Source organism: Streptomyces sp. NPDC104831 (genome assembly GCF_055583025.1).
On record NZ_JBVJOT010000016.1, the window covers coordinates 45,900 to 140,424 of the forward strand.

At 73.6% G+C, this 94,525-nt stretch carries 85 protein-coding genes, 7 tRNA genes and 1 pseudogene; 65 read left to right on the plus strand and 28 right to left on the minus strand.

Annotated features, from left to right (window positions below; translation table 11 throughout):
• Nucleotides 1–731: 731 nt before the first annotated feature.
• Nucleotides 732–1,418, minus strand: a complete 687-nt coding sequence (locus ACZ63H_RS13665) for a gamma-glutamyl-gamma-aminobutyrate hydrolase family protein (RefSeq protein ID WP_469864522.1) — start codon at nucleotides 1,416–1,418, stop codon at nucleotides 732–734.
• Between the two features lie 110 nt (nucleotides 1,419–1,528).
• Nucleotides 1,529–2,266 carry a FadR/GntR family transcriptional regulator gene (locus tag ACZ63H_RS13670; protein WP_469864524.1) on the minus strand — a complete coding sequence of 246 codons (738 nt, stop codon included), beginning with the start codon at nucleotides 2,264–2,266 and terminating at the stop codon, nucleotides 1,529–1,531.
• 95 nt (nucleotides 2,267–2,361) lie between these two features.
• Here ACZ63H_RS13670 and ACZ63H_RS13675 point away from each other — a divergent pair, with 95 nt between their 5' ends.
• From ACZ63H_RS13675 to ACZ63H_RS13685, 3 genes are read left to right on the plus strand one after another with little or no spacing between them, the layout of a single operon-like run.
• Nucleotides 2,362–3,720: a glutamine synthetase family protein gene (locus tag ACZ63H_RS13675; protein ID WP_469864526.1), complete on the plus strand. Its 1,359-nt coding sequence runs from the start codon at nucleotides 2,362–2,364 to the stop codon at nucleotides 3,718–3,720.
• Between the two features lie 11 nt (nucleotides 3,721–3,731).
• Nucleotides 3,732–5,105 (plus strand): aldehyde dehydrogenase family protein, encoded by a 1,374-nt coding sequence (locus ACZ63H_RS13680; RefSeq protein ID WP_469864528.1) that lies wholly within the window; start codon nucleotides 3,732–3,734, stop codon nucleotides 5,103–5,105.
• Nucleotides 5,102–5,884, plus strand: coding sequence for a 3-oxoacyl-ACP reductase (locus ACZ63H_RS13685; protein WP_469864530.1), 783 nt, complete (start codon nucleotides 5,102–5,104; stop codon nucleotides 5,882–5,884). The genes ACZ63H_RS13680 and ACZ63H_RS13685 overlap by 4 nt, the downstream gene beginning before the upstream one ends.
• Nucleotides 5,885–5,890: 6 nt before the next feature.
• Here ACZ63H_RS13685 and ACZ63H_RS13690 read toward each other — a convergent pair whose 3' ends face one another.
• The gene (locus ACZ63H_RS13690) at nucleotides 5,891–7,093 is read right to left on the minus strand and encodes an amino acid deaminase/aldolase (RefSeq protein ID WP_469864532.1); all 1,203 of its coding nucleotides are present in this window, start codon (nucleotides 7,091–7,093) and stop codon (nucleotides 5,891–5,893) included.
• A 1,310-nt stretch (nucleotides 7,094–8,403) separates the two neighbouring features.
• Here ACZ63H_RS13690 and ACZ63H_RS13695 point away from each other — a divergent pair.
• From ACZ63H_RS13695 to ACZ63H_RS13705, 3 genes are all read left to right on the plus strand, one after another.
• Nucleotides 8,404–9,153, plus strand: coding sequence for a hypothetical protein (locus ACZ63H_RS13695; protein WP_469864534.1), 750 nt, complete (start codon nucleotides 8,404–8,406; stop codon nucleotides 9,151–9,153).
• Nucleotides 9,150–10,331 carry a type VII secretion-associated serine protease mycosin gene (gene mycP / locus ACZ63H_RS13700; RefSeq protein WP_469864536.1) on the plus strand — a complete coding sequence of 394 codons (1,182 nt, stop codon included), beginning with the start codon at nucleotides 9,150–9,152 and terminating at the stop codon, nucleotides 10,329–10,331. The genes ACZ63H_RS13695 and mycP overlap by 4 nt, the downstream gene beginning before the upstream one ends.
• Before the next feature lie 240 nt (nucleotides 10,332–10,571).
• Complete coding sequence (locus tag ACZ63H_RS13705; RefSeq protein ID WP_469864538.1) at nucleotides 10,572–11,312, plus strand: SseB family protein; 741 nt, start codon at nucleotides 10,572–10,574, stop codon at nucleotides 11,310–11,312.
• A 14-nt stretch (nucleotides 11,313–11,326) separates the two neighbouring features.
• On the opposite strand, the gene ACZ63H_RS13710 is transcribed toward ACZ63H_RS13705, so the two are convergent.
• Complete coding sequence (locus tag ACZ63H_RS13710) at nucleotides 11,327–11,683, minus strand: DUF1844 domain-containing protein (RefSeq protein ID WP_467935787.1); 357 nt, start codon at nucleotides 11,681–11,683, stop codon at nucleotides 11,327–11,329.
• A gap of 400 nt (nucleotides 11,684–12,083) precedes the next feature.
• Here ACZ63H_RS13710 and infC point away from each other — a divergent pair, with 400 nt between their 5' ends.
• The 9 genes from infC to ACZ63H_RS13755 all read left to right on the plus strand — a co-directional run bounded on the left by infC (nucleotide 12,084) and on the right by ACZ63H_RS13755 (nucleotide 21,831).
• The gene (infC, locus tag ACZ63H_RS13715) at nucleotides 12,084–12,722 is read left to right on the plus strand and encodes a translation initiation factor IF-3 (RefSeq protein WP_106981816.1); all 639 of its coding nucleotides are present in this window, start codon (nucleotides 12,084–12,086) and stop codon (nucleotides 12,720–12,722) included.
• Between the two features lie 124 nt (nucleotides 12,723–12,846).
• On the plus strand, nucleotides 12,847–13,041 hold the full coding sequence (rpmI, locus tag ACZ63H_RS13720; RefSeq protein WP_004933563.1) for a 50S ribosomal protein L35: 195 nt from the start codon (nucleotides 12,847–12,849) through the stop codon (nucleotides 13,039–13,041).
• 98 nt (nucleotides 13,042–13,139) lie between these two features.
• A complete protein-coding gene (gene rplT / locus ACZ63H_RS13725; protein WP_006141703.1) occupies nucleotides 13,140–13,523 on the plus strand; it encodes a 50S ribosomal protein L20 in 384 nt (127 codons plus the stop codon).
• A gap of 200 nt (nucleotides 13,524–13,723) precedes the next feature.
• Nucleotides 13,724–14,587: a TrmH family RNA methyltransferase gene (locus tag ACZ63H_RS13730; RefSeq protein ID WP_469864541.1), complete on the plus strand. Its 864-nt coding sequence runs from the start codon at nucleotides 13,724–13,726 to the stop codon at nucleotides 14,585–14,587.
• 50 nt (nucleotides 14,588–14,637) lie between these two features.
• Nucleotides 14,638–15,771, plus strand: coding sequence for a sensor histidine kinase (locus tag ACZ63H_RS13735; protein WP_469864543.1), 1,134 nt, complete (start codon nucleotides 14,638–14,640; stop codon nucleotides 15,769–15,771).
• Nucleotides 15,772–15,924: 153 nt separating this feature from the next.
• Nucleotides 15,925–17,046 carry a phenylalanine--tRNA ligase subunit alpha gene (pheS, locus tag ACZ63H_RS13740; protein WP_469864545.1) on the plus strand — a complete coding sequence of 374 codons (1,122 nt, stop codon included), beginning with the start codon at nucleotides 15,925–15,927 and terminating at the stop codon, nucleotides 17,044–17,046.
• A complete protein-coding gene (pheT, locus tag ACZ63H_RS13745) occupies nucleotides 17,046–19,559 on the plus strand; it encodes a phenylalanine--tRNA ligase subunit beta (RefSeq protein WP_469864547.1) in 2,514 nt (837 codons plus the stop codon). Before pheS ends, pheT begins: the two co-directional genes overlap by 1 nt.
• 330 nt (nucleotides 19,560–19,889) lie before the next feature.
• Entirely contained in the window at nucleotides 19,890–21,230 is a 1,341-nt protein-coding gene (locus ACZ63H_RS13750; protein ID WP_469864549.1) for a transcriptional regulator, read from the plus strand.
• Between the two features lie 64 nt (nucleotides 21,231–21,294).
• A complete protein-coding gene (locus tag ACZ63H_RS13755) occupies nucleotides 21,295–21,831 on the plus strand; it encodes an NUDIX hydrolase (RefSeq protein ID WP_469864551.1) in 537 nt (178 codons plus the stop codon).
• On the opposite strand, the gene ACZ63H_RS13760 is transcribed toward ACZ63H_RS13755, so the two are convergent.
• On the minus strand, nucleotides 21,828–22,088 hold the full coding sequence (locus tag ACZ63H_RS13760) for a hypothetical protein (RefSeq protein ID WP_469864553.1): 261 nt from the start codon (nucleotides 22,086–22,088) through the stop codon (nucleotides 21,828–21,830). The genes ACZ63H_RS13755 and ACZ63H_RS13760 overlap by 4 nt on opposite strands.
• 196 nt (nucleotides 22,089–22,284) lie before the next feature.
• Nucleotides 22,285–23,145 carry a 3-hydroxybutyryl-CoA dehydrogenase gene (locus ACZ63H_RS13765; RefSeq protein WP_469864555.1) on the minus strand — a complete coding sequence of 287 codons (861 nt, stop codon included), beginning with the start codon at nucleotides 23,143–23,145 and terminating at the stop codon, nucleotides 22,285–22,287.
• Nucleotides 23,146–23,318: 173 nt separating this feature from the next.
• Here ACZ63H_RS13765 and ACZ63H_RS13770 point away from each other — a divergent pair, with 173 nt between their 5' ends.
• Entirely contained in the window at nucleotides 23,319–24,584 is a 1,266-nt protein-coding gene (locus ACZ63H_RS13770) for a glycoside hydrolase family 10-like protein (RefSeq protein ID WP_469864557.1), read from the plus strand.
• On the opposite strand, the gene ACZ63H_RS13775 is transcribed toward ACZ63H_RS13770, so the two are convergent.
• On the minus strand, nucleotides 24,585–24,782 hold the full coding sequence (locus ACZ63H_RS13775) for a DUF1918 domain-containing protein (protein ID WP_469864559.1): 198 nt from the start codon (nucleotides 24,780–24,782) through the stop codon (nucleotides 24,585–24,587).
• A gap of 17 nt (nucleotides 24,783–24,799) precedes the next feature.
• Complete coding sequence (locus ACZ63H_RS13780) at nucleotides 24,800–25,711, minus strand: DMT family transporter (protein WP_469864561.1); 912 nt, start codon at nucleotides 25,709–25,711, stop codon at nucleotides 24,800–24,802.
• On the opposite strand from ACZ63H_RS13780, the gene ACZ63H_RS13785 reads away from it, so the two are divergent.
• Together ACZ63H_RS13785 and ACZ63H_RS13790 are read left to right on the plus strand one after the other, a co-directional pair.
• Nucleotides 25,710–27,143, plus strand: a complete 1,434-nt coding sequence (locus ACZ63H_RS13785; RefSeq protein ID WP_469864563.1) for an aminotransferase-like domain-containing protein — start codon at nucleotides 25,710–25,712, stop codon at nucleotides 27,141–27,143. The two genes, ACZ63H_RS13780 and ACZ63H_RS13785, sit on opposite strands and share 2 nt — an antisense overlap.
• A gap of 43 nt (nucleotides 27,144–27,186) precedes the next feature.
• The gene (locus ACZ63H_RS13790; protein ID WP_469864564.1) at nucleotides 27,187–27,624 is read left to right on the plus strand and encodes a GNAT family N-acetyltransferase; all 438 of its coding nucleotides are present in this window, start codon (nucleotides 27,187–27,189) and stop codon (nucleotides 27,622–27,624) included.
• Nucleotides 27,625–27,631: 7 nt separating this feature from the next.
• On the opposite strand, the gene ACZ63H_RS13795 is transcribed toward ACZ63H_RS13790, so the two are convergent.
• Both ACZ63H_RS13795 and ACZ63H_RS13800 read right to left on the minus strand, forming a co-directional pair.
• A complete protein-coding gene (locus tag ACZ63H_RS13795; RefSeq protein ID WP_469864566.1) occupies nucleotides 27,632–28,081 on the minus strand; it encodes a DUF6314 family protein in 450 nt (149 codons plus the stop codon).
• 201 nt (nucleotides 28,082–28,282) lie between these two features.
• Entirely contained in the window at nucleotides 28,283–29,515 is a 1,233-nt protein-coding gene (locus ACZ63H_RS13800; protein WP_469864568.1) for a cysteine desulfurase, read from the minus strand.
• A gap of 82 nt (nucleotides 29,516–29,597) precedes the next feature.
• On the opposite strand from ACZ63H_RS13800, the gene ACZ63H_RS13805 reads away from it, so the two are divergent.
• The 9 genes from ACZ63H_RS13805 (at nucleotide 29,598) to ACZ63H_RS13845 (ending at nucleotide 39,209) form a co-directional block, all read left to right on the plus strand.
• Nucleotides 29,598–30,200 (plus strand): ABATE domain-containing protein, encoded by a 603-nt coding sequence (locus ACZ63H_RS13805; protein ID WP_469864570.1) that lies wholly within the window; start codon nucleotides 29,598–29,600, stop codon nucleotides 30,198–30,200.
• Nucleotides 30,201–30,446: 246 nt separating this feature from the next.
• Nucleotides 30,447–32,996, plus strand: a complete 2,550-nt coding sequence (locus ACZ63H_RS13810) for a YfhO family protein (RefSeq protein ID WP_469864572.1) — start codon at nucleotides 30,447–30,449, stop codon at nucleotides 32,994–32,996.
• A gap of 22 nt (nucleotides 32,997–33,018) precedes the next feature.
• The gene (locus ACZ63H_RS13815; RefSeq protein ID WP_469864574.1) at nucleotides 33,019–33,969 is read left to right on the plus strand and encodes a glycosyltransferase family 2 protein; all 951 of its coding nucleotides are present in this window, start codon (nucleotides 33,019–33,021) and stop codon (nucleotides 33,967–33,969) included.
• A complete protein-coding gene (locus ACZ63H_RS13820; protein WP_469864576.1) occupies nucleotides 33,969–34,337 on the plus strand; it encodes a GtrA family protein in 369 nt (122 codons plus the stop codon). Before ACZ63H_RS13815 ends, ACZ63H_RS13820 begins: the two co-directional genes overlap by 1 nt.
• Nucleotides 34,338–34,381: 44 nt before the next feature.
• On the plus strand, nucleotides 34,382–35,410 hold the full coding sequence (argC, locus tag ACZ63H_RS13825) for an N-acetyl-gamma-glutamyl-phosphate reductase (protein WP_469864578.1): 1,029 nt from the start codon (nucleotides 34,382–34,384) through the stop codon (nucleotides 35,408–35,410).
• Nucleotides 35,407–36,558: a bifunctional glutamate N-acetyltransferase/amino-acid acetyltransferase ArgJ gene (gene argJ / locus ACZ63H_RS13830; protein WP_469864580.1), complete on the plus strand. Its 1,152-nt coding sequence runs from the start codon at nucleotides 35,407–35,409 to the stop codon at nucleotides 36,556–36,558. Before argC ends, argJ begins: the two co-directional genes overlap by 4 nt.
• Nucleotides 36,555–37,454, plus strand: a complete 900-nt coding sequence (argB, locus tag ACZ63H_RS13835; RefSeq protein ID WP_469864582.1) for an acetylglutamate kinase — start codon at nucleotides 36,555–36,557, stop codon at nucleotides 37,452–37,454. The genes argJ and argB overlap by 4 nt, the downstream gene beginning before the upstream one ends.
• Nucleotides 37,451–38,656 (plus strand): acetylornithine transaminase, encoded by a 1,206-nt coding sequence (locus tag ACZ63H_RS13840; protein ID WP_469864584.1) that lies wholly within the window; start codon nucleotides 37,451–37,453, stop codon nucleotides 38,654–38,656. Before argB ends, ACZ63H_RS13840 begins: the two co-directional genes overlap by 4 nt.
• A gap of 7 nt (nucleotides 38,657–38,663) precedes the next feature.
• Nucleotides 38,664–39,209, plus strand: a complete 546-nt coding sequence (locus tag ACZ63H_RS13845; RefSeq protein ID WP_469864586.1) for an arginine repressor — start codon at nucleotides 38,664–38,666, stop codon at nucleotides 39,207–39,209.
• A 279-nt stretch (nucleotides 39,210–39,488) separates the two neighbouring features.
• Here the strand turns inward: ACZ63H_RS13845 and ACZ63H_RS13850 are convergent.
• From ACZ63H_RS13850 to ACZ63H_RS13860, 3 genes and pseudogenes are all read right to left on the minus strand, one after another.
• Nucleotides 39,489–40,118 (minus strand): annotated as a pseudogene (locus tag ACZ63H_RS13850) (ferric reductase); the annotation flags it as partial.
• Nucleotides 40,119–40,120: 2 nt separating this feature from the next.
• Complete coding sequence (locus tag ACZ63H_RS13855; RefSeq protein WP_469864588.1) at nucleotides 40,121–40,825, minus strand: L,D-transpeptidase family protein; 705 nt, start codon at nucleotides 40,823–40,825, stop codon at nucleotides 40,121–40,123.
• A 3-nt stretch (nucleotides 40,826–40,828) separates the two neighbouring features.
• Complete coding sequence (locus ACZ63H_RS13860; protein ID WP_030781143.1) at nucleotides 40,829–41,416, minus strand: pyridoxamine 5'-phosphate oxidase family protein; 588 nt, start codon at nucleotides 41,414–41,416, stop codon at nucleotides 40,829–40,831.
• Between the two features lie 128 nt (nucleotides 41,417–41,544).
• Here ACZ63H_RS13860 and ACZ63H_RS13865 point away from each other — a divergent pair, with 128 nt between their 5' ends.
• The 5 genes from ACZ63H_RS13865 (at nucleotide 41,545) to ACZ63H_RS13885 (ending at nucleotide 47,481) form a co-directional block, all read left to right on the plus strand.
• The gene (locus ACZ63H_RS13865) at nucleotides 41,545–42,738 is read left to right on the plus strand and encodes an argininosuccinate synthase (RefSeq protein ID WP_469864590.1); all 1,194 of its coding nucleotides are present in this window, start codon (nucleotides 41,545–41,547) and stop codon (nucleotides 42,736–42,738) included.
• A gap of 92 nt (nucleotides 42,739–42,830) precedes the next feature.
• Nucleotides 42,831–44,264, plus strand: a complete 1,434-nt coding sequence (gene argH, locus ACZ63H_RS13870) for an argininosuccinate lyase (protein WP_469864592.1) — start codon at nucleotides 42,831–42,833, stop codon at nucleotides 44,262–44,264.
• A gap of 86 nt (nucleotides 44,265–44,350) precedes the next feature.
• On the plus strand, nucleotides 44,351–45,322 hold the full coding sequence (locus ACZ63H_RS13875; protein ID WP_469864594.1) for an aldo/keto reductase: 972 nt from the start codon (nucleotides 44,351–44,353) through the stop codon (nucleotides 45,320–45,322).
• Nucleotides 45,323–45,406: 84 nt separating this feature from the next.
• Nucleotides 45,407–45,958, plus strand: a complete 552-nt coding sequence (locus tag ACZ63H_RS13880) for a TetR/AcrR family transcriptional regulator (RefSeq protein ID WP_467935841.1) — start codon at nucleotides 45,407–45,409, stop codon at nucleotides 45,956–45,958.
• Nucleotides 45,955–47,481, plus strand: coding sequence for an MFS transporter (locus ACZ63H_RS13885; RefSeq protein WP_469864596.1), 1,527 nt, complete (start codon nucleotides 45,955–45,957; stop codon nucleotides 47,479–47,481). The genes ACZ63H_RS13880 and ACZ63H_RS13885 overlap by 4 nt, the downstream gene beginning before the upstream one ends.
• Before the next feature lie 13 nt (nucleotides 47,482–47,494).
• Here ACZ63H_RS13885 and ACZ63H_RS13890 read toward each other — a convergent pair whose 3' ends face one another.
• Together ACZ63H_RS13890 and ACZ63H_RS13895 are read right to left on the minus strand one after the other, a co-directional pair.
• The gene (locus ACZ63H_RS13890; protein WP_469864598.1) at nucleotides 47,495–49,102 is read right to left on the minus strand and encodes a multicopper oxidase family protein; all 1,608 of its coding nucleotides are present in this window, start codon (nucleotides 49,100–49,102) and stop codon (nucleotides 47,495–47,497) included.
• A gap of 123 nt (nucleotides 49,103–49,225) precedes the next feature.
• Nucleotides 49,226–49,915 carry a lysophospholipid acyltransferase family protein gene (locus ACZ63H_RS13895; protein WP_469864600.1) on the minus strand — a complete coding sequence of 230 codons (690 nt, stop codon included), beginning with the start codon at nucleotides 49,913–49,915 and terminating at the stop codon, nucleotides 49,226–49,228.
• A gap of 326 nt (nucleotides 49,916–50,241) precedes the next feature.
• Here ACZ63H_RS13895 and ACZ63H_RS13900 point away from each other — a divergent pair, with 326 nt between their 5' ends.
• From ACZ63H_RS13900 to ACZ63H_RS13910, 3 genes are all read left to right on the plus strand, one after another.
• Complete coding sequence (locus ACZ63H_RS13900) at nucleotides 50,242–51,417, plus strand: glycerophosphodiester phosphodiesterase (RefSeq protein ID WP_469864602.1); 1,176 nt, start codon at nucleotides 50,242–50,244, stop codon at nucleotides 51,415–51,417.
• Between the two features lie 92 nt (nucleotides 51,418–51,509).
• Entirely contained in the window at nucleotides 51,510–52,016 is a 507-nt protein-coding gene (locus tag ACZ63H_RS13905) for an RNA polymerase sigma factor (protein WP_469864604.1), read from the plus strand.
• A 45-nt stretch (nucleotides 52,017–52,061) separates the two neighbouring features.
• Nucleotides 52,062–52,559 (plus strand): GNAT family N-acetyltransferase, encoded by a 498-nt coding sequence (locus ACZ63H_RS13910; protein ID WP_469864665.1) that lies wholly within the window; start codon nucleotides 52,062–52,064, stop codon nucleotides 52,557–52,559.
• Nucleotides 52,560–52,576: 17 nt separating this feature from the next.
• On the opposite strand, the gene ACZ63H_RS13915 is transcribed toward ACZ63H_RS13910, so the two are convergent.
• Together ACZ63H_RS13915 and ACZ63H_RS13920 are read right to left on the minus strand one after the other, a co-directional pair.
• The gene (locus tag ACZ63H_RS13915) at nucleotides 52,577–52,996 is read right to left on the minus strand and encodes a hypothetical protein (RefSeq protein ID WP_467935849.1); all 420 of its coding nucleotides are present in this window, start codon (nucleotides 52,994–52,996) and stop codon (nucleotides 52,577–52,579) included.
• 1 nt (nucleotide 52,997) lies between these two features.
• Complete coding sequence (locus tag ACZ63H_RS13920; protein WP_467935851.1) at nucleotides 52,998–53,357, minus strand: hypothetical protein; 360 nt, start codon at nucleotides 53,355–53,357, stop codon at nucleotides 52,998–53,000.
• Nucleotides 53,358–53,426: 69 nt separating this feature from the next.
• Here ACZ63H_RS13920 and ACZ63H_RS13925 point away from each other — a divergent pair, with 69 nt between their 5' ends.
• The 10 genes from ACZ63H_RS13925 (at nucleotide 53,427) to ACZ63H_RS13970 (ending at nucleotide 67,335) form a co-directional block, all read left to right on the plus strand.
• Complete coding sequence (locus ACZ63H_RS13925; protein WP_469864607.1) at nucleotides 53,427–54,077, plus strand: HAD family hydrolase; 651 nt, start codon at nucleotides 53,427–53,429, stop codon at nucleotides 54,075–54,077.
• Nucleotides 54,078–54,423: 346 nt separating this feature from the next.
• On the plus strand, nucleotides 54,424–55,458 hold the full coding sequence (locus ACZ63H_RS13930) for a methionine ABC transporter ATP-binding protein (RefSeq protein WP_469864609.1): 1,035 nt from the start codon (nucleotides 54,424–54,426) through the stop codon (nucleotides 55,456–55,458).
• Nucleotides 55,455–56,192, plus strand: a complete 738-nt coding sequence (locus ACZ63H_RS13935; protein WP_467935856.1) for a methionine ABC transporter permease — start codon at nucleotides 55,455–55,457, stop codon at nucleotides 56,190–56,192. The genes ACZ63H_RS13930 and ACZ63H_RS13935 overlap by 4 nt, the downstream gene beginning before the upstream one ends.
• A gap of 64 nt (nucleotides 56,193–56,256) precedes the next feature.
• Nucleotides 56,257–57,087: a MetQ/NlpA family ABC transporter substrate-binding protein gene (locus tag ACZ63H_RS13940; protein WP_469864612.1), complete on the plus strand. Its 831-nt coding sequence runs from the start codon at nucleotides 56,257–56,259 to the stop codon at nucleotides 57,085–57,087.
• A 22-nt stretch (nucleotides 57,088–57,109) separates the two neighbouring features.
• On the plus strand, nucleotides 57,110–57,937 hold the full coding sequence (locus ACZ63H_RS13945; protein ID WP_469864613.1) for a MetQ/NlpA family ABC transporter substrate-binding protein: 828 nt from the start codon (nucleotides 57,110–57,112) through the stop codon (nucleotides 57,935–57,937).
• Nucleotides 57,938–58,099: 162 nt separating this feature from the next.
• Nucleotides 58,100–58,738, plus strand: coding sequence for a GNAT family N-acetyltransferase (locus ACZ63H_RS13950; RefSeq protein ID WP_469864615.1), 639 nt, complete (start codon nucleotides 58,100–58,102; stop codon nucleotides 58,736–58,738).
• A gap of 90 nt (nucleotides 58,739–58,828) precedes the next feature.
• Nucleotides 58,829–60,172: a precorrin-6y C5,15-methyltransferase (decarboxylating) subunit CbiE gene (cbiE, locus tag ACZ63H_RS13955; RefSeq protein WP_469864617.1), complete on the plus strand. Its 1,344-nt coding sequence runs from the start codon at nucleotides 58,829–58,831 to the stop codon at nucleotides 60,170–60,172.
• Nucleotides 60,173–60,514: 342 nt separating this feature from the next.
• Nucleotides 60,515–64,936 carry a nicotinate-nucleotide--dimethylbenzimidazole phosphoribosyltransferase gene (cobT, locus tag ACZ63H_RS13960; protein WP_469864619.1) on the plus strand — a complete coding sequence of 1,474 codons (4,422 nt, stop codon included), beginning with the start codon at nucleotides 60,515–60,517 and terminating at the stop codon, nucleotides 64,934–64,936.
• A 253-nt stretch (nucleotides 64,937–65,189) separates the two neighbouring features.
• On the plus strand, nucleotides 65,190–66,422 hold the full coding sequence (gene cobA / locus ACZ63H_RS13965) for a uroporphyrinogen-III C-methyltransferase (protein WP_469864621.1): 1,233 nt from the start codon (nucleotides 65,190–65,192) through the stop codon (nucleotides 66,420–66,422).
• Nucleotides 66,423–66,516: 94 nt separating this feature from the next.
• The gene (locus ACZ63H_RS13970) at nucleotides 66,517–67,335 is read left to right on the plus strand and encodes a TrmH family RNA methyltransferase (RefSeq protein WP_469864623.1); all 819 of its coding nucleotides are present in this window, start codon (nucleotides 66,517–66,519) and stop codon (nucleotides 67,333–67,335) included.
• 141 nt (nucleotides 67,336–67,476) lie between these two features.
• On the opposite strand, the gene ACZ63H_RS13975 is transcribed toward ACZ63H_RS13970, so the two are convergent.
• Entirely contained in the window at nucleotides 67,477–68,916 is a 1,440-nt protein-coding gene (locus tag ACZ63H_RS13975) for a serine/threonine-protein kinase (protein WP_469864625.1), read from the minus strand.
• A gap of 602 nt (nucleotides 68,917–69,518) precedes the next feature.
• On the opposite strand from ACZ63H_RS13975, the gene ACZ63H_RS13980 reads away from it, so the two are divergent.
• The 3 genes from ACZ63H_RS13980 to ACZ63H_RS13990 all read left to right on the plus strand — a co-directional run bounded on the left by ACZ63H_RS13980 (nucleotide 69,519) and on the right by ACZ63H_RS13990 (nucleotide 71,458).
• A complete protein-coding gene (locus ACZ63H_RS13980) occupies nucleotides 69,519–69,695 on the plus strand; it encodes a hypothetical protein (protein ID WP_014671580.1) in 177 nt (58 codons plus the stop codon).
• Nucleotides 69,696–70,058: 363 nt separating this feature from the next.
• Nucleotides 70,059–71,057, plus strand: a complete 999-nt coding sequence (locus ACZ63H_RS13985; protein WP_469864627.1) for a phosphotransferase family protein — start codon at nucleotides 70,059–70,061, stop codon at nucleotides 71,055–71,057.
• A 104-nt stretch (nucleotides 71,058–71,161) separates the two neighbouring features.
• Nucleotides 71,162–71,458: a TFIIB-type zinc ribbon-containing protein gene (locus ACZ63H_RS13990; RefSeq protein ID WP_318204518.1), complete on the plus strand. Its 297-nt coding sequence runs from the start codon at nucleotides 71,162–71,164 to the stop codon at nucleotides 71,456–71,458.
• Nucleotides 71,459–71,510: 52 nt separating this feature from the next.
• Here the strand turns inward: ACZ63H_RS13990 and ACZ63H_RS13995 are convergent.
• From ACZ63H_RS13995 to ACZ63H_RS14015, 5 genes are all read right to left on the minus strand, one after another.
• Nucleotides 71,511–71,582: transfer RNA gene (locus tag ACZ63H_RS13995), tRNA-Val, on the minus strand.
• Nucleotides 71,583–71,611: 29 nt separating this feature from the next.
• Nucleotides 71,612–71,683, minus strand: a tRNA-Val gene (locus tag ACZ63H_RS14000).
• A 38-nt stretch (nucleotides 71,684–71,721) separates the two neighbouring features.
• Nucleotides 71,722–71,793: transfer RNA gene (locus ACZ63H_RS14005), tRNA-Val, on the minus strand.
• A gap of 1 nt (nucleotide 71,794) precedes the next feature.
• Nucleotides 71,795–71,868: transfer RNA gene (locus ACZ63H_RS14010), tRNA-Cys, on the minus strand.
• 38 nt (nucleotides 71,869–71,906) lie between these two features.
• Nucleotides 71,907–71,979: transfer RNA gene (locus ACZ63H_RS14015), tRNA-Gly, on the minus strand.
• Nucleotides 71,980–72,158: 179 nt separating this feature from the next.
• Here ACZ63H_RS14015 and ACZ63H_RS14020 point away from each other — a divergent pair.
• From ACZ63H_RS14020 to ACZ63H_RS14030, 3 genes are read left to right on the plus strand one after another with little or no spacing between them, the layout of a single operon-like run.
• A complete protein-coding gene (locus ACZ63H_RS14020) occupies nucleotides 72,159–73,214 on the plus strand; it encodes a chorismate-binding protein (RefSeq protein WP_469864629.1) in 1,056 nt (351 codons plus the stop codon).
• Nucleotides 73,211–74,032 carry an aminotransferase class IV gene (locus ACZ63H_RS14025; RefSeq protein WP_469864631.1) on the plus strand — a complete coding sequence of 274 codons (822 nt, stop codon included), beginning with the start codon at nucleotides 73,211–73,213 and terminating at the stop codon, nucleotides 74,030–74,032. The genes ACZ63H_RS14020 and ACZ63H_RS14025 overlap by 4 nt, the downstream gene beginning before the upstream one ends.
• A 50-nt stretch (nucleotides 74,033–74,082) precedes the next feature.
• Nucleotides 74,083–74,907, plus strand: coding sequence for a GNAT family N-acetyltransferase (locus ACZ63H_RS14030; protein ID WP_469864633.1), 825 nt, complete (start codon nucleotides 74,083–74,085; stop codon nucleotides 74,905–74,907).
• 41 nt (nucleotides 74,908–74,948) lie between these two features.
• Here the strand turns inward: ACZ63H_RS14030 and ACZ63H_RS14035 are convergent, their stop codons facing one another.
• Nucleotides 74,949–75,476 carry a DsbA family protein gene (locus ACZ63H_RS14035; protein WP_469864635.1) on the minus strand — a complete coding sequence of 176 codons (528 nt, stop codon included), beginning with the start codon at nucleotides 75,474–75,476 and terminating at the stop codon, nucleotides 74,949–74,951.
• Nucleotides 75,477–75,663: 187 nt separating this feature from the next.
• Between ACZ63H_RS14035 and ACZ63H_RS14040 the strand changes: the two genes are divergently transcribed.
• Both ACZ63H_RS14040 and ACZ63H_RS14045 read left to right on the plus strand, forming a co-directional pair.
• Nucleotides 75,664–76,104, plus strand: coding sequence for a hypothetical protein (locus ACZ63H_RS14040; protein ID WP_469864636.1), 441 nt, complete (start codon nucleotides 75,664–75,666; stop codon nucleotides 76,102–76,104).
• A gap of 154 nt (nucleotides 76,105–76,258) precedes the next feature.
• Nucleotides 76,259–76,411 carry a hypothetical protein gene (locus tag ACZ63H_RS14045; RefSeq protein ID WP_167345734.1) on the plus strand — a complete coding sequence of 51 codons (153 nt, stop codon included), beginning with the start codon at nucleotides 76,259–76,261 and terminating at the stop codon, nucleotides 76,409–76,411.
• Nucleotides 76,412–76,507: 96 nt separating this feature from the next.
• Here ACZ63H_RS14045 and ACZ63H_RS14050 read toward each other — a convergent pair whose 3' ends face one another.
• Complete coding sequence (locus ACZ63H_RS14050) at nucleotides 76,508–77,068, minus strand: CGNR zinc finger domain-containing protein (RefSeq protein WP_469864638.1); 561 nt, start codon at nucleotides 77,066–77,068, stop codon at nucleotides 76,508–76,510.
• 388 nt (nucleotides 77,069–77,456) lie between these two features.
• Complete coding sequence (locus ACZ63H_RS14055; protein WP_004002642.1) at nucleotides 77,457–77,870, minus strand: SsgA family sporulation/cell division regulator; 414 nt, start codon at nucleotides 77,868–77,870, stop codon at nucleotides 77,457–77,459.
• Nucleotides 77,871–78,061: 191 nt separating this feature from the next.
• On the opposite strand from ACZ63H_RS14055, the gene ACZ63H_RS14060 reads away from it, so the two are divergent.
• The 10 genes from ACZ63H_RS14060 (at nucleotide 78,062) to ACZ63H_RS14105 (ending at nucleotide 88,829) form a co-directional block, all read left to right on the plus strand.
• A complete protein-coding gene (locus tag ACZ63H_RS14060) occupies nucleotides 78,062–78,526 on the plus strand; it encodes a TIGR02611 family protein (protein ID WP_469864640.1) in 465 nt (154 codons plus the stop codon).
• 84 nt (nucleotides 78,527–78,610) lie between these two features.
• A tRNA-Val gene (locus tag ACZ63H_RS14065) sits at nucleotides 78,611–78,682 on the plus strand.
• A 1,246-nt stretch (nucleotides 78,683–79,928) separates the two neighbouring features.
• Entirely contained in the window at nucleotides 79,929–81,002 is a 1,074-nt protein-coding gene (locus tag ACZ63H_RS14070) for an alpha/beta fold hydrolase (protein ID WP_469864641.1), read from the plus strand.
• Between the two features lie 253 nt (nucleotides 81,003–81,255).
• On the plus strand, nucleotides 81,256–82,539 hold the full coding sequence (locus ACZ63H_RS14075) for an ABC transporter substrate-binding protein (protein WP_469864643.1): 1,284 nt from the start codon (nucleotides 81,256–81,258) through the stop codon (nucleotides 82,537–82,539).
• 11 nt (nucleotides 82,540–82,550) lie between these two features.
• Nucleotides 82,551–83,510, plus strand: a complete 960-nt coding sequence (locus ACZ63H_RS14080) for a carbohydrate ABC transporter permease (RefSeq protein ID WP_469864645.1) — start codon at nucleotides 82,551–82,553, stop codon at nucleotides 83,508–83,510.
• Nucleotides 83,507–84,406, plus strand: coding sequence for a carbohydrate ABC transporter permease (locus ACZ63H_RS14085; RefSeq protein ID WP_469864647.1), 900 nt, complete (start codon nucleotides 83,507–83,509; stop codon nucleotides 84,404–84,406). Before ACZ63H_RS14080 ends, ACZ63H_RS14085 begins: the two co-directional genes overlap by 4 nt.
• A gap of 3 nt (nucleotides 84,407–84,409) precedes the next feature.
• Nucleotides 84,410–85,009, plus strand: coding sequence for a hypothetical protein (locus tag ACZ63H_RS14090; protein WP_469864649.1), 600 nt, complete (start codon nucleotides 84,410–84,412; stop codon nucleotides 85,007–85,009).
• 392 nt (nucleotides 85,010–85,401) lie between these two features.
• Nucleotides 85,402–88,140, plus strand: a complete 2,739-nt coding sequence (locus tag ACZ63H_RS14095; protein WP_469864651.1) for an exo-rhamnogalacturonan lyase family protein — start codon at nucleotides 85,402–85,404, stop codon at nucleotides 88,138–88,140.
• A gap of 131 nt (nucleotides 88,141–88,271) precedes the next feature.
• Nucleotides 88,272–88,718, plus strand: coding sequence for an SRPBCC family protein (locus ACZ63H_RS14100; protein ID WP_469864653.1), 447 nt, complete (start codon nucleotides 88,272–88,274; stop codon nucleotides 88,716–88,718).
• Between the two features lie 39 nt (nucleotides 88,719–88,757).
• Nucleotides 88,758–88,829, plus strand: a tRNA-Val gene (locus ACZ63H_RS14105).
• Between the two features lie 65 nt (nucleotides 88,830–88,894).
• On the opposite strand, the gene ACZ63H_RS14110 is transcribed toward ACZ63H_RS14105, so the two are convergent.
• Nucleotides 88,895–89,620 carry an exonuclease domain-containing protein gene (locus ACZ63H_RS14110; RefSeq protein WP_469864655.1) on the minus strand — a complete coding sequence of 242 codons (726 nt, stop codon included), beginning with the start codon at nucleotides 89,618–89,620 and terminating at the stop codon, nucleotides 88,895–88,897.
• A gap of 413 nt (nucleotides 89,621–90,033) precedes the next feature.
• Between ACZ63H_RS14110 and thrS the strand changes: the two genes are divergently transcribed.
• Together thrS and ACZ63H_RS14120 are read left to right on the plus strand one after the other, a co-directional pair.
• Nucleotides 90,034–92,010 carry a threonine--tRNA ligase gene (gene thrS / locus ACZ63H_RS14115; protein WP_469864657.1) on the plus strand — a complete coding sequence of 659 codons (1,977 nt, stop codon included), beginning with the start codon at nucleotides 90,034–90,036 and terminating at the stop codon, nucleotides 92,008–92,010.
• A gap of 104 nt (nucleotides 92,011–92,114) precedes the next feature.
• A complete protein-coding gene (locus ACZ63H_RS14120; protein WP_469864659.1) occupies nucleotides 92,115–92,672 on the plus strand; it encodes an HIT family protein in 558 nt (185 codons plus the stop codon).
• Between the two features lie 36 nt (nucleotides 92,673–92,708).
• On the opposite strand, the gene ACZ63H_RS14125 is transcribed toward ACZ63H_RS14120, so the two are convergent.
• Nucleotides 92,709–94,355, minus strand: a complete 1,647-nt coding sequence (locus ACZ63H_RS14125; protein ID WP_469864661.1) for a hypothetical protein — start codon at nucleotides 94,353–94,355, stop codon at nucleotides 92,709–92,711.
• Nucleotides 94,356–94,525 lie beyond the last annotated feature (170 nt).

The window sequence follows — 94,525 nt, forward strand, 5'->3', positions numbered from 1 at the left end:
CCGCGTCGGCAACCGGCGGTGGTGCCTGGAGGGCCGCGGGGAGCCGCGCGCCCGGTCCGGGGCTCCTGCGGCGGCGACGGCGGTGCGCCCGGAGGGTCGCGTGGGGCGGTGCGCCCGGCCACGTCGCACCCGCGTCGGCAACCGGCGGTGGTGCCTGGAGGGCCGCGGGGAGCCGCGCGCCCGGTCCGGCGCTCCCGCGGCGGCGACGGCGGTGCGCCCGGAGGGTCGCGTGGGGCGGTGTGCTCGGCCACGTCGCACCCGCGTCGGCAACCGGCGGTGGTGCCTGGAGGGCCGCGGGGAGCCGCGCGCCCGGTCCGGGGCTCCTGCGGCGGCGACGGCGGTGCGCCCGGAGGGGCGCGTGGGGTTGCGTGCTCGGCTGCGACGCACCCGCGTCGGCAAACGGCGGCGCGCCCGGCCCCGACGCACCCGCGGCGACGACGACGGCGCGCCCCCGCAGGGCTGCATGAGGCCGCGTGCTCGGCTGCGACGCACCCGCGCCGATAGCCGTCGGCGATGCGCCCCGAGGGACGCCGGGAGCCGCGCGCCCGGCCACGGCCATCCGGGCCCGGCCCACCACGTCAACCCCACCACCCCGCGCCCCGGCACACGACGACAGGCCCCACGACGTGACCCCGCGCCCCCGGCCCGGCAGGTCGCGCGAAACCACCGGCCGGTCCCGGGCAACGCCCCGTGCGTCCCGTGCGCCCAGGGCGACGGCGCCCCCGCCCGGCTCAGGACGCGGCTGTGATCAGGGCGCGCACGACCCGCAGGTCCTCGCCCTGCTCGGGGTGCCACTGCACGCCGAGCACCCAGCCCCGGTCCGCGGGCAGCTCCACGGCCTCCACGGTGCCGTCCGCCGCGTAGGCCGACGGCACCAGCCCGGCGCCGAGCCGCTCCACCGCCTGGTGGTGGTGCGTCGGCACGGTCAGCTCCTCCGGGACGATCCCGCCGTACAGCGTCCCCGGTACCGGCTTCACCGGGTGCCCGCCGAACACGCCGACCGTCTCCACGTGCCCGTCCAGGTGCTGGACCAGCGTGCCGCCCAGGGCGACGTTCAGCAGCTGCATGCCCCGGCAGATGCCGAGCAGGGGCAGGCCCGCCGCCAGCGCGGCCTCGATCAGCGCCAGCTCCCAGGCGTCCCGTTCGGGTGCGGGCGGCCCGGTGTGCGGGGAGCGCTCGGCGCCGTACCGGGCCGGGTCGACGTCCGGGCCGCCCGCGATGACCAGTCCGTCCAGCCGGGCCACCGCCGCGGCGGCCCGCTCCGGCGCGTCCGGCGGCAGCAGGAACGCCAGCCCGCCGGCCCGCTGCACCAGCCGCGGATACGCGACCGGCACCAGCGCCGCCTCCAGCTCCCACACCCCCCAGCGCGCGCCGGACTCCAGATACGTGCTCACGCCGATCAGCGGCCGTGCCGTCATGCTGCCCTCCCCGGGAACCCGGCGGTCCTCGTCCCCACGGTGCTCTGTCGCGGCGCCCGCTTCAAGAGCGCCTCCTGCAAAGGTTGCCATTCGAACCTTTGTCTACCCGTTCAGGCCAGGAAACCCCGCAGCAGGGCCGCCGTGCCCGCGCAGTGCTCGCGCATCATCTCCCGGGCCCCGTCCGCGTCCCCCTCCAGCACCGCCTCCACCAGCGCGGTGTGCTGCCGCTGGGAGTGCTCCAGGTTGCGCACCAGCAGCGGGATGCAGTCCAGCAGGTCGTTGACCGCGGCCCGGACCGCCGCGTACCGCGCGGCCAGCGACGGCGAGCCGCACAGCTCGGCCAGCGTCAGGTGGAGCAGCGTGTCGGCCCGCCGGTAGTCCGCGAGCGGGGCCTCGTGGGTGCCCTCCAGCGCCTGCCGCAGCCGCGCCGCGCGCTCCCCGTCCAGCCCGTGCGCCGCGCACAGCCCGGCCGCGCCCACCTCCAGCACCTCCCGGAAGCGCAGCACGTCCTCGAGGTCCACCCCCGCCACCCGGCGGCGCAGCTCGTCCTCGCCGCCCGCGTCCGGGCGCGGCAGCACGAACGTCCCGCCGTACCGCCCGCGCCGCGCCCGCACCAGCCCCTGGTCCTGGAGCACCTTCAGCACCTCGCGCAGCGTCACCCGGCTGATCCCGAGCCGCTCCGCCAGCTCCCGCTCGGCCGGCAGCCGCCCGCCGCCGGGCACCAGGCCCAGCCGGACGACCTGGAGTATCTGCTCCAGCGCCTCCTCGAAGCCGTTGCCCGCCCGCACCGGCCGCAGCACCGAGGCGAGCCGGTCCTCGGGCCCGCCCGGCCCCCCGTCCCGCGCCATGCGCAGCGCCCCCTTCCCAACCATTGGTCCTCGGCAATACCTTATGGCTCCCGGCTCGGCCGAGAAAGCGCGATGGCGCCGAAGGAGGCTCTCCCGTGGCAGACCGCACCGCCCCGCTCAGCGTCGAGGAGCTGCACGTCCTCGTCGCGAGCGGCGAGATCGACACCGTCGTCCTGGCCTTCCCCGACATGCAGGGAAGGCTCCAGGGAAAGCGGTTCGCCGCCCGCTTCTTCCTCGACGAGGTCCTGCACCACGGCGCCGAGGGCTGCGACTACCTGCTCGCGGTCGACCCCGAGATGAACACCGTCGACGGCTACGCGATGTCCTCCTGGGAGCGCGGCTACGGCGACTTCGCCATGCGCCCCGACCCCGCCACGCTGCGCCGCGTCCCCTGGCACCCCGGCACCGCCCTGCTCCTCGCCGACCTCGCCCGGGACGACGGCAGCCCGGTCACCGTCGCGCCCCGCCAGATCCTGCGCCGCCAGCTGGAGCGGCTCGCCGCCCTCGGCTACACCGCCCAGGTCGGCACCGAGCTGGAGTTCATCGTCTTCAAGGACAGCTACGAAGCGGCCTGGGACGCGGGCTACCGCGGCCTGACCCCCGCCAACCAGTACAACGTCGACTACTCCATCCTCGGCACCGGCCGCGTCGAACCCCTGCTGCGCCGGCTGCGCAACGACATGGCCGGCGCCGGCCTCACCGTGGAGTCCGCCAAGGGCGAGTGCAACCCCGGCCAGCACGAGATCGCCTTCCGCTACACCGAGGCCCTGCGCACCTGCGACCAGCACGCCCTGTACAAGACCGGCGCCAAGGAGATCGCCGCCCAGGAGGGCGTGTCGCTCACCTTCATGGCCAAGTACAACGACCGCGAGGGCAACTCCTGCCACATCCACCTCTCGCTCGCCGACGCCGACGGCCGCAACGCCATGGCGGGACCCGACGGCATGTCCGACCTGATGCGGCACTTCCTCGCCGGACAGCTCGCCGCCCTGCGCGACTTCAGCCTCCTGTACGCCCCGAACATCAACTCCTACAAGCGGTTCCAACCCGGCTCCTTCGCGCCCACCGCCGTCGCCTGGGGCCACGACAACCGCACCTGCGCCCTGCGCGTGGTCGGCCACGGCCGCTCCCTGCGCTTCGAGAACCGCCTCCCCGGCGGTGACGTCAACCCCCACCTCGCCGTCGCCGGCCTGGTCGCGGCCGGGCTCCACGGCGTCGAGCGGGAACTCGAACTGCCCGAGCCCTGCGCCGGGAACGCCTACACCGCCGGGTACGAGCACGTCCCGTCCACCCTGCGGGAGGCCGCCGAGCTGTGGGAGAACAGCGAGATCGCCCGGGCCGCCTTCGGCGACGAGGTGGTCGCGCACTACCGCAACATGGCGCGCGTCGAACTGGACGCCTTCGACGCCGCGGTCACCGACTGGGAGCTGCGCCGCTCCTTCGAACGCCTGTGAAAGGTCGCCCCGTGTCCGATCCGAACGAGCTGACCGTCCTCAACCCCGCCACCGAGGAGACCGTCGCCACCGTCCCCGCCGCGAGCGAGGAGGACGTCGCCGCCGCCGTCGCACGGGCCGTACGGGCCCAGCGGGCCTGGGCCGCCCTCGCCCCCGCCGACCGGGCCCGGCTGCTGCGCCGCTTCGCGGACGTGGTCGACGCCCACACCGAGGAACTCGCCCGGCTGGAGGTCCGCGAGGCCGGCCACACCCTCGGCAACGCCCGCTGGGAGGCCGGCAACGCCCGCGACCTGCTGCTGTACGCGGCCGGCGGCGCCGAACGCCTGCTCGGCAGCCAGATCCCGGCGCCCGGCGGCTGGGACGTCACCTTCCACGAACCCCTGGGCGTGGTCGGCGTGATCGCCCCCTGGAACTTCCCCATGCCGATCGCCGCCTGGGGCTCCTTCCCGGCGCTCGCCGCGGGCAACACGGTCGTCCTCAAGCCCGCCGAGACCACCCCGCTCACCGCGCTCCGCCTCGCCGACCTGGCCCTGGAGGCGGGCCTGCCCGAACACGCCTTCCAGGTCCTGCCCGGCTACGGCACCACCGCCGGCCGCGCCCTGGTGGACCACCCGGACATCGCCAAGATCGTGTTCACCGGCTCCACCCCCACCGGACGCGAGGTCATGGAGCGCTGCGCCCGCCGGGTCAAACCCGTCACCCTCGAACTCGGCGGCAAGAGCCCCAGCATCGTCTTCGCAGACGCCGACCTCACCGCCGCCCTCGACCCCTTCTCCTTCCTCGACAACGCCGGCCAGGACTGCTGCGCCCGCACCCGAGTCCTGGTCCAGCGGAGCGTGCTGGAGGAGGCCCTGGACCTGCTCGCCGACGCGCTGGCCGCCGTGGTCGTCGGCGACCCGGCCGACGAGAAGACGCAGATGGGCCCGCTGATCTCGGCACGGCAACGGGAACGCGTACGGTCCTACGTCCCCGACGGCGCCCCGGCCCTGCGCGGCAGCGCCCCCGACGGCCCCGGCTTCTGGTTCCCGCCGACCGTGCTCACCGGCGAGCGGCACGACAGCCGGGCGGCCCGCGAGGAGATCTTCGGACCCGTCGCCGTCCTGCTGCCCTTCACCGACGAGCAGGACGCCGTCCGCCTCGCCAACGACACCCCCTACGGCCTGTCCGGGTCGATCTGGACCCGGGACGTGGGCCGCGCCCTGCGCGTCTCCCGGGCCGTCCGCGCGGGCAACCTGTCCGTGAACTCCCACTCCAGCGTCCGCTACTGGACCCCGTTCGGCGGCTTCAAGCAGTCCGGCCTCGGCCGCGAACTCGGCCCCGACGCCCTGACCTCCTTCACCGAGACCAAGAACGTCTTCATCAGCACGGAGGGCCCCGCACTGTGACCGACACCCCTGTCTGCCGCCGCCTGGTCGGCCGTACCGCCGTCGTGACCGGAGCCGGCAGCGGCATCGGACTCGCCACCGCCCGCCGTCTCGCCGCCGAGGGCGCCCACGTCGTCTGCGCGGACGTCGACCAGACCCGCGGCAAGGCCGCCGCCGACGAGACCGGCGGACTCTTCGTCCCCACCGACGTCACCGACCCCGGGCAGGTCGAGGCGCTGTTCGAGGCGGCGTACGACACCTACGGCAGCGTGGACATCGCCTTCAACAACGCCGGCATCTCCCCGCCCGACGACGACTCCATCCTGGAAACCGGCCTGGAGGCGTGGAAGCGCGTCCAGGAGGTCAACCTCACCTCCGTGTACCTGTGCTGCAAGGCCGCCATCCCCTACATGCGGCGCCAGGGCAGGGGCTCCATCATCAACACCGCGTCCTTCGTGGCCCGGATGGGCGCCGCCACCTCGCAGATCTCCTACACCGCGTCCAAGGGCGGGGTCCTCGCCATGTCCCGCGAACTGGGCGTGCAGTTCGCCCGCGAGGGCATCCGGGTGAACGCGCTGTGCCCCGGCCCGGTCAACACCCCGCTGCTCCAGGAGCTGTTCGCCAAGGACCCCGAGCGCGCCGCACGCCGCCTGGTGCACATCCCAGCCGGCCGGTTCGCCGAGGCCGAGGAGATCGCCGCCGCCGTCGCCTTCCTCGCCAGCGACGACTCCTCCTTCGTCAACGCCACCGACTTCCTGGTGGACGGCGGTCTCACCGGCGCCTACGTCACCCCCCTGTAGGGGGCCTCACAGGAACGCGTGCCCCTCGCCCCGGTAGGTCGGCACGGTCGCGGTCACCGCGTCGCCCTCGATCAGGTGCAGGGCCTCGAACCGCTCGCACAGCTCGCCCGCCTTGGCGTGCCGGAACCACACCTTGTCGCCGATGAGCAGGTCGTCGGCGGGCGAGCCGAGCAGCGGGGTCTGCACCTCCCCGGGGCCCTCCTGCGGGTCGTAGCGCAGCCCCTCGGGCAGATACGGCACCGGCAGCCGGTCCGGCCCGGCGACGCCGGAGGCCGGATAGCCGCCGCCCAGCACCGTGACCACGCCGACGCCGGGCCGCCGCACCACCGGCTGCGCGAACAGGGCGGCCGGGCGGCCGGTGAAGGAGGTGTAGTTGTCGAACAGGCGCGGCACGTACAGCCCCGAACCGGCGGCGATCTCGGTGACCGCGTCCTCCGCCGCGGTGTGCTGTACGCTGCCGGTGCCGCCGCCGTTCACGAACTCCAGGTCCGGGACGACGGCCCGCACCGCCCGGACGACCGCCGCGCGCCGCTCGGCCAGCTCGCGCCGGGCCGCGGCCTGCATCAGCCGGATCGCCCGGGACCGCACCGGCCGGCCCGCGACCGCGTCCCCGACCCCGGCGACGTGCCCCTCGTACGCCATAATCCCCACCAGCCGGAAGCCCGGCCGCCGGGCCACCGAGCGGGCCAGTTCGGCGAGTTGGGCGGGGGAGCGCAGCGGCGAGCGCCGGGCGCCGATCCGCACCCGCCCGCCGAGCAGCCTCAGCGAGGTGTCCAACTCCAGGCAGACCCGCACGACTTCCCGCCCGCCGTCACGGGCGGCGTCGATGAGATCCAGGTGCGCCGGGTCGTCGACCATCACGGTGACGGCGCCGGCGAGCTTGGGATCGGCGGCCAGCTCGGCGAACCCGGCCCGGTCGGCGGACGGATAGGCCAGCAGGACGTCATCGAACCCCGACCGCGCGAGCCACAGCGACTCGGCCAGGGTGAACGACATGACGCCCCGGAACCCCTCCCGGGCCAGCACCCGTTCCAGCAGGGCCCGGCAGCGCACCGACTTGCTGGCGACCCGCACGGGCTTGCCCCCGGCCCGGCGCAGCAGGTCGTCCGCGTTGGCGTCGAACGCGTCCAGGTCCACGATCGCGAGAGGGGCGTCGAGATGGGCGGTGGCCCGGTCGTAACGGGCCCTGGCGGCGGCAGGCGCAGTCATGGCGGAAGCCTGCCAGAGAGGATTACCGCAGGGTAGGGGGACGTTCCGGGCAGATGCCCCGGGCGCGCGGACCGGTTCCGTCCCGGCCCCCGACAAGCCGTAGAGTGACGCGCACGTACGGCGGACCGCGCCCGGCGCACCAGGTGAACCGGGATGCCCGCCCGGCCGTACGGGTATGCGTGCCCGGGAGGAATCCTGCGCGCCGGGCGCGGCCGGGCGACGGACGGCCCGTGGACGAGGAGACGGCCCGGGCACGAGGAAACGGGGGGTGCATGAGCACGGAGGCGCGGCACACCCCCGTACCGCCCACCGCGGCCCCGCCCCGCCCCGCCGGCGCCCCGGCCCCGCTCCCGGCCGACGACCCCGACGACGAGCCGTCGGTCTTCACCCCGCGCGCCGTACGGCCCCCGCGCCCCCCGGCGGTGCCCGAGCCCCCCGACCCGGTGAGCCCGCCCCCGCCCCCGGCGTCGGCGCGCTTTCCCGACGTGCCGCCGAGTGTGGCCGGGAGCGGCGCCCGGTCCCGGCCGGGTGCGGCTCCCGCCTCCCGGCACCCGGTCGCGGCTCCGGTGGACCCGGCCGGATCCGGCGGGGTATCCCGGCAGGGTGTGCCTGACGGGGCTCCTCCGGCGTCGGCGCGCTTTCCCGACGTGCCGCCGAGCGTGGCCGGGAGCGCCGCCCGGCCCCGGCCGGGTGCGGCTCCCGCCCCTGTGGCCGGTCAGGGGCACCCGGCCGCGGCTCCGGCCGGATCCGGTGGGGCATCCCGGCAGGGTGTCCCTGACGGGGCTCCTCCGGCGTCGGCGCGCTTTCCCGACGTGCCGCCGAGTGTGGCCGGGAGCGGCGCCCGGTCCCGGCCGGGTGCGGCTCCCGCCTCCCGGCACCCGGTCGCGGCTCCGGTGGACCCGGCCGGATCCGGCGGGGTATCCCGGCAGGGTGTCCCTGACGGGGCTCCTCCGGCGTCGGCGCGCTTTCCCGACGTGCCGCCGAGTGTGGCCGGGAGCGCCGCCCGGTCCCGGCCCGGTGCGGCTCCCGCCTCCCTGGCCCGTCAGGGGCACCCGGCCGGACCCGGTGGGGCGTCCCGGCAGGGTGCGCCGACCGAGGTGCCGGCCGAGACGACCACGCGGCTGCGGCCCGTTCCCCCCGCCTCCGGTGCCGGGCCGGCCGCCGGGCAGCCGGGGGCCGGGGCCCGCACCTGGGACCCGCCGGCGGCCGGCGGGAGCGGCCCGGGCCGCCTCCGGAGCGCCGCGCCGGCCGGCCGGCCCGTCGTGTCGTTCGCGGAACCGGAACTGTCCGGCGCGCGCACGCGCCCCCGCGTGGGGCCGCGGACCGCCGCGGCCGCCACCTGTCTCGTGCTCGGACTCGGCCTCGTCGGCGGCGCCGCCGTCGGGAGCCGGCTCACCGGGGGCGGCGGGGACGACGCCGCCCGCACCGCCTACAGCACCGCCGGCGCGCTGTGGCACAGCGTGCCCGTGGACCGGCTCTTCCCGCCCACCGTCCAGGGCACCGGCGCCGGTCCCGGCGGAGCCGACCGCACCTGGACCCGGATCGCCGTGGCCCCGGACGGCGGCTGCGCCCACGCCTTCGACCCGCTGCTGGCCCGGGCGCTCGCCCCGGCCGGCTGCCGGCGGCTGCTGCGCGCCACCTACACCGACGCCACCCAGAGCCACGTCACCACCGTCGGCCTGCTGTTCACCACGGCCGACCCCGCCGCCATGGCCGCGCTCGCCGCCCGCTTCCGCGACGAGCGCCTGGACCGGCGCGCCGACCTGATGCCCCGGCCGTACGCCGCCGCCGGCACGGCCGCCGCCGGCTTCGGCGACCGGCAGCGCGCCTCCTGGACCCTCTCCGTCCTCACCGACGCCCCCGTCGTGGCCTACGCCGTCTCCGGCTGGGCCGACGGCCGGGTCGTCGACGCGCCCCAGCCCGCCGCCGACGCCGTCCGGGCCGGCGCCGCCACCGCACCGGCCCAGGCCGGCCTCGGCAACGAGGCCAAGGGCCTGGCCGACCGCATCGAACGACGGCTGCGCAAGACCGTCGGCACGGCCACGGAGAAGCCCGCATGACCCGATCGACCGGCGGCCGGCCGAGGGCCCTCGCCACCGCGGCGAGCCTGCTGCTCACCGGCTCCCTCGCCCTGCTGCCCGCCGCCCCGGCCCACGCCGACGGCCTGCGCGCCCAGCAGTGGGCGCTGTCCGCGCTCCACCTGGACGAGGCGTGGCAGACCACCAAGGGCCGGGGCGTCACCGTCGCCGTCCTGGACACCGGCGTGGAGGCCGACCATCCCGACCTCACCGGGAACGTCCTGCCCGCCAAGGACATGATCGGCTTCGGCGCCGGGCCCGGCGACCGCCTCTGGGCCCGGCACGGCACCGCCATGGCCGGCATCATCGCCGGGCACGGCCACGGCCCCGGCGCCGGGGACGGCGTCCTCGGCGTGGCCCCCGAGGCGCGGATCCTGCCGGTCCGCGTGATCCTGGAGGACGGCGACCCGGCCCGCGCCAAGGCCCGCACCACCCGCGGCACCGCCCTCGCCGACGGCATCCGGTGGGCCGCCGACCACGGCGCCGACGTCATCAACCTCTCCCTCGGCGACGACTCCAGCTCGGCCCACCCCGAACCCGGCGAGGACGAGGCCGTGCAGTACGCCCTCGGCAAGGGCGTCGTCGTCGTCGCCTCCGCGGGCAACGGCGGCGACAAGGGCGACCACGTCTCCTACCCCGCCGCCTACCCGGGCGTCATCGCCGCCACCGCCGTGGACGAGTACGGCGTCCGCGCCGCCTTCTCCACCCGCCGCTGGTACGCGGCCGTCAGCGCGCCCGGCGTAGACGTCGTCATCGCCGACCCCGACCACAAGTACTACGCGGGCTGGGGCACCAGCGCCGCCTCCGCCTTCGTCTCCGGGGCGGCGGCCCTGATCCGCTCCGTCCACCCGGAGCTGGCCCCCGCCCAGATCAAGAAGCTGCTGGAGGACACCGCGCGGGACGCCCCGGCCGGCGGCCGCGACGACTCCCGGGGCTTCGGCATGATCGACCCGGCGGCCGCCCTGAAGTCCGCGGACCGCCTGCGGCCGCGCCACCTGCGCGCCGCGTCCTACGGCGAGGAGTACTTCGGCCCCGGCCCGGACGCCCCGAGGCCCGGCCCCGGCACCGCCGACTGGGCCGCCCCGCTGGCCGGCGGCGCGGGCGCGGTGCTCCTGGTGGCCGGGGTGATCCTGTGGCGCACCCGCGGGCGGCCGCTGTGAGGCCCCGCCACCCGGCGCCGCACCCGATCTCCGGGTAGCGCGCCGAAGCGCCCCCGCGCAGGCCGTCCGGCGCCGGGCCGGCCGCGCGGCGGGAGGCCGGGGAAGGCCCGCACCGTGGCCGGGACGGCCGCCACCGCACGGTCCGCGGGTACCCGTGCCGAGGTCCGGCGGCAGCGCTCCCGTCCGCCGCCACCGGCCCGGCGGCCTCCCCCCGCACGGTCCGCTATAGGGTCGGTGACCGTGGCGAACAAGAACATTCCCGACCCCGGCTTCTCCGACGACGACGGCTCCGCCGATCCCCGGCTGAGCGCCGCGCTCGCCGCCTGGGCCGAGGACCGCGACGCCCTCGGGCCCGTCCTGGAGGCGCTCCGGGGCGCCCGCCTGCTGGTCCCCGTCGTCGCCGTGCTCGGCGAGGTCGAGGAGGACGAGAACGGGCTGCGCCGCGAGAAGACCAGCGACATGGCCGTACCCACCCTGAAGGCCGGCGACCGCACCGCGCTGCCCGCCTTCACCTCCACCGACTCCCTCGCCCGCTGGGACCCCGGGGCCCGCCCGGTCGCCGTGCCCCTGCACCAGGCGCTCCAGGCCGCCGCGCACGAGAAGGCCGACACGATCGTGCTGGACCTCGCCGGGCCCGTGCCGTTCGAGCTGACCGGCCCGGCGCTGCTCGCCCTCGCCGAGGGCCGCACCAGCACCGACCCGCTCGCCGACCCGGCCGTGGTGACGGCCGTCCGCACGGCGGTGGCGGCCGAGCCCGCCGTGCTGCGCGCCCACCTCGGGCCCGGGCGGGCCGACGGCACCCTCGCCCTCGTCCTGGACCCGGCCGTGCCGCCCGCCGAGGCCGCCCGCGCGGTCGCCGGGCGGCTCGCCGCCGACGAGACACTGCGGGCCCGCCTGGTGCGCGGCCTCGACCTGGCACTGCTGCCGGCCGGGACCACGCCTCCGGGCGAGCCCTTGTACGTGAAGGAACAGACCCCGTAGGGAGAAGGGGCGGGTCAGCCGTAGACCGGGCCGGTGTACTTCTCGCCCGGCCCCTGGCCCGGCTCGTCCGGGACGACCGACGCCTCGCGGAACGCCAGCTGGAGGGACTTCAGCCCGTCGCGCAGCGGGGCCGCGTGGAAGGAGCTGACCTCGGTCGTGCTCGCGTCCAGCAGGCCGGCGAGCGCGGTGATCAGCTTGCGGGCCTCGTCCAGGTCCTTGAACTTCTCGCCCTCCTCGCTCAGCCCGAGCTTCACGGCAGCGGCGCTCATCAGGTTGACGGCGACCGTCACGATCACCTCGACGGCGGGGACCTCGGCGATGTCCCGGGTCATCGCGTCGAAGTCGGGGGACTCAGGAGGGGTGTCACTCATGCCCCACACGATAGGCCCCGGCGGGCGCGCCCCGGCCCGGGGGAGCCCGCCCCGCACGGCCCGTGCGCACGGTTTGGCACCCTCTGTGTCAACCCTGTAGTCTGGGGGAAACGACCGGCCGGACACCTGCGTGTTCGGCCCACAAGTGGAGGCTCCGATCTCCCACCTGCTCCGTCCCCCGGGACGGCGGGTCCGGTCAGGCGACCGCCATCGTTCCGTACGGGCGATGGAGTCGCCCGAAAGCGCGCCCCGCGACATCGCGGCGGTGCTCCGGAAGTGTTGGAGCCCCGCATGTGATCGTCCGGGGCATTTTTGTTGCTTCGGCGCGGTTAGGTCTAACGAACACAGACGTTACGCGGCTGTCCGCCAGACCGTCGCGTGGTGCTACCGAGGAGGATCCATCAGCGCCGAGCCCCGCATCAACGACCGGATTCGCGTTCCCGAGGTGCGACTTGTCGGTCCCAGTGGCGAGCAGGTCGGCATCGTGCCGCTCGCGAAGGCACTGGAGCTTGCGCAGGAGTACGACCTGGACCTGGTCGAGGTCGCGGCGAACGCCCGTCCGCCCGTGTGCAAGCTCATGGACTACGGGAAGTTCAAGTACGAGTCGGCCATGAAGGCCCGTGAGGCGCGCAAGAACCAGGCGCACACGGTCATCAAGGAGATGAAGCTCCGGCCGAAGATCGACCCGCACGACTATGACACCAAGAAGGGTCACGTCGTCCGGTTCCTCAAGCAGGGCGACAAGGTCAAGATCACGATCATGTTCCGTGGCCGTGAGCAGTCCCGCCCCGAGCTGGGCTACCGACTGCTGCAGCGGCTCGCGGAGGACGTCCAGGACCTCGGTTTCGTGGAGTCGAACCCGAAGCAGGACGGCCGCAACATGATCATGGTCCTCGGTCCGCACAAGAAGAAGACCGAGGCGATGGCCGAGGCCCGTCAGGCGCAGGAGGCCCGCAAGGCCGACGCGAAGGCGAACCCCGGCAAGTCGCAGAACCCTGCCGAGGCCGAGGCGCCGTCCGAGGAGCCGGCCGAGGCGTGATCCCCGGGGGATGTGCATCCCGTACGTCCCCGAGGATGTAACCGATAGAAGAGAGCGACGCTCCACCGTGCCCGGTTTCCACGACCGGGCACCGGAGCGCCACCGACGAGGAGATAACGGCGCTATGCCGAAGAACAAGTCGCACAGCGGTGCCAGCAAGCGCTTCAAGGTCACCGGCTCCGGCAAGGTGCTCCGCGAGCGCGCCGGCAAGCGCCACCTGCTCGAGCACAAGTCGTCCCGCGTCACGCGTCGCCTCACCGGCAACGCCGAGATGGCCCCGGGCGACGCCGCGAAGATCAAGAAGCTTCTCGGCAAGTGACGCGGCGGCGCTCTGCGAGCGCCGCGCGTCGGGACCGGGACCGAATCGTTTCCGGGTCGTGTGAGGACCCCCACGACCCCGCTACAAGGAGTTAACAAGTGGCACGCGTCAAGCGGGCAGTCAACGCCCACAAGAAGCGCCGGGCGATCCTGGAGCAGGCCTCCGGCTACCGCGGTCAGCGTTCGCGCCTGTACCGCAAGGCCAAGGAGCAGGTCACCCACTCGCTGGTCTACAACTACAACGACCGCAAGAAGCGCAAGGGCGACTTCCGTCAGCTGTGGATCCAGCGCATCAACGCCGCTGCCCGCGCCAACGGCATCACCTACAACCGCTTCATCCAGGGTCTGAAGGCCGCGAACGTCGAGGTCGACCGCAAGATCCTGGCCGAGCTGGCCGTGAACGACGCGAACGCCTTCGCGGCGCTCGTCGAGGTCGCGCAGAAGGCGCTGCCGTCGGACGTCAACGCGCCGAAGGCCGCGTGACGCCGCGCTGGCTCTAGCCGACGTTCACTCCGGGACCCGCAGGCTGCATAGCTTGCGGGTCCTGTTGTTGACGCCACCGGGCAGTCGTCCGGCTGCCCGCCGGCGGGGGCTTGCCGCGCAGTTCCCCGCGCCCCTCACGGGGCGCCGCAGCCACCTCGCGTGGAAAGAGCAAGAGAACTCATCCGAAGGTGAAGAACAACATGCCCCCCGTCAGCCCCGAGCTGATCTCCCCCCGGTCCGCGCGTGTCTCTGCTGCCCGGCGGCTTGCCAAGCGGAACTTCCGGGGGAAGGACCGGCTCTTCCTCGCGGAGGGGCCGCAGGCCGTGCGGGAGGGCGCCGGGCACCGGGGAGCCGACGGCGGCGCGACGCTCGTGGAACTGTTCGCCACCGTCGAGGCGGCGGAGCGGTACGCCGACATCGTCGGCGAGGCCCGCGAGGCCGGCGCCCGGGTGCACCTGGCCTCCGAGGAGGTCATCGCCGAGATCTCCACCACCGTCACCCCGCAGGGCCTGGTCGGCGTCTGCCGGTTCCTGGACACCCCCTTCGAGGACATCCTCGCCGCCCGGCCGAAGCTGGTCGCCGTCCTCGCCCACGTGCGCGACCCCGGCAACGCCGGCACCGTGCTGCGCTGCGCCGACGCCGCCGGCGCGGAGGCCGTGATCCTCACCGACGCCTCCGTCGACCTGTACAACCCGAAGGCCGTCCGGGCCTCCGTCGGCTCCCACTTCCACCTGCCCGTCGCCGTGGGCGTGCCCGTCGAGCGGGCCGTGGCCGGCCTCAAGGAGGCCGGCGTGCGCGTCCTCGCCGCCGACGGCGCCGGCGACCGCGACCTCGACGAGGAACTGGACAAGGGCACCATGGGCGGCCCCACCGCCTGGGTGTTCGGCAACGAGGCCTGGGGACTGCCCGAGGAGACCCGCGCCCTCGCCGACGCCGTCGTACGCGTCCCGATCCACGGCAGGGCCGAGAGCCTGAACCTCGCCACGGCCGCCGCCGTATGCCTCTACGCGTCGGCCCGCGCCCAGCGCGCCTCCGGAGGGTGCCGCTCCGTCACCCAGAGCTAGTAGGGTGACCAGCGCGGGGCCCTGCGCCGTTCGAGAGGTGGGGTACGGGGATGAGTGTGGCCGGCACGAGCGCCGGGCCGGAGGGACGGGACGCGCGGGACACATCCGTGCCCGGGCCGGGCGGACACCGGGGCCTCGACCCGGAACAGCTGCCCGACGGCCTGGTCATCGCCGATGAGAACGGCCGCGTGACCTGCTTCAACGCCGCCGCCGCGCGCATCACCGGGGTACGGCCCGCCGACGCCCTCGGGCAGCCGCTGGAGAAGGCGCTGCCCTTAGAGGACCTGGAGGGACGCCGCTGGTGGCAGCTCACCGACCCCTACGGCGGACTCGCCATCCGCGTCCGGCAGCCGGAACGCAACCTGCTGCTGCCGGGCGGCCGGGAGGTGCTGGTCTCGGCCCGCTACGCACGGGACGAACCGCTGGGGCCGGTCAGGTCCGTCGTCGTCGCCCTCCGGGACACCGAGGCCCGCCGCCGTACCGAGCGCAGCCACGCCGAGCTGATCGCCACCGTCGCCCACGAACTGCGCTCCCCGCTGACCTCCGTGAAGGGCTTCACCGCCACCCTGCTCGCCAAGTGGGAACGCTTCACCGACGACCAGAAGCGGCTCATGCTGGAGACCGTCGACGCCGACGCCGACCGGGTCACCCGGCTCATCGCCGAACTGCTGGACATCTCCCGCATCGACTCCGGGCGCCTGGAGGTCCGCCGCCAGCCCGTCGACATCGGGGCCGCCGTCTCCCGGCACATCCAGGCCTATGTGGCCGCCGGCCAGCCCGCCGAGCGCTTCCTGCTCCGCATCGAACAGCCGCTGCCCGACCTGTGGGCCGACCCCGACAAGATCGACCAGGTGCTCAGCAACCTCATCGAAAATGCCGTGCGGCACGGCGAGGGAACCGTCACCATTGACGTCACACCCTCGGCGTCCCCGCGCGAGGGCGAGGAAACCGGCACATCGGTCACGGTGAGCGACGAAGGCCCCGGCATCCCGGAGGAGTCCATGAACCGCGTCTTCACCCGCTTCTGGCGGGGCAGCAAGCGGGGCGGCACCGGACTCGGGCTGTACATCGTCAAGGGCATCGTGGAGGCCCACGGCGGCACCATCACGGTCGGCCGCGCCCACCGCGGCGGAGCCGAGTTCCGATTTACCCTGCCCGTGTCGGCCCCGGCGTATCTCGCCTGACGGCCCACGGGCTCTTCGTACACCTCCGCCCCGTTAGACTCGGCCTTTGGCACCTTTGTGTCCTGCACTCGGCCCTCGAGTCGGTGACGGGGACCATCCGCCAGGGGGCACCTCCCAGCGTCAGCTGGGGGACAATCGGAAGCACGGGAAGAGATGTCGGCACCCAATAAGTCGTACGACCCTGTCGAGGTCGAGGCGTTGAAACCGGAAGAGATCGAGCGCATGCGGGACGAGGCGCTCGCCGCCTTCGCCGCCGCGGACTCCCTCGACGCGCTCCACGAGGCCAAGGTCGCCCACACCGGCCCCGCCTCCCCGCTGGCCCTCGCCAACCGGGAGATCGGCGCCCTGCCCCCGCACGCCAAGGCCGAGGCCGGCAAGCGCGTCGGCATGGCCCGCGGCGCCGTGAACAAGGCCCTCGCCGCCCGCCAGAGCGAGCTGGAGGCCGAGCGCGACGCCCGGGTGCTGGTCGAGGAGGACGTCGACGTCACGCTGCCGTACGACCGCGTCCCGGCCGGTGCCCGCCACCCCCTCACCACGCTCTCGGAGCGCATCGAGGACATCTTCGTGGCCATGGGCTACGAGGTCGCCGAGGGCCCGCAGGCCGAGGCGGAGTGGTTCAACTTCGACGCGCTCAACATCGGCCCGGACCACCCGGCCCGCGGCGAGGCCGACACCTTCTTCGTCCAGGGCCCGGACGGCGGCGCCGAGTCCGGCGTGGTGCTGCGCACCCACACCTCGCCCGTGCAGATCCGCTCCCTGCTCGAGCGCGAGCTGCCGGTCTACGTGATCTGCCCCGGCCGCGTGTACCGCACCGACGAGCTGGACGCCACCCACACCCCGGTCTTCCACCAGGTCGAACTGCTCGCCGTGGACGAGGGCCTGACCATGGCCGACCTCAAGGGCACCCTGGACCACATGGTCCAGTCCCTGTTCGGCGAGGGCATGAAGACCCGGCTGCGCCCGAACTTCTTCCCCTTCACCGAGCCGAGCGCCGAGATGGACATGCTCTGCTACGTCTGCAAGGGCGAGTCCGTCGGCAACCCCGACCGGCCCTGCCGCACCTGCTCGTCCGAGGGCTGGATCGAGCTCGGCGGCTGCGGCATGGTCAACCCGCGGGTGCTCACCGCCTGCGGCGTCGACCCGGAGAGGTACAGCGGCTTCGCCTTCGGGTTCGGCATCGAGCGGATGCTGATGTTCCGCCACAACGTCGAAGACATGCGAGACATGGTCGAGGGTGACGTCCGGTTCACCCGGCCGTTCGGGATGGAGATCTGATGCGGGTCCCGCTTTCTTGGCTGCGGGAGTACGTCGACCTGCCGGCGACGGAGACCGGCCGCGACGTCCAGGCCAAGCTCATTTCGGCAGGCCTGGAGGTCGAGACCGTCGAGCAGCTCGGCGCCGACCTCAAGGGCCCGCTGGTCGTCGGCCAGGTGCTGACCATCGAGGAGCTGGAGGGCTTCAAGAAGCCGATCCGCTTCTGCACGGTCGACGTCGGCCGGGCCAACGGCACCGGTGAGCCCCAGGAGATCGTCTGCGGCGCCCGCAACTTCGCGGTCGGCGACAAGGTCGTCGTGGTCCTCCCCGGCGCCACGCTCCCCGGCGGCTTCTCCATCGCCGCGCGCAAGACCTACGGCAAGGTCTCGCACGGCATGATCTGCTCCGGCGAAGAGCTGGGCATGGGCGACGACGGCAGCCACGGCATCATCGTGCTGCCCCCGGAGACCGAGGTCGGCAAGGACGCCATCGAGCTGCTGGAACTGGTCGACGAGGTCCTGGACATCGCCGTCACCGCCAACCGCGGCGACTGCCTGTCCATCCGCGGCGTGGCCCGCGAGACCGCCATCGCCTACGGCCTGCCGCTGCGCGACCCCGCCCTGATCGACGTACCGGCCCCGAACGCCTTCGGCCACCCGGTCCAGGTCTCCGAGCCGTACGGCTGCGACCGCTTCACCGCCCGCACGGTCACCGGGCTGCGTCCCGAGGCGCGTTCCCCGCTCTGGCTCCAGCGCCGGCTGCAGAAGGTCGGCATGCGCCCGATCTCGCTCGCCGTGGACATCACGAACTACGTGATGATGGAGCTGGGCCAGCCGCTGCACGCCTACGACCGGAAACTGGTCCAGGGCACCATCGGCGTGCGCCGGGCGGAGGAGGGCGAGAAGCTCGTCACCCTCGACGGCGTCGAGCGCACGCTGCACGCCGAGGACCTGGTCATCACCGACGAGCGCGGCCCGATCGGGCTCGCCGGCGTGATGGGCGGCGCCCACACGGAGATCGCCGACCACGAGGACGTGGAGAACGCGACGACCGAGGTGGTCATCGAGGCCGCCCACTTCGACGCCGTCTCCGTCGCCCGTACGGCCCGCCGCCACAAGCTGCTGTCCGAGGCGTCCCGCCGCTTCGAGCGCGGCGTCGACCCGCAGGCCGCCCCCGCGGCCGCGCAGCGCACCGTGGACCTGCTGGTCCTGCTCGCGGGCGGCACGGCGGAGGCCGGGGTCACCGAGGTCATCGCGCCCTCGGCGCCGCACACCATCACCCTCCCGGCCGACCACCCGGACAAGGTCGCGGGCGTCACCTACGGCCGTGAGACCGTCGTGCGCCGTCTCCAGGAGGTCGGCTGCGACGTCTACGGACAGGACGAGCTGATCGTCACCGTCCCGTCCTGGCGGCCCGACCTGGCCGACCCGAACGACCTCGCGGAGGAGGTCATCCGCCTGGAGGGCTACGAGAACCTGCCCTCCACGCTGCCCAAGCCCCCCTCCGGCCGCGGTCTGACCCACCGCCAGCGGCTGCACCGCCGGGCCGGCCGCGCGCTGGCCGGCGCCGGGTACGTCGAGGCGCCGAACTACCCCTTCCTCGGCGAGCAGGTCTTCGACCAGCTCGGACTGGCCGCCGACGACCCGGCCCGCCGGGTCGTCAAGCTGGTCAACCCGCTCAGCGACGAGGAACCCGCGCTGCGCACCACGCTGCTGCCGGGCCTGCTCGGCGCCCTGCGGCGCAACGCGGGCCGGGGCTCGCACGACCTGGCGCTGTTCGAGACCGGCCTGGTCTTCCACCCGCGTGAGGAGAACCGCGCCGCCGCGCACCTGCCCGTCGACCGGCGTCCCACCGACGAGGAGATCGCCGCGCTGAACGCCGTGCTGCCCGAGCAGCCGCGGCACGCGGCCGTCGTCCTCGCCGGGGCGCGCGAGCAGGCCGGCTGGTGGGGCAAGGGCCGCCCGGCCGACTGGGCCGACGCCGTCGAGGCGGCGCGCGCCCTCGCCCGCGAGGCCGGTGCGGAGCTGATCGTGCGCAAGGGCCAGTACGGTCCCTGGCACCCCGGCCGGTGCGCCGAGCTGGCGGTCGCCGCGGGCGGTACCGAGAAGGTCGTCGGCCACGCCGGCGAGCTGCACCCGCGGGTCCTGAAGAGCCTCGGCCTGCCCGAGCGCACCTGCGCGATGGAGCTGGACCTGGACGCCCTGGAGGCGGCCGGCGACGGCGTGGTGCGGGCCCCGGGCATCTCCGCGTTCCCGGTCGCCACGCAGGACGTCGCCCTCGTCGTCGACAAGCCCGTGCCGGCCGCGGAGGTCGAGGCGGCGCTGCGCGAGGGCGCGGGCGAACTGCTGGAGTCCATCCGGCTGTTCGACGTGTACGAGAACGCGGAGCAGCTCGGTGACGGCCGCAAGTCGCTCGCGTACGCGTTGCGGTTCCGCGCCGGTGACCGGACGCTCACCGTGGACGAGGCGTCCGCGGCGCGCGACGCGGCGGTCGCCCTCGCGGGCGAGCGCACGGGAGCGGTGCTGCGGGGCTGAGCGCCGTCCAGGGTTCCCCGCGCGGCCGGTCGCGGTTCGTCCGTGGCCGGCCGCGCGGCTCCCCGCGCCTCCTCCGGGGGGCGCCACCGGCGGAGTCGGACCGTCCTTTCGGGGCCGGTCCGATTTCCCTGTCGGGCCACATCGGGGACCGCAGGCATGATCCGCATCCGGGTCCCGGTCCGGCGGCAGCCGGTCGGCGTCCTGTTCCCGGGGACCGGCCCGACGGCGAGGTGCGCGTCCTCGACCGCGGCCGCCCCGGAGCCCGGTTCACACCCCGTGTGAAGGCGGAGCCACTACGCTGACCGCACCAGGCCATCCGGGGGTCATCCCATGCAGCCCAACACTCTGCTCGACGCCATCCTGGACGAGGCGGGGATCTCGCACGCCGGCCTCGCCGCCCACGTCAACCAGGCGGGCCGCGGACGCGGTCTCGCGCTGCGCTACGAACACACCGCCGTGGCACGGTGGCTGAAGGGCCAGCGGCCCCGCGGCCAGGTGCCCGACCTGATCTGCGAGGTGCTGGCGGCCCGGCTCCAGCGGCCCGTCACGCTCGACGACATCGGGCTCGGCGTGCCCGGCGAGCCGAGCGGTGCGCACGCCGGTTCGCTGGGCGGGTTCGTGGAGCGGGCCACCGCCCTGTGGCGGTCGGACGAACAGCAGCGGCCCCATGTGCTGGGCGCCCCCGCGGTCACCGGCACGCCCGCCGTGATGCCGGTGTGGGAGTGGGAGAACCCGCCCGAGGACGTCGACGTGTCCCGGGGCGGCCGGCAGCGGGTGACCGCGGCCGACATCGAGGTGCTGCGTGCCGCCCGGACGCACTACGAGCAGATGTACCGCAAGGCCGGCGGGATCGCGACCCGCTCCCGGGTCGTCGGCTTCCTCAACGCCGAGGCCGCGCCGCTGCTGCGGGGCAGCTATCCGGACGCCACCGGACGCCAGCTGCACCGGGCCACGGGCGCCCTGGTGGCCATCGCCGGCATCTGCGCGTACGACTCCGACGCCCATGGACTGGCCCAGCGCTACTTCCACCAGGCGCTCAGGCTCGCCAAGGCCAGCGGGGACCGGGGGCTCGGGGCGTACGTGATCGCGCTGCTGGTCAACCAGTCGCTGTTCATGCGGGAGTACCGGCAGGCCGTCGCCTTCGCCGAGGCCGCGCTGCGCACCGCCGGCCGGCACATCACCCCGGCCCTCGCCTCCGACCTGTACGCCATGCAGGCCAAGGCGTACGCCCACCTCGGCGACGGCGGCGGCGCGCTGTCCCGCATCCGGCGCGCGGAGACGGCGGCCGAGCGGATCCGGCGCGGCCACGAGCCCGACGAGACCGGATACGTGCAGCCGGGGCTGGTCCATGTGCAGGTGGCCGAGGCGCTGCTCAGCCTCGGCGACCTGACCGCGGCCCGGGAACACGCGGCGGCGGCCGTCGGCACCCCGGCCCACGACCGGGGGCGGGTGCACCGGCTGGCCATGCTCAGCACCATCGAGCTGCGCCGGGGCAACGCCGACCGGGCCGCGGCCTCCGCCGTGCAGATGGCGGAGCAGGCCCGGGGGATGGAGTCCCAGCGGCTGCGCGACCGCCTGCGCGCGGTGCGCGAGCATCTGGTGCGCTGCGGCTCGGCCGGCACCGCCGAGGCCGCCGAACTGATCGACGGAGCGCTGCGCGTGCCGTTGTAGGCCCACTGTGGGGTACCCGGTCCCTGCTGCGATATTGCCACTCCCCGACGGAAGGTGGCATACCGTGCAGTGGACGAAACACTGTGAAAAAACCGTGTATGGGAACCGCTGGTTCCGTGTCAATCTCGCGGATGTCGAGCTGCCGGACGGCCGGCACCTCGACCACTTCGTCATCCGGCTGCGGCCCGTGGCCGTGGCGACGATCGTCAACGAGGCGAACGAGGTGCTGCTGCTGTGGCGGCACCGCTTCATCACCGACAGCTGGGGCTGGGAGCTGGCGGCGGGCGTCGTCGAGGACGGCGAGGACATCGCGCGCGCGGCGGCCAGGGAACTGGAGGAGGAGACCGGCTGGCGGCCGGGGCCCCTGCACCACCTCATGAGCGTGGAGCCGTCCAACGGACTCACCGACGCCCGGCACCACGTCTACTGGTCCGACCGGGGCGAGTACGTCGGACACCCCGTGGACGACTTCGAGTCGGACCGGCGGGAGTGGGTCCCCCTCAAACTCGTCCCCGACCTGATCGCCCGTGGGGAGGTCCCGGCCGCCAACATGGCGGCCGCGTTACTGCTGCTGCACCACCTCAGGCTCGCCGAGGGCTAATGGGCCGACAACGCCTGCCACAGCGTCACCACGAGCGCGCCGACCGCGGTCAGCGCGGCGAGCGAGGGCAGCGGCCAGCGTGCGTGTTCCAGCGAGGCCATCCGGGAGTCCAGATCGTCCAGTTCCTTGGCGGTCTCCTCGGTGCGGTGGCGGAGCAGTGCCAGGCCTCCCTCGACGCGGGCGTACGCCACATCGAGGCGGCGCCGTAACTCTGCGAGTTCTCCATGGACCACGGGATGCTCCGGTTCGACGGTCACGGGTCCGCTCCTCTCGGTAGTCGAAATGAATGGGTTCCGCATCCCTTGCATGCGCATGATGAGTCAACTCGCCTGGTGGGTGCATGGGGAGCGTGTGCGGCGGGCATCTGTGTGCCCGGCGCGCACACGGTGTGTGAAACAGTCGGGCCCGGCACCGTACTCCGGTGCCGGGCCCGCTGGGCGTCGCTCTTCGTAATCAGCCGTAGGTGTAGAAGCCCGACCCGGTCTTCCGGCCGAGCCGGCCCGCCTCCACCATGCGCTGGAGCAGCGGGGGAGCGGCGTACAGCGGCTCCTTGTACTCGGCGTACATCGAGTTGGCGATGGAGACGATGGTGTCCAGGCCGATCAGGTCGGACAGCTTCAGCGGGCCCATCGGGTGGGCGCAGCCCATCTCCATGCCGTTGTCGATGTCCTCGCGGCTCGCGATGCCGGACTCGAACATCCGGATCGCGGAGAGCAGATAGGGCACCAGCAGCGCGTTCACCACGAACCCGGAGCGGTCCTGGGCACGGATGGCGTGCTTGCCGAGCGCCTTCTCGGCGAAGACCTGGGCGCGGCTCAGCGTGCCCTCGGAGGTGGTGAGCGCCGGGATCAGCTCGACCAGCTGCTGCACCGGGGCCGGGTTGAAGAAGTGGATGCCGACCACGTGGTCCGGGCGGGAGGTGGCGACGGCCAGCTTCACCAGCGGGATCGAGGAGGTGTTGGAGGCGAGGATGGCGTCCGGCCGGGCCACCACCTGGTCGAGCACCTGGAAGATCTCGGTCTTGACCTGCTCGTTCTCCACGACGGCCTCGATCACCAGGTCCCGGTCGGCGAACTCGCCGAGGTCGGTGGTGAAGCTCAGCCGGGCCTGGGCGGAGTCCCGCTCCGCCTCGGTGATCTTGCCGCGCTCGGCGGCCTTGGCCAGGGAGTTGTACAGCCGGGTACGGCCGATCTCCAGGGCCTCGCCGGTGGTCTCGGCGACCTTCACGTCCAGTCCCGCACGGGCGCACACCTCGGCGATGCCGGCGCCCATCTGGCCGCAGCCCACGACTCCGACGCGCTCGATGTCGGTCACATCGTCCCCTTCGCTGGTCTTCCGGCTGGCTGGCAGGACCCCCGGGTTTCGGCGCCTGCTCCGATCGTGCACGTTACCGCCAAGTATCGATGATCGATCGCCCGGGTGGGGGCATCCTGGACGGCGGAACGATCCGTGAGCGAGCGGATCCGGAGTGTACGGGGAGGTGCCTGATGGCACGCGTCTCGCGGCGGGTCCTCGCCCGCGCCGCGCTGTCCGCCCTGGCCGTGCCCGCCCCCGGCCCGGGCGCGTCGCCGCCCGGGGCGGGCGCCGTTCCCGCCGCGGGTCCGCCGCACCGCGGGCCGCGGGCCGCCGCCGGGCTGCGGGGCGTCTGGATCGCGACGGTCGCGGGCCGGGACTGGCCCTCGCGGCCCGGCCTCACGGCGGCCCGGCAGCGCGCCGAGCTGACCGCCCACCTCGACCGCGCCGTCCGCGCCCGGCTCAACACGGTGATCCTCCAGGTGCGGCCGGCCGCCGACGCGCTGTGGCCGTCGCCGTACGAGCCCTGGTCCGAGTGGCTCACCGGCACCCAGGGCCGGGACCCGGGCTGGGACCCGCTGGGCACCGCCGTCGAGGAGGCCCACGCCCGGGGCCTGCGACTGCACGCCTGGTTCAATCCGTACCGGGTCGCCAACCACACCGACCCCACCCGGCTGACCGCCTCCCACCCGGCCCGCAGGCACCCCGGCTGGGTGGTGCCGTACGGCGGCCGGCTCTACTACAACCCGGGGCTGCCCGAGGTCCGCGCCTTCGTGCAGCGGGCGATGCTGGACGCGGTCGCCCGCTACCCGGTCGACGCCGTCCACTTCGACGACTACTTCTACCCCTATCCGGTCGCCGGGCAGACCTTCGACGACGACGAGGCGTACGACCGCCACGGCGGGGCCTTCCCCGACCGGGCCGCCTGGCGCCGGGACAACATCGACAGGCTGGTGCGGGAGACGGCCGCGGGGATCCGCCGGGTCCGGCCCGGCACCCGGTTCGGGATCAGCCCGTTCGGGGTCTGGCGCAACGCCGCCACCGACCCGCGCGGCTCCGCGACCCGGGCGGGCGTCCAGACGTACGACGACCTGTACGCGGACACCCGCACCTGGGTCCGCGAGCACTGGATCGACTATGTCGTCCCCCAGGTGTACTGGCACATCGGCGACCCCGCCGCCGACTACGCGGCCCTCGTCGCCTGGTGGGCCGAGGCCGCCCGGTCCACCGCGACGCACCTGTACATCGGGGAGGCCCTGTACAAGGCGGGCGCGGCCGGGCAGCCGCCGGCCTGGCAGGACCCGGCCGAACTGTCCCGGCATCTCACCCTCGCCGCCCGCCACCCGCGGGTGCGCGGGCACGTGTTCTTCGCCGCCGGGGACCTGGCGGCCGACCCGGCCGGGGCGATGGCGCGCGTGGTCGCCGACCACTACCAAGGGCCGGCGACGCCACCGCGCTGACTACACCTGTCGCTCTTTCCTGTGCTCCACCTGGCAGTCGGGCCCGGGGGACATGATCGTCTCGTGTCCGTTCTCGGCGCGGACGCGGTACGGCGGGTTGCCCTCGGGACCGAGTACTTCGACCACTTCCACGACATGGTCGTGCTGACCCACCACCCTGCCGTGTGTGATGAGCCGGTCGCCCTTGGACGCGTGCATCTGGGCCCTCCTTGCGCTCACGACCGCTGCGTGACGGCGATGCACACGAGCACGGCCACGGCGGTCAGCGGTGCGGCCACCGTGAAGTGCTCGCCCAGCAGCAGCGCCGACCACACCAGTGTGAGCAGGGGCTGGGCCAACTGCAACTGGCTGGCCCGCGGGATGCCGATGGCGGCCATGCCCCGGTACCAGACGACCAGACCGAGGAACTGCGAGCCGAGGGCCACCCACAGCAGCCCGGCGACGCCGTGCCCGGTCAGGTGCACGGGCTCGTACGCCAACGCCACCGCGGTGGCCGGCACGCTCAGCGGCAGGCACAGCACCAGCGCCCAGCCGATGACCTGCCAGCCCGGCATCACCCGGGCCAGCCGGCCGCCCTCGGTGTAGCCGGCCGCGCAGACCACCAGCGCCGCGAAGAGGTAGGCGTCGGCCGTGGTGAGGGCGCCGCCGCTCTGGGCGAGGGTGAAGGCGATCACGGCCGCCGCGCCCGCCACGGCCGCCAGCCAGAACCGGCGGGAGGGCCGGACGCCGGTGCGCAGGGCCGAGAACACGGCGGTGGTCAGCGGCAGCAGCCCCACCACCACGGCCGCGTGGGCGGTGGTGGACGTCTGGAGGGCGAGCGTGGTCAGCATCGGGAAGCCCAGCACCACTCCGGCGGCGACCACGGCCAGCCCGGCCAGATGGCGGCGCGCCGGCAGCCGCACCCGCAGCGCCAGCAGACAGCCCCCGGCGACGAGCGCGGCGAGGACCCCGCGCACCGCCACCAGCGACCACGGGCCGAAGCCCTCCAGGCCCCAGGCGGTCGCCGGGAAGGTCAGCGAGAAGGCGATCACGCCGAGCCCGGCCTGGACGGTCCCGAGGCCCCGCAGGTCTTCGGGAGCGGTGACCGCTATCGGGCTCGCGACAGTAGCGCTACTCTGTGTTCTCATGCAACAGCGTAGCAGTGTGGGTGAATTGGCCGAGCAGCTCCGACAGGAACTCGACCGCTACTCACCTGGTGGAAAGCTCCCGTCGAGCAGGGCCCTGGTGGAACGGTTCCGGGTGAGCCCGGTCACCGTCTCGCGGGCCCTCGCCCAACTCGCCGCCGAGGGCCTTGTGGTCACCCGCCCCGGCGCCGGCGCCTACAAGGCCCGGCCGCACCGCCCGCAGGGCACCGCCGGGGACACCTCCTGGCAGGAGGTCGCCCTCAGCGCGGACGGCGCGGCCGACCTCGTCCCGCGCACGGTGGACGCCTCGGGCGTCACCGTGTCGCTGGCCGCCCCGCCGCCCGGGGTCCTGGAGTTCAGCGGCGGCTATCCGCACCCCTGTCTGCAACCGGAGCGGGCCATGGCGGCGGCCCTGGCCCGGGCCGGCCGGCGGCCCGGCGCCTGGGAACGACCGCCGCTGGAGGGGCTGCCCGAACTGCGGGAGTGGTTCGCGCGCGGGATCGGCGGCGCCGTCACCGCAGCCGAGGTGCTGATCGCCGCGGGCGGTCAGGCGGCCCTCGCCACCGCCCTGCGCGCGCTCGCCCCGCCCGGCGCCCCGGTGCTGGTGGAGTCGCCCACCTACCCGGGCATGCTGGCGCTCGCCCGCGCGGCCGGGCTGCGGCCCGTCCCGGTGCCCGTGGACCCCGACGGGGTACGCCCCGACCTGCTCGCGGACGCCTTCCGCGCCACCGGTGCCCGGGTCTTCGTCTGCCAGCCGCTGTTCCAGAACCCGACCGGTGCCGTGCTGGCCCCCGCCCGGCGTGCCGAGGTGCTGGGCATCGCCCGCGAGGCCGGCGCGTTCGTCGTCGAGGACGACTTCGTGCGCCGTCTCGTGCACGCCGACGCCGGGCCGCTGCCCCGCCCGCTGGCAGCCGACGACCCGGACGGCGTGGTCGTCCACGTCGGCTCGCTGACCAAGGCGACCTCGCCCAGCTTCCGGGTGAGCGCGCTGGCCGCGCGCGGCCCGGTGCTGGAACGCCTGCGGGCGATCCAGGTCGTGGACAGCTTCTTCGTGCCCCGCCCGCTCCAGGAGGCCGCCCTCGAACTCGTCGGCTCCCCGGCCTGGCCGCGCCATCTGCGGGCGCTGTCGGCCGAGTTGAAGACCCGCCGCGACGCCATGACGGGGGCGCTCGCCCGGGAGCTGCCCGAGCTGGCCCTGCCGCACGTCCCGGCCGGCGGCTACCACCTGTGGCTGCGGCTGCCCGAGGGCCTGGACGAGGCGGCGCTGACCGCGGCGGCGCTGCGCGCGGGCGTCGCCCTCACCCCCGGCCGCCCCTACTTCAGCGCCGAACCGCCCGCCGCCCACCTGCGGCTGAGCTTCGCCGCGGTGGCCGGCACCGGGGAGATCGCGGAGGGGGTGCGCCGGCTGCGGGCGGCGTGCGACGAGGTGCGGTGAAAACCGCTCGTCCGTACGGGGGGCGGCCTGTGAGGATCACCGTATGAGTGATGCATCCGGCCTCCCCGAGGGCTACGAGTTCTCCGCCGACCCCGCCCGCGTCGACGTCGACCGCGTGTACGGCTGGCTGTCGTCCGACGCGTACTGGGCGGTCGGCCGCCCCCGTGAGAAGCACGAGCGGGCGATGGCGTCCTCGCTGAACTTCGGGGTCTACGCCACGGCCTCGGGCGAGCAGGTGGCGTACGCCCGCGTGGTCACCGACCGGGCGCTGTTCGCCTGGCTCGCCGATGTGTACGTCGACCCGTCGGTGCGCGGCAAGGGCGTCGGCACCGCGTTCGTCGGCCGGATCCGCGAGCACCTGGCGCCCTTCGGGCTGCGCCGGCTGCTGCTCGCCACGGAGGACGCGCACGGGGTCTACGCGAAGCTGGGCTTCCGGCCGCTGGAGCGCCCGGAGCAGTACATGGCGTACTCCTTCGACTGAGCGCGCCTCAGGGCTCGCGGGTGTAGTCGGTGGTGAGCACCAGGTCCTTCGCCGGGCCGCCGACCCGCCAGACCGTGCGCCAGCGGCCGGCGTCCAGGACCGTGAACTCGCCGCGGTAGAGGTCGGCCGCACACGGATGGTCGGCGACGTACCGGCCCGTGGTCAGGTCCAGGTCGTGGAAGGGCCGCCCGTCCGCGAAGCGCACGTCCGCCCGGCCCGGCGCGGGCCCCGGCAGGAACCGCAGCGTCCGGGTGGCCGGCCTGGCCACCCCGCGCCAGGTGAAGACGCCCGACTCCTCGTGCAGCAGCCCCCCGCCCTCCAGCGGGCCGAAGACCGTGGTCCCGGTGAACCGCCCGTCGTCCCCGCCCGCCAGGTCCCGCACCGTGCGCTCGACGTGCCAGCGCCCGGACAGGTAGGCCGGCAGATCGGCCACCGGCCAGAACTCTTCCTCACGCATCCCTGGCGGTCTGCCCCTCTTCCCGTCCGGTCCCGGCCCGCCCCATTGGCGTGCTCGTACCCCTTCCCCATTTTGCCGCCCACGCCGGCGAAGGCCGTCACGCTCGCCGCCGCGCCGGACGCGGTGAACTCCGAGACGTCCACGGCGGTCGCCCCGCGCACGTCCCCGCCACCGGGGTCGCGGGGACGTTCGCGTACGCGCTCAGACGCCGAAGTAGCGCTGGGCCGCCCGCACCCCCGCCACCAGCGCGTCGACCTCCTCCGGCGTGTTGTAGACGTAGAAGCTCGCCCGGGTGGTCGCCGCCACGCCGAAGCGCCGGGCGAGCGGCCGGGCGCAGTGGTGGCCCACCCGGACGGCGACGCCCCGTTCGTCCAGCACCTGCCCGACGTCGTGCGGATGGACACCGTCCACCGTGAAGGAGACGGCGGAGCCCCGGTCGGTGAGGTCGCCCGGACCGACGATCCGCACCCCCGGCACCTCGGCGAGCAGCTCCAGGGCGCGGGCGGTGAGCGTGTCCTCGTACGCCGCGACCTCCGCCATGCCCAGCCGCTCCAGGTACTCCACCGCCGCCGCGAGCCCCACCGCCTGCGCGGTCATCGGCACACCCGCCTCGAAGCGCTGCGGCGGCGGCAGGAAGGTGGTGCGGTCCATCTCCACGATCTCGATCATCGAGCCGCCGGTCAGGAACGGCGGCAGGCCGGCCAGCAGCTCCGCGCGGCCCCACAGCACGCCGACGCCGTTCGGGCCGAGCATCTTGTGCCCGGAGAAGGCCAGGAAGTCCGCGCCCAGCTCCGTCACGTCCACCGGGCGGTGCGGCACGGACTGGGCGCCGTCCACCACCACCAGCGCCCCCACCGCGTGGGCCCGGTCGGCCAGCTCCCGGACCGGGTTGAGGGTGCCGAGGACGTTGGACTGGTGGGTGAGGGCGAGCACCTTGGTGCGCTCGTCCAGCAGCTCGTCCGCCCGGGTCAGGTCCAGCCGGCCCTCGTCGGTCAGGCCGAACCAGTCCAGCGTCGCGCCCGTCCGCCCGGCCAGCTGCTGCCAGGGCACCAGGTTGGCGTGGTGCTCCATCTCCGTGACCACGATCCGGTCGCCGGGCCCGATCCGGCCGGCGTTGCCCAGCGCGTACGCGACGAGGTTGACGGCCTCGGTGGTGTTCTTGGTGAAGACCACCTCGTCGTCGGCGGCGCCGATGAACCGGGCGATCGCGTGCCGCGCCTGCTCGTACGCCTCCGTCGCCTCGCCGGCCAGCTGGTGCGCGCCGCGGTGCACGGCGGCGTTGCGGGTCAGGTAGAAGTCCCGCTCGGCGTCCAGGACCTGGAGCGGCTTCTGCGTGGTGGCCCCGGAGTCCAGGTAGACCAGCGGCGCGCCGCTCGCCACCGTCCGCCCCAGGATCGGGAAGTCCTTGCGCAGCGCGTCCACATCGAAGGCCACGACAGCTCACCTCTCACGGTTTTCACTTCGGTTCTCCGTGAGGAACGCTAAGTCATTCTCACGGAGAACCGCAAGGAATACCATGAGGGACGTGGATTTTGAGACACCCGTGTACCTGCACCGGCTCCCGGTCCCCGGCGAGGACCGGTACGCCTCGCTGGCGCTGGTCAACACCCGGTTCACCGTCAGCCACGGCCGGGTCGACCTGCTCGACGGCACCGAGGCCGCGCACCTGTGGCTGGTCCGGCAGGCACTGCTGCCCGACCGGGCGGACCTCGACGACGGCCAGTCCGGCCGGCTGCGCGCCCTGCGGGAGGCGCTGCGGGCCCTCTTCGCGGCCCGCGCCGCCGGGGACCGGCCGCCCGGCGACGCCCTCGGCACCCTGAACGCCGCCCTCGCCGCGGCCCCCGTCACCCCCCGCCTGCTCTGGGGTGCCGACGGCCCCCGCCGGTGCGACGCCCCCGACTCCGGCGACCCGGTCGCCGCCGCGCTCTTCCTGCTGGCCGAGGACGCCGGCGACCTGCTCACCGGCGCCGACGCGGCCCAGCTCACCGAGTGCGCCGCCCGGGGCTGCGCGCGCTGGTTCCTGCGCTCCCACGGCGCCCGCCGCTGGTGCACCACCAAGTGCGGCAACCGGGTCCGGGCGGCCCGCGCCTACGCGGCCCGGAAGGCCGGTTCACCCTAAAAACACCTGCCGGAAATGCAGAGTTTCCCTTTCGGTCATCAAATTCACGCGGCGTTTCCCCGCTCCGCGGGAAGTCGCCCGATTTTTCGGTGAGCACACAACCATTCGGAATGGTCCTCCGTCTAAGTCCGCGAATAGACGGGGTACGCATTCTGTGAGGACACCGAAAATGCATCGCAGCACTCCACCGGACGCACCCGGCAATGCCCGGGGGAACTCCCGGCCGCGCCCGGACGGGAACCGGGTGTGAAAGCGGTGTCCCGGCCGGGGCGGGCCGCCTGCCTGCTCGCCGCCGCCCTCGCGGTCACCGCGTTCTGCGCCGGTGACGCCCTCGCGCGCAGCTACCCCTTCGGACCGCGCACCCGCGCCGTCAACGACCTCGGCAACCAGTTCGTGCCCTTCCACGCCCACCTGTGGGACCTGCTGCACGGCAGGGCCGAGGGCGGCCTCCTCGTCAACTGGCAGTCCGGCTACGGCGCCTCGTTCCTGCCCGACCTCGGCACCTACCTCGGCAGCCCGTTCGCCCTGCTGGTCGCCCTCTTCCCCCGCGACGAGATCGACCTCGCGGTGTACGCGATCACCGTCCTGAAGATCGCCTGCGCCGCCGCGGCCATGGCCGGGCTGCTGCTGGTCCTCCGGCCCGGCCGCTGGTGGGCGGCGGGCCTGCTCGGCGCCTCCTACGCGCTGTGCGGCTGGACCCTCGCCGACGCCGACTACAACCCGATGTGGCTCGACGGGCTGATCGCCCTGCCCCTGCTGTGCCTGGCCGGCGAGTGGGCGCGCACCGGACGCCGGCGCCTGCCCGGCGTGCTGATCGTCGCGCTCGCCTGGACCGCCAACTTCTACACCGCCTACATGGCCACGCTCGGCGCCGCCCTGGTGCTGCTGCTCCGCCTCGTCCTCATCCGGCCGCCCCGCCGGCAGGCCCTCGCGGCGGCCGGCCGCGCCGCCCTCACCACCGCCCTCGGCGTGGGCCTCGCCGCCCCGCTGGTGCTGACCGTCTACTTCGGCACCCGGCACGCCTACCCGGGCCGGGTGCGCGCCTTCGCCCCGGTACCGGCCGAGGACGTGCTCGCCCGGCTGCTGCCGACGGCGTACGGCTGGGGCTCACCCGCGCTCTACGCCGGCACCACCACCCTGCTGCTGGCCCTCGCCCTGCCCTTCCACCGGGCGGTCCCGGGCCGGGTCCGGGCCGGCTGGACGGCCCTGGTGGTCCTCGCGGTCCTGTCCCTCCAGTGGGCCCCCACCCACCTGGTCTGGCACGCCTTCGCCACCCCGCAGGGCAGCCCCTACCGGCAGACCTTCGTGGTGTGCGGACTGCTCGTCATCGCCGCCTGGCACACCCTGTCCCACGGCCCGCCCGGCCCGCGCGCCCTCGGCCTCGCCGCCCCGCTGTTCGCCCTGATCACCGCCCTCGCCGGCCGCAGCGCCGTGCTGCGGCCCCTCACCTGGCCGGTGCTGCTGCTCGCCGTCGCCGGCGCCCTCGGCGGGCTGGTGCTGCTGGCCCGCGCCGGGCGGCGCCGCGGCCTCGCCTCCCTGGCCGCCGTCCTGCTGCTCGGCGCCCAGACCGGGGAGAGCGCCGCCACCACGGCCGTCACCACCCGGCTGCACCTCGCCCACCTGGACGACTACGCGCCCTGGGGCGAGCGGCAGGACCGGCAGTCCGCGCTGATCGCCGAGGCCGACGACTGGCCCCGCCACCGCACGGACCCCGGCCGGGAGCAGACCGTCGGCAACGACCCGCTGCTGGTGGGCGGCGAGGGCGCCCAGTACTACAGCAGCCTGACCTCCGACGTCCTCAGCCGTACCCTGACCGCGCTCGGCGGCGGCTGGACCTCGCGGGGGCGCAGCGTGCAGAGCCTGGACAACGCCGTCACGGACGTGCTCTTCTCCGTCGGCGCCCGGGTGCACTCCCCGTCCGACCCGCACCAGAAGCACGCGCCGCCGCACCAGCGCCCGGTGCACCTGACCCGGCGGGACGTGCCGCCGCTGGTGACCGTGCGGACCCACCCGGACACCCGGTCCTTCGGCGACTCGCCCTACCGCAACCAGGAGATCCTGCTCGGCGGCCGCGTCTACACCGTCCCCGCCCCCACCGTCCGGGACGACTCGGGCAGGCCGCTGCCGGACCGCCGGGTCGGCTCCGGCACCGCCCGGACCCGGCCGGAGATCACCGCCCGCTGCCCGGCCGGCACCCAGGTGCACCTGTGGGCCCCGCACTACTCCGGCACCGCCCGGCTGGACGGGGGTGCCCCCGTGGTCTTCCACGCCAAGGACACGCGCAGCCGTGCCGCCCTGGCCCCGCTCGGCACCGCCCCCGCCTCCGGGCGGCTGACCGTCCGGCTCACCCCGGACCGGCCCGGCAGGATCCCGCCCGGCGCGATCGGCTGCCTGGACACCGGCCGGCTGCGCACCGCCGCCGCGCGCCTGACGGCCGCCGGCGCCACCGACGTCACCGTCTCCGACGGCACCGTCCACGCCCGGCTGCCCGCCGGGAGCCGGGGCCTCGCGGTCCTGGCGGCGCCCCGCATCGCCGGCTGGCGGTGCGCCGCGGGGGACGCCCCGGCCCGGCCGGCGGGGGAGTACCACGGCCTGATCGCCGTCCCCCTCGGCCCCGCGGCGACCACGTTGACCTGCACCTATCACCCACCCGGCCTCCGGCTGGGCACGGCGGTCGGGGGCGCCTCGCTGCTCGTCCTCGGCGTGCTGACCGCCGGCACCGCCCTGCGCCGCCGCCGCGCCCCGGCGCCGCCCACGACCACATCACCGCGCGAGCGGGTGACCACCGCTCACTGACCGCGCCCAGGGGGAATCCACCATGCTGATATCCATCGTCGCGCCCTGCTACAACGAGGAAGACGTCCTCGCCCGCTTCCACGAGGAGGTCCAGAACGTCGCCGAGGAACTGCTGCCCCTCGGCCACGACATGGAGTTCGTCTACGTCGACGACGGCAGCCGGGACCGCACCCTCGCCGTCCTGGAGGAGCTGGCCGGGCAGGACTCCCGGGTCCGCTACGTCTCCTTCAGCCGCAACTTCGGCAAGGAGGCGGCCCTGCTCGCCGGCCTGCGGCACGCCGCGGGCGACGCGGTGATCGTCATGGACGCCGACCTGCAGCACCCGCCGCGGCTGATCAAGCGGATGGTCGAGCTGCGCGAACAGGGCCACGACCAGGTCATCGCCCGGCGCACCCGTACCGGCGACCGGCTGACCCGGACCCTCACCGCGCGCCTGTACTACCGGCTCGTCAACCGCCTGGTCGACGTCGAACTCGTGGACGGCGTCGGGGACTTCCGGCTGATGTCGCGCCGGGTGGTGGACGCGGTGCTGGGCCTGACCGAGTACAACCGCTTCTCCAAGGGGCTGTTCGCCTGGGTGGGCTTCCCGAGCACCACCTTCGAGTACCGGAATGCCGTCCGCGAGGCCGGCCGCAGCTCCTGGAACCTGCGCGGACTGCTCAACTACGGCCTCGACGGCCTGCTGTCCTTCAACAACCGCCCGCTGCGCGCCGCCCTCTGGCTCGGGGTGACCCTGCTGCTGTGCGCGGGCCTGTACACCGCCTGGATCGTGGGCGCCGCGCTCGTCAACGGCGTCCAGACCCCCGGTTATGTGACCATCATCACCGCCGTGACCGCCCTCGCGGGCGTACAGATGGTCATGCTGGGAGTCATCGGGGAGTACACCGGCCGCATCTACTACGAGGTGAAGGGGCGCCCGCACTTCCTGGTGAAGGCGACCAACGTGGAACGGACCAAGGACCTCATTCCCTGATGCGGCAGATACTGACCTTCGCGGTGGTCGGTGTCGTCAATACGGCGACCTACTACTGCCTTTACCTGTTGTTCCTGACCGGCCTGCCCTATCTCGCGGCACACATCCTGGCTTTCACGCTCGCCATGATCGGCTCCTTTTTCCTGAACGCCCGCTTCACCTACCGGACCCGTCCCACCTGGCGGAAATTCCTGCTGTTCCCGCTGACCAACCTCACCAACTTCCTGATCACGACGGCCGGGGTGTACGTGATCGTGGACGTCCTGCACGCCGGGAGCCGCTTCGCCCCGCTGCTCGCCTCCGCCGCGGCGATCCCGGTCACCTTCGTCGTCTCCCGCTGGGTGATGCTGCCCAAGTCCATTGCATAAAAGTGCAGCGATACGTATAGTCATGCCATCAGAGGAGGATGGACATGGCAGTACGTGCAGCGGTGGCCGGAGCGAGCGGATACGCGGGCGGAGAGGTCCTGCGCCTGCTCCTCGCGCACCCCGAGGTAGAGATCGGCGCCCTGACCGGGAACTCCAACGCGGGGCAGCGGCTCGGGGTGCTCCAGCCGCACCTGCTGCCGCTGGCCGACCGGGTGCTGGCCGAGACCACGCCCGAGGCTCTCGCCGGGCACGACGTGGTCTTCCTCGCGCTGCCCCACGGACAGTCCGCCGCCGTCGCCGAACGGCTCGGCCCCGACGTCCTCGTGGTCGACATGGGCGCCGACTTCCGGCTGAAGGACCCGGCCGACTGGGAGGCCTTCTACGGCTCCCCGCACGCCGGCACCTGGCCCTACGGCCTCCCCGAACTCCCGGGTGCCCGTGCCGCGCTCACGGGGTCCAGGCGCATCGCGGTGCCCGGTTGCTACCCGACCGCCGTCTCCCTCGCCCTGTTCCCGGCCTACGCGGCCCGACTCGTCGAACCGGAGGCGGTGATCGTCGCCGCGTCCGGCACCTCCGGCGCGGGCAAGGCCCCCAAGCCGCACCTGCTGGGCAGCGAGGTCATGGGCTCCATGTCGCCCTACGGCGTCGGCGGCGGCCACCGGCACACCCCGGAGATGATCCAGAACCTCGGCGCCGTCGCCGGGCGGCCGGTGAAGGTCTCCTTCACCCCGACCCTGGCCCCGATGCCGCGCGGGATCCTCGCCACGTGCAGCGCGTCCGCGGTCGCGGGCGTGACGGCCGACGGCGTCCGCGCCGCCTACGAGAAGGCGTACGCCGACGAGCCCTTCGTCCACCTGCTCCCCGAGGGCCAGTGGCCGTCCACGGCGTCCGTCCACGGTTCCAACGCCGTGCAGGTACAGGTCGCCTACGACGCCGCCGTGGGCCGCGTCATCGCGATCAGCGCCATCGACAACCTGACCAAGGGCACCGCCGGCGGTGCCGTCCAGAGCATGAACATCGCCCTGGGTCTCCCCGAGACCACCGGGCTTTCCACGATCGGAGTCGCACCGTGAGCGTCACGGCAGCCAAGGGATTCACGGCGGCGGGGATCGCCGCCGGGATCAAGGAGAACGGCAACCCCGACCTGGCCCTCGTGGTCAACAACGGGCCCCGCCGTGCCGCCGCGGGCGTCTTCACCTCCAACCGCGTCAAGGCGGCCCCGGTGCTGTGGTCCGAGCAGGTCCTCAAGGGCGGCCAGGTCTCGGCCGTCGTCCTGAACTCCGGCGGCGCCAACGCCTGCACCGGACCGAAGGGCTTCCAGGACACCCACGCCACCGCCGAGAAGGCCGCCGAGGTGCTCGGCCGGGGCGCCGTCGAGGTCGCCGTGTGCTCCACGGGCCTGATCGGCGTGCTGCTGCCCATGGACAAGGTCCTTACGGGCGTGGAGACGGCCGCGGCACAGCTGTCCGAGCACGGCGGCGAGAAGGCCGCGATCGCCATCAAGACCACCGACACCGTCCACAAGACGTCCGTGGTCTCCGGGGGAGGATGGACCGTCGGCGGCATGGCCAAGGGCGCCGGCATGCTCGCCCCCGGCCTCGCCACCATGCTGGTCGTCCTCACCACCGACGCCGACCTGGAAAGCGAGGTGCTGGACAAGGCGCTGCGCGCGGCCACCCGGGTCACCTTCGACCGCGTCGACTCCGACGGCTGCATGTCCACCAACGACACCGTGCTGCTGCTCGCCTCCGGCTCCAGCGGCCTCACCCCGGACTACGACGACTTCGCCGAGGCCGTCCGCCGGGTCTGCGACGACCTCGGCCGGCAGCTCATCGGCGACGCCGAGGGCGCCAGCAAGGACATCAAGGTCGAGGTCGTCAACGCGGCGACCGAGGAGGACGCCGTCGAGGTGGGCCGCTCCATCGCCCGCAACAACCTCCTCAAGTGCGCGATCCACGGCGAGGACCCCAACTGGGGCCGTGTCCTCTCCGCGATCGGCACCACCCGGGCCGCCTTCGAACCCGACCGGCTCAACGTCGCCATCAACGGCGTCTGGGTGTGCCGCAACGGCTCCGTCGGCGCGGACCGCGACCTGGTCGACATGCGCTACCGCGAGGTGCACATCGTCGCCGACCTGGCCGCGGGCACCGAGACCGCGACCATCTGGACCAACGACCTGACCGCCGACTACGTCCACGAGAACAGCGCCTACTCCTCATGACAACCCGTAAGCACACCGCGCTGCCCAAGGCCCGCATCCTCATCGAGGCGCTGCCCTGGCTCACCCGGCACCACGGCAAGGTCGTCGTCATCAAGTTCGGCGGCAACGCCATGGTGGACGAGGAACTGAAGGCCGCCTTCGCCCAGGACGTCGTCTTCCTGCACCACGCCGGCCTCAAGCCGGTCGTCGTGCACGGCGGCGGCCCGCAGATCAGCGCCGCCCTCGACCGGCACGGCATCGCCAGCGAGTTCAAGGCGGGCCTGCGCGTCACCACCGAGGACGCCATGGACGTCGTACGGATGGTGCTCGCCGGGCAGGTGCAGCGCGAGCTGGTCGGTCTGCTGAACCGGCACGGCCCGCTCGCCGTCGGCCTCACCGGCGAGGACGCGCACACCATCACCGCGACGAGGCACGTCCCCGAGATCGACGGGCAACCGGTCGACATCGGGCGGGTCGGCGAGATCACCGGCATCGACACCGGCGCCATCGAGGCCCTGCTCGCCGACGGCCGGATCCCGGTCGTCTCCTCCATCGCCCGCTCCGCGGACGACGGACACGTCTACAACGTCAACGCCGACACGGCCGCCGCGGCACTCGCCGCCGCCCTCGGCGCCGAGACCCTCATGGTCCTCACCGACGTCGAGGGGCTCTACGAGGACTGGCCGAACTCCGACGAGGTGATCAGCCGCCTCACCGCCTCCCAGCTGGAGAAGCTGCTGCCGGACCTCGGCTCCGGCATGGTGCCCAAGATGGAGGGCTGCCTGCACGCCGTGCGCAACGGCGTCACCACCGCCCGGGTCATCGACGGCCGGGTCCAGCACTCGATCCTGCTGGAGATCTTCACCGACGAGGGCATCGGCACCATGGTCGTACCGGACGCACAGGGGGAGTCATGAGCAACCAGGAACTGACCGCGCGGTGGCAGGGCGCGCTGATGAACAACTACGGCACCCCGCGCCTGCCCCTCGTACGCGGCGAGGGCACCCGGGTGTGGGACGCCGAGGGCCGGGAGTACCTCGACTTCGTCGGCGGCATCGCCACCAACGCGCTCGGCCACGCCCACCCCGCCGTCGTCGCGGCCGTCAGCGGGCAGATCGCCTCCCTCGGCCACATCTCCAACTTCTTCATGGCCGAGCCGACCGTCGCCCTCGCCGAACGGCTCCTGCGCCTGTTCGGCCGGGACGGCCGGGTCTTCTTCTGCAACTCCGGCGCCGAGGCCAACGAGGCCGCCTTCAAGATCGGCCGGCTGACCGGGCGCACCCACGTGGTCGCCACCGACGGCGGCTTCCACGGCCGGACGATGGGCGCCCTCGCGCTCACCGGCCAGCCCGCCAAACAGGACCCGTTCCGGCCGCTGCCCGGCGACGTCACCCACGTCCCCTACGGCGACGCCCAGGCGCTGGCCGCCGCGGTCACCGAGGACACCGCCCTCGTGATCCTCGAGCCGATCCAGGGCGAGAACGGCGTGGTCGTGCCCCCGGCCGGCTACCTCAAGGCCGCCCGCGCGATCACCGCCGCCACCGGCGCGCTGCTGGTCCTGGACGAGGTGCAGACCGGCATCGGCCGGACCGGCACCTGGTTCGCCTACCAGGCCCACGAGGGCGTACTGCCCGACGTCGTCACCCTCGCCAAGCAGCTCGGCGGCGGGCTGCCGCTCGGCGCGACCGTGGCCTTCGGCCGGGCCGCCGAACTGCTCGGGCCCGGCCACCACGGGACCACCTTCGGCGGCAACCCGGTCGCCTGCGCCGCCGGACTCGCCGTGCTCGACACCATCGAGGGCGAAGGCCTGCTGGACCACGTCAAGCGGCAGAGCGAGAGGTTGCGGGAGGGGATCGAGGCGCTGAACCACCCGTTGATCCAGGGTGTCCGGGGCGGGGGCCTGCTCCTGGGTATCGTGCTCACCGGGCCGCACGCGCCACAGGCGCAGGCGGCGGCCCAGGAGGCCGGGTTCCTCGTGAACGCGCCCGCCCCCGACGTCGTACGGCTCATGCCGCCGCTGAACCTGCGCGACGACGAGGCGGACGCGCTGCTCGGGGCGCTGCCCGGCATCCTCGACGCAGCGAGCCCTGTGGCTGGGGACGGACGATCCGGAGAATGAGACGACGATGAGCGAGGCGCAGGACCACGACCAGGGCGTGGGGGCCGGGCCCGCCGTACCGCAGACCCGCACCGCACGGCACCGCCGGATCGTGGACATCCTCAACCGGCAGCCGGTGCGGTCGCAGAGCCAGCTGGCGAAGCTGCTCGCGGACGACGGGCTGAACGTCACGCAGGCGACGCTCAGCCGGGACCTCGACGAGCTGAACGCGGTCAAGATCCGCAACACCGACGGCGACCTGATCTACGCGGTGCCCAGCGAGGGGGGGTTCCGCACGCCGCGTGCCCCGCTCGGGGAGTCGGCGAAGGAGGAGCGGATGCGGCGGCTCTCCCAGGAGCTGCTGATCTCCGCGGAGGCGTCGGCGAACCTCGTGGTCCTGCGGACGCCCCCCGGGGCCGCGCAGTTCCTGGCCTCCGCCATCGACCAGGCCGAACTCCACGACATCCTCGGCACGATCGCCGGCGACGACACGCTGCTGCTGATCAGCCGGGAGCCGACGGGGGGCCAGGCGCTGGCGGACCATCTGCTGCGGCTGGCGCAGAACGGCCACTGAGGCGGCGGGACCGGGCACCGGCCCGGTCCGGGGCGGATGCGAGGACCGGCGGCAGCCGGTCCCGGTGCGGGCGGTGCCGAAGAGGGAGCCGGTGCCGGTCCTCCCCGCCGCCACCGCCTCCCGGTCCGGCCGGGGACGGCCGGCCGCGCCGTGCGGTCGCCGAGGTCGCCTGGACCGCCTCCGCCCGGATGATCCATCCGCCGGCGACCGTGCGCACCCCGGCCGGGCCGGACGCCCCGGCCACCGACCGGCGCGGGGCCGTTCGCCCGGCGGCTCCGCTCACCTCTCGAACGACTCGTGGTGGATGCGGCGGGCGGGCACCCCGGCCCCGCGCAGCGCCTCGTACACCGACCGGGCGATGCCGGGCGGCCCGCACAGGAAGACGTCGTGCCGGTCGAGGTCCGGGATCTTCCGCCGGAGGGTCCGCGCGGAGATCTCCGGACGCGTGCCGCCGGGGCCGTTCACCGCGTACATCAGCCGGGCGCCCCGCTCCTCGGCGATCGCCGCCGGCTCGTCCCACAGCGCCAGGTCCCGGGTGGAGCCCGCCCGGTACAGCAGGGTGAGGTCCCCGGCGGCCCCCGGCAGCGTCTCGAACAGGGCCCGCATCGGTGTGATCCCCACCCCGCCCGCGACCAGCAGCACCTTGCCCCGGCTGCGGCGCCGCGCGGTCAGGGCGCCGTACGGGCCCTCCGCCCACACCCGGGTGCCGGGCGCCAGCTCCCGCAGCCGGGCGCTGTGGTCGCCGTTCGCCTTCACCGTGATCCGCAGGACGTCCGGGCGCGGCGCGGCCGACAGGGAGTACGGGTGCGAGCTGAAGCGCAGCCCCGGGGCGAGGAAGCGCCAGCGGAAGAACTGGCCCGCCTCCGCGCCCATCCGGTGCAGCCGGCGCCCGCCGATCAGCACCGACAGCCTCAGTAGCGGGTGACGGCGGTGGCCCCGGTCTCGGTCCCCACCGCGATGTGCGGCCGGCGGTCCGGCGCCGCCCAGCGCAGGATCCGCTCCATGGCGTCCCGGGGCACCGACACACAACCGGACGTCGCCCCCCGCCCGTCGACGTGCAGGAAGATCCCGGCGCCGCGCCCGCGCACGGGCCGGTCGTAGTTGAAGCCGATGACCAGGGCGTGGGCGTACTGCTCGCGGTAGTCGGCCAGGTGCTCGGACTCGGCGGCGCGGCAGTCGGCGGGCAGCGGGTCGACCCAGCGGTTGTAGGAGCGGGAGTCGTTGTCCTGGCACCACCAGGAACCGTCCCGGACGGCCCGGTACTCCACGCTCGTCCCGGCCGGCGCCGGCTCGACGCCGAAGCCGAAGGGCAGGTCGTACAGGCCGGTCGGTGTCGTCCCGGTGCCCTGGGTGCGGGCGGTGCCCTCCACCAGCCCGCCCGCGCCGAAGCGGGCCGGTGCGGACCCGGCCGGGGTCCACCGCCCGTCCCGCAGGTCCCACCAGGTCACCGTGCCCTCGGTGGCGCCGGTGTCCGGGGCCTCGGCGACGATCAGCTGGCTGCCGCCGCCGGTGTCCGCCATGGTGGCCGGCAGCGGTGCCGGGTCCCGGCCGGGGGCGGCACCGAGCAGGGCGAGACAGGAGACGGACACGAGGGCGGGGACCACACCGGGGCGCATGCCTCAGACGCTAGACGGCGGCAGCGGCAACGGCAGTCCGGGCAGTCCGTCCAGGCTGGTCGCGATGTGCTCCTTCTTGGTGAAGTACGCGCTCAGCGAGGCGTCGTCCTCGCGGGCGAAGCGCCGCCCGTGCAGATCGCGGTCCTCCTCGTACGCCATGAAGGGGACGGCGTAGCCGCAGGAGTCGCGGACCACGTCGGCGTGCACCACGATGACGGCGCGCAGTCCGTGCGCGGTGTGGTCGATGTCCGGGAAGCGGGCGAGGAGGTCCGGGAAGCGCGGGTCGTCGCGGAAGACGGGTTCGCCCCGGCCGTGCACGCGCACGATGTTGGGCGGGCCCTGGAAGGCGCACCACATGAGGGTGATCCGCCCGTTCTCCCGCAGGTGGGCGATGGTCTCGGCGGTGGACCCGGCGAAGTCCAGGTAGGCCACGGTGAGTTCGTCCAGCACCACGAAGGAGCCCTTGAGGCCCTTGGGGGAGAGGTTGACCGTGCCGTCGCCGGAGAGCGGGGCGGTCGCGGTGAAGAAGAGGGGCTGCTCCTCGATGAAGGCACGCAGCCTGCCGTCTATGCGCTCGTACGTCTTTCCCATGTCCGACGATTATCGACGAGTTTTCTTCGACTGTCTAAGTATTCCTCCGCCCTTGATGCCGATTGACGAATCATGCAGAGCACTGCATACTCATGCATGTCAGTGAATGCAGTGTGAGGAGAACCCCCGTGACCGAGCGCGTCGTACTCGCCTACTCGGGCGGTCTGGACACCTCCGTCGCCATCGGCTGGATCGCCGAGGAGACGGGCGCCGAGGTCATCGCCGTCGCGGTCGACGTCGGCCAGGGCGGGGAGGACCTGGACGTCATCCGCAAGCGCGCCCTCGCGTGCGGCGCCGTCGAGGCGGAGGTCGCGGACGCCAAGGACGAGTTCGCCGACGAGTACTGCCTCCCGGCGATCAAGGCCAACGCCCTGTACATGGACCGCTACCCGCTGGTCTCCGCCCTGTCCCGGCCGGCGATCGTCAAGCACCTGGTCGCCGCCGCCAGGAAGCACGGCGCCACCACGGTCGCCCACGGCTGCACCGGCAAGGGCAACGACCAGGTCCGTTTCGAGGCCGGCATCGCCGCCCTCGCCCCCGACCTGAAGTGCATCGCCCCGGTCCGCGACTACGCCATGACCCGGGACAAGGCGATCGCCTTCTGCGAGGCCAGGCGGCTCCCGATCGCCACCACCAAGAAGTCCCCGTACTCCATCGACCAGAACGTCTTCGGACGCGCCGTCGAGACGGGCTTCCTGGAGGACATCTGGAATGCCCCGATCGAGGACGTCTACGAGTACACCGCCGACCCGGCCACCCCCCGCGAGGCCGACGAGGTGGTCATCACCTTCGACAAGGGTGCCCCGGTCGCCCTCGACGGCGAGCCCGTCACCGTCCTCCAGGCCATCCGGCGGCTCAACGAGCGCGCCGGCGCCCAGGGCGTCGGCCGGATCGACATGGTCGAGGACCGCCTGGTCGGCATCAAGTCCCGAGAGGTCTACGAAGCCCCGGGCGCCATCGCCCTGATCACCGCCCACCAGGAGCTGGAGAACGTCACCGTCGAGCGCGAACTCGCCCGCTACAAGCGCCAGGTCGAGCAGCGCTGGGGCGAACTGGTCTACGACGGCCAGTGGTTCTCCCCGCTCAAGCGCGCCCTGGACGGTTTCGTCGACGAGGCCAACCAGCACGTCTGCGGCGACATCCGGATGACCCTGCACGGCGGGCGCGCGGTCGTCACCGGCCGGCGCTCGAAGGAGTCGCTGTACGACTTCGACCTCGCCACCTACGACACGGGCGACACCTTCGACCAGTCGGCGGCCAAGGGCTTCATCGACATCTACAGCCTGTCGTCCAGGATCGCCGCCAAGCGCGACCTGGTCTGACCCGCGGGCGTCACCTCACCCGCACCGGCCCGACAGCCGCCTCCCCGCGCGCGGAGGCGGTGGCACATCACGAGCTTCGAGGAGCAACGCAAGTGAGCAGCAACAGCGGTGACGTACGGCTCTGGGGCGGCCGGTTCGCCGACGGACCCGCCGAGGCCCTGGCGAAGCTGTCCGCGTCCGTCCACTTCGACTGGCGGCTCGCCCCCTACGACATCGCCGGCTCGCGTGCCCACGCGCGCGTGCTGCACCGGGCGGGGCTGCTCACCGAGGAGGAGCTGACCCGGATGCTGGCCGGCCTCGACCGGCTGGAGGCGGACGTGGCGTCGGGTGCCTTCGTGGGCACCATCGCCGACGAGGACGTGCACACCGCCCTGGAGCGCGGCCTGCTGGAGCGCCTCGGCCCGGACCTCGGCGGCAAGCTGCGCGCCGGCCGGTCCCGCAACGACCAGGTGGCCACCCTCTTCCGGATGTACCTGCGCGACCACGGCCGGATCATCGGCGGCCTGATCGCCGACCTCCAGGACGCCCTGATCGCACTGGCCGAGGCCCACCCGGACGTGGCCATGCCCGGCCGCACGCACCTCCAGCACGCCCAGCCGGTGCTCTTCGCCCACCACGTCCTCGCCCATGTGCAGTCCCTGTCCCGGGACGCCGAGCGGCTGCGCCAGTGGGACGAGCGGACGGCCGTGTCGCCGTACGGCTCCGGGGCCCTGGCCGGCTCCTCCCTGGGTCTGGACCCGGAGGCGGTCGCCCGCGACCTCGGCTTCGAGCACGGCAGCGCCGGCAACTCCATCGACGGCACCGCCTCCCGGGACTTCGTCGCGGAGTTCGCCTTCATCACCGCGATGATCGGCGTGAACCTCTCCCGGATCGCCGAGGAGATCATCATCTGGAACACGAAGGAGTTCTCCTTCGTGACCCTGCACGACGCCTTCTCCACCGGCTCGTCGATCATGCCGCAGAAGAAGAACCCGGACATCGCCGAGCTGGCCCGCGGCAAGTCCGGCCGCCTGATCGGCAACCTCACCGGCCTGCTGGCCACCCTCAAGGCGCTGCCCCTCGCGTACAACCGCGACCTCCAGGAGGACAAGGAGCCGGTCTTCGACTCCTGCGACCAGCTGGAGGTGCTGCTCCCCGCCTTCACCGGCATGATCGCCACCCTCACCGTCCACCGCGAGCGCATGGAGGAGCTGGCCCCGGCCGGCTTCTCCCTCGCCACCGACATCGCCGAGTGGCTGGTGAAGCGGGGCGTGCCCTTCCGGGTGGCGCACGAGGTCGCGGGGGAGTGCGTCAAGGCCGCCGAGGCCGAGGGCGGGGAACTGGACGACCTCACGGACGAGCAGTTCGCGGAGATCTCCCCCCACCTCACCCCCGAGGTCCGCACGGTCCTGAACGTCCCCGGCGCCCTGGCCTCCCGCGACGCCCGGGGCGGCACGGCCCCGAGCGCGGTGGCCGTCCAGCTGGCGGAGGTCAAGGCGGACGTGGCACACCAGCACGAGTGGGCCGAGGCCAAGAAGAAGCGGTAGGGGAGCGCCCCGTCGGCGAACACGGAGGTCATCGCGGGGTTAGGTTGGTCACGAGCCCATCGGAGCCGACCGAACGGACCCCCGCGATGCCCTTCGCCCGACTGGTCACGGCGACCACCCCCACCTGCCACATCGGCTTCGGCCTCGCCGCGGTGGGCCGCCCCGGCTACATCAACCTCGGCCGCGACGAGGATCTCGGAGAGCACCGCGACGCCGAAGCGCTGCGCACCCGCACCCACGCCCTCCTCGACGCCGCCTACGCCCAGGGCGTCCGCTACTTCGACGCCGCCCGCTCCTACGGCCGCTCCGAGGAGTTCCTCGCGGACTGGCTCCGGGAGAACCCCGGCGCCGACGACGTGGTCATCGGCAGCAAATGGGGCTACACCTACACCGCCGGCTGGTCGGCGGACGCCGGGACGCACGAGGTCAAGGACCACAGCCTCGCCGCCTACGACCGGCAGCGCGCCGAGACCGACGCCCTGCTCGGCGACCGGCTCGACCTCTACCAGATCCACTCGGTGACACCGGACAGCCCGGCCCTGACCGACGAGGCCCTGCACGCCAGGCTGGCCGAGGCCGCCGCCCGGGGCCTCACCGTCGGCTTCTCCACCAGCGGCCCCGCCCAGGCCGACGCCATCCGCGCGGCCCTCGCCGTCACGGTCGGCGGCGAACCCCTCTTCCGCACCGTCCAGTCGACGTACAACCTCCTGGAGACCTCGGCCGGGCCCGCCCTCGCCGAGGCGCACGACGCCGGGCTCACCGTGATCGTCAAGGAGGGCCTGGCGAACGGCCGGCTGGCCGCACCGCACGCCCCGGCCGCGCTCCAGTCCGTGGCCGCCGCCACCGGACTCGGCTGCGACGCGGTCGCCCTCGCCTGGATCCTGCGCCGGCCCTGGGCGGGCGTGGTCCTCTCCGGTGCCGCGACCGTCCCGCAGCTCCTGTCCAACCTGCACGCCCCCGCCGTCGACCTCGACGAGGACCGGCTGGCCTCCCTCGCCCCGCTGCGGGAGGACCCGGACGCCTACTGGGAGCGGCGCCGGCGGCTGCCCTGGCACTGACGAGCACCCCGCGCGACCCCGCGGAGACGAGTCACGCATGCCCGCGATGAGACATCAATGTCTCATCTGGGCTACCCTTGTCTCATGGCCCTGGACCGTGACCACGTGCTGCGCAGCGCAGCCGCCCTGCTGACCCGCAAATCCACCGCGACCATGGACGAGGTCGCCAAGGCCGCCGGGATCAGCCGGGCCACGCTGCACCGCCACTTCGCCGGACGCGACGCGCTCGTGCGGGCGCTGGAGCAGCTCGGCATCGCGGAGTGCGCGGGCGCGCTGGACCGGGCCCGGCCCGAGGAGGGGCCCGCGGCCGAGGCCGTGCGCCGGCTGGTCCGGGAGATCCAGCCGGCCGCCGGACTGCTGTCGTTCCTCTACGGCGAGAACCAGCTGTGGGAGGGCGACGGGCTGAACGAGGGCTGGCAGCGCCTGGACGCCCGGATCGGCGCCCTGTTCCAGCGCGGTCAGCGCGCCGGCGAATTCCGCATCGATCTCAGTCCGGTCTGGCTCACCGAGGCGCTGTACGGGCTCATCGCCTCGTGCGCCTGGGCCACCCTGGACGGCCGGGTGGCCTCCCGGGACTTCCCGACCATGATCGCCGAGCTGCTGCTCGGCGGCGCTCTGCGAAGAGAGGAACCATGACCAGCACCCTGCGGCCGGCACCGGCGACCGGGGCGGTGAGGCGCCCGGGCCGCTGGCTGGCGCTGTCCGTCCTGGTCCTGGCCGTGCTGCTGGTGGCCGTCGACGCCACCGTCCTCGGCCTGGCGACCCCCTACATCAGCGAGGACCTCGACCCCTCCGGCACCCAGCTGCTGTGGATCGGCGACGTCTACTCCTTCGTCATCGCCGGTCTGCTGGTCTCCATGGGCAGCCTCGGCGACCGCATCGGCCGCAAGCGGATCCTGCTCGTCGGCGCCACCGCGTTCGGCGCGCTGTCCGTGCTCAACGCCTACGCCACCACGCCCGAGCTGATGATCCTGGCCCGGGCGCTGCTCGGCGTCGCGGGCGCGACCCTGATGCCCGCCACCCTGGCGCTGATCCGCAACATCTTCCACGACCCGCGCGAACGCAGCCTGGCCGTCGGCATCTGGGGCGCCACCGCCTCCGCCGGCACGGCCGTCGGCCCGATCGCCGGCGGTTTCCTCCTCGAACACTTCTGGTGGGGCTCGGTCTTCCTGATCAACCTGCCGGTGATGGCCGTCCTGGTGCTGGTCGGCGCCCGCACCCTGCCCGAGTCCCGCGACCCGCACCCGGGCCCGTGGGACCTGGCCAGCGTGCTGCTGTCGCTGGTCGGCATGATCACCCTGGTCTACGCGGTCAAGGAGGCGGCGGCGCACGGCTTCTCCTGGCCGACCCTCGGCTCCGGCCTGCTGGGCGCGGCGGCGCTGTACGGCTTCGTGCGCCGTCAGCTGACCATGCCGGTGCCGCTGCTGGACATGCGGCTGTTCAGGCGCCGCGGCTTCAGCGGGGCGGTCCTCGCCGACCTGCTCACCGTCCTCGGCATGTCCGGGCTGGTGTTCTTCCTCTCCCAGTTCCTGCAACTCGTCCAGGGCCGGCGCCCGTTCGAGGCGGGCCTCGCGGAACTGCCCGCCGCGGTGGGCGCGGTGGCGGCCGGCCTGGTCGCGGGCCGGGCCGCCCGGCGCCTCTCGGTCCGCGTGGTGGTCGCGGGCGGCCTGGCCGCGGTCGGCGTCGCCCTGGCGGTCCTGACCACGATCGGCCGGTCCACCGGCTATCCCGTCCTCGGCGCGGCCCTGCTGGTGGTCGGTGTCGGCGCCGGCTTCTCCTTCACGGTGACCGCCGACGTCATCCTCTCCAGCGTCCCGAAGGACCGGGCGGGCTCGGCCTCGGCGGTCTCCGAGACGGCGTACGAACTCGGCGCGGCCCTCGGCATCGCGCTGCTGGGCTCCATCGTGACCGGCGTCTACCGCGACTTCACGGGCCCGGCCGGCACCCCGGCCGGGGCCCACGAGTCGCTCGGCGCGGCGGCGGAGGCGGCCGCGCAGCTGCCCCCGCACCAGGCCCGGGCACTGCTGGACGCGGCCGGCGAGTCCTTCGTCCACGGCCTCCACCTGGCCTCGGCGGCGGGCGCGGTGGTCCTGCTGGCGGCGTCGGCGGTGGCGTGGTTCCTGCTGAAGGACCAGAAGCTGGAGAGCGCCGGCGAGTGACCGGGCCCCCGGGTCACTTCTTGTAGCCGAGGACCGTCATCATCCCGCTCTCCGAGTGGTACTGGTTGTGGCAGTGCAGCATCCACAGCCCCGGGTTGTCGGCGTCGAAGTCGAGCACCAGCTTCCGGTGCGGCAGCACCAGCGCGGTGTCCTTGCGGGCGCCCGCCGAGTCCAGCCCGGTCACCGCGAAGGTGTGCCCGTGCAGGTGCATGGGGTGCCACATGTCGGTGGCGTTGATGAGGGTGAGCCGTACCCGCTCGCCGGCCCGGACCGGGTGGCGCTGCTGCGGGGTGTAGGTCCGGTGGTCGAACCCCCAGTCGAACTTCGCCATCGTCCCGGTGATCCGGATGCGCACCTCGCGGTCGGGCACCCGGTCGTCCAGGGTCACGGACTCATGGGGCAGCAGCCGGCGCGCGGGGACGGTGTTGCCGTCGAGTTCGCGGGGGTGGACGTCCCCCGTGGGCGGGGACTTGCGCGTCTTGCCGGTGTGCAGGACGGCGAGCGCCCTGCCCTTCTTGCCCTCGGGGAGCGCGACCAGCGGGAACATGCCGTCCCGGGCCGTGATCAGCACGTCGTACCGCTCCGCCATGCCGACGAGGAGGGAGTCGGTCTCCCGGTGCCGCACCGGGTAGCCGTCGGTGTGCGTGATGGTCATCTTGTGGTCGCCCAGCGCCACCCGGAAGGCGGTCTCGGAGCCGGCGTTGACGATCCGCAGCCGCACCCGTTCGCCGGGCCGGCAGCGGAACACCGACGGGCTGTCGGGCAGCCGGCCGTTGACGAGGTAGTACGGGTAGGCGACGCTGCCGCCCTCGCCCTGCAGCATGCGGCTGTGCGACTTGTGCAGCACCCGGTCGGGGCCGGTGTTCTTCCTGGACGGCGCCGGGTGCGCCTTCGCCGGGTGGCCGGGACCCATGGCCATGCCGCCCATGTCCATGGCGCCGCCGGGCTTGAGCTGTTCCAGGACGTTGTCGGGGGTGGAGCCCGCCACGCCGTCCAGCCAGTCGTCCAGGACCACCACCCACTCCTTGTCGTAGGAGAGGGGTTCCCTGGGATCCTCCACCACGAGCGGCGCGTACAGGGCCCGGTCGGGCTGCATCCCGACGTGGGAGTGCAGCAGGTAGGTGCCCGGGTGCGCGACGGTGAAGCGGTAGCGGAAGTCGGTGCCGGGGTGGATGGCCCGCTGGGTGAGGTCGGGGACGCCGTCCATGTCGCAGCGCAGCCGCACCCCGTGGGAGTGCAGGGTGGTCGTCGTGGGCAGCCGGTTCGCCAGCGTCAGATCGAGCACGTCACCGGCGGTGACCCGCACCAGTGGGCCCGGTACCTCCTCGTTGTACGCCCAGGTCCGGACGGAGCGCCCGCCGATGTCCACCTCGGCCTCCGCGGAGGTGAACCGGAAGACGCGTTCGCGGCCGGCCCCGCGTCTGCGCTCGGCGGCCAGCACCTCCGGGTCCGAGGGATTGACGTACCCCCTGGGCCCGGCCGGGACGAACCTCTCCCCGTCACCGGGGTGCAGGGGGCCGGAGCCGGACCGCGGCCCGGAGCTGGTGCAGGCTGCCAGGAATCCCGCGCCCGCGGCGGCGAGGGGGGTGCGGAGCAGGGTACGCCGAGAAGGTGTGAACATGTCTGAATAAGACATGTTGGTTGGTCATATGGCCCGGTGTTGCGGCCGAATGCCCGATGTGTCGGGGGTAGATTCCACCGGCAGGCGGACGGGCGCGGTCGCCGCGCCCGCCTCCGCGAGGTCTCAGGCGGCCTTCGCCTTCGTGGCGTACATGTCCACGTACTCCTGCCCGGACAGCCGCATCACCTCGGTCATCACCGAGTCCGTCACCGCCCGCAGGACGTAGCGGTCGCGGTCCATGCCGTCGTAGCGCGAGAACTCCATGGCCTCGCCGAACCGCACGGTCACCCGGCCCGGCCGCGGGAAGCCCTTGCCCCCCGGCTGGAGCTTGTCGGTGCCCACCATGGCGAACGGCACCACCGGGGCGCCGGTCATCAGCGTCAGCCGCGCGATACCGGTGCGCCCCCGGTACAGCCGGCCGTCGGGCGAGCGGGTGCCCTCCGGGTAGATGCCGAAGATCCGGCCCTCCTCCAGGATCCGACGGCCCGTCATCAGCGCCGCCACACCGCCGTTCGCCCCGTCCCGGTCCACCGGGACCATGCCGACGCCGGTGAAGAACCAGGCCATCAGCCGCCCCTTGACGCCCTTTCCGGTGACGTACTCGTCCTTGCCGATGAAGTGCACCTGCCGCTTGGTGACCAGCGGCAGCACGATCGAGTCGATGAAGGTGAGGTGATTACCGGCCAGAATCACCGGACCGTCACCCGGGATGTGCTCCGCGCCCTCCACCTGGGGGCGGAACATCAGGCGCATGATCGGTCCGAGCACTGCCTTGATGAGCGCGAAGCGGGACAACGGGTCCTCCGATGTCAAAGGGGGCGATATGAGTCTGTGCAGGTGAGGACATTACTCGCGGCGCACGTCCGCGCGCACATCGGGGACGCCCGCTTCGCCGAGGTCTTACGAACTGTTGACACGGGTTTACCTGCGGTGCCGTCACCAGGACGGCGCGTAACAGCCTTGTGCGGATGTGACGGACATCGCGCCGGCCGGGGCCCCGCCCGCCGGCGCCCCCGCACCGTCCGCTGTCCGCCGGACATCCGACGGCACCCCGGTGTTCGGACGAGAGCCTCCCTTCGGACATGTGTGCGCCCCTACGATCGGCGCGCACCGGAGAACCGAACGGCAGGAGGGCGCTCATGGGCGGCGACCAGGACAACGGGCAGACGCGGGCGACGGGACGGCGGGCACTGCTCGGCGCCGCCGTGCTGGGCGCGGGCGGAGCGGTCCTCGGACTGCCCGGCACCGCGCGGGCCGAGGGCGCCCCCGCGGCCGGGCGCGCGGGCCGCGGGCTGAAGGGCCTGCCGGTGCCCACGATCATCGGCCACCGCGGAGCCAGCGGCTACCGCCCCGAGCACACCTTCGGCTCCTACGACCTGGCGCTGGACCTCGGCGCCGACGTCGTCGAGGCGGGCGACCTGGTGCCGACCAGGGACGGCCACCTGGTCTGCCGGCACGAGCCGGAGATCGGCGGCACCACGGACGTCGCCGCCCACCCGGAGTTCGCCGGCCGCAGGACCACCAAGCTGCTCGACGGCGTCCCCACCACCGGCTGGTTCACCGAGGACTTCACGCTCGCCGAGCTGAAGACGCTGCGCGCCGTCGAGCGCGTCCCCGCCAACCGGCCGCACAACACCCTCTACGACGGCCGCTGGGAGATCCCCACCTTCGAAGAGGTCCTGAAGTGGCAGGACGAGCAGACCCGCAAGCGCGGCCGGCAGGTCTGGATCTACCCGGAGACCAAACACCCCACCTACTTCCGCAAGCTGGGCCTCGGCCTGGAGGAGCGGGTGGCGAAGCTGCTGCGCAAGTACGGCAAGGACGGCCGCCACTCCCCGGTGATCCTCCAGTCCTTCGAGCCGACCAGCATCCAGCGGCTGAACCGGCTGGTCGACAACCCCCTGGTCGTCCTGCTCTCCTCCGCGAACAGCCGGCCCTACGACTTCGTCGAGGCGGGCGACCCGCGCACGGTCGCCGACCTCGTCACCCCCAAGGGCCTGCGGGAGATCGCCGGCTACGCGCAGGGCATCGGGCCCACCGTCGACCTGGTCATCCCGAAGAAGGCGGACGGCACCCTGGCCGAGCCCACCACGCTCGTCCCCGACGCGCACCGGGTGGGCCTCGTCGTCCACCCCTACACCCTGCGCAACGAGAACCCCTTCCTGCCCGCCGAGTACCGCAAGGGCGGCGCCCCCGACGGCTACGGCGACGTCCTCGGCGCCTTCCGGACGTACTTCGCGACCGGCATCGACGGCGTCTTCACCGACAACGCCGACACCGGACTGCTCGCCCGCGCCGACTTCCTGGCCGGCTGACGACGTCAACCACCGCACCGGCCGGCGCCCCGTTCGGGGTGAGTGCGCGCCGCCCCGGCAACCCGCCGCCGGGGCGGCTCGTCGTTCCGCGTGTGACCCACCACCTGGTAGCCGCCCTGCGCCCGCTGCTGGCCGCCGAGGCCGCCGCCGAGGCATATGCGTGCGGAAGCGAGCCGGGCGATCTGGAGCAGGCCGTCTGGCTGCGGCTGCTGGAGCGGCTGGAGAGCGACGGGCCGCCGCCGGACCCGCCCGGCTGGCTGCGCGAGGCCGTGCGCGCCGAGGCCCGCCGCAGCCGGCACGCCGCTCGGCGGGAGGGCCCGTACGACGGGGAACCCGCCGACGTCCTCGGCCCCGGTCCCGAACAGCACGCCCTGGCCGCCGCCCGGCACCGCGCCCTGCGCCGGGCGGTCCGCCGCCTGCCCGGCCGCTGCCCGCGCCTGATGGAGGCGCTGCTCTCGCCGGAGGACCTCACCTATCGGGAGATCTCGGGGGAGTTGGGTATCTCACAGGGCAGTCTGGGGCCGGAACGTGCCAGATGTCTGGCTTGTCTGCGCAGATTGCTCACACCGGAGGTTGCGGCGTGCGAAGCGCGGGGATAGGAGTGGGGGACGACAGGTGATCAGGTGAGCGGGAGGCGTGCGCACATGGGCATGAGCGTGACCATCTCGGCGGCGACCGAGCAGGACGCGGAGCAGATCTTCAGGCTCCAGTACCTGTGCTTCCAGGGCGAGGCCGCGTTGTACGGCAACTACCGCATCGACCCGCTCGTGCAGACCCTGGACTCCGTCCGCCGGGAAGTCGCCTCCGACTGCGTCTTCGTCGCCCGGCTCGGCGAGGAGGTGGTCGGCTCGGTGCGCGGCAGGGCGACCGAGGACGGCGCGGCGGCCATCGCCAAGCTGTGCGTCCACCCCCGCCTCCAGGGCCACGGCATCGGTGCCCGGCTGCTGCGCGCCGCCGAGGCCGCACTGGCCGAGCGGCACGGCACCACCCGGTTCCGCCTCCAGACCGGCCACCGCAGCGAGGGCAACCTCCGCCTGTACCGCAAGGCGGGCTACGAGGCGGTGGGCCGGACCAAGGGCGGCGACGGGGTGGAGCTGATCATCCTGGAGAAGGAGGCGGGCGCCTTCGTCGCCACGGCCTGAGGGGAAGGGCGCCCGTCTCAGGCCGCCCCGCGCTCCCGCGCCCGCCGCAGCCAGTACATCGCGGACAGGGGCAGCAGCACGGGAATGAACACGTACCCCATGCCGTACTCCGACCACACGGTCGCGTCCGGGAACGCCGACGGCTCGACCAGCGTCCACGTGCCGACGACCAGCACCCCCGCCAGCTCGGCGGCGCAGCACACCAGCGCCGCCCTGCGCGCCGTCTCGCCGCCCCGCACCAGCGTGTAGGTGATGAACGCGTACACCACACCCGCCACGGCCGACAGCGTGTACGCCAGCGGCGCCCGGTCGAACTCCGTGGCGATCTGGTAGACCGAACGCGACAGCGCGCCGACCACCATCACGCCGTAGAACCAGACCAGCAGCATGCCCGGCCCGCCGATCAGCCGGGCCGGCTTCTCCTGAACCGCCGTCACCTCAGCCTCCCCAGATGTCGTAGAGCCGTACTTCCAGGACGGCCAGCACCACCCCGGCCGCGGCGACCGTCACCGAGCCCCAGCGGGTCCGCTCGGCCAGCGACATGAACCCCGCGGCCGGGACGCACGCGAACGAGCCCAGCAGATACGCCACGAAGATCGTCGTGCCCTGCTCCGGCTTCTCGCCCCGCGCCAGCTGCACGATCCCGGCCACCAGCTGCACCAGCGCCAGCACCGACACCACGGCCATGCCGATGAAGTGCCAGTCCTTCGTCGGCTGGTCGCGCGAGGCGGCCCAGCCGCACCAGGCGGCGAGCAGGAGCGCGGCGACCCCGGTCACCAGCATCAGGGCGTTGAGCATGCCGTGACCCTATTACGGCGCAAACGCGCCGGAGCCGCCGCCCCCGCCGAACGCCGTAGGGTCGGGGCCATGACGATCCACGCGCACGCCCTCCTGTTCGACAACGACGGCACCCTCGTCTCCTCCCTCGACTCCGTCGAGCGCTGCTGGGCCCGCTGGGCCCGGGAGTACGGGATCACCGCCGAGGAGTTCGGCCGCGTGGAGCTGCACGGACGCACGGCCGTCGAGATCGTCGCCGACCTGCTGCCCGCCCGCCTGGTGCCGGAGGCGGTCGCCCGGGTCGAGCAGCTGGAGGTCGAGGACGTGCCGAACGGGGGCGTGCGCCTGCTGCCCGGCACCCGGGACTTTCTCGACGCCCTCCCCGCCGACCGCTGGGCCGTGGTCACCTCCGCCACCCGCCGCCTCGCCGAGGCCCGCCTGGGCGCCGTCGGCATCGCGCCGAAGGCCCTGGTCGCGGCCGACGACGTCACCCGCGGCAAGCCCGACCCCGAGCCCTATCTGCTCGCCGCCCGGCAGCTCGGCGTGGACCCCGCGCACTGCGTCGTCTTCGAGGACGCGCCCGCCGGACTGCGCTCCGGGCGCGCGGCCGGCATGACCACCGTGGCGTTGGCCACAACCCACCGGGCCGCCGAGCTGGACGCCGACCTGGTGGTGGACGACCTGTCGGCCTTGTCCGTACTGGTCACCGACCGGGGAGTGACGATATCCCGCCACAGCTGACATCCCGGCCCGCGCTGTCCGCCGCTGTCCACCATCCGGACAGCGGCGACCGGTCGGGACCGTCCGTCTGGTTTACTGATCGCATGACCACGACGAGCTGCCGCACCCTTGCGACCGAGGCGACCACGACGCCCGGTGCTCGTTGTATGTGTTGCCTGATGTGTCGAATGTGCGCCTTCTAGAGGGCCCCCGCATCAGCTGAGCCTCGCGCCCCGAAGCGAGACCCGTGGCATGTCCGTGCGCCGTAGGCCGTACGAGCCGCACGGACACTCTCCCTGCCGCAACCGCATGCACCCGTGCCCGGGCACCACCCACGCCCGCGCACTCGACAGTGACGGAAACCCACGTGATCACCACCTCGGGCCTGACCAAGGTCTACCGCTCCCGCGGCCGTGAGGTCACCGCCCTCGACGGCGTCGATCTCCACGTTCGTGAAGGCGAGGTCTACGGCGTCATCGGCCAGTCCGGCGCCGGCAAGTCCTCCCTCATCCGCTGCGTCAACCTGCTGGAGCGCCCCACCTCCGGCACCGTGACCGTCGCCGGGCAGGACCTCACCGCCCTGGCCGGCCGCGGCCCGCGCGCCGGCCGGGAACTGCGCCGCGCCCGCAGCCGGATCGGCATGGTCTTCCAGCACTTCAACCTGCTGTCCACGCGGACCGTGCAGGACAACGTCGAACTGCCGCTGGAGATCCTCGGCACGTCCGGCAGGGAGCGCTCGCGCAAGGCCCTGGAGCTGCTCGACCTGGTCGGGCTCGCCGACAAGGCGAAGGCCTACCCCGCCCAGCTCTCCGGCGGCCAGAAGCAGCGCGTCGGCATCGCCCGCGCCCTGGCCGGCGACCCCAAGGTGCTGCTCTCCGACGAGGCCACCAGCGCCCTGGACCCGGAGACCACCCGCTCCATCCTCCAGCTGCTGCGCGACCTGAACCGGCAGCTCGGCCTGACCGTCCTGCTCATCACCCACGAGATGGACGTCGTGAAGTCGATCTGCGACTCCGCCGCCCTCATGGAGCGCGGCCGGATCGTGGAGTCCGGCACCGTCGGCGAGCTGCTGGCCACCCCCGGCTCCACGCTGGCCGCCGCGCTGTTCCCGGTGGGCGGCGAGGCCACCGGCGCCGACCGGACCGTCCTCGACGTCACCTTCCAGGGCGAGAGCGCCACCCAGCCGGTCGTCTCCCAGCTCGCCCGCACCTACAACATCGACATCTCCATCCTCGGCGCCGCCATCGACACCGTCGGCGGCCTCCAGGTCGGCCGGATGCGCATCGAGCTTCCCGGCCGCTACGAGGAGAACGTGGTCCCGATCGGCTTCCTGCGCGAGCAGGGACTGCAGATAGACGTCGTGGGCCAGGACGCCCCGCTGGTGAAGGAAGGTGCCAAGTGACCTGGTCGGAGATGCAGCCGCTGCTGTCGGACGCGTGTAGCCAGACACTCACCATGGTGCTCTGGTCCACCGTGATCGCCGTCGTCGCCGGCCTGCCGCTCGGCATCCTCCTCGTCCTCACGGACCGGGGCGGCCTGCTGCAGAACGTGTTCGCCAACAAGGTGATCGGCCAGGTCGTGAACGTCGGCCGCTCCATGCCGTTCATCATCCTGATGGTGGCGCTGATGAGCTTCACCCGCTGGGTCACCGGCACCACCATCGGCACCACCGCGGCGATCGTGCCGCTCGCCATCGGCGGCATCCCCTTCTTCGCCCGCCTGGTCGAGACGGCCGTGCGCGAGGTGGACCAGGGACTCGTCGAGGCCGTGCAGTCCATGGGCGGCAACACCTGGACGATCGTCCGCAAGGTCCTCGTCCCCGAGGCCCTGCCCTCGCTGATCGCGTCCACCACCACCACGATCATCGCGCTCATCGGCTACTCCGCCATGGCCGGCACGGTCGGCGGCGGCGGCCTCGGCGACCTCGCCGTCCGCTACGGCTACCAGCGCTTCGAGACCGAACTGATGTGGATCACCGTGGCGATCCTCGCGGTCGTCATCTCCCTCATCCAGTTCGCCGGCGACTTCGCCGCCCGCTCCCTGCACCGCCGCGGCGCCCGCTCCGGCCCCGCCCCGAAGCTCCGCCTGCTGAAGGCCAAGGAGCCCGCGGCAGCCGAGATCAGCAAGGTCGCGTAAGGCACCCAGGCTCCCCGGCCACTCGTACCCGGGGTCGCACCACCCTTAAGGAAAGGCACTTTTCGTGCGTAACACCGCCAAGCTCACCACCGCCGTCCTCGCCGCCTCGGCCCTCAGCCTCGGGCTGACCGCCTGCGGCTCCGACAAGGACTCCGGCTCCTCCGACACCAGCGGCCCGCTGATCGTCGCCGCGAGCCCGACCCCGCACGCCGAGATCCTGAACTTCGTGAAGGACAAGCTGGCGAAGAAGGCGGGCCTCGACCTGGAGGTCAAGGAGTTCACCGACTACATCGCGCCGAACACGGCGACCGAGGACGGGTCGGTGGGCGCCAACTACTTCCAGAACCAGCCGTACCTCGACGACTTCAACAAGAAGCGCGGCACCCACATCGTGCCCGTCGTCACGGTCCACCTGGAACCGCTCGGCCTGTACTCCCACAAGGTGAAGAAGGCCGATGAGCTCAAGAGCGGTGCGACCGTCGCCGTGCCCAACGACGCCGTCAACGAGGCCCGCGCCCTGAAGCTGCTCGCCGACAACGGGCTGATCACCCTCAAGGACGGCGCCGGCAACGAGGCCACCCCGCGGGACATCACCAAGAACCCCAAGGACCTCAAGTTCAAGGAGGTCGAGGCGGCCCAGACCCCGCGCTCCCTGGACGACGTCGACGCGGCCGTGGTCAACGGCAACTACGCCATCTCCGCCGGCCTGAAGCCCGCCAAGGACGCCCTCGTCCTGGAGTCCCCGAAGGACAACCCCTACGGCAACTTCCTCGCCGTCAAGGAGGGCAACGAGAAGGACCCGCGGGTGACCAAGCTCGCCAAGCTCCTCACCTCGCCCGAGGTCAAGAAGTTCATCGAGGACAAGTACCAGGGCTCGGTCATCCCCTCCTTCTGACCCGCCGAGGGGGACTGAAGCCATGCGCACGTCCGTCGTCGCGGTGGCGGCCCTGGCCCTCGGCCTCGGTCTCACCGCCTGCGGCTCCGGCACGGACTCCGGCAAGGGCGGTGGCAAGGACGACACCCTCGTCGTCGGCGCCACCGCCGTCCCGGCCGGCGAGGTGCTCGCCTACGTCAAGGACCACCTCGCCGCCAAGGCCGGCCTGAAGCTGGAGATCAAGGAGTTCACCGACTACGTCCTGCCCAACACCGCCCTCCAGGAGGGCGAGCTGGACGCCAACCTCTACCAGAACCAGCCCTACCTGGACGACTTCAACAAGTCCAAGGGCACCGACCTGGTCTCGGTCGTCAAGCCCTATCTGCCGCCCATGGGCGTCTACTCGCACCGGACCAAGGACGTCGCCGACCTCGCCGACGGCGCCACCGTCGCCGTGCCCAACGACGTCACCAACGAGGGCCGCGCCCTGAAGCTGCTCGCCGCCGGCGGCGTCATCGCGCTGAAGGCGGGCGCCGGCGCCGACGCGTCCCCCGCCGACGTCACGGACAACCCCCGGCACCTGAAGTTCAAGGAGCTGGAGGCCGCCCAGCTGCCGCGCTCGCTCGACGACGTGGACGCCGCGGTCATCAACAACAACTACGCCCAGGACGCGGGCCTCAGCCCCGCCGAGGACGCGATCCTGCTGGAGTCGGCGAAGAACAACCCGTACGCCAACCTCCTCGCCGTCAAACGCGGCCACGAGGACGACCCACGGGTGAGGAAGCTCGCCGGACTGCTCGTCTCACCCGAGGTACGCGCCTTCATCAAGGACAAGTACCACGGCTCCGTCCTGCCCGCGACCGGCGGCTGACGGCACGCCCACCGCGTCCGACGACGCACGGGGTCCGCTCCCTCGCCGGGAACGGACCCCGTCGTGCGCTCCGGTGGTTCCATGCTGCATGCTGGGCAGTTCAGCGGACCTGACGGCCCGGACGGTCTTCCGAGGAATCTTCCGAAGGTTACGGAGCGGCGCATGACGAGCACCTTCCCCAACATCTCCATCAGCACGGAGCGGTTGGTGCTGCGTCCCCTGGACGAGGACGACGTGCCCGCCCTGGCCGAGATGATGAACGACGAACAGGTCGTCGCCTGGACCACCGTCCCCCACCCCTATACCGAGGCCGACGCCCGCCACTGGATCACCCGGCTCGCCCCCGGCGAACGCACCGGCGGCCACGGCATCGTCCTCGCCGTCACCGAGTTCCTCACCCAGCGGCTCGTCGGCCTCGTCCACCTGAAGAACACGGACTGGCGCGTGCGCTCCAGCGAACTGGCCTACGTCATCGCGCCCTGGGCCCGCGGCGAGGGATACGCCTCCGAATCCGCCCTCGCCATCGCCCAGTGGCTCTTCCACGACCAGGAGTTCGAGCGGCTGGAACTGCGCACCGCCGCCGACAACACCGCCTCCCAGCAGGTGGCCCAGAAGATCGGCTGCATCAGCGAGGGCGTGCTGCGCAACGCCTGGATAGCCCGCGCCAGGACCGAGGACGGCGGCTGGGCCCGGGTGCGCACCGACGTCATCGTCTGGAGCCTGCTGCCCGAGGACCTCGCCGGGGTCGGCGAGCAGTTGGCCGACGCGAGTGGTTTCACCTCGTACTCGGACTGGAACTGAGTCTTCCGAGCTTCACCAGGTACGCTCACGGAGCCCGCGAACGGGCTCCCTCCCCGAAGACCCGCGCAGAACCACTGGAGACTGACGACGATGGCCGACCGGGTCACGGTGATCGGCTGGGACGGCTCGCCGCTGACCGCCGCGGCACGCGGCGCCCTCGGCGCGGCCACCCTCGTGGCCGGTGCCGCCCACCACCTGGCGCTGCCCGAGGTACCGCCCACCGCCGAACGCGTCCGCCTCGGCAGCCTCCCCCTGGCCGCCCGCCGCATCGCCGCCCACCGCGGCACCGCCGTCGTCCTCGCCGACGGCGACCCCGGCTTCTTCGGCGTCGTCCGCACCCTGCGCGCGCCCGAGTTCGGCCTGGAGGTCGAGGTCGTCCCCGCCGTCTCCTCCGTCGCCGCCGCCTTCGCCCGGGCCGGCATGCCCTGGGACGACGCCCAGGTGGTCGTCGCCCACCCGCGCACCCTGCGCCGCGCCGTGAACGTCTGCCGCGCCCACACCAAGGTCGCCGTCCTCACCGCGCCGGGCGCCGGCCCCGCCGAACTCGGGCTGCTGCTGGAGGGCGTGCACCGCACCTTCGTCATCTGCGAGGAACTGGGCACAGAACGCGAACAGGTCAGCGTCGTCACCTCCGACAAGGCCGCCGACCACACCTGGCGCGACCCCAACGTCGTCATCGTCATCGGCGGGCGGGCCGGCGCGGGGGAGGGCGGCGGCTGGATCGCCGGCCGCGACCCGGGCACCGGCCCGCGGGGCTGGGTGCAGCCGGACGCGAGCTACGGCCCGCAGCCCGAGGAGGGGTACGGCCTCCAGGCGGACGCCGGACACGGCGACGGGCCGGGGGGAGGCCCGGGCGGCGGCCCCGCCGGGGGTCCGCCCGGTGGCCCCGGCGGTGGTCCGGCCGGTGGTCCGGCCGGTGGTCTCGGCGAAGGCGAGAAGGAGCTGCTGCGCGCCGCCCAACTCGCCCGCCTCGGGCCCCGGACCGGCGACCTCGTGTGGGACATCGGCTGCGGCGCCGGCGCGTTCGCCGCCGAGGCCGCCCGCGCCGGCGCGGCCGTCATCGCCGTCGACCACGACCCGCACGCCTGCGCCCGCACCGAGCGGGCCGCCCGCCGCTTCGGGGTGCAGCTCCAGATCGTCCACGGCAGCGCCCCGCACGTCCTGGAGGACCTGCCCGAGCCGGACGTCGTACGGGTCGGCGGCGGAGGACCGGCCGTCCTCTCCGCGGTCGCCGACCGGCGCCCGCAGCGCATCGTCACCCACGCCGCCACCCGGGACGCCGCCGAACGCGTCGGCCGCGACCTGACCGAGCACGGCTACCGGGTCCAGTGCGCCCTGGTCCAGTCCGTCGAACTCGACACGCGGGCCTGGACCGAGACCGAGCGGAACGTGGCGTTCCTGCTCAGCGGGGTACTGCCCGATCGCGCCCCGTGATCGTGTTGTCATACCGCGCGCGGTAGGCTGGCCGATCGTTGTACCGCACCGGTGACCCGAACTTCGTTCGCCAATGTCCGGATCGCACGCCCGTCTTGGGGCGGGTGTGGTACGGCGGACCGGAGGACGCGCAACGTGGCGCAGTCCACAGCGGGCTGTCGCGGATCATGCTGTCGCGACGGCCGAACGGCCGGGACAATGCCACTGAATGGCTTTGTCGCCTTTTCCGGCGGGCCGTTCGTGCCGCTGGGCACGGACGCTCGTTCTTCACTGCGGGGCGGTCGGTGCGCCGTTCCGGGTGAGCTGGTCGTAGGAGCACTAACCGATGGGCGAGGGGTACGCATGACCGACACCGGCCAGGTCCCGGGCGAGGGGCAGCCGGAGAGCGCAGGCATGGTGGAACAGCCGGGCGTCCCCGCGCACGGCGCGTACACCTACCTGTCCGAGGCACCCGCCGAGGACGAGGACCTGCTGCTGCCGGGTGCCCAGGGCGCGTGGGGCAACGAGGTGCCGCCACCCGCCCCGGAACCGGTGGTGGAGGCCGTCCACGAGCCGGGCCCGCACGAGACGGCCGGCCGTGACACCGGCTCGGTCGACCTCGGCGGTGTCCGCCTGCCCGCCTCCGGTCCCGCGTCGGTGCCGCCGTCGCCCATCCTCTCGGCGCCGCACGATGCGACGGCCGCGCCGCAGCCGCCGCGCCGTCCGCTGCACCTCGGCCCGCCGATCCCGGACGCCTCCGCGAGCCCGGTCCGTTCCCTCGCCGACCGCGGCCCCGCCGGAGCACCGGTACGACAGCCCGCCCCGCCGGCCTCCGGCCCCGAGTACCTCGACGCCCAGCCCCAGCCGGCCCCTCAGAACGCCGCTCCTTGGGGAGCGGCGCCCGCGGGACAGGGCGAGGTCCAGGGCCAGGCCGGGGCTCAGCCCCAGGCGGACGCGCAGGCCCGGGTCCCGGGCGAGGCCCAGGCCGCGGAGGTGCCGGCCGAGACGCAGGGCCAGGTTCCGGCCGGGGCCGAGGCGCCGGTTCAGGAGGAGACTCAGGCCCCGGTTCAGGCCGCTGCCCAGGCCCAGGCTCCGGTCGGCACGCGGGCACCGGCTGCCGAAACGGTTGGCCCGGCCGCGCCCGCCCCCGCCGAGCCGGCCGACGCGGCCCAGGCCACGGTGGCCCGCCTCGCGAGCCAGGCGGCGGCCCAGAGCGCGTCCGGCGACACCGGTCACGTACCCGTCGTACACGGAGACGACGGGGTGGCGCACACGGCCCCGGCGGAGGCACCGGCTGCCGAAGGTACGGCTCCGGACGTGCCGGCCGAGGGTGCCGGGACCGTTGCGGACGCGGTGGATGCGGCGCAGGCCGTGCGGGAACCGGCAGCCGCGGACCAGACGGTGCCCGAGGAGGCCCCGCAGGTCGCGCAGGCCGCCGAGGCCGCCGCGGCGACTGTCGAGGCCACCGCCGCCGTGGTCCCCGAGGCGGTCGTGGTCCCCGAAGAGGTTGTGGTCCCCGAGGCGGCCGTGGCCCCGGAAGAGGTTGTGGTCCCGGAAGCGGCCGTGGTCCCGGAAGAGGTCGCGGTCCCCGAAGAGGCCGTGGTCCCCGAAGCGGCCGTGGCCCCCGAGGCAAGCGGTGCGCCGGGTGTGCCCGGGACCGGAGCCACGACGGCCGAGGCGACCGACGCCCCGGCCCCCGGACCCGCCGTGGCCGAGGCGGCGCAGCCGAGCGCGGCCGCCGAACCGGCCGAGGACGCGCAGCCCGCCCCGGCCGTGCGGCCGGAGGCCGCCGCGCAGGTCATCGCCCCTCAGGTCACCGACCCCGTCCGGCTCCAGCCTGCCGCCGACGCCCCGGAGCCCGTGGCGCCCATCGACCAGGCTTCCGCCGAGGCCCAGGAGCCGGCCCAGGCCACCGCCCCGGCCGCCGTCCAGGGCGAGGCCGAAAACGCGGTGCCGACCTCCGCCCCGGCTCCCGCCGAGGTTCCGGTCGCTGTCCAGGAGTCGGCCCAGGCCGCCGGTCAGGACGTGTCCCACGCCGTCCTCCCGGCTCCCGCCGAGGTTCCGGCCGCGGTTCAGGAGCCGGCCCCGGCCACGGACCAGGAGGCGCCCCCCGCCCACCCGGCTCCCGCCGAGGTTCCGGTCACCGTCCAGGAGCCGGTCCAGGCCGCCGGTCAGGAGGTGCCCCAGGCCACCGTCCCGGCCCCCGCCGAGCCCCCGGCCGTGATCCAGGAAGCGGCCCAGACCACCGACCCGGCCGCCCCCGAAGCCCCGGCCGACGGCGTCGCCCCGGTGGCCGAGCCCCCCGCTCCGGTCGCCGACCCCGTCATCCCGCAGGGCGCCGCCGCCCCCGCTGCCGTACCGGCCCAGCCGGACCCGGCCGCCGTACCGGCCGCCCAGCCCGTCGCGGTGCAGACCCCCGAGGCGCCGCACCCGCAGGCACCCGTCGAGGCGCCCGAGCCGCCCGTGTTCCAGCCGCAGGGAGCGCCGCTCCCCGAGAACGCCCCGCACAGCGCCGGCGCCACCCCCGAGGCCGAAGCCGGCGTCCCGGTGGCTCCCGCCGTACCCGAGGCCGAGGCCGAAGCCGGCGTCCCGGTGGCCCCCGTCGCCCCCGGCGCCGACGTTCCGTCGTCCCCCGTCGTCCCCGAGGCCGGCCCCGCCGCCCCGGCGGCCCCCGTCGCGCCCGCCCCCGCGCAGCAGCCGCAGGCAGGGGAGGCCACCGCTCCGGCACCGGCCGCCGCGCCCCGGCCCCACCCGGTCCCGCAGGCGCCGGCGCCGGACACCGCCGTACCGGACCCGACGCAGCCGCCTAGGCAGTTCGTGCCGGTGCAGGGCCAGGTGCCCGCCACCCCCCAGCCGGCGCCCGCGGCCGGACCGCAGGGCCCGGGGCAGCCGGAGCCGGTGGCCACCGTGCCCGCGCCCCGCGAGGGCGAACCGGCCGGGGCGGACGCGGAGCCCGCGCCCGGCGTCGTACAGCACGCGGAGGACCCGGGGACCGGGGCCGCCGACCAGGAAGAGGGCACGGCCGCGGTGGCGGAAGCACGACAGTCCGCCGGTCCGGCCGCGCCCGCCTACGCCGACGCCGAGCGCGAGGCCGTCCTGAAGGTGATGCGCGAGCGCCGCGACATCCGCAACGGCTTCCGCGGCGACCCCATCCCGCACGAGGTGCTGCTCCGGGTCCTGGAGGCCGCGCACACCGCGCCCTCCGTGGGCCACTCGCAGCCCTGGGACTTCGTCGTCATCAGATCCGCCGAGACCCGGCAGACGATGCACGAACTGGCGATGCGGCAGCGCGAGGCCTACGCCAAGTCGCTGCCGAAGGGCCGGGCCAAGCAGTTCAAGGAACTGAAGATCGAGGCCATCCTCGACACCCCGGTCAACATCGTCGTCACCGCGGACCCCACCCGCGGCGGCCGGCACACGCTCGGCCGTCACACCCAGCCGCAGATGGCGCCCTACTCCTCGGCGCTCGCGGTGGAGAATCTCTGGCTCGCCGCCCGTGCCGAGGGCCTCGGCGTCGGCTGGGTCAGCTTCTTCGACGAGCGGGAGATGGTCCGCGCGCTCGGCCTGCCCGAGCACCTGGAAGTCGTCGCCTACCTGTGTGTCGGGTACGTCGACGAGTTCCCGGACGAGCCCGAGCTGATGCAGGCCGGCTGGTCCAAGAGACGCCCCCTGTCCTGGGTGGTGCACGAGGAGACATACGGCCGCCGCGCCCTGCCCGGAGAGGAACCCCACGACCTGCTCGCCGAGACCGTCGCACAGATCCGCCCGCTCGACGCCAAGGCGCTCGGCGAGGCATGGGAGCGCCAGAAGCGCATGACCAAGCCGGCCGGCGCGCTCGGCATGCTGGAGATCATCTCCGCACAGCTGTGCGGGCTGTCCCGCCAGTGCCCGCCGCCGATCCCGGAACCCGCCGCCGTCGCGATCTTCGCCGGCGACCACGGCGTGCACGCCCAGGGCGTCACCCCCTGGCCGCAGGAGGTGACCGCCCAGATGGTGGCCAACTTCCTCGGCGGGGGAGCCGTCTGCAACGCCTTCGCCACCCAGGTCGGCGCCGAGGTGTGCGTCGTGGACGTGGGCGTGGCCGCCGACCTGCCCGCCACGCCGGGCCTGCTGCCGCGCAAGATCCGCGGTGGCACGTCCGACATGACCACCGGCCCCGCCATGACCCGCGAGGAGGTCAAGGCCGCCATCGAGGTGGGCATCGAGACCGCCCGCGACCTGGTGGCGGCCGGCAACAAGGCGTTGCTCACCGGTGAGATGGGCATCGCCAACACCACCGCGTCCGCCGCGCTGATCTCCGTCTTCACCGGCGCCGACCCGGCCGAGGTGACCGGGCGCGGCACCGGCATCAACGACGAGACGCTGGCCCGCAAGACCGACGTCGTCCGCCGCGCGCTGGAGTTCCACCAGCCGGACCCGGCCGACCCGATCGGGGTCCTCGCGGCCGTCGGCGGCTTCGAGCACGCGGCCATGGTCGGCCTGCTGCTCGGCGGCGCGTCCCTGCGCACGCCGGTGATCCTGGACGGCGTCAGCGCCGGCGCGGCGGCCCTCGTCGCCCGCGCGATCGCCCCCGAGGTCCTCGCGGCCTGCATCGCCGGCCACCGCAGCGCCGAGCCCGGCCATGTCGCGGCGCTGAACAAGCTGGGCCTGCGCCCCCTGGTCGACCTCGACCTCCGCCTCGGCGAGGGCACGGGCGCCCTGCTGGCGCTCCCGCTCGTGCAGAGCACGGCGAGGGCGATGCACGAGGTCGCCACGTTCGACGCGGCGGGCGTCACCGAGAAGTAGGGGACGGGCGCCCGGTACGCGCGGTACCGGGCGCCCGCCGGCGTCGGCGGGCCCCTGCCCGCGCGTCCGGCCCGGGAAGCACCCGGGCCGGACGACGGGCACGCCCCGCCGCACCCGCTCACCCTCCCGCACCGGCGTCCGCGGCTGTGGCGCGGCCCCCCCGCCCAGCCACCGGACACCCGCCCCACCCGCACCGCCGCCCACGTAAAATCCGCACGTCAGCGCCACCGCAAAGCCACCGGAGGACGCCCTCATGGCCGAACACCCCGCCTATCCCGTAGGCCTCCGCCTCTCCGGCCGCCGCGTGGTCGTCCTCGGCGGCGGCACCGTGGCCCAGCGCCGCCTCCCGGCCCTGATCGCCGCCGGCGCGGACATCACCGTCGTCTCCCCGGAGGCGACCCCCTCGGTCGAGGCCATGGCCGAGGCGGGCGAGATCGCCTGGGAGCGGCGGGCCTACGCCGAGGGCGACCTCGCCGACGCCTGGTACGCGCTCATCGCCACCAGCGACCACGACGCCAACACCCGCGCCTCCGCCGAGGCCGAGCGGCACCGCGTCTGGTGCGTCCGCTCCGACGACGCCGACCAGGCCACGGCGTGGACCCCGGCGACCGGCCACAGCGAGGGCGTCACCGTCGCCGTACTGACCACGCACGCCCGGGGCCGCGACCCCCGCCACACCGCGGCCATCCGGGACGCGGTCGTGGAGGGCCTGCGCGACGGCACCCTCGTCGCCCCGCACCACCGCACCCGCACCGCCGGCGTGGCCCTGGTGGGCGGCGGCCCCGGCGACCCCGACCTGATCACCGTCCGCGGCCGGCGCCTGCTCGCCGAGGCGGACGTCGTCATCGCCGACCGGCTGGGCCCGCGCGATCTGCTCGCCGAGCTGCCGCCGCACGTCGAGGTGATCGACGCGGCGAAGATCCCCTACGGCCGCTACATGGCCCAGGAGGCCATCAACAACGCGCTGATCGAGCACGCCAAGCAGGGCAAGGCGGTGGTCCGGCTCAAGGGCGGCGACCCGTTCGTCTTCGGCCGGGGCATGGAGGAGGTCCAGGCGCTCGCCGAGGCCGGCATCCCGTGCACGGTGGTCCCCGGCATCTCCAGCTCCATCTCGGTGCCGGGCGCCGCCGGCATCCCGGTCACGCACCGGGGGGTCGCGCACGAGTTCACCGTGGTCAGCGGGCACGTCGCGCCCGACGACGCACGTTCCCTGGTCGACTGGCCCTCGCTGGCGAAGCTGACCGGCACCCTGGTGGTCCTGATGGGCGTGGACAAGATCGGCAAGATCGCCGAGACGCTCGTCGCGCACGGCAGGCCGCCGACGACGCCGGTGGCCTTGGTCCAGGAGGGCACGACGGCCGCCCAGCGCCGGGTGGACGCCACCCTGGCCACGGTCGCCGAGACGGTCCGGACCGAGGACGTGAAGCCCCCGGCGGTCATCGTCGTCGGCGAGGTCGTACGGGTCGGCCCGGAGCCCGCTCCCTGACCGCCCGCGACCGGGGTTACCTTGAGGCGACCCCGCCCGACGCGAGCACCACCCAGCCGTTGGCAGCACTTCCAGGACAAGGCAGTAACACCCTGTGGCCGATCTCATCACCGTCGACGACCCCGACGACCCGCGCCTGAGCGACTACACCGGCCTCACCGACGTCGAGCTGCGCCGTCGGCGGGAGCCCGCGGAGGGCCTGTTCATCGCCGAGGGCGAGAAGGTCATCCGCAGGGCCGGGGAAGCGGGCTACGAGATGCGGTCGATGCTGCTCTCGGCCAAGTGGATCGACGTCATGCGCGACGTCATCGACGAACTCCCCGCGCCGGTGTACGCCGTCAGCCCGGAACTCGCCGAACGCGTCACCGGCTACCACGTGCACCGCGGCGCCCTCGCCTCCATGCGGCGCAAGCCCCTGCCGACGGCCGCCGAACTGCTCCGCACCGCCCGCCGCGTGGTCGTCATGGAGGCGGTGAACGACCACACCAACATCGGCGCGATCTTCCGCTCCGCGGCGGCCCTCGGCATGGACGCGGTGCTGCTGTCGCCCGACTGCGCCGACCCGCTGTACCGGCGGAGCGTCAAGGTGTCCATGGGCGCGGTGTTCTCCGTGCCGTACGCCCGGCTGGAGACCTGGCCGAAGGGGCTGGACCCGGTCCGCGAGTCCGGTTTCACGCTGCTCGCGCTCACCCCGGACGAGAAGGCCGTCAGTCTGGACGAGGCCGCCCCGCACCGCATGGACCGGGTGGCGCTCATGCTCGGCGCGGAGGGCGACGGACTGTCCGGGCAGGCCCTGGCCGCCGCCGACGCGTGGGTCCGCATCCCGATGTCCCACGGCGTCGACTCCCTCAACGTGGGCGCGGCGGCGGCGGTGGCGTTCTACGCGGTGACGACGGGCCGCCCCGCATCCTGACCGGCGGGACGGCACCCGGCGTCCCGCCGGGTCTCCGGCACCGCACCCGGCACCCGGCCGCTGTCTCCCGGATCCGGCGGGAGGGCCCCGTCTCCGGCGCCCGGCCGGCTTCCCGCTCCCGGGCGTCGTGACCCGCGGCCGCTACGCCGGCCGGCCGGCCGCGGGCGCGCCGTCATCCGGCGGCGCGGTCACGGTCCGTACCCCGTGGCCCGGCTGCGCCGGACGAACGGGCTGCGCGTGGCGCTCCTGCCGGATGCCGCCGTCGCCGCCCAGCCCGCGCGCCGGGCCCTGGCAGCCCTGGGCCACCGCGATGCCGAGCGCCACCAGCAGCGTCACCACCACGAACACGAACAGCCGCTGCCGCAGCAGCCGCGGATTGGCCGGCCTTCGCGCACCCCCCGCCGGGCGCCGCCCGGCACCACCGCGCGGAGCCGGACGGCCGCCGCCGGAACGCGGGCCGCCGCCGCGAGGCGCCGGGGTGGGCCGTACCGCACCCCGCCGGGCGGAGGGGACCCCGCCGCGCCCGGTGCCGCGCGCGGCCGCGCCCCCACGAGACGGCACGTCCCCGCGCGCGGAGACCCCGCCCCTGGACGGCACACCGCCCCGGGCCGGGGCACCCCCGCGGGGCGGCGGCGTTACGGGGGAGCCGCGCCGCTGGGCGCGCTGCGGCTCGGGGTAGGTGTCGGCGAGCCGTCCGGTGGGCCGGTCGGCCTCGGCGGCCCGCGGATGGGGCGGCCGCACGTCGTTCAGCCCCTGTGCCTCCCGGGCGGCGATCTCCTTCAGGCGCAACGACAGCTGGAGCGTGCTGGGCCGCTCCTCGGGGTCCTTGGCCAGACAGGCCCGGATCAGCGGAGCCAGCGCGTCCGGTACGCCGGCCAGGTGCGGTTCCTCGTGCACCACCCGGTACAGCATCACCTCGGAACTGCCGTGCCCGAACGGCGAGTCGCCGGTCGAGGCGTACGCCAGGGTCGCGCCCAGGGAGAAGACGTCGGTGGCCGGGGTGACCGCCGCGCCGCGCACCTGCTCAGGCGCGAGGAATCCGGGGGAGCCGACCGCGGTGCCCACATGGGTGAGCGTGGAGGCCCCGGTGGCCCAGGCGATGCCGAAGTCGATGATCCGCGGGCCCTTGGGGGACAGCAGGATGTTGGAGGGCTTCAGGTCCCGGTGGACGACACCCGCCTCGTGGACCGCGACCAGCCCCTCGGACAGGGCCGCGCCGATCGCCGCCGTGTCCGCCGCGCCGAGCGCCCCCTCCTCGGCGACCTTGTCGTGCAGGGAGGGGCCGGGCACGTACTGGGTGGCGAACCAGGGCCGCTCGGCCTCCAGGTCGGCGGCGACCAGCCGGGCCGTGCAGCCGCCGCGGATCCGCCGGGCCGCGGACACCTCGCGCGCGAACCGCGACCGGAACTCCTGATCCTCCGCCAGGTCCGGCCGGATCACCTTCAGCGCGACCCGCTGCCCCTTCTTGTCGGAGCCGAGGTACACCACGCCCATCCCGCCCGCGCCGAGCCGTCGGTGAAGCCTGAACGAGCCGACGACGCGCGGGTCCTCGCGCCTCAGGCGCATCATCGCCATGTTCATCCCCGCTGCCCGGTCCCTGTGACGTGGCACAGCTTACGTTTCCACGGCCGCCCGCGCGCAGAGGCCGCGCCCTTGCGGCGGGACGGATTGTGCGGGCCGTCCAGCGGAGGTGAAACCCGGTCAGCACGCCGTGGGTTACGGCGACTTCAAGCCGCTCGGGTTGCCAACCCGCCTGCCGCTCCGGGAGGTTGAGCTGACGCGGAGCGGCGGCATCCCCGGCGCCACCCCCGCCGGCCACCGGGCCCGGACCGTCCCCGGGCGGGCCCGGGTCCCGCCTCGCGGCCGGCTCCCGGACCCCCTCGCGACACCGGTCCGAGTGATCGAAGTCACTCCCTCCGGTGAGCGGGATGCTTCCGAAATGACCGGACAGAGCGGGCGCCCCCTCCGGGAAGACCCCGACACCCGGGCGCGCTTCTCCACCCAGGGGAGTACTCCGCGGCCCGGGGCTCATCCTCGCGGAGGCCCGGCAATCGGTACGAGGGCATGACGTCACCCGCGGGGGCCGCGCCTAGATTTGGGGACAAGCGGCGGGTGCGGTACTCGTCCCCCGAGCCAGGACGCCCGCCGCTGCCGACGACAACCGAACAGTCAGGAGAGGGACCATGGCCCACACGGCACCGCGACGCACGGCGTTCGCTCCCCGCCGGACGGGCCGCCGCCACCCCTTGGTGGCGACGCTCATGGCCCTTCCCCTCGCGGCCCTGCTCCTGCTCGTCTTCGACGGCTGGGAGACGGTGGCCACACAAGCGTCGTCCGTGGGTGCGATGCTGGGGCGCTGAGCGGCGACCCCAGGCCCGGAAGAGCGGTCCGGGCGGGGACATCGATCCATGCAACCCCGTGGGGACGGGGGTACGGCGGACGGCAACAATGCCGGCGCGGCTGGGGAGCCGCGCCGGCATTAGCCGTTTCCCGCCACCGCGCCGCGGCCCGCCGTCACGGCGGCGGACTTCCGCCGCCGCACTGCTGCTCCGGTCCCCCCGGCGCCGGCCCGCGGGGCTGCCGCGTCCCCCGCGGGCACCGCGCCGCCGCCGGTCTTCGCCGCACCCCGCCGACGCGGCGAGCGGCCCGCCCCGCGACCACCCCGTGCCCCCGCCCGGCCCCCGGGTACCCTCGGCCGGACAGCCACCCTTCCCGAGGCAGCCTTGACCGCAGACACAGCCCCCCGCACGGCCGCGGACACCCCCGCCCCCGCGGATCCCCTCGTATCCGCCCTGACCGCCCACGCCAAGGCGGCAGCCCACCCCCACGGCACCCCCGCCCCCTGCGCCTGCGCCGGCGCTCCCCTCGCCACCCGCCCCGACGCCACCGTCGTCCGCCACGCCGGTGCCGTGGCCAAGGCGCACGCCCCCGGCACCGACCGCACCGCGCTGACCCTCCGCGTCGCCACGGCCGCCCGGCTCCCGGACGTGCTGCTGCCACCCCTCACCCCCGCCCCGGCCCCACTGCACGATCCGCACGACCGCCTCGCCACCCTCTGGCCGTACGGCGCCCCCGTCGACCCCGACGACCCCGACGCGGCCCCCTGGGAGGCCGTGGCCGCGCTGCTGGCCCGGCTGCACCGCGCCCCCGTCCCCACCGGTCTGCCCCCGATGCGCGGCCCCGCCAAAGCCGCCCGCGCCCTCGACCGGCTCCGCTCGGCCCTGCGCACCGCGCCCGACGCGCCCGCCCGCCCCGCGGCGAGCCCTGTCCTCACCGCCTGGGCCGCCCTGCCCGCCTGGGCCAGGGCGAAGGCGCCGATGCCCGGTCCGGCGGCCCTCTGCCACGGCGACCTGCACCTCGGCCAGCTCGTCCGGTACCCCGCCCCCGACGGCCCGTGGCGGCTCATCGACGTGGACGACCTCGGCGCCGGCGTCCCCGCCTGGGACCTGGCCCGCCCCGCCGCCTGGTACGCCTGCGGGCTCCTCCCGCCGGGCGAGTGGACCCGCTTCCTGACCGCCTACCGGCGGGCCGGCGGCCCGGCCGTGCCCGCGGACGGCGACCCGTGGCCCGCCCTGGACGTCCCGGCCCGCGCGCTCACCGTGCAGACGGCCGCCCTGGCGATCGCCAAGGCGCTCGCCGCCGGCCGCCCGCTGGACGAGGCGGAGCAGGCCGTGGCGGACGCCTGCGCGCGCATGCCGTCCGCCCCCGCGCACCCTTCGTGACCGGCGCCGGCGAACCCGGACTAGGCTGCAACCGCCCGGGGCCGGACGGAGTCTGTCCTGGGGGAACACGAAGCAGTACCGACCGGCGAGGAGTTGAGCCGAGCATGCAGTGTCCGAAGTGCCATGCGCCGATGCACACCTACAACCGCAACGGCGTCCAGATCGAGCAGTGCAGCGGCTGCCGCGGCATATTCCTCGACTACGGCGAGCTGGAGGCGCTGACCCGGCTGGAGGCCCAGTGGTCGCAGCCGGCCCCGCCCCCGCCGCCCGCCCCGCAGGCCTACCCCGCGGCCCCGCCCGCGCCCGCCTGGGGCGCCCCGCACGGCGGTCACCACGGCGACCACGGTCACTACGGCCACCAGCGCCACAAGAGCTTCGGCCGCATGCTGTTCTCCAGCTGAGCGCACGCAGGAGCCCCCGGCCGTACGAGACGGCCGGGGGCTCCTTGCTGTGTGGACGATACTGGGATTGAACCAGTGACCTCTTCCGTGTCAGGGAAGCGCTCTCCCGCTGAGCTAATCGTCCGGGAACCGTGACCCGCGAGTCACAGGCAGTGCGCGATACTGGGATTGAACCAGTGACCTCTTCCGTGTCAGGGAAGCGCTCTCCCGCTGAGCTAATCGCGCGGGGGACCTTCGAGAAGATCCGGGATCCGAGGATCCAGTGGACGATACTGGGATTGAACCAGTGACCTCTTCCGTGTCAGGGAAGCGCTCTCCCGCTGAGCTAATCGTCCTTGGAGGTGGAGACGGGATTTGAACCCGTGTAGACGGCTTTGCAGGCCGTTGCCTCGCCTCTCGGCCACTCCACCAGGAGTGTAGGGGACCGGGAGGACCCCTTCTTCCTTCGAGCGGACGACGAGGCTCGAACTCGCGACCTCAACCTTGGCAAGGTTGCGCTCTACCAACTGAGCTACGTCCGCTTGTCGTTTCCGGTCCGCTTCCGCGTCCCGGCGACGTGTTGAACTCTAGCGGATTCCTGGGCCAGCACAAAAACGCGTTTGCGCAGCGTGCTGCGGTGCGCCCCGCGTACCTCGTGGTCAGCGCCCCCTCCGGGACATCCCGGGGCCACCCGCGGGACACCCGACCTAGACTCGACCACGTGCTCCACCACCCCTCGGGACTTGCCCCTCTGGCCCGTTTCGGCGACCGTGTCGCCACCGGTCTGCTCGACGTCACCAGCGACCCGGCCGCCCTGGACTCCACCGGCTTCTGGGCCGTCTGCGCGGACTTCGAGGGCCGGCTGACCTGCGCCCGCTTCGCGGACGTGCGCGAGGAGCCGGTGCCCGCGCCGCGCCCCGGCGGCTGGCGGGGCCCGCGACCGGAGGAGTGGACCTCCTCCCTGGACCGCGCCGCGTACACGGCGGCCGTGCGCCGCATCCGCGCGCACATCGCGGCCGGCGAGGTCTATCAGGCCAACCTCTGCCGGGTGCTCAGCGCGCCCGTCGCCCCCGGCGCCGACGTGGACGCCCTGACCGCCGTACTGGCCCGCGGCAACCCCGCGCCGTACGCGGGCACGATCCGGCTGCCGGAGCACGGCGTGGAGATCGCCACCGCCTCGCCCGAGCTGTTCCTGCGCCGGGACGGCCGCACCGTCGAGTCGGGTCCGATCAAGGGCACCGGACGCACCGAGGCGGACCTCCTGGAGAAGGACTACGCCGAGAACGTGATGATCGTGGACCTGGTCCGCAACGACATCGGGCGGGTCTGCGCGACCGGCAGCGTGAGCGTCCCCGACCTGTGCGCGGTCGAGAAGCACCCGGGCCTCGTCCACCTCGTCTCCACCGTGCGCGGCGAGCTGCGCGCGGACGCCGGCTGGCCGGAACTGCTGGCGGCGGCCTTCCCGCCCGGCTCGGTCACCGGCGCCCCCAAGACGAGCGCCCTCAGGATCATCGAGGCGCTGGAGACGGCACCGCGCGGCCCCTACTGCGGCGGCATCGGCTGGGTGGACGCCGACCGGGGCACCGCCGAGCTGGCGGTCGGCATACGCACCTTCTGGATCGACCGCGCCGCGGGCGTCCTGCGCTTCGGCAGCGGCGCCGGCATCACCTGGGGGTCCGACCCGGAGGGGGAGTGGCGGGAGACCGAGTTGAAGGCGTCCCGGCTGCTCGCGGTGGCGTCGGGCGCGTACGAGGAGACCGGGGAGGCGCTCGGATGAGGATCTGGCTGGACGGCGGGCTGCGGGAGGCGGAATCCGCCCTGGTCTCCGTCCTCGACCGCGGCCTGACGGTCGGCGAGGGCGTCTTCGAGACCGTGAAGACGGTCCACGGCGAGCCGTTCGCGCTCACCCGGCACCTCGACCGGCTGACCCGCTCGGCCCGCGTCCTCGGCCTGCCCAACCCCGACCACGACGAGATCCGCCGCGCCTGTGCGGCCGTACTGGAAGCCAACCCGATGCCGCTCGGCCGGCTGCGGATCACCTGCACCGGCGGCCCGGGCCCGCTCGGCACCGGCCGCGTCGAGCGGGGGGCCACCCTGGTGGTCGCCGTCGGCGGGACCACCCGCCGTCCCGACTCCACCGCGGCGGTCACCGTCCCCTGGACCCGCAACGAACGCGGCGCCCTCGCCGGCGTGAAGAGCACGTCGTACGCCGAGAACCTCGTCGCCCTCGACCACGCCCGCCGACACGGCGCCTCCGAGGCGCTGTTGGGCAACACGGCCGGACGGCTCTGCGAGGGCACCGCGACGAACGTCTTCGTCGTCCTGGACGGCGAGATCCACACCCCGCCGCTCGCCTCCGGCTGCCTGCCCGGCATCACCCGCGCCCTGGTCGTCGAGTGGACGGGTGCCCGGGAGACCGACCTGCCGCTGGACGTCCTCCGGCGCGCCGACGAGGTCTTCCTCACCTCGAGCCTGCGGGACGTACAGGCCCTGCACCGGATCGACGGACGCGAACTGCCCGGCGCCCGGGGCCCGGTGACCGCCGGGGCGATGCGCGTCTTCGACGAGCGGTCCGGGCGGGACCTGGACCCCTGAACCGGGAAAACCGGCTGACTCGGCGGGTGGACGTGGGTAGAACACCTGTGATGACGACGACCCTGCGGCCGGCCGAGCCGCTCCGGCAGAACCCCGACGGGACCCGCTCACGGCGCTTCGCGGTGTGCGTGAACAGCCGTCCCGTCGGCGAGATCCACCTCGGCACCTCGCCGTCCCTCGGCGACCCGGTGGCCCGCATCATCGACCTGCGGATCGCCGGGCCCGACCGGCGGCGCGGACGGGGCACGGTGGCGGCGCTCGCCGCGGAGGAGGTGGCCCGCGGCTGGGGCTGCGTGCAGATGGAGGTCCTGGTGCCCGTCGCGGCCGACGCCGCCCTGGGCCTGTTCCGCACCCTCGGCTACACCGTGCGCAACCGCGGCATGGAGAAACGCCTCGGCGGCAGCCCGCCCGCGCTGCCCGAGGGCAGCCGCGCGCGGCCCATGACGGAGGAGGAGTACGGCGCCTGGCTGGCGGCGGAGAGCGAGCGGTTCGCCCGCACGTGGATCGATCTCGGCGTCCCCGAGGCCGCCGCCCGGGCCAAGTCCCGCGACGACCACGCCCGGCTGCTGCCGCAGGGCCTCGCGACCGACGGCATGCTCTTCAGCGTGCTGGAACACGAGGGCAGCGCGGTGGGCACCCTGTGGGTGGCGGTGCAGGAGACCAAGGCGTTCGTGTTCGACGTGCAGACGTCCCCGGCCCACCGGGGCCGCGGACACGGCCGTGCGCTCATGCTCCTCGCGGAACGCCAGGCGGCCGGGTCCGGCCGCCGCGTCCTCGGCCTCAACGTCTTCACGGGCAACACCCCCGCCGAGCACCTGTACACGTCACTCGGCTACGAACCGGTGCTCCACTGCCTGAGCAAGCCCTTGCTGTAGCCGGTGCCCGGGGGCGGACCGCCCCCGGGCGGCGCTCGGGCCTATCCGGCGGCGCGGTCGGCCAGCAGGCGGTCCGCGATGTCCTCGATGCGCGCGCGCAGGCCCTCCTGGCTCTTGCCGCCGTCGAGACGCTCACCGCCGATGACGTACGTCGGCGTACCGGTCACGCCGATCGCCTTTCCCTCGGCCTGGTCGGCGTCCACGGCCAGGATGTGCCGGCCGTCGATCAGCGCGGTGTCGAACTCCTCCGCGTCCAGTCCCAGCTCCCGCGCCACCTCGACCAGGAAGGGTTCTCCCTGACGGTCCAGCTCCGCGACCCGCTCCAGTACGGCCTCCACGTACGGCCAGCCCTTGCCCTGCTCCAGCGCCTCCTCGGCGGCCTGCGCGGCGGCGAAGGAGTGCTTGTGCTTCTCCAGCGGGAAGTGCCGCAGCCGCAGCCGGAGCCGGTCGCCGTAGCGGGCGCGCAGGGCGCGTACGTCGTCCAGGGCGGTACGGCAGTCGGGGCACTGCAGCTCGCACCAGACGTCGAGGACGAGGGGATCGGCGTGTGCGGGGGAGGAGTCGCTCATGCCCACCAGTCTTCCAGGCCGGGCGGGGGCGCCCCAACCGGGACCTCGGCGCACGCGGCCGGCCGCGCACCGGTACTTCCGGAGGGGAGGACCCGGAGATGTCCCTGATGTCCGGCTGGACCATGGCCCCGCGGGGATCGGGCGGTGCACGATGGAAGCGACGAACCGAGCCCGCCAGGAGGACCGGATGCTTCCCGAGACAGTCTGCTCCGCCGTTTCCGTGGCGGGCCTGGGTATCGCGGTGGTCACGGCCTACCGCAGACGCTTCCTGACGGCGGCCCGCCTCGCGGCCTACTCGCTCGTGCCGATCGGCCTGGTGATGACCGGGGTCGTCGGCTGGCTCGCCGACACCGCGCTGAGCCCCACCGCCTGGGCGGGCTTCGGGGTGCTGGGCGCGGCCTGGCTCCTGTTCACCGGCACCCGCGCGGTGGAGCGCCGGCGCGGCGCCACCGGCGCCGGACGCGCGGAGCGGGAGGCGGTGGCGCCCGCCGCTTCGGCACCGCCCCTGGGCGGGGCCACCCGCCCCACGGCACGCCCCGCCGGCCCCCGGTCCGCCGGGCCCCGCTCCGCCGGCGCGGCGGACGACTTCAGCGACATCGAGGCCATCCTCAAGAAGCACGGCATATGACAGTCACATAACTGGCTGAAGGGTCACAGACGGTTCCCGGGGCGGCCGGAATCGTTCACCATCCGAACGAGACCTCACGGTAATCGGTGCAACCTGCGAGATCACCGGGCGCCGATCGCGGCCGGGCGCCGGGTGCGCCATGATCTGCCGCGAGATGCTGGACACTACGCAGAGCGAGGCCGCGCCGCCGAAGGACGAGCCTCGCGGGTGCCTCTTCGCCCTTTCCCAGCCACCGCTGATGATCTTTCTGGCGGTGATCGGGTGCCTGCTGCTCATGGCTGCGCTGCACGACCTGCTGCTGCTGTGAGCCGTACACGTCTGTCCCGGCGCCACCCGCCGGGACAGACGTCGCATCGGCGCACCGCCCGGGCACCGTGCGCAGCCGTCCCCGGTCCGTCTCCGCTCAGCCCGCCGCCTCCTTGCGCCGCGCCCGGTAGGCGGCGACGTGCAGCCGGTTCCCGCAGGTGCGGCTGTCGCAGTAGCGGCGCGAGCGGTTGCGGGAGAGATCCACGAAGGCACGCCGGCAGTCCGGCGCCTCACAGCGCCGCAGCCGTTCCTGCTCCCCGGCCACCACGAAGAAGGCCAGCGCCATCCCGCAGTCGGCGGCGAGATGGTCGGCCACGGAGGCGCCCGGCGCGAAGTAGTGCACATGCCAGTCGTAGCCGTCGTGATCGGTCAGGCGGGGAGTGGTCCCCGCACCGGCGACCAACTCGTTGATCAGCACCGCCGCGGACCGGGCGTCCGGGGCCGCGAAGATCGCCGAGAACCGCGCCCTGATCCTGCGCACCGCCGAGAGGTCCAGGGCCGACAGCACACCGACATCGCTGATCTTGTGGCTTCTTACGAATTCCGCGAGTGCCTGGAGATCGGGCAGGCCGTCCGCCGCCGCGTCGTCCTCGGGCGCGGAGTTCACCAGATCCACCACGGTGTCGAGGGCGCACCGGGTGTCGTGGGTGATCAGCACGTTTCGCTCCCTGGCCTGGGGGTCGGGCGGGCGCCCGCCGATGCTGGCCGATGGTAGCGACAACCGGGCCGACCGCACCCCTCCTTCGCGGCCCCGATCACCGGGAGAACGCCCTCCTGCACCCTCCTGCCCCAAGGGGCTCCCGGCCGCCGGGCCCGGGCCGTGCGGTGGCACCGGGGCGGCGGGCGCGGCGCGCGTACGGAGGCCGGCCCGGGGTGCCGCACACACCCGGTGGTCGACCGCTCGCGCACCGCGGCCGGCGGCGGCAGACCGGCGCCGCCCCGTGAACGCTCACGACGGCGGCGCCGGTCCGTTGCCGTATGCGGTTGTCTTGGCCCGAGCCGTCTCCCCGAGTGGACGGCGCCGGGCTGCTTCGAAGGGCCGCGGTCTAGCTCTCCGCCAGGATGTGCGACAGCTCCTGATCCAGGTCGAAGTGCCGGTGTTCCGTGCCGGGCGGCACGGCGGCGTCGGTTCGCTTCAGGAAGGACTCCAGGGCCCGCGCGGGGGCCTCCAGCAGCGCCTCTCCCTCCGGGGAGCTGAGGGCGATGCACACGACCCCCTGACCATGGCTGCGGGATGGCCAGACGCGGACGTCGCCGGTGCCGGTGGGCCGGTGCAGGCCCTCGGCGAGGAGGTCGCGGGCGAACACCCACTCGACGGTCTCCTCGGCTCCGGTGTGGAAGGTGGCGTGCACGGCGTAGGGGTCGGCCGTGTCGTACCGCAGGCCTGCGGGGACAGGCAGGGAGGACTCGCTCGACACAACGAGGCGCAGGTGCAGCTCGCAGCTGACCGTGGTGTTCATAAGCGCCAGGGCCTTTCGCTCAGTGTGCGCTCGGGGATTCGCACGTCGGCGAAATCGACATGCCACCTACGGTGCCGTTGTAAACCCCTCTGAGGGTTTTGCGTGTGTTTACGTAACTCTTCCGGCCGAGAACTCGTACCGGATCGACCGCCATTCCGGTGACTGGATTCACTCGGGTAGGGTTTGTCTGTATGAATACGGGGAGTGACGAGCCGGGTGAGGTCGTCGTGACGGCAGACAAGGCGAAGGCGGGCCGGTCCGAGGCCGGTGAGGAAGCCGACCGCGGGCTCGGCTCACGGGCGCCGGAATTCGTCAAGGAACGCAGACTCCTGCACCTGAGCTGGCAGGTCGGGGTCTTCGTGGTCGGCCTCGCGGTGGTCGTCGCGGGGATCATCATGCTGCCCCTGCCCGGCCCCGGCTGGGTGGTGATCTTCGGTGGCATGGCCATCTGGGCGACCGAGTTCGTCTGGGCCCAGCTCGTGCTGCGCTGGACCAAACGCAAGGTCACCGAGGCGGCCCAACGGGCCCTCGACCCCAAGGTGCGCCGCCGCAACATCACCCTCACCGTGATCGGCCTGGTCGTCATCGGCGTGCTCGCCGGGATCTACCTCTGGAAGTTCGGCCTCGTCATGCCCTGGAAGATCAAGGATCAGTGAGGCGGCCGCGGGGGCCGGTCGCGTCCGCCGCCCGGCCCCGGTCGGAAGCACCCCCTGACATGCGGTAATGTTCTTCCTGCGCCCGGGCGATTAGCTCAGTGGGAGAGCGCTTCGTTCACACCGAAGAGGTCACTGGTTCGAACCCAGTATCGCCCACCCGGACCGACGGCCCGCCTGTGACATGCAGGTGGGCCGTCGGCGTATCCCGAGCGTGTTCCAGGCCCTGGGCGAGCGGTGCCTCCTGCGCCGACAGGCCCCTGTCGTCCCTTGGGGGCGGTGTGCGGCCCCGCCGGCCGGGACCCGGCCCCTCGGTGGCGGGGCGGGCCGGGAAGGCCTTCAGGGGCCCGTGAGGCGGACGTGGTGGGGTGGGCCCTGAGGCGAGACCGTCCCAGCCGCCGCGACAGGCCGCCGCACGCCGGACCGAGCCGTGCACACCCGCACACCGAGACGGACACCGGACACGGGCGCTCGCCCCGGCCGAGGCTCCCGGCCCGGCCGCAGGCCGCGTCGGACCGGTGTACGCCCGGGCGACGGCGCGACTACCCGGCCCTCGTCGAACGTCGGACCCTCTCCGGAGGGCAGCGGCGCCCTCACCACCGCCCTCGCCGCGACCGCCACCGTCGCCGCGGCACTCGCCGTCCGCGCCCTGCCGGCCGCGCGGCGCGTGCCCGCCGTGCCCCGACCCCCTCTCCGGAGCCGGCCTCAGGCCCCTGGCCGTTCTCCCGGTCTCGCCGGCCGGTGCCCTGAGAGCGAGCCCACCGTGTTCAGTGTCCGACGCGGCGCGGGGGTGTTCACGGCTCGGGCCGGGGACCGGCTCCCGGGCGCGGGCATTCACCGGCTCGGACCGGCGTCACCGGCGGTCCGACGCCACCGCCCATCCGCCGTCACCGGCGGTCATCCGACGCCCCCGCCCATTCGGCACCGCCGCCCGTCCGGCCTCACCGGCGGTCCGGCGTCGCCGTCCATCCGGCGTCACCACTCGCTCCGGCATCCGGCTCGGGGCGTGAGCGTGAACCCGCCCGGGCCGGGACCCCGCCGGGCGCCCCGGTCCGCCCGGCATCCGGCTCGCCGTACCGGCGTGCAACGGCGGCCCTCGCCGGCACCTCCGCAGGTCCCAGCGCCCGTTTTGCCGAAACGGCAACAACCCTCGTCGTGGCCCGGCCACGCACCGGATCATCATGACGAGCTCCCGGGCGGCAGGCCCCGCCCAGCCCGACAGACGCCTCATCGGTCCGCACCGTCCGCCCGGCAGTATCCCGCTCACCGGCCCCCACAAGGCCGCCGGCGGCAACCCGCTCACGTCCCCCGCCGCACGGCACCCCGACCCCCGCGCCCCACCCCAGGGACACCGCTCGGACACCACCCCCAGCTCTCGCAAGCCACAGGAGACCCAGGAGGCCCCATGCAACCCGCCGCCAGCCCCGCGACCGCGTCCGCCCCCTCCACCGCCGCCCCCACGCACCGCCTCCTCCCCTCCCCGGCGGGCCGTATCCATCTGGTCGAGCAGGGCAGTGGCCCCTTGGTGCTGCTGCTGCACGGTTTCCCGGAGTCGTGGTACGCCTGGCGGCACCAGCTGCCGGCGCTCGCCGCGGCCGGTTACCGCGCGGTGGCGATCGACGTCCGGGGGTACGGCCGCTCCTCCAGGCCAAAGGCCGTGGAGGCGTACCGGATGCTCGACCTGGTGGCGGACAACGTCGCCGTGGTGGAGGGGCTGGGCGAGCGCTCCGCCGTGCTCGTCGGACACGACTGGGGCGCGACGATCGCCGCCATGTCCACGTTGACCAGGCCGGATGTGTTCCGGGCCGTGGGTCTGCTCGGAGTGCCGTACACCCCACCGGGCGGTCCCCGCCCCAGCGAGGTCTTCGCCCGGATGGGCGGAGCCGCCGACGGTGACGAGCCCGGCACCGGGGGACCCGGCGAGGCGAGGCCGGGCCCCCACAGCCCGCCGGAGTTCTACGTCTCCTACTTCCAGCGCCCGGGCCGGGCCGAAGCCGAGATGGAACCCGACGTGCGCGGCTGGCTCGCCGGTTTCTACGCGGCGCTGTCCGCCGACACCATGCCCGCCCCCGGCGCTCCCGACCCGCACTTCGTCGGGGCCGGCGGCACCCTGCGCGAACGTTTCCCCACCGGCGTGCTGCCCTCCTGGCTGGGGGAGCGGGACCTCGACGTCTACGCCGGAGAGTTCGAGCGGACGGGGATGACCGGGGCGCTGAACCGGTACCGGAACATGGACCGGGACTGGGCCGACCTGGCCGCTTACGCGGGGGCGCCGATCACGCGGCCCTCGCTGTTCGTCGGGGGCGAGCGGGACGCCTCCCTCGCCTGGCTGGCCGGCGCGGTCGAGGCGTACCCCGAGACGCTGCCCGGTCTGCTCGGTTCGCACATCCTGGACGGTTGCGGGCACTTCGTGCAGCAGGAGCGTCCGCGGGAGACGAACCGGATCCTGCTCGACTGGCTGGCCTCCCTGCCCGTCTGATTCCCCGTTGATTTCCCGTCCGGTCCGTTCGGCCCGTCGGCCACGCTTCCCCCACCAGTGGGAACGGCCGGCGGGCCGGTCGGTTCCCGCCCGGGGGAGAGGGCGACGGCGCGGGTACGCCGCGTCCACCGCCCGCAAGAAAATCCCGCCCGGGTCATTGACGCACCTCGGACCCCTTCGTACCTTGTGCCAGCAAGCGCTTACTTGAAACGATTCATGCGCGTGGCGAAGGTGCTGCGGGGAGGGCCCGACTGTGGGAACCAGGAATCTTGACAGGCGTACGATCCTGAAGGCGGCCGGGGCGTCGGCGGCCACGCTCGGGCTGGCCGCGACCACCGGCTGCGGTGGCGGAAGCGGCTCCGGGAACGGCGCGGTGACCATCCGTTACTCCTGGTGGGGTGCCGAGGAGCGGGCCAAGAAGATCAACCAGTCGATCGCCCTCTTCGAGCAGAAATACCCGAAGATCAAGGTAAAAACCGACTTCCAGACGTATGAATCGTTCTGGGAGAAGTTCCAGACCCAGGCCGCCGGCGGAAACCCCCCGGACGTTTTCCAAAGCGCCGTCACTTTTCTCAGGAAGTACGACAAGCGCGGAATTCTTCTCGATCTCAGGCCTCAGGTGGAGGCCGGCCATCTGAGCCTGGATCACTTTCGCGCGGGTGTCACGAAGGTCGGCGAGGTCGACGGCAAGCAGCTCGGAATTCCGGTCGGTTCCAACACCATGTCGCTCGTCGTCGACAAGAGGCTCTTCCGGAAGGCGGGCGTCGAGCCGCGGCCGGGCTGGACCTGGGACGAGTACTTCAAGGCCCTGAAGACCGTCCACGACAAGACGAAGGTCCCGGGGGACACCGGCTACTTCACCATCATGTACCTGTACGACCTCTACCTCCGCCAGAACGGCAAGGCCTTCTTCACCGGCGACGGACTCGGCTTCGACGAGGCCGACCTGACGGAGTGGTGGACCGACGGCCTGAACCGGGTCAGGGCCGGCCTCGTCACCGACCCGAAGGTCGTCCAGCAGGACAAGCCCAAGTCCTCCCTCTCCGCGGGTCACGGCGCCTCCGAGTTCACCTGGGACAACTTCACCGTCCGCTACTCGGCGGAGGGCGACAGCGAGTACGGCCTCGCGCCCATCCCCACCACGGACGGCAGGCACACCGGCCAGTACCTCGCCTCCCTGATGCTCAGCGGCTCCGCCCGCACCTCGCACCCCAAGGAGGTCGCGCAGTTCATCGACTTCATGGTCCACGACTCCCGGGTCGGCAGGATCATGGGTTACGACCGCGGCATCCTCGCGAGCACCGAGCAGTACGCGGCCTACCGGCCCGCCGACGCGACCGACAAGGAGATCGCGCGGTACGAGGAGGACACCGCCAAGGCCGGCGTCCTCGGCACGATCACCCCGCACCCGTCCGGTGCCGACACCGTCGAGGCCGCCTTCCTGCGCCTCGGCGGTGACCTCGGGCAGGGCAGGACCAAGGCATCCGACGCGGTGAAGCAGTTCTTCACCGAGGCCCAAGCCGCCTTCCAGGCCTGATGGGAAACGCCGTGACGCTCGTCAAGGACTCCGTGCCCGCGACCCGCGGCGCGCGCCCGGCCGCCACCGCGAGGACCGGGCGGCCGGGCCGGCGGCGGGAGAACCTCGCCGGCTACCTGTTCATGTCCCCCTGGATCGCCGGCTTCCTGCTGCTGACCGCGGGCCCGATGATCGCCTCGCTCTACTTCGCGTTCACCGACTACAACCTCTTCACCAGCCCCAAGTGGGTCGGTCTCGGCAACTTCACCAGGATGTTCGAGGACCCGCGCTGGCAGAAGTCGGTGGAGGTGACGGCCAAGTACGTCGTCATCGGCACCCCGCTCAAGCTGCTGCTCGCCCTCGGCGTCGCCCTGCTCCTCGCGCAGAGCCGCCGGGGCCAGGCCTTCTACCGGGCCGCCTTCTACGCCCCCTCGCTCATCGGCGCGAGCGTCTCGGTCGGCTTCGTCTGGCGCTCGCTGTTCTCCGACGGCGCCGTCGTGGACCGTACGCAGAGCTTCCTCGGCTTCCACGTCGGCGGCTGGGTCGGCAACGCGGACTGGGTGCTGTACTGCCTGGTCGCGCTGACCGTCTGGCAGTTCGGGGCGCCGATGGTCATCTTCCTGGCCGGGCTCAAGCAGGTCCCCAAGGAGCTGTACGAGGCGGCCGAGATGGACGGCGCCGGGCCCCTGCGCAGGTTCTGGAACATCACCCTGCCGATGATCTCCCCGGTCCTGTTCTTCAACGTGCTGCTGGAGACCATCCACTCCTTCCAGATCTTCGGCTCGGCCTACGTCGTCTCCAACACCGCCTGCGGACCGGCCGACGCGACGCTCGTCTACACCTGCTACCTCTACCAGCAGGGCTTCAAGAACGCCCAGATGGGCTTCGCCTCCGCCATGGCCTGGATGCTGCTGCTCGCCGTGGCGCTGGTGACGGCCGGCCTCTTCTGGTCCCAGAAGAGGTGGGTGCACTACGAGGAGGACGCCCGATGAGCGCGACCACCACCAAGGCCCCGGTGAGCGGGGCCGCCGTCCGCACCCCGGGCCCGGGCCGCCGGCGGGCCGGCTCCCTCGCCTGGCACCTCGGCGCCCTGCTCGTCCTGGCCGTCATCCTCTACCCGGTCGTCTGGGTGCTCGGCGCCTCGTTCAAGCCCGGCAAGGACATCGTCAACAGCCTCACGCCGTTCCCGTCCCACCCCGTCCTGTCCAACTTCAAGGGCCTCGCCGACGGCATAGCGGACATCAGGATCTGGACGTTCTTCCAGAACTCCCTGCTCTACGCGGGCGGCGCGGTCGTCGGCGTCCTGATCTCCTGCTCGCTGACCGCGTACGCCTTCGCGCGCATCAGGTTCGCCGGCCGCAACCTGCTGTTCTCCCTCATGATCGGCACGCTGCTGCTGCCGTACCACGTGCTGCTGATCCCGCAGTACGTGCTGTTCCAGAAGCTGGAGCTGGTCAACACCTACGTCCCGCTGCTGATCGGCAAGTACCTCGCCACCGAGGCATTCTTCGTCTTCCTCATGGTGCAGTTCATGCGGAACCTGCCCCGGGAACTGGACGAGGCCGCCCGCCTGGACGGCTGCGGACACCTGCGCACCTACTGGTCGATCGTGCTGCCGCTGTGCCGGCCCGCGCTCATCACCAGCGCGATCTTCACCTTCATCAACGCCTGGAACGACTTCATGGGCCCGCTGATCTACCTCAACGAGCCCGGCAAGTACACCGTCTCCCTGGGTCTGATGATGTTCCGCGACTCCGACGGCGTGGCCGCCAACTACGGCGGCATGATCGCCATGTCGCTGGTCGCGCTGCTGCCGGTGCTGCTGTTCTTCCTCGCCTTCCAGCGCTATCTGATCGACGGCATGGCGACCTCCGGACTGAAGGGCTGAGCCATGTCCTCTGCACGGGTGAGACCGCGCCGGGAGTCCGGGTTCGCGGAGCGGTACGGCGTCTTCGCCGAGTCGCTGCTGACCGGCGTGTGGATCGCGGTGGGCTGCCTCGGCGTGGTCACCTACCCGGCCGCGTTCGCCGCCGGCGCCCGGCATCTGCGCCGGCGCACGGCCCACCAGGGCGGTGGCCGGCGGGAGTTCGCCGCCGACTTCCGCTCCGCGCTGCGCGGGGGCTGGATCGTCGGCGCCGCCGGCTGGGCCGCCGCGGCGATCGCCTGGCTGGACGTGCGGGCCGCGCACGCCGGACTGCCCGGAGGTCCGCCGGTCGGTGCCGTCGGACTGCTCGCGCTGCTCGCGCTGCTCGGGCTCGCGGTGGCGGGGCTGCGGGCGGCGGCGGTGTGGACGCCGGGGGAGCGCTGGCGGGTCCTGCTCGCCGATGCCGGGCGCCGTACCGTACGGGACCCGGCGGGCTCGTTCCTGCTGGTCGGCGGAGCCGTGCTGACCTGCTGTTCCGCCCTGCTCATCGCTCCGCTGGCGGTCCCCGTGCTGGGGGTCGTGGCCGCGGCGGCCGTCGCCGTCGAGGAACGCTGCCGCCGCCGCTGACACCGGCCCGCCGGGGCCGGCCGCCGCGGCGACCCGCGACGCCCGCCCGGTGCCGGACGCGCCCGGAGTCGGCGGCCCGTCGAGCGCGGCGCCACCGGAAACCCGGCAACGGCCCGGCTCCCGGAACGCCACCGGAACCGGCGGTCACCGAAGACCGAGGCCCCACCGGAAACCCGGCAACGGCCCGGCCCCCGGAACCACCGGAACCTGCGGGTCACCGAAGACCGAGGTCCCGTAAGCCACCGGCGCCCGGACTCCGGCTCCGCGGGACGAGCGGTCTTCGCGGCCCGGGCGCCGCCGGACCCGCGGCCCCCCGCTCCGGGACCGGCGCCCTGGACGCCGTACCCACATCTGTCATGTCCCTGACCGCATTGCCCACGGAAGGAACGGCCATGTCCCCCATCCCCCGCAGGTCCCTCCTCAAGGCCGCCGCCGTCGCCGGAGCGGCCGCCCAGTTCAGCCGGGCCCTGGGCGCCCAGGACGCCGCCGCCGCGCCCGCCCCCGCGCCCGACGGCGCCGACCCGGTGACCCTGGACTGGCTGGAGGACGGCGGTCTCGGCGCCGCACCCGGGACCACGGTCGGCGTGCCCTGGCCGATGGGCGCCCACCGGGAGGACCAGTCCTTCGCGGTCACGGACGCCGACGGCCGGGACGTACCCGTCCAGAGCTGGCCGCTCGCCTACTGGCCCGACGGCTCCCTGAAGTGGACCGCCCACGCCGTCGGTACCGGCACCGGCAAGCTCACGCTGGCCACCGGCACCCCGGCCGCACCCGCGAAGAAGGTCACCGTCGACCGGAGCGGCGGCACCGTCGACGTCTCCACCGGCGTCATCACCGCGAGGATCGGCAAGAACGGTTCCACGCTGATCAAGTCCGTCACCCGCGGCTCCACCGAGATCGCCCGGAACGGCCGGCTCGTCCTGCTGCGCCAGCCCGAGATCGAGGACGAGGACCAGGGCACGGTGAAGACCGAACGCTTCGACGGCGCCGTCTCCGGGGTCACCGTCGAACAGGACGGACCGGTCCGGGCCGTCGTCCGCATCGACGGCAAGCACCGCAAGGGCGACCGGGAATGGCTGCCGTTCTCCCTCCGCCTGTACTTCTACGCCGGCTCCGACTCCTTCCGCATGGTGCACACGCTCACCTTCGACGGCGTCCAGGAGCCCGGCAGGGCGAGCGGCGACTTCATCCGCGGCCTAGGCGTCCGCTTCACCGTGCCGATGCGCGACGCGGCCCACGACCGGCACATCCGCGTCGGCGGCGAGGGCACCGGCCTGCTGCGCGAGGCCGTCCAGGGCGTCACCGGACTGCGCCGCGACCCCGGCGCCGCCGTGCAGGCCGCCCAGTACGAGGGCAGGAAGCTGCCCGACCCGGCCACCTGGGACCAGCGGGTGACCACCCGCCTGCAGTACGTCCCGCACTGGGGCGACTACACCCTCGCCCAGCTCTCCGCCGACGGCTTCACCGTCCGCAAGCGCACCAAGAAGGGACACGGCTGGATCACCGCCGGCGGCGGCCGGCGCGCCTCCGGATTCGGCTACGTCGGCGGCGCGAGCGGCGGCCTCTCCTTCGGCCTGCGCGACTTCTGGGAGAAGTTCCCCGCCCAGCTCGACATCCGCGACGCCCACACCGACCAGGCCACCGTCACCCTCTGGCTCTGGTCGCCCGAGGCCCAGCCCATGGACCTGCGCTTCTACCACGACGGCATGGACCAGGACACCTATGCCGAACAGCTGGAGGGCCTCAACATCACCTACGAGGACTACGAAGGCGGCTTCGGCACCCCCTACGGCATCGCCCGCACCAGCGAACTCCTGTTCTGGGCCAACGACACCACCCCCGCCGCCGACACCCTCGCCCGGCAGGCCCGGGCCGTACGCGTCCTGCCCCAGCTCGCCGCCCCGCCCGGCCGGCTCATCGAGGCCAAGGTCTTCGGCCCCGGCCTGTACTCCGAGCCCGACCGCTCCACCCCGGCCAAGGCGAAGATCGAGGACCACCTCGACTTCCTCTTCGCCTACTACAAGGACCAGGTGGAGACGCGCCGCTGGTACGGCTTCTGGGACTACGGCGACATCATGCACACCTACGACTCCGCCCAGCACGTGTGGCGCTACGACATCGGCGGCTACGCCTGGGACAACTCCGAACTCTCGCCCGACCTGTGGCTCTGGTACGCCTACCTCAGGAGCGGCCGCTCCGACATCTTCCGCTTCGCCGAGGCCATGACCCGGCACACCGGCGAGGTCGACGTCTACCACCTCGGCACCTGGGCCGGCCTCGGCACCCGGCACGGCGTCCAGCACTACGCCGACAGCGCCAAACAGCAGCGCATCGCCAACACCACCTACCGCCGCTTCTACTACTTCCTCACCGCCGACGAACGCGTCGGCGACCTCATGCACGCCAACGTCGACTCCGACGAGACCTTCCTCGTCCTCGACCCCCAGCGCAAGGTCCGCACCGACCCCTACACCCCCGACCGGCACGCCCTGTCCATCGGCTTCGGCACCGACTGGAGCGGCCTGGTGTCGGCCTGGCTCACCGAGTGGGAGCGCAGGGGACCCAAGTGGGAGAAGGCCAGGGCGCGCGTGCTGTCCACGATGGAGGGCATCGCCGCCCAGCCCAACGGCTTCGTCCAGGGCAGCGGGCTGTACGACCTCGACACCGGCAGGTTCGCCGTCGCCGACCGCCCGGCCGTCTCCGTCTCCCACCTCTCGGCCGCCTTCGGGCTCAACGAACTGTGCGCCGAACTCATCCACCTCGTCGACATGCCGAAGTTCAAGGAGGCCTACCTGGACTACTGCCGCTACTTCAACGCCACCAAGGCCGAACAGGCCGCCCGCTACGGCACGAACTTCGGCAGCCTGCTGCTCTTCCAGGGGCACTCGCGCCTCGACGCCTACGCCGCCGTACAGACCGGGGACGCGGCCCTCGCCAAGCGGGCCTGGGCCAAGTTCTACGCCTCCGACGGCTACACCGAGTCCTCCCCCTGGAAGATCGAGAGGCTGACCGGACCGGCCACCCTCGTCGAAGGCGGCGAGGCGGCCTGGGTGTCCACCAACGACACCGCCCTCTACGGTCTCGCCGCCATCGAGAACCTCGCCCTGCTCGGCGACCGCATGCCGGCCTGACGGCAACGGGAGAGCGGAGCGCCGCGGCACGGGCGGCGGCGCCCGCCCCCCCCGAGCGTGCCCCGGCCCACGGCGCGGCGCATGAGTACGGGTACTCGGATGAGCGCGCCACTTCCGGGCACACTCGGCCCATGGACCTCCACCACTACCGCTTCCGCAGCCTGTGGCCCCTGTCCGCCCCGCCGGCCGCCGTCTACGCCGCGCTGGAGAAGGTCGAGGACTACCCCCGCTGGTGGCCCCAGGTGCGGTCGGTGACCCGACTGACCGACCGGAGCGGCGTGATCGTCATCCGGTCCGCGCTGCCCCTCGCCCTCACCTCCACCGTGCGGCAGACCCGCCGCGACCCGGCCGCAGGCGTCCTGGAGGCGGCCCTCTCCGGAGACCTCCACGGCTGGGCCCGCTGGACGATCACCCCCGGCGGCCCCGGCACCCTGGCCCGCTACGACCAGGCGGTCCACGTGGAAAGGCCGCTGCTCAGGCGGCTCGCGCTGCCCGGTCGGCCGCTGTTCCGCCTCAATCACCGCCTGATGATGCGGGCCGGACGGCGCGGACTGCTGCGCCGGCTGGAGACGGTTTGAACGAAGGGCGCCCGGACCTGTATTGTTCAGTGCGTTCCCGGGCGATTAGCTCAGTGGGAGAGCGCTTCGTTCACACCGAAGAGGTCACTGGTTCGAACCCAGTATCGCCCACCGGGAAAGGCCGGTCCGCCGCAGCGGACCGGCCTTCTTCATGCCGCCCCGTGCGCGGCGCCGCCTCACGCAGCCGCCGGCAGCTCCGGCCGCAGCGGCCACTGCGTGCACACCGTCTCCTCGGAACCGCTGCGCGCGAACCACGCCTGCAACCCGCGCGCCTGCGCCGCGTGCCACTCCACCTGGAGCGCGTGCAGCTCGGCGGGGGACAACCGCTCCAGCCGGGTCGCGAAACGCCGCCCCAGCGCCCGTACGACCTCCAGCGCGGCCAGCGCGTCCGCCGCCGCGTCATGCGCGCCCTGCAACGGCACGCCGTAGTGCGCGCACAGGTCGGCCAGCGTGCGGCGGCCCTTGCGGTACCGGTCCAGCTGCCGGTCCAGCACCCGGGGGTCCAGCACCTTCAGCGGCACCGAGTCGCACCAGCGCCCCAGCGACGACGCCCGGTGCCGGCGCAACTCCCGGTCCAGGATCGTCAGGTCGAACGGCGCGTTCATCACCACCAGCGGACGCCCCAGCGTCGCGTGCTCCGCCAGCTGCTCCGCTATCTCGTACATCACCGGCGCCGGCCAGCGCCCGTTGTGCTGGAGGTGCTCCTCCGTCAGCCCGTGCACCGCCGTCGCCGCCTCCGGCACCGGCACCCCCGGATTCACCAGCCACCGCGACACCCGGGGCCGGGTCCCCGGCGCGTCCTGGACGACGACGGCGGCCGACACGATCCGGTCGGTCTCCACGTCCACGCCCGTCGTCTCCGTGTCGAAGGCGGCCAGCGGCCCCTCGTACCAGCTCGTCATCCCGACTCCTCGCTCACCCGTGACAGTTGACGTTCCGTCTTCTGCCCGTTTGGTGATACCCGGGCCGTTTGCGCCGTACGCCCGCCGGAATCCAACAGGGCAGTGCGGCAACGCCGTTGGCACTCCACGGCGATAACGCCGCCGGGGCATACGCCAGTTGGGTACGGGAAGGGCGTGGGCCGGGGCGACGTACGGATCCGGCGGGCGGCGGCGGGGCCGAGCCGCCGGACGCCACGGCGGCCGGATCCCGCCCGGCCCCCGTGCGCCGGCCCCGCCCCGGGAGCCACGGCGTACGTGTAATCGGACTGGTGCGAGGAGTAACCGTTTCGCGGTCGGCGCCGTCGGGTCGGTACGATCGCCAGTGCGCGCGCTCCTGGTATGGCGCCGCACCCACCTTCAGTCAGGAGAGACCGGTGTCAGACGTCCGTGTGATCATCCAACGCGATTCCGAGCGGGAAGAACGCGTGGTGACGACGGGCACTACGGCCGCCGACCTCTTCGCGGGCGAGCGCTCGATCATCGCCGCACGCGTGGGCGGCGAGCTGAAGGACCTCACCTACGCACTGTCCGACGGCGACGAGGTCGAGGGCGTCGAGATCTCGTCCGAGGACGGCCTGAACATCCTGCGCCACTCCACCGCGCACGTCATGGCGCAGGCCGTCCAGGAGATCTTCCCCGAAGCCAAGCTGGGCATCGGCCCGCCCGTCAAGGACGGCTTCTACTACGACTTCGACGTCGAGCGGCCGTTCACGCCCGAGGATCTCAAGGCCGTCGAGAAGAAGATGCAGGAGATCCAGAAGCGGGGCCAGAGGTTCTCCCGCCGCGTCGTCACCGAGGAGGCCGCCCGCGAGGAGCTGGCGGACGAGCCGTACAAGCTGGAACTGATCGGCCTCAAGGGCTCCGCCTCCAGCGACGACGGCGCGGACGTCGAGGTCGGCGCCGGCGAGCTGACGATCTACGACAACCTGGACGCCAAGACCGGCGAGCTGTGCTGGAAGGACCTGTGCCGCGGTCCCCACCTGCCCTCCACCCGGCTCATCCCGGCGTTCAAGCTGATGCGCAACGCCGCCGCGTACTGGCGCGGCAGCGAGAAGAACCCGATGCTCCAGCGCATCTACGGCACCGCCTGGCCGTCCAAGGACGAGCTGAAGGCGCACCTGGACTTCCTCGCCGAGGCCGAGAAGCGCGACCACCGCAAGCTCGGCACCGAGCTGGACCTCTTCTCGATCCCCGAGCAGATCGGCTCCGGCCTGGCCGTCTTCCACCCCAAGGGCGGCATCGTCCGCCGCGTGATGGAGGACTACTCGCGCCGCCGCCACGAGGAAGAGGGCTACGAGTTCGTCTACACCCCGCACGCCACGAAGGGGAAGCTCTTCGAGACGTCCGGGCACCTGGACTGGTACGCCGAGGGCATGTACCCGCCCATGCAGCTCGACGAGGGCGTGGACTACTACCTCAAGCCCATGAACTGCCCGATGCACAACCTGATCTTCGACGCCCGCGGCCGGTCGTACCGGGAGCTGCCGCTGCGCCTGTTCGAGTTCGGGACCGTGTACCGGTACGAGAAGTCGGGCGTCGTGCACGGCCTGACCCGCGCGCGGGGCTTCACGCAGGACGACGCGCACCTCTACTGCACCCGTGAGCAGATGGCCGGGGAACTGGACAGGACGCTCACCTTCATCCTCGGCCTGCTGCGGGACTACGGCCTGACCGACTTCTACCTGGAGCTGTCGACCAAGGACCCGGAGAAGTTCGTCGGTACCGACGAGGCATGGGAGGAGGCGACCGAGACCCTGCGCCAGGTCGCCGAGAAGCAGGGCCTGCCCCTCGTTCCGGACCCGGGCGGCGCCGCCTTCTACGGCCCGAAGATCTCCGTCCAGGCGCGCGACGCCATCGGCCGGACCTGGCAGATGTCGACCCTCCAGCTCGACTTCAACCTGCCCGAGCGGTTCAACCTGGAGTACACCGGCCCGGACGGCTCCAAGCAGCGCCCGGTCATGATCCACCGTGCGCTGTTCGGCTCCATCGAGCGGTTCTTCGCCGTCCTCCTGGAGCACTACGCGGGCGCCTTCCCGGCGTGGCTGGCCCCGGTGCAGGCGATCGGCATCCCGATCGGCGACGCGCACGTGGAGTACCTGGAGAAGTTCACGGCCGCGGCCCGGAAGAAGGGCCTGCGCGTCGAGGTGGACTCCTCCTCGGACCGCATGCAGAAGAAGATCCGGAACGCGCAGAAGCAGAAGGTGCCGTTCATGGTCATCGCCGGCGACGAGGACATGTCCAACGGCTCGGTGTCCTTCCGCTACCGCGACGGCTCGCAGGAGAACGGCATCCCGTTCGACGAGGCCATCGCGAAGATCGCGAAGGTCGTCGAGGAGCGCGCCCAGATCTGATCCGTCCGCGCTTCGGGCCCCCGGGACCACCGTCCCGGGGGCCCGCTCGCGCGCGCGGCCCCCGGAGTCCGCCCCGGCGGCACGGTGGGCGGGGGTGACGCCATATGCTGCCTAGCATGACGAGTGAGCCGGAGCAGCAGATCGGAGTGGGGACGCAGGACGCGTTCCAGCGTCTGTGGACGCCCCACCGGATGGCCTACATCCAGGGCGAGAACAAGCCGACCGGTCCGGGAGCCGGCGACGGCTGCCCCTTCTGCTCGATCCCGGCCAAGTCGGACGAGGACGGGCTGATCGTGCGGCGCGGTGAGCAGGTGTACGCCGTCCTCAACCTGTACCCGTACAACGGCGGCCACCTGATGACCGTGCCCTACCGGCACGTCGCCGACTACACCGAGCTGACCGGGGCGGAGACCGCCGAGCTGGCGGAGCTGACCAAGCAGGCGATGACCGCCCTGCGCACCGCGTCCGGCGCGCACGGCTTCAACATCGGGATGAACCAGGGCACGGTCGCGGGCGCCGGCATCGCCGCGCACCTGCACCAGCACATCGTGCCGCGCTGGGGCGGGGACACGAACTTCATGCCGGTGGTGGGGCACACGAAGGTGCTGCCGCAGCTGCTGGCCGACACCCGGAAGATGCTGGCGGAGGCCTGGCCCGCCTAGCCGGGCGGCGGGTGCCCTCCGGTGGAGGGCACCCGGTCACGCGTCGTAGAGATCGGCCTTCTTCGGCATCGGGTCCTGGACGTTGCCGCTGAGGAACGCCGAGCGGGCGCCGAACTTCTCGGTGTTCACGCCGTTCTCCTCCAGCACCTTGATCGCCGCCGAGTGCACCACGCGCAGCACCGGCGTGGCCGCGCGCAACGCGTCGTCGGCCATGAAACGATGCCGCCAGGGCTGGTCGGCCCAGGCGTGCCGCAGACCGAACGGCTCGGGCAGGCCGAGGGAGCCGCCGAGCCAGTTCAGCAGCGGCGGGTACCAGGTCAGCGGGGCGCGGACGGCGAGCCGCACGACCTCGTCCGCGGTGACCAGCGGCAGCTTGATGGTGCGGTTCTCCCAGGGCTTGAGGGACTTGGCGACCTCCTTGGTCGGGGCCTCCGGCTTGCTGGTGAACAGCGGGTTCACCGGACCGAGCGCGTGCCCGGTGACCTCGATGCGCAGGGTCTGGTGCAGCACGGTGACGGTGATCAGCATGGTGATGACCAGCTGTCCGTCCCACAGGGTCCACTGCACGCCCAGGTAGTGCCGGTCGCCGCTGCCGAACTGCTGCTTGTTGCAGATCTCCTGTATGGCGTGCGGCTTGATCTGGAACGCCTCGACGTCGGCGCCCTCGGGGCGGGAGACCGCCGTGGCCTTCTCACCGATCGGCGTGACGATCCAGTGCCGTACCGACGGCTTGGGGAAGCCGCCCGTGTGCAGCGGGCCGCGCTCCAGGAGGGCCAGCTGGTCGTGGATCGCGCGTATCACGTCCCAGCTGCGGAAGGGGTGGATCTCCCGGCCGGCGTCGGCGGGCACCAGGTCCTCCGCGAGCTGCCAGGCACCCCAGCGGGTGCCCATGCCGAGTATGCCCTTGGGGCCGGCGTAGAAGACCGAGTTGGACTGCTGCTCGGCGCTCAGCCGGGCCAGGGACTGGCGCAGTTCCTCGGCGGCGGTGTGGCCGGGGCCGCGCGGCACGGCCTCCGGGATCTTGGCGCCGACGCTGGTGCCGGAGAGCAGGCCGTCCCAGCGGGCGCGCAGATCGTGGGCGGTGCGCTCGCACAGGCGCTTGGCCCAGAACCAGCCGAGCACGGGGGCGATCACACACGCGCGGGCGTACCAGGCCCAGAAGCCGCCGAACGGCATCTTGACCAGGAACAGCGCGGCGAGCAGGCCGACGCCCAGCAGGAGGGTGGTGGCCAGCGTCCCGGCCCGCTTGTCGTCGCGCCGGGCGACGAAGGAGCGCAGCAGGAAGACGAGCAGCCAGACGAGGAAACCGGGCAGGAAGACGAGCCCGCAGACGAGGGTGATGAGGCTCAGCCGATTGTCCCGCTCCCGGCGGATGTTGTTGGCGGCCAGGGCGTGTTCCACCACGAACTGCGGTTCCGTGCCGAAGGACTGGATCAGCGGTTTGCGGCCGGCGGACAGCATCCGGTCCACCAGGGCCCGCGAGAACGCCTCGCCCAGATTCGGGCGGAACATCTTGATCCGGCCGGCCTTGACGGTCGACTGGTGCCACTCGTTGTCGGCCTTCTTGATCTCCTCGATCGGGCTGTCCCGGTATACCGCGGAGGCCAGCGCGGCGGTCGCCGCCTGTCCCTCGCCGACCGAGACGGGTACCTGGGGCCCGTCCCACTCCGTTCCTATCGACATTCCCGCCCCCATCGCCGCCGGTGCCGTGCCTGCGGCCTTCCCGACTTACCTGCTCCGCACACCTGTTGGACCGGTCGTGGGGGGGGGGGGGGGGGGGGGGGGGGGGGGGGGGGGGGGGGGGGGGGGGGGGGGGGGGGGGGGGGGGGGGGGGGGGGGGGGGGGGGGGGGGG

Excerpts from the sequence above, each read along its gene's own strand:
- ACZ63H_RS13665 (WP_469864522.1), bottom strand. The coding sequence starts at position 1,418 with ATGACGGCACGGCCGCTGATCGGCGTGAGCACGTATCTGGAGTCCGGC.
- ACZ63H_RS13670 (WP_469864524.1), bottom strand. The coding sequence starts at position 2,266 with ATGGCGCGGGACGGGGGGCCGGGCGGGCCCGAGGACCGGCTCGCCTCG.
- ACZ63H_RS13690 (WP_469864532.1), bottom strand. The coding sequence starts at position 7,093 with ATGACTGCGCCTGCCGCCGCCAGGGCCCGTTACGACCGGGCCACCGCC.
- mycP (WP_469864536.1), top strand. The coding sequence starts at position 9,150 with ATGACCCGATCGACCGGCGGCCGGCCGAGGGCCCTCGCCACCGCGGCG.
- ACZ63H_RS13710 (WP_467935787.1), bottom strand. The coding sequence starts at position 11,683 with ATGAGTGACACCCCTCCTGAGTCCCCCGACTTCGACGCGATGACCCGG.
- rpmI (WP_004933563.1), top strand. The coding sequence starts at position 12,847 with ATGCCGAAGAACAAGTCGCACAGCGGTGCCAGCAAGCGCTTCAAGGTC.
- ACZ63H_RS13730 (WP_469864541.1), top strand. The coding sequence starts at position 13,724 with ATGCCCCCCGTCAGCCCCGAGCTGATCTCCCCCCGGTCCGCGCGTGTC.
- ACZ63H_RS13735 (WP_469864543.1), top strand. The coding sequence starts at position 14,638 with ATGAGTGTGGCCGGCACGAGCGCCGGGCCGGAGGGACGGGACGCGCGG.
- pheS (WP_469864545.1), top strand. The coding sequence starts at position 15,925 with ATGTCGGCACCCAATAAGTCGTACGACCCTGTCGAGGTCGAGGCGTTG.
- pheT (WP_469864547.1), top strand. The coding sequence starts at position 17,046 with ATGCGGGTCCCGCTTTCTTGGCTGCGGGAGTACGTCGACCTGCCGGCG.
- ACZ63H_RS13750 (WP_469864549.1), top strand. The coding sequence starts at position 19,890 with ATGCAGCCCAACACTCTGCTCGACGCCATCCTGGACGAGGCGGGGATC.
- ACZ63H_RS13770 (WP_469864557.1), top strand. The coding sequence starts at position 23,319 with ATGGCACGCGTCTCGCGGCGGGTCCTCGCCCGCGCCGCGCTGTCCGCC.
- ACZ63H_RS13775 (WP_469864559.1), bottom strand. The coding sequence starts at position 24,782 with ATGCACGCGTCCAAGGGCGACCGGCTCATCACACACGGCAGGGTGGTG.
- ACZ63H_RS13785 (WP_469864563.1), top strand. The coding sequence starts at position 25,710 with ATGCAACAGCGTAGCAGTGTGGGTGAATTGGCCGAGCAGCTCCGACAG.
- ACZ63H_RS13780 (WP_469864561.1), bottom strand. The coding sequence starts at position 25,711 with ATGAGAACACAGAGTAGCGCTACTGTCGCGAGCCCGATAGCGGTCACC.
- ACZ63H_RS13790 (WP_469864564.1), top strand. The coding sequence starts at position 27,187 with ATGAGTGATGCATCCGGCCTCCCCGAGGGCTACGAGTTCTCCGCCGAC.
- ACZ63H_RS13795 (WP_469864566.1), bottom strand. The coding sequence starts at position 28,081 with ATGCGTGAGGAAGAGTTCTGGCCGGTGGCCGATCTGCCGGCCTACCTG.
- ACZ63H_RS13805 (WP_469864570.1), top strand. The coding sequence starts at position 29,598 with ATGAGGGACGTGGATTTTGAGACACCCGTGTACCTGCACCGGCTCCCG.
- ACZ63H_RS13815 (WP_469864574.1), top strand. The coding sequence starts at position 33,019 with ATGCTGATATCCATCGTCGCGCCCTGCTACAACGAGGAAGACGTCCTC.
- ACZ63H_RS13820 (WP_469864576.1), top strand. The coding sequence starts at position 33,969 with ATGCGGCAGATACTGACCTTCGCGGTGGTCGGTGTCGTCAATACGGCG.
- argC (WP_469864578.1), top strand. The coding sequence starts at position 34,382 with ATGGCAGTACGTGCAGCGGTGGCCGGAGCGAGCGGATACGCGGGCGGA.
- argB (WP_469864582.1), top strand. The coding sequence starts at position 36,555 with ATGACAACCCGTAAGCACACCGCGCTGCCCAAGGCCCGCATCCTCATC.
- ACZ63H_RS13840 (WP_469864584.1), top strand. The coding sequence starts at position 37,451 with ATGAGCAACCAGGAACTGACCGCGCGGTGGCAGGGCGCGCTGATGAAC.
- ACZ63H_RS13845 (WP_469864586.1), top strand. The coding sequence starts at position 38,664 with ATGAGCGAGGCGCAGGACCACGACCAGGGCGTGGGGGCCGGGCCCGCC.
- ACZ63H_RS13855 (WP_469864588.1), bottom strand. The coding sequence starts at position 40,825 with ATGCGCCCCGGTGTGGTCCCCGCCCTCGTGTCCGTCTCCTGTCTCGCC.
- ACZ63H_RS13860 (WP_030781143.1), bottom strand. The coding sequence starts at position 41,416 with ATGGGAAAGACGTACGAGCGCATAGACGGCAGGCTGCGTGCCTTCATC.
- ACZ63H_RS13875 (WP_469864594.1), top strand. The coding sequence starts at position 44,351 with ATGCCCTTCGCCCGACTGGTCACGGCGACCACCCCCACCTGCCACATC.
- ACZ63H_RS13880 (WP_467935841.1), top strand. The coding sequence starts at position 45,407 with ATGGCCCTGGACCGTGACCACGTGCTGCGCAGCGCAGCCGCCCTGCTG.
- ACZ63H_RS13885 (WP_469864596.1), top strand. The coding sequence starts at position 45,955 with ATGACCAGCACCCTGCGGCCGGCACCGGCGACCGGGGCGGTGAGGCGC.
- ACZ63H_RS13890 (WP_469864598.1), bottom strand. The coding sequence starts at position 49,102 with ATGTTCACACCTTCTCGGCGTACCCTGCTCCGCACCCCCCTCGCCGCC.
- ACZ63H_RS13900 (WP_469864602.1), top strand. The coding sequence starts at position 50,242 with ATGGGCGGCGACCAGGACAACGGGCAGACGCGGGCGACGGGACGGCGG.
- ACZ63H_RS13910 (WP_469864665.1), top strand. The coding sequence starts at position 52,062 with ATGGGCATGAGCGTGACCATCTCGGCGGCGACCGAGCAGGACGCGGAG.
- ACZ63H_RS13920 (WP_467935851.1), bottom strand. The coding sequence starts at position 53,357 with ATGCTCAACGCCCTGATGCTGGTGACCGGGGTCGCCGCGCTCCTGCTC.
- ACZ63H_RS13925 (WP_469864607.1), top strand. The coding sequence starts at position 53,427 with ATGACGATCCACGCGCACGCCCTCCTGTTCGACAACGACGGCACCCTC.
- ACZ63H_RS13945 (WP_469864613.1), top strand. The coding sequence starts at position 57,110 with ATGCGCACGTCCGTCGTCGCGGTGGCGGCCCTGGCCCTCGGCCTCGGT.
- ACZ63H_RS13950 (WP_469864615.1), top strand. The coding sequence starts at position 58,100 with ATGACGAGCACCTTCCCCAACATCTCCATCAGCACGGAGCGGTTGGTG.
- cbiE (WP_469864617.1), top strand. The coding sequence starts at position 58,829 with ATGGCCGACCGGGTCACGGTGATCGGCTGGGACGGCTCGCCGCTGACC.
- cobT (WP_469864619.1), top strand. The coding sequence starts at position 60,515 with ATGACCGACACCGGCCAGGTCCCGGGCGAGGGGCAGCCGGAGAGCGCA.
- cobA (WP_469864621.1), top strand. The coding sequence starts at position 65,190 with ATGGCCGAACACCCCGCCTATCCCGTAGGCCTCCGCCTCTCCGGCCGC.
- ACZ63H_RS13975 (WP_469864625.1), bottom strand. The coding sequence starts at position 68,916 with ATGAACATGGCGATGATGCGCCTGAGGCGCGAGGACCCGCGCGTCGTC.
- ACZ63H_RS13980 (WP_014671580.1), top strand. The coding sequence starts at position 69,519 with ATGGCCCACACGGCACCGCGACGCACGGCGTTCGCTCCCCGCCGGACG.
- ACZ63H_RS13990 (WP_318204518.1), top strand. The coding sequence starts at position 71,162 with ATGCAGTGTCCGAAGTGCCATGCGCCGATGCACACCTACAACCGCAAC.
- ACZ63H_RS14025 (WP_469864631.1), top strand. The coding sequence starts at position 73,211 with ATGAGGATCTGGCTGGACGGCGGGCTGCGGGAGGCGGAATCCGCCCTG.
- ACZ63H_RS14030 (WP_469864633.1), top strand. The coding sequence starts at position 74,083 with ATGACGACGACCCTGCGGCCGGCCGAGCCGCTCCGGCAGAACCCCGAC.
- ACZ63H_RS14035 (WP_469864635.1), bottom strand. The coding sequence starts at position 75,476 with ATGAGCGACTCCTCCCCCGCACACGCCGATCCCCTCGTCCTCGACGTC.
- ACZ63H_RS14040 (WP_469864636.1), top strand. The coding sequence starts at position 75,664 with ATGCTTCCCGAGACAGTCTGCTCCGCCGTTTCCGTGGCGGGCCTGGGT.
- ACZ63H_RS14045 (WP_167345734.1), top strand. The coding sequence starts at position 76,259 with ATGCTGGACACTACGCAGAGCGAGGCCGCGCCGCCGAAGGACGAGCCT.
- ACZ63H_RS14055 (WP_004002642.1), bottom strand. The coding sequence starts at position 77,870 with ATGAACACCACGGTCAGCTGCGAGCTGCACCTGCGCCTCGTTGTGTCG.
- ACZ63H_RS14060 (WP_469864640.1), top strand. The coding sequence starts at position 78,062 with ATGAATACGGGGAGTGACGAGCCGGGTGAGGTCGTCGTGACGGCAGAC.
- ACZ63H_RS14070 (WP_469864641.1), top strand. The coding sequence starts at position 79,929 with ATGCAACCCGCCGCCAGCCCCGCGACCGCGTCCGCCCCCTCCACCGCC.
- ACZ63H_RS14085 (WP_469864647.1), top strand. The coding sequence starts at position 83,507 with ATGAGCGCGACCACCACCAAGGCCCCGGTGAGCGGGGCCGCCGTCCGC.
- ACZ63H_RS14090 (WP_469864649.1), top strand. The coding sequence starts at position 84,410 with ATGTCCTCTGCACGGGTGAGACCGCGCCGGGAGTCCGGGTTCGCGGAG.
- ACZ63H_RS14095 (WP_469864651.1), top strand. The coding sequence starts at position 85,402 with ATGTCCCCCATCCCCCGCAGGTCCCTCCTCAAGGCCGCCGCCGTCGCC.
- ACZ63H_RS14100 (WP_469864653.1), top strand. The coding sequence starts at position 88,272 with ATGGACCTCCACCACTACCGCTTCCGCAGCCTGTGGCCCCTGTCCGCC.
- ACZ63H_RS14110 (WP_469864655.1), bottom strand. The coding sequence starts at position 89,620 with ATGACGAGCTGGTACGAGGGGCCGCTGGCCGCCTTCGACACGGAGACG.
- ACZ63H_RS14120 (WP_469864659.1), top strand. The coding sequence starts at position 92,115 with ATGCTGCCTAGCATGACGAGTGAGCCGGAGCAGCAGATCGGAGTGGGG.
- ACZ63H_RS14125 (WP_469864661.1), bottom strand. The coding sequence starts at position 94,355 with ATGTCGATAGGAACGGAGTGGGACGGGCCCCAGGTACCCGTCTCGGTC.